Raw genomic sequence first — 115,343 nt, 5'->3', positions numbered from 1 at the left:
ATACGTCGAAAGCTCCTCCCAATCTACATGCTTCAACTTATTTAATTGTTCGACGGGATTACCGGCGGTTAGAATTCCAACCTGTTTACCATGCTGGAAAAAAGTCGTCAATAATTCCTTAGCTTGTACATCGAGAATAAGTTTCAACGGAAGATGAGCATTTACCTTTAGCCGTTCAAAATTCTCCCGATACGCATCAGGCAGCTCGAACCGCTGGATCGCACGCTCAAGTACAACATCCTCCCCGATCCCCTCATAGGTTTGCCGCATAAATTCTAAAAGCTCTTTCGCAAGCGCGCGGCCCTCCGTATACTCGACGAAATTAGAAAACAAGTAATATATCTGCAAGAGATAATCACGCTTGGGATACAGGACATCATCTATCTCAAATAGATAGACGGACCTATCAAACGGTATGTCTTTTGTTGGTACCATCTTATATTAAACACAAAATGGGTTCTCCGTCTGTATCAGAAAGCAATCCTGCCCCAGAAAAAGATGAATCGGTAATTTGCTGTTGCGTTAGCAAATCCGTCCCTTCATGAATAACCTTTATCTGCATATCGGATGGAGGATTTTCTATGACAAGGCAGGATTCCAGGTTGTTAGGAATAAGCACGGCTATACCATATTCTTCCAAGAGGATTTTAGCATCGAGAAGAACTCGCAGTTCCGTCTTACCCAAAGGTAAAATAAATTGGCACCCCTCATCCAAACAGAGTTTCAGAAGTTCATGTACATAGATGGGATCACCACCTGTTGGCAGGCGACGATAGTGTTGCTTCAATAGCACGTCTGGAAACGGTTCGCTACTTGCAAACACACACGAATACCGCGATGCGAGCACCTTTCCGAGTCGTTGTGCCAAAGGACGAGTACCAAAGGTCAATAGAATTTTATTCATAATACATGCGGTAATCTTAACTAAAGGATTTGGCCATCTCGCATGTGTACAGTGCGATCGGAAATACTAGCCAATTCCTCATTATGCGTCACAATAATAAAAGTTTGGGCCAAAGAATCACGCAACTCAAAAAACAGCTGATGTAATGAGGCGGCGTTCTCTGAGTCCAGGTTTCCAGAAGGCTCATCGGCCAAAATTAACGAAGGATTATTGATCAGTGCCCGTGCCACCGAAACACGCTGTTGTTCTCCTCCCGACATAGCCGCGGGCTTGTGTTCGGCACGATGCTGCACACCTAGACGCTCGAGCAATTCCATCCCACGAATCTCCGCTTGTCTTCGCGCGGTTCCTTGTATAAAAGCCGGAATGCAGACATTTTCCAATGCAGTAAATTCCGGAAGCAGATGGTGAAACTGAAATACAAAACCGATGTGTTCATTGCGAAACTGGCTTAACTTCTTCTCATTCAGTCCATCTATTTTTACGCCGTCAATCGTCAAATGCCCGCTATCTGGTCTATCCAACGTACCTATGATGTGCAACAACGTACTTTTACCTGCTCCAGACGCCCCAACAATAGACACAATCTCGCCCTTCTCTACCGAAAGGTCTACACCTCGCAAAATAGGAAGCCGCCCATACGACTTGTGGATTTGACTTGCTGTTAATATCATTATGCGAAGGTAATGAAAAACTTTCACGACTTCTCCGCGAATCACCAACAGGTACAAAAGTTATTGATTGCGTTCAAAAACGAACAGGATTATCTGCTTTTTTACCAAAGAATTACTTGCCCCTTCCATTTAAAAATCATATTTTTACGACAAATTTTTTAAGATGAACATTCACGAATATCAAGCAAAAGAAATACTTAAAAGTTTTGGCGTAAGAGTTCAAGAAGGAATCCTTGCAGAAACTCCAGAGCAAGCTGTTCAAGCTGCGCAAACATTAAAACAAGATTTTAATTCGGACTGGGTCGTTGTAAAAGCACAAATTCACGCTGGTGGACGTGGTAAAGGCGGTGGCGTGAAGTTAGCAAAAAACCACGATGAGGTCTTGCAACGCGCGACAGACATCATTGGCATGCAGTTGGTTACGCCTCAAACAGGACCGGAAGGAAAAAAAGTCAACAAAGTCTTGGTTGCGCAGGATGTTTACTATCCTGGCGAGAGTGAAACGAAAGAATTTTATGTTTCTGTATTGCTGGATCGTGCAAAAGGACGCAACATTATCATGTATTCTACAGAAGGTGGTATGGACATCGAAGAGGTTGCTGAAAAAACACCTCACTTGATTTTTAAAGAAGAAATTGATCCAAAAGCAGGACTACAAGGTTTCCAAGCACGTAAAATTGCATTCAACCTGGGTCTATCCGGTGCAGCCCACAAAGATATGGTGAAATTTATCGCTGCGCTATACAAAGCATACGATACCATTGACGCTTCTTTATTTGAGATTAACCCCGTGTTAAAGACATCGGATGATAAAATCCTCGCTGTAGATGCAAAAGTCAACTTTGATGAAAATGCCTTATACCGCCATGCTGACTATGCAGCATTACGTGACGTCGCCGAAGAGGATCCGACCGAAGTTGAAGCAGGTGAATCGAACTTGAATTACGTGAAATTGGACGGTAACGTCGGATGTATGGTAAATGGTGCCGGTCTTGCTATGGCAACCATGGACATCATCAAGTTAGCTGGGGGTGAACCTGCAAACTTCCTAGATGTGGGCGGAACAGCGAATGCCGAAACCGTAAAAGCAGGTTTCAACATCATTTTAAAAGATCCAAACGTAAAAGCGATCCTAATCAATATCTTTGGTGGTATCGTGCGCTGTGATCGTGTTGCGCAAGGTGTAATCGATGCCTATAACGAAATTGGAAATATCCCCGTACCTATTATCGTTCGTTTACAAGGAACGAACGCTGCAGAAGCCAAGAAACTAATCGATGATTCCGGCTTGCAGGTATACTCTGCTATCCTATTGAAAGAAGCGGCAGAATTAGTAACGAAAGTGTTGAAAGGATAATGCCTTTCCAAAATAGTTTAACAAAAGCCATGGTCTCGATCCATGGCTTTTTTTTAGAATTTGTCGACCGCGTTTTTACCCTTAAATGGCAGATTTAGGAAATAATAAACTATTTTTGTAAGCTTGAAATCGCTAAGTGTAAAGCACGTTATTTATTGTAAAAAAATGGAACACACACGTATTAAAGAACTATTACAGTCAGAAAAGTTTGGTAAAGAAGTCATTGTGAAAGGTTGGGTAAGAACATTCCGCAACAATCAATTCATCGCTATTAATGACGGTTCTACTATTCATAATATACAAGCCGTCGTAGACTTCGAAAATACGGAGGAATCGTTGCTGAAAAGAATAACGACTGGCGCATCTTTACGTGTACAAGGCACATTGGTCGAGTCGTTAGGAAAAGGACAACGGGTAGAAATAAAAGTAACGGGATTGACAATTTTAGGCGATTCCGACCCCGAGAAGTTTCCACTTCAGCCGAAGAAGCATAGCCTAGAATTTTTACGGGAAATTGCACATTTGCGGTTTCGTACCGGAACGTTCAATGCGATCTTTAAAGTGCGTAATGCCCTTGCATTTGCGGTGCATAAGTTCTTCAACGATCGCGATTTCGTATATATGCACACACCGATTATCACTGGATCCGACGCAGAAGGCGCCGGTGAAATGTTTCGGGTCACCACATTGGATTTGAACAATCCTCCGCGCACCGAATCCGGAGACATCGATTTTAGAGAAGACTTCTTCGGAAAATCGACGAACTTAACCGTATCAGGCCAATTAGAAGGAGAGTTAGCGGCCATGGCATTCGGCAACATCTATACTTTTGGGCCAACATTCCGTGCCGAAAATTCCAATACAACCCGGCATTTAGCAGAATTCTGGATGATTGAGCCCGAAATGGCATTTTATGAGCTAGAAGACAATATGGACCTAGCCGAAGAACTATTAAAATACGTGATTAAGTATGCTCTTGAAGCATGCCCAGACGAAATTGAGTTCCTAAAAAATCGCTTACTAGAGGAAGAAAAGTCGAAACCTCAAAATGAGCGTTCAGAACTCAACCTCATCGAAAAACTAAACTTTGTCATTGATAACCAGTTCGAACGGGTAACCTATACGGACGCGATCGAAATATTAAAAAGAAGCAAACCCAACCAGAAAAGACAATTCAAGTACCTTATAGACGATTGGGGAGCGGATTTGCAGTCGGAACATGAACGGTATCTCGTCGAAAAACACTTTAAAAAACCTGTCATTTTAACCGATTATCCGAGGGAGATCAAATCGTTCTATATGAAACAAAACGCGCCGGATGCTCAAGGACGTCAAACCGTGCGCGCGATGGACATCTTATTCCCAGGCATCGGGGAAATGGTCGGCGGGTCACAACGTGAAGAGGACCTCGAGAAACTACTGACGCGGATGACCGAAGTGGGCATCCCTGAAGAAGAAATGGACTGGTTCCTCGATACGAGGCGATTTGGATCAGCACCCCATTCGGGTTTTGGAGTCGGTTTTGAACGCCTTGTTTTATTTGTAACAGGCATGACCAACATACGCGATGTCATCCCCTTCCCAAGGACCCCAAAGAATGCTGAATTCTAATAAAACACCACCGCCGAACATTTTTTCTGTTTGGCGGTTCTATTTTTAGCAAAAAAGCACAGTATCCGAACACAACGTTTATCCATGAACCCATGCTGTTAAAAATATACGAAGATAATCCGAATTCCAAGGCCATTCAACAGGCGGTCGATATCCTAAGAAAAGGAGGCGTTATAATCTATCCTACGGATACGGTATACGGTATCGGATGTGATATTACCAACCATCGAGCAATCGAACGTGTCTGTCAAATACGGGGACTAAGGCCCGAAAAATCTAATCTATCCTTTATCTGCTACGATCTGACAGACATATCCAATTACACAAAACCGTTTGACACAGCCGTATTTCGTGTCTTAAAAAAAGCACTCCCCGGCCCATTCACATTCATTTTTAATGCCAGTGGACAGGTGCCCAAGTTGCTAAGCTCGAAAAAGAAAACTGTCGGTATACGGGTGCCCGATAATCAGATCGTCCGTGAAATCGTAAGAGAACTTGGAAACCCGATTGTCACCTCTTCGATTCACGACGAAGATGAAATTATCGAGTACTCGACGGATCCCGAACTAATCCACGAAAAATATGAAGAACTGGTGGATCTCGTCATCGACGGCGGATACGGTGGAAACATCGCCTCAACAATTGTTGACGTTACATCGGGTGAATTTGAAATTGTACGGGAAGGAAAAGGTGAATTAGACGACTATTTATAAGCAATTAGCCATTCAGGTACGGCATCTTTTGCACAGCGACTTCTATCCTCCTTATTAATCTAGTTTTAACAAAGCTCGCGGTCCATCCAATTAGAGGATGATAAATTCCTCAATTACGACGTGACCAACGTACTCATTGACACGTCCGATAATCTGTCGGCGCATAATGGCTAACTCATTTTTGATTACAGCAGATTCGACTTTGACGAACAATTTTTTGTCATGAATGTAGATCTTTTGCGTTCGGTTCGCGATAGCGTTACCAATAATGTTAGGCCAAGCAGTCACGATAGACGACTCGTCGAATTTAGACCGAAGTCGGTAAACCTCAATCCATTTCTCAATAGCCTCTTTAATTCCAACATCATCCTTCGTTGGGATTTCGTCAAACTTTTTCTTATACATCTACCGTACCTCCATTGACTTCAAAAATACGAATTGGCTGCGCTATTTCCTCAAAAATATATTTTATTCGTGCAGCGTCCGTGTCGGTTAGAAAAATTTGTCCGAACTCATCTTCGGATACAAGTTGCATTAACTTACGGGTGCGGTACTCATCCAGCTTGTCAAAAATATCATCTAGCAAAAGCAACGGCTTTTCTTTCTTTTTAACCTTCAAAAACCTGTACTGCGCCAACTTGAGTGCAATTAAAAAGGATTTCTGCTGTCCTTGAGATCCAAACTTTTTTAAGGGCATCCCTTCATGTATAGTAAATACCAGATCATCCCGATGTATTCCCTGTGAGGTACGTTCCAGTGCCCTATCCTTTTCCAAATTAATGCGCAACAACTCCTCAAAACTGTTCAGCATGAGCGGCGAATCGTATACGAGTCCTACTTCCTCAGCTTCGTCCGTAAGAAACGCATAATAACGGGAAAATTCCGGAAGAAACTCTTCCATAAATTGCTTCCTTCGCGTAAAGATCCGCTCACCGACATCCGCCAGCTGCATAGTTAATATGTCCAATAAGCCAATATCAAAGATACCGGTTTCACGAATCTGTTTGAGCAACGTATTACGTTGTAGGAGAATCTTATTGTAGTGTATAAGAATATCCAAATAATGATTATCGGTTTGCGAAATCACATTATCCATAAATTTACGCCGCTCTTCGCTCCCCTCCGTGACAATCGATGCATCATTCGGCGAAATCATCACTAACGGAAATTGCCCGATATGGTCAGCTAAACGCTGATAGTCCTTCTTATTTTTTTTAAATTGTTTCTTTTGATTCTTTTTCAGGCTGCACGATATGACATCCGGTGCATGACCACCGACAAACTCGCCTTGAACCATAAACCAGTCAAACCCTCGTTTAATATGCTGTGAATCTATAGGGTTGAAATACGACTTGCATAACGCCAAGTAATGTATAGCATCAAGTAAGTTTGTTTTACCAGCACCATTGGCTCCTGCAAACGCATTGACTTGTGGGAGAAATTCCAACGAGGATTCTGTATAGTTCTTAAAATTTAAAACAGTAAGTTGCTTGAGCCACATCCGACAAAAAGTAGAAGTCAAAAGTAAGAACTTAAAACATAGGACGAAAGCTGAATTAGAAATAAAAGATCAAAATCCGTTAACGTTCCTATAGAGTATCCAAAAAAATAGGAGCAAATATGACTTCGCTCCTACCTTATAGATATGTCTCTAAGACTATTTAATCTCTTCAAAATCAATAAACTCTCCGGCAGTCTGTGTGCCCTTACGCTGCTTGGCCTCCTCCTCCGGAACGTAATCCACACGCACCTCCCCGCCGTCCGATCGTCGTGACTGAGATTGCTGCTTAAACTGATCAAAAGGATTGCCAGTTGTATACTGGTATTGACGACTTCCACCTGCTGACTGCTGTGCTTTCTGCATCAACCGCTCCGTCAGCTTCCGCACAGCAAACGGCATCAACAAACGAAACAGATATTTTACCCCATAAAATACTATAAAAAATATCGCGACAAACTTCAATAATTCCATTTTCTAACGTTTTTCTCAAATTTAATAAAAATCCTTGTTCCTTTCCGTCAATAAAATGTCAGCATACGCTCCCTTAACAGAATTTAACGAACGCTTGTATTATCCGTCCTTAGCAGCTAATTTGCGTTTCGCTTCCATTACTGCACGAGCAAATTCCTCTGCTTTATGTGATCCGATAATATAGACCAAACCTTCTTTATCTGTAAGCCAGACAGCATCTTTTCCTCCTGAGTAGAAACGTATCTTGCCGTTTTTATGTAGATTATATACCGGATTGTTAAAAATAAAAGAACTATATGGTTTCAACTCTACTTTGGCTATATTATACAAATCTATTTTTACCAATTTCGAAGACCATAGCCCACTCAATATTAAAAATTTGCCATCGATGACCGTTTTGTAATGCACCATATAAATCATGATTACTGAAACAACAATAACACCGACACCTACTATAAAGAATAACTGCCGGGAAGGAAGGTTCTCCAGATTCAGATAATAGGCAATAAAACAAAACAGCACTAAAATCATGCGAACGCTAATCCATGTGGCATCCCGACCCAGATACTGCTTCTCTTGAAAAAGATAATGTCCCCCCATAGCTTTTATTTGCAAACTAATGTAAACACTTTTTTCGTACTTTTCGTAATTCGATAGCGATTATCTAACCGATGATTTACAATCCAAATGATCTCGCCGTTCCCGTTAACCAGTATCGGTATCCGTTTTTTTTCGTGGATGGCGATCTTTTGCTGTATAAAAAAATCACTGACCTTCTTTTTACCCTGCATACCGAGCGGGTAGAATACATCTCCTTGTTCCCATGTACGCAGACGCAATGGGAAATGGAGTAGATCATAATCAATTTGAACGCGATGTACACAAGCATCTATACGGGCATGATCATGAATGGATACGTCGAAAACATATTCATAGAAATTTACGCGCAGTTGATCTTCCTGAATAAATGCATGCACCTTTCCCTCTTGTTCCCAACCATGCCGGAAAAGCCACAGTTCAGCACGGCCTAAAATAAGTTCGTGCGAAGAAGACAGATAGCGTTTTCCCGACTCGCCTGCCCAACCACTTTGCAGATCGCTCAAAACAACTTTCGAGAATCCGAAAGGCTTAAATAAAGCATACAGAAGCGGTAAGTTATGTATATACTTGCCTAGCTCTTTCTTTTCTATCCGATAGCCTCCGTGTTGCTCAATAAATACTGTCTGCGCCAACGGATCGATAAATGCCTGTAACAAGGCAAAAGATTCTTGAAAATGGGTGATATTTTCCAACATGATTTCCTCAAAATCAACCGCGATTTCCCGGAATTTTGGAACGATTTCTAGGCGTATTTTATTTCGTGCATATTTCGTGGAAAAGTTGGATTGATCATCTCGAAAAGGTATTTGCAGCTCGCGAACATAATGGGTAACCTCTTTCGACCACAGAAATAGTAGCGGACGTATAATTAGATCTCGCTTCGGCAAAATCCCCTGCAAGCCTTGCAGACCTGTACCTCGTGTTAAATTTAGCAAAACCGTCTCCACATGGTCATTACGATGCTGAGCTATCGCAACCCATTGGGCATCATTGGCGGATCGTTGTTCCTCAAACCATGCATAACGCAATGTTCGGGCCGCCATTTGTATGGATATCCCTTCCTTTCGCGCAAACGACTCCGTATCAAACCGGCGCACCACAATCGGCGTATTGGTGTCTTTTGCGAACGTACGAACCAAGTGTTCATCCGCATCCGAAGCATCCCCACGCAATCCAAAGTTGCAATGCGCAATGCAACAGCGATAACCGGCCTTTAAAAATAAATGTGCCATCAACATCGAATCGCGCCCACCGCTCACAGCCAATAAAATCTTATCTGTAGGCTGTATCTGAACTGTTTTTTGAAGATACTCTTGAAAGCGGCCAATCAAATCCATAATCCAAAGTTAAGACATTATTTACGCCAAAAGTATTTGTGAGGAAAATTTATGCTTTAACAATTTTTTGCTATTTAATTAGCTATTTTTGCCCTCGTGAAGTATTATTTAGTCCTCATAGCGAACCTGTTCTGCCTAGCAAATCTATTTGCGCAAGAAGAGTTAAGACTCGTATCTTCCCGTTACAGTACAATCATCGAAAAAAACGGATTCAGCAGCATACAGCCCGTTTATTCACACAAAGGGAATACGCTGTCTGCAGATAGTGGCATTATCTATGAAGACGAGTTGAAGCGACAATTCTTTGAAGCGTTCGGTAATGTAGTGATCACCCAACCTTCAGGAACCGTTATCTATGCTGATCGCCTACATTATGAGGCTGCTCCGCAAATTGCAACTTTGACGAACAATGTACGTATGATCGATGCCAATTCCGTACTAACAACGAATCACCTGGTTTACAAAATGCGGGATAAAATCGGAACCTACACAGGTGGTGGCCGTATCATCTCGAAAGGAGATACCATCACATCAAAAAATGCATATTACTTCGAAAATACGCAAGACGCGTATTTCCGAAACAAAGTTGTTGTACGTACACCTGACGTCAAAATTTATACAGATACGATGCGTTATAACTCTGCGCAACGGATGACCTACTTCTTTGGCCCTACCAACATCAAGGGAAACAAAGCCGAGAATCTATATACCGAAAAAGGAAACTATAATACAGCGACCGGAGTCGCTAATTTCTCAAAAAACAATTTGTATACAGAGGGCCCACGTTTCCTCAAGGGAGATAGTTTATACTACGACAGGGCGACAGGGCTAGGTAAAGCTTACCGAAATGTGGTGTTCGTGGACACCTCAGACAAGTTTTACGCCTATGGGGGATACGGGCTGTACAATCAACAGGAAGAATCGATTACCATGACCGATAAACCCCTGATTGTGATGGTCGTCAAAAATGATTCGACAAAAACATCAACAGTAGACAGTACAGCCATTGATTCTATTCAGCCTATAGATACTCCCCCTAAGAAAGGAAAACGGAAAAAAGACAAAACCGACGAAACCATAGCATCCGTAAACAACGTCGACGGAACCGTTACGACAAGTAGAGACTCAACGCAAACAATGCCGCCACTCCAACCAGCCAAAGTAGATTCGGCTTATATGACAGCAGACACACTTTATTCACGACTGATCCTGTTAAAAGAGTATAAGGCGCTCAACTTCAAGCTAGACCGAAACGGGGGCGAGCTCGAAATGGATGAGGATGTAGACTACGGCGACGATGAAGATCTCTCTTTGGATAGCGGGATGGTCAATGATGCCGATAGTCTTATTCAAAACAAAATTGATCTCGACAGTATAAAAGCAGAAACCTCGCTAAAAAGGACGGAAAAGGAAGCTAAAGAACGAACTGATGCCAAGCTACAGACCTCGAGACAACCTGCGAAAAGCAAAACACTGCCGTCCGCTTCAGAATCAGACGTGAGCAAGTCACTAAAGCAAGACTCTGTATTGCGGCAAAAAGCAATCGTCCCGCGTCTAGCAGAAGCTGACAGTATTATCAATAAAGCGTTGGTGGTAGCACAAAAGCCCGATACCTTACGTAAAGACACCAGCAATCAAGCGTATCTAGATACGGCCCGAACACGGATTGTAAAAGCGTATTATAATGTCCGTATGTTCAAGTCAGATTTGCAAGCCGTAGCAGACTCAGTGTATTACGGCATGGCCGATTCGATGTTTCGCTTCATGGGACGTCCCATGATTTGGGCAGAAGGATCACAGATCTCTTCGGATACGATATACATGCAGATCCAGCAACAGAAAATGGACAATGCGCTTCTCGTTGGCAACGCTTTTATGGTAAATGCTGTATTGGATACCATAAAATTCAACCAGTTAAAAGGACGGAAAATAACGGCATTCTTTGCGAATAATTCCATTGACCGACTCTATGTGGATGGTAATGCAGAAAACCTTGTATTCTCAGAAAACGATAAAACAAAGACCATAACGGAAATGTTCCACGACCGGGGTGCGCGGATCAAGATCAAAATGGAGGGCAAAAAGATTATCGACTACATCACCATCCGGAAAGTTGACCAAAAAGTATATCCATTTAAACTCGTCACGCAAGAAAATGAGGTACTCCCCGGTTTTACTTGGCGGCCACAGGATCGTCCGAAGTCTAAAGAGGATATGATGAATCGGAAAAGAGAATTAGAAAAGCCTTCCGACAATAAAGAAGAAAACTCCAGTGTCATTCCTCCCTCGGGAGACTCTTCCAATTTGCCGTCTACAGAACAAGACGCTGATCAGGGCATTGAACAACGTTCAGAAAGCACGAAGCCAGATACTCGTCCAAAAAAATCGACGAAAATCCTCCGTCCCGGTCAATAAAAAATGAATGATAAGTGTAACCTCGACAAGGCTACAAGACCGTCGCCAAACGGAGATATTAGACCGCTACCGACGGATTGGATTTGCTTACTCTACACGTATTCCTGAAGAAACGCAGCCAATTTACCTACGGCAATTGCCCGATGACTAATCCTATTTTTTTCCTCGGTAGTCATTTCTGCAAACGTTTTAAAATAACCCGCTGGTATAAAGATCGGATCATAACCAAACCCGCCCCGACCGCGTCTCTCACTAATGATGCGACCTTCGATTACACCTTCAAAAAAATGCTGCCGTTCATTTAAATACAACGAAATGACTGTCCGAAAACGAGCGGATCGATCAGCGCTATTGCCCAAATTCTCCAAGAGCAGGTCGATATTTTGTTCCATATCCCGAGAGCCAGAATAACGCGCCGAGTAAACCCCCGGTTCTTTATTCAGTGCGTCTACCTCCAAACCAGAATCGTCACCAAAACAGTATAAGCCATATGTATTGACCAAATAGTCGGTCTTCTGTTTCGCATTTTCTTCAAAGGTTGTTCCCGTTTCGGGAATATCTTCGTGACAATTAATGTCTGCTAATGATTGGATTTTGAAGCGGTCGCCCACTATAGCACGTACCTCTTCGAGTTTATGGGCATTATTCGTTGCAAAGACTAATTCAAGCATGTTAAAAATTAAAATGATCACAGTTATGCGGACACGAGTTCTAAAGCGCCGATCAACTGCTAATAAATGTTTTAAATTCGCCCCAAAAAAGCTTCTTCTTCTCGACATCGGCAAACATTTCTTCGAAGCTGAAGGTATGAAACACCGTAGCAACACGACCTTTCATATACGAATTATGGTCGATAGCTGGCAATTTTAAAGATGTAGGTTCTACGCCGAGTAGGGTAATTCTTGTCGGTCGAAAAAAAGCCATGATCCGCTTAAAATCATTTGGATTATGGACATTAGCGAGATTCACGACGGCCACATTGTGCGGTGTCAACTTTAATGCTCCAATGGTTTTAATGAATGCTTCTTCCGCTTTCGGCGAAAAATAGGGGTAATCTGGATACCGGAGGATAAACAGGATACCTGTAGACTTATCCCCCTGATAAATAAATTCTTCCGCCTCAACTTCTTGCCTAACAGTCTGCCCGTCAGCTACCGTCGCAACCACCTCTTCTCCGTGCGAAAAAAGGGTTTCAGACATCAATGCCTGTAAGGCCACTGGGTTAATTGTTTTGAGATTCATGTCAGAAAATTAAAGCAATACAAGAACATCGACCGCGAAAACCAGTCATTGCGAGAAAACGAAACGTCTTTAGCCGCCCCCCCGCAATCAGCCGACACAGGGCGACATTGCAGGGCTGTTGCTCGGTTCCTCATGCTCCTCGCAATGACGATGTGCATGTGTTGTTCGCTTCTACTGTCCTAATACGTAAGAGAAAATCAAAGGAGCCACAATCGTAGCATCGGATTCCACCACAAATTTAGGGGTGTCAATATCCAATTTGCCCCACGTTATTTTTTCATTCGGAACTGCTCCAGAATAAGAACCATAAGACGTTGTCGAGTCAGAGATCTGACAGAAATACGACCAAAACGGCACGTCTTCCCACTCCAGATCTTGATACATCATCGGCACCACACAAATCGGGAAATCGCCCGATATACCACCAGCAATCTGAAAAAACCCTACCCCTTTTCCAGCAGAGTTTGCACGGTACCATTCCGTAAGATAAATCATGTATTCGATTCCAGACTTCACCGTGCTCGCTTTCAGGTTACCTTTGATCACATTGGCAGCAAAGATGTTACCTGTTGTAGAATCTTCCCACCCCGGACAAACAATAGGTAAATTCTTCTCTGCGGCAGCAACAATCCACGAATTTTTGGGATCAATCTCATAGTATTGCTCCAACACGCCAGAATTAACAACCTGATATAAAAATTCGTGTGGTAAATAGCGTTCACCTTTTGCTTCCGCTGCATGCCACACATCTTCCAAATGCTTTTGTAGGCGCCGGAAAGCCTCTTCTTCTGGAATACAAGTATCTGTTACCCGGTTATAATGTTGGTCAAGTAGCTCTCGTTCCTGTTCCGGGGTCAGGTCACGGTAGTTAGGCACACGTTTGTAGTGCGAATGAGCTACCAAATTCATGACATCTTCTTCCAAATTTGCTCCCGTACACGAGATAAAATGTACCTTATCTTGACGGATCATTTCAGCTAATGAAATCCCCAATTCAGCCGTACTCATCGCACCTCCCAAAGAGATTAACATCTTACCACCTTCTAATAGGTGAGCCTCATAACCTTTAGCAGCATCAACCAATGCTGCAGCATTAAAATGCAGGTAGTTTTTCTCCAAAAACTGAGAAATAGGACCTTTTTGTGTACTCATAGTTTCTAATTTTCTATTCAGCAACAAAGGTACATAAACTGGCCGACATGGTCGAGCACGATTTTTTTTTACTTCCGCCGCAACAATTTCTGAAACAACAACCAAAAGAAAACCAGAAGAACACAAAGTATCAATAAAATAATTAGCTCCGTAGTGCCAAACGTCCAGCTCATACAAGAATATCTATTCTAGGATTTCACCCCCATTAAATGACCCATTGTTCACATTGCGCTAAGAACTCCGGTTTCATATCCGCACCAATACCGATGTCTTCGGAAACAGACACATGATAACCGCGGTAGTGGACTCCACCTACAACAGGGTCTGCTAAGTGCCCAACCATACAGGTATCTAAATCGTAAAATTTCACATTAGGCGCAGCATACGCAAAATGCACCTTCGCAGCGAGCGCCAACCGGGACTCCAACATCCCTCCGATCATACACGGCACTTGGTATTCCGCAGCAACGGCCTGTATACGCAATGCCTCGGCGATTCCTGTTGATTTAGAAAACTTAATATTGATATAGTCGCAAGCATCTTGTCGGCACAACCGTTCGGCGTCCCGGTATGAATATACCGATTCATCCGCCATAATAGGAACGATGGTCCGACTGCGCAAGTCCGACAAAAGATGATCGTTATACGCCCGCATCGGCTGTTCACAAAATTGGATCTTAAACGGCTCCAATCCATTTAGGGCTTCCAGTGCTTCTTCAAAAGTCCAGCCTTGATTCGCATCAATACGTACAGGTATATCAAATCCGACCGCTTTGCGAATCTCCCGGACGCGCACAACATCGTCTTTAGGTTTCTTCCCAAGCTTAACCTTCAACGCCTCGGCGCCACCCTCTTTCAGTGCCCGGGCCTTCATAGCCATTACTTCTGGTTCATCAATTCCCAGCGTAATATCGGTTATGATCTCTTTGCGCTCCCCACCCAAAAATTTATACAGGGGGAGCCCCGCATGTTTTGCGGCTAAGTCATGAAGAGCCATATCAAACGCAGATTTTATGGTCGCATTTCCGGCAATATAAAGATTCAATTCGCTCATACGCTCGGCAATTGACAACGCGTCCTTCCCTTTCCATAATCGCGCAAAATCGCGCGCAACCACCACACACGTATCTTGGGTTTCTCCAACAATCATCGGAAAGGCTGAACATTCACCCACCCCATAAAATCCGGAATCCGTCTGCACCCGGATGAACGTGTTCTGCGCATAATCCATCGTACCCGTCGCAATAACGAAAGGCTCCATCGGAATACGCAATCGATAAATTTCTACTGCTGTTATTTTCATGAATAGCTACAACTAAAAAATACGGATTAAATTTCTACATTAAAAGCAACAAAAACAACCGGTGCTACTATCTGAATCAACCAAAAGATTACCATCTGCCCATGGACTAGGATATACCTAGTTTAGTTTCTTTTCGATTAACGCCGCTAGTGTCTTTCCGGTTTTTGCATACCCCTCAGACATGCGATCGTTATTATTAGGAATGCCAACAAATTTGATATCACCCGGAGCCTTTTGACTGTCGATTTCCAACAACACTTTACTATGGTCAGCTGTTTCAACAAAACGCAAAACAGTACTCACTTTGGCACCTTGCGCCATCACCCCGGCAAACCAGCCTGGATATATCCACGTGGTCTGCACAATCACCGTATATTTCGCACCAGCATCATCCGCTGAGGATTTAATTGTTAAGTTCTTGTTCATTGATGCCAGAAATTTATTGACGAAGGTTGTAGATTTTGAATAATCCCAATCCTTGCGCCACACCTCAGCCTCATCCGCTCCTTTGTCTTTGGAAATCTCTTCCATACGTTTATCGACATAGTCCTGTTCCGACATTTTCTCATTATAAAACGTAGCTCCAGTGTAATCAAACACGACATTTAGATTGGTCTGCCCCCTAAGAAATTCGAAATTGCCAAATACGACTTTCATTTTCTGACCAATGGCGGCCGTAGGCGTCAGTAACAGTGGTACGATCAAACATACCAGTAAGGTTGAAGTCATTAGATTTTTCACGTGTTTATCTATTAGATTAATAATAGCTAAAAATACACAAAAATAAGTACAAATTATAGGGCGCGGCATTCGCCTTTATGGAAATCACTTGCACAGGAGTGTCAAACATTCACGGATAGGCTAGTCGTTGGTTCCGCGCATAGATAGTACGTACGCCCCACCATTCAGATGGTGTGCTCGCCACCATACTGTCTTAACATAAATTTTTCCCAACAGGGACAATCATAAATTCGCTTACACAAGAAAGTTACAGAAGGATCTTCCTTATTCACGCCAATAAACAAACAGGAATACAATTTCAATAAAAAAAACGCTGTTATTTATAAATAAAATAAACATGGATAACTATTTTTATAAAATCTTTAAAAAAATACAGATTTTATTCATATATTAGCAACCAAATATTTTGAGGAGAAAATGATAAACGAAAGATTACCGGAACAAGGGCTTTATAACCCTGACTTTGAGCACGATGCCTGTGGAGTAGGTTTTGTAGCGCACATCAAAGGTCAAAAGTCGCATCAGCAGGTCAAAGATGCTTTAACCATGTTGGAAAACATGGAGCATAGAGGAGCGTGCGGCTGTGATCCGGAGAGTGGTGATGGGGCTGGTATTATGATCCAATTGCCTCACGAATTTCTGTGGGAAGAATGTATCAACCTAGGTATTCAATTGGAAGAACCAGGCTATTATGGCACAGGTATGCTTTTCCTTCCAAAAGAGGAAGAATTAAACGCCATGTGTCGCGAAGCAATCATATCCGCAACGGAAGACAGGGGAATGAAATTTCTAGGTTTCCGTGACGTACCTGTCAACCGCGAAGGTATCGGTCCGACAGCGCTAAGCGCCGAACCTGAAATCGTTCAGTTTTTCGTTTCTCGTCCAGATGGTGTTTCCACTACGGAAGATTTCGAACGCAAACTATTTGTATTAAGACGCCTCATAATTCAGAAAGTAAAAGCACAGCAAACATATCCACTACCTTTATACATTGCCTCTCTTTCTTGTAAGACCATTATTTACAAAGGACAATTGACAACGTACCAAGTAGGAAGCTATTTCGAAGATTTAAAAGATCCGCGCGTAGTTTCGGCGTTTGGATTAGTACACTCTCGCTTTTCTACAAACACTTTTCCTTCTTGGTCTTTAGCACAGCCATTTCGTAACATCGCCCACAATGGCGAAATCAATACACTAACGGGGAACCTTAACTGGTTTTACGCTGGAGCACGCTCTTTATCTTCTCCCTACTTTACGGACGAAGAAATGCAAATCCTCCTTCCTGTTGTGGACAGAGGTCAGTCGGATTCAGCTTGCTTAGACAACGTTGTAGAACTACTTCTCCATAGTGGCAGAAGTCTTCCCCATGTTATGCTCATGCTTGTACCGGAAGCCTGGGATGGAAATTCGCAGATGGATCCGTTGAAAAAAGCATTTTATGAGTACCATGCCACCCTTATGGAACCTTGGGATGGTCCGGCTGCGTTGTGTTTCACCGACGGAAAAACGATCGGAGCTACATTAGACCGTAATGGACTCCGTCCATTGCGCTTTGCAGTGACTTCGGACGACCGTGTGATTGTGGCTTCCGAAGCGGGCGCTTTGCCAATACCGGAAAGCTTGATCATCAAAAAAGGCAGACAACAACCGGGCAAAATATTCGTCGTTGACATGGAACAAGGTTGTATCCGTTCGGATGAAGAAGTCAAAGGAGAATTGATCCGTCAACAACCTTATGGAGAATGGCTCAACAACTACAAAATCCGTATGGATGAACTGGAAGAGCCCCGCGTGACCTATACATACCTAAAAAAAGAATCGGTATTCAAATATCAACAAGCTTTCGGCTACTCCCGTGAAGATCTAGAAACTATCCTAACACCTATGGCCTTGACGGGATACGAACCCATAGGGTCTATGGGAACTGACGTTCCGTTAGCCATATTGTCCGAACAACCGCAGCACTTATCAAGCTACTTCAAGCAGTTTTTCGCTCAAGTCACCAATCCGCCCATCGACCCAATCCGCGAGCGATTAGTCATGAGCTTGGCAACATTTATCGGGAATGCGGGCAATATACTGATCGAAGACAAAAAATTCTGTCACTGCGTTACATTAGAACACCCTATCTTGACATCCAGTGAACTGGAGAAACTACGATCTATCGACACCGGAATCTTCCAGGCAAAGACCTTGCAGTTGTACTTTAAGGCGGATGGCAAACCTGGCTCTTTAGAGGCGGGCATCGAACGGCTATGTCGCTACGCCGACGACGCCGTACGTGATGGTTTCGAAGTAATCATCCTATCCGATCGCGCTATCGATTCACAACACGCAGCGATCCCATCTATACTCGCTGTATCGGCCGTTCACCACCACTTGATCAAAACAGGAAATAGAGGGGCAGTAGGCCTGGTGGTAGAAGCAGGCGATGTTTGGGAAGTGCATCACTTCGCATGCCTTTTAGCATTTGGTGCAACAGCGATAAACCCATATATGGCCTTAGCCTCCATCCGTACGATGAAAGAACTGGGACAAATCGAGACCGATCTCGTATGGGACGATCTGAAGAAAAATTATGTGAAAGCGATCTGTGCAGGTTTGTTGAAAATCTTCTCTAAAATGGGAATTTCGACCTTACAATCTTACCACGGGGCACAAATATTTGAAGTGTTGGGAATTGACAGAGAAGTTGTCGACAAATATTTCTGCGGTTCCGTATCTCGCATCGGAGGTCTCGGATTAGACGATATCGCAACAGAAGCCCTTTCTAAACACTGGAGAGCCTTCGGCGAATCACGCGTCGAGAAAAAATTATTACCTGAAGGTGGTATTTATCAGTGGAAACGCCGTGGTGAAGGTCATCTCTGGAGTCCGGAGACGGTACACCTTCTCCAAAAGGCGTGTCGCACCACAGACTACAATTCGTATAAACAATATGCGGCAATTATCAACAACCAAAAAGAACGCATGTTCACCCTACGCGGTCTGTTGGATTTTGCCAAACATCGGACACCTGTTCCCCTACATGAAGTGGAACCGATTGAAAACATTATGAAACGCTTCGCTACAGGTGCGATGTCCATGGGATCCATATCCACGGAAGCACACAGTACGCTAGCTGTTGCTATGAACCGCATCGGTGCAAAAAGTAACACGGGCGAAGGAGGAGAAGATGAAGCACGTTTCGTCCGACTTCCCAACGGAGATTCGATGCGTTCGGCGATTAAGCAAGTTGCCTCAGCGCGGTTCGGCGTCACTTCTCATTACCTGACCGAAGCCGACGAGATCCAGATCAAAATGGCTCAAGGTGCAAAACCTGGCGAAGGCGGACAGCTACCGGGACATAAGGTCGATGATTTCATCGCACGCCTACGCCATGCTACACCAGGTGTGGGACTGATCTCGCCGCCGCCGCATCACGATATTTATTCAATTGAAGACCTGGCACAACTCATCTTCGATTTGAAAAATGCAAACCGAAAAGCCCGGATCAACGTAAAACTCGTATCGAAAGCAGGGGTCGGAACCATCGCTGCCGGCGTGGCAAAAGCGCATGCCGATGTGATCTTAATCGCGGGATATGATGGCGGCACCGGAGCCTCGCCTATCAGCTCCATCAAACATGCTGGTTTACCGTGGGAACTTGGACTGGCGGAAGCACATCAAACACTCGTACAAAACAAACTACGAAGTCGTGTTGTCCTACAAGCGGACGGACAGATGAAAACCGGGCGTGATATCGTTATCGCCACATTATTAGGCGCAGAAGAATGGGGAGTAGCTACCGCGGCATTGGTAGCTGGTGGTTGTATCATGATGCGCAAGTGTCACCTAAACACCTGCCCTGTAGGTGTGGCTACGCAAGATCCGGAACTGCGTAAGTTGTTCTCCGGAAAACCAGAGGACATCGTCAACCTATTCCGCTTTTTGGCAGAAGAAGTGCGCGAAATTATGGCGCAATTAGGCTTCCGTACTATTAACGAAATGGTCGGCCGTGCTCAGTTTTTAAAGAAACGCGAGAACGTTGATCATTGGAAAGCTTCCAAAATAGACTTCTCTAAGATTCTCTATGTGGCGAGAAATGAGCCGTCCGAAAGTTTATACAATACCCAAGAACAGGATCACGGGATGAGCATGATCTTGGACTGGGGACTATTAACACAAGCGAAATCTGCTCTTGACACGAAAACGCCTGCATTCGGTACATTTAAAGTAAAAAATACCGACCGTACCGTTGGAACCATGTTGTCCAATGAAATATCGAAGCTTTATGGAGCAGACGGGTTACCGGACAATACGATTAATTTCAAATTCGAAGGATCCGCGGGACAGTCATTTGGAGCTTTTGGCGCAAAAGGATTATCATTTGAATTAGAAGGCGAAGCCAACGACTACGTTGGAAAAGGCCTATCCGGAGCACAATTAGCGATCTATCCTACAGCCGATAGTCCACTTACGGCACACGACAATATCATTATTGGCAACGTAGCCCTTTACGGCGCGACATCGGGCCATCTTTTTATCAACGGTATGGCCGGCGAACGCTTCGCCGTACGGAACTCGGGGGCAACCGCGGTAGTCGAAGGTATTGGCGATCACGGGTGCGAATACATGACGGGAGGCCGCGCATTAATTTTGGGACCTACCGGAAGGAACTTTGCTGCAGGAATGAGTGGCGGTATTGCGTGGATATACGATATTTCTGGAACATTCCGTGAGAATTGTAACCAAGAAATGGTCGACCTCGATCCGCTCGATACCGAGGATGAAAACACCATTATCGCGTTGCTTAAACGGCACATCAATCTGACAAATAGTGAAAGAGCCAACTTTATACTACAGAATTGGTCAAGCGAGAAAAATAGATTTATCAAGGTATTCCCACGCGAATACAAAAATGTGTTACGTAAAAAATTAGTTGAAGCTTAATATAGCGGAGGAAAAGAGTCATGGGAAAACCAACAGGATTTTTAGAATTTGAAAGAGCGCTTCCGCAGAAAGAATCTGTTGAAAGCAGAAAGCAGAATTACCAAGAGTTTGTACAAAGTTACTCCGACGATCAGTTAAATAACCAAGCCGCTCGTTGCATGAATTGCGGTATCCCGTTCTGTCATTCGGGATGCCCGCTAGGGAATGTTATCCCTGAATTCAACGATGCTGTGTACGATGGTCGTTGGGAAGAAGCATATAATATCTTAGTTTCAACCAATAACTTCCCGGAGTTTACGGGGAGAATATGTCCAGCACCTTGCGAAGCAGCGTGTGTGCTGGGCATTAACAAATCGCCCGTTGCCATCGAAGAAATCGAGAAGCATATCATCGAAATTGCTTTTCGGAACAATTACGTACAACCCAACAAAAGCTACATCAAAACGGGCAAACGCGTAGCTGTTGTGGGGGGAGGACCAGCAGGCCTAGCTGCTGCTGCGCAACTCAACAAAGCCGGGCATGATGTAGTGGTCTACGAGCGGGACGATAAAGTGGGGGGCCTACTTCGCTATGGCATCCCTGATTTCAAGTTGGATAAATCGGTTATCGATCGTCGGATCGATGTAATGGAACAATCTGGCGTCGAATTTCGCGTCAACGCAGAAGTAGGGGTCAACGTTCCTTCTAGCGAATTACAGGCATACGACGCTATTGTTTTGGCCGGTGGCTCAACTATCCCCCGAAATCTTCCGATTCCGGGTCGGGAACTGAAAGGCGTACACTACGCCATGGAATTCTTAAAACAACAGAATAAACGCGTTGGCAATTCACCTATTGATGTAGAAGAAATCCACGCCAAAGGCAAGAACGTATTGGTTATTGGTGGTGGTGACACGGGCTCGGATTGTGTAGGAACCTCAAACCGTCACGGTGCAAAGAGCGTCACACAATTTGAGTTGATGCCTCAACCTCCAAAAGACCGCACCGTAGCCATGCCTTGGCCTACTTATCCCATGCTTCTAAAAACAACGACATCCCATGAAGAAGGCTGTCAACGCTTTTGGAGCGTGAGCACCAAAGCATTTTTAGGAGATGAGCATGGACACGTACGTGCGGCACTTGTGGTTGATCTTGAATGGGAAACCGATGCGCTTGGCCGCCCTACCAAATTTAAAGAAGTTGAAGGGTCCGAACGGGAATTACCGTGCGAGTTAGTGACTTTAGCAATGGGTTTCCTTCATCCGCAATACGACGGACTTTTACAACAGCTAGGTGTCAAGGTCAATGAACGAGGAAATGTCGATGCAGCAGAAGGTGAATATAAATCTTCGGTAGAAAAGGTCTTCGTTGCCGGAGACATGCGCCGTGGTCAATCTCTTGTCGTTTGGGCGATCTCTGAAGGTCGCGAATGTGCGCGTAAAGTAGATGAATACCTCATGGGGTACTCCGAACTGGAACGCAAAGATAAAGCTGTCTCATACGCTTAATTTCATATACTTTAGTACAAAGTGAAAAGCCGGACTAGGTCCGGTTTTTTTTGTCTTACAACTAATTCAAATCTCTCCTCGGGCGTCTCACAAAGAGAACCATATATCCCTGGATCTTTCAACCTTTTTACGTCAATGTAGCTTTCTATTGATCAAGCTTCGTTCCCTATTCTCAATACGGGCTTTCAGATATGGATAAAAGAACACCGCACCGAGAACAATGAGCGAACCGAAATAAAAGCCCAGGCTCATCGTTTCCTTGTGTCCAAGAATCAGCACAGCCAACAAAATGCCATACACAGGCTCCATATTCGTGGTCAAGGCGACCGTAAAAGCACTGAGCTCCTTCATAACCGCCACACCAAGCACATAAGCAACTGCGGTACATACCACACCCAAAAGAAGCAAATATCCCCAATCTGTCCCCTGCAACCACATCTGCGCATTAAAATCCTGAGCAAACAACATCAAAATCGAAACCCATAAAAATGCACCTATCATTTCGTAAAATGTGATGGTGGAAGGCGCCGTATGCTTCACCATTCGCGCATTAAGAATAGAAAATATACTTGCGCAAAATGCACAGCTCAGGCCGCAAACGATTCCCCAAACATATTGAAACTCGAATTTAAAAATCAGGTAAATACCGAACACAATCACCAAACCTACCGCTACATCCGCAACGGAAATCCGCTTCTTATTGATTAATGGTTCTAAAATGGAAGTAAACAATGTCGTCGCTGACAACGTAACCAACGTCACGGAAACCGTCGATATCTTAATGGCATGGAAAAATAGAACCCAGTGCAATCCAACAACACCTCCCACGCCTACGAACTGAATAAGTTTCCGTCTGCTGACAAGCATCGATTTCCCAACCACAAGAAAATAAATAAACAATGACAACGCCGCAATGAGCACGCGATACCAAACTAAATGTAAAGCGGAAACCGATATCAAACCGCCAAGTACACCGGTAAAACCCCAAATTAACACCGTTAAGTGCAGTATAAGTACATTTTTATTAAAAAAAATTCGAGTCATATTATGTACAGAAAAAAGGATTGAATAAAAAAAAGGATATATCCCAAGCGAAGAAAAACGACTAGAAGTCGAGTGACGAAACCTATTTTGGCGCCTTATGTTTCAACCAGAATCCGAGCACCAAAAACAAGATATTCGGAATCAAGATCGCGATTAGCGGAGGCAATCCCCCTTTCAACGAAAACATAGTGGAAAATTGCACCAAAACAATAAATGCAAAACTTAAACCGATTCCGATTCCTAAACTCAATCCAATTCCGCCTCGAACCTTCTTAGACGACAGGGATACGCCCATCAGTGTCAATATAAACGCAGAAAATGGCCCAATATAACGCTTGTACTTTTCAAGGAGAAGATCGGTCATCATTCCCGTTCCGCGCGTTTCTTCCTTACGGATACGCTCTTCAAGTTCTTTCGTATCCATCGCCGTAAAGACATTATCATACACTTCGAAATCGCGCGGCAACATGTCCAACGTCGTATCACGAGATGTGCCCTGATCCATCGTCTCCTTTAATCCCTCGATTTTACGTACCGTATAGTCTTCGATTTTCCATTTCGTTGCCGTCGAATCCCAAGTGATTCGCTGGGCCATTAATTTTTCCGTCAACTGATCGCCATTAAATTTCTCTAACGAAAAGTTATAGCCGATATTCCGCTTTGTGTCGAAGTTATCAATATACACGTAGGTATTCGAATCGATTTGCATATGCGTCCTCGCTGTCGTCGTACTTACTTTTTGCGGCTTCACGTATACATTCTCAAAATTTACCTTTATTTTATTCGTATAGGGTATAATCCAAATATTGGATACAAATGTAAATACGAAAATAATGCCCGCCGAGATCATATAAGGTCGAAGGAAGCGATTAAAGCTCATTCCACCACTTAGTATAGGAACCACTTCCGTTTGATCAGCCATCTTGGAAGTGAAGAAAATGACCGCAATAAAGTTGATAAGCGGAGTAAGCATATTCAAAAAAAACGGAATACTGCCCAAAGCATAGTATTCTAAGAATACCTTAGACATGGGGGCTTTGTTTTTCAAGAAATCATCTAATTTTTCCGAGACATCAAAGACAACGATGACTATAATAAAAATGCCGACCGTAAATACAAACGTACTTAGGTATTTTTTTATAATATAGCGATCAATGATATTCAACGTAAAACTTCAAAAAATAAACATAAAATAACGTCTGGCCAATAGGCACATTGTCCTATAACCGCTGTCCCAAAACCTTCACCATCTTCCCCTTCCAGTCGTAGAAAGATCCATCGATGATTTTTTCCCGCGCCTGCTTCACCAACCACAAATAAAAATGGAGATTGTGTAGAGATGCGATTTGTGCGCCCAAAATCTCTTGCGACCGGATTAAATGCCGTAAGTAGGCCTTTGTATGGATCTGGTCCACCAAAAGATCACTCTCTGCCTCAATAGGCGAAAAATCATCTTTCCATTTCTCATTCTTGATATTAATAACCCCGTTACGCGTAAATAACATACCATTTCGAGCGTTCCGTGTAGGCATTACACAATCAAACATATCGATACCCAAAGCAATATTCTCCAAGATATTTATAGGCGTGCCCACGCCCATCAGATAGCGAGGTTTGTCTTGCGGCAAGATATTCGTTACAACCTCCGTCATCGCATACATCTCTTCAGCCGGCTCCCCAACAGATAAGCCGCCTATTGCATTTCCGTCCCGATTAAAAGAAGCAATCACTTCCGCAGATTTTTCGCGAAGATCTTTATAAACGGAACCTTGAACAATAGGAAATAACGTCTGCTCATAACCATACAACGGATCTGTGCCGTCAAAACGTTCAACACATCGCCTCAACCACCGATGTGTCATATCCAACGATTTGCGCGCATAATTATAGTCACACGGGTATGGCGTACATTCGTCAAAAGCCATGATGATATCTGCGCCAATAACACGCTGCGTATCCATGACATTTTCAGGCGTAAACAAATGCTTGGAACCATCAATGTGCGAGCGGAACGTCACCCCTTCCTCACGGATCTTACGCACTTCGGTCAACGAGTACACTTGGTACCCCCCAGAGTCCGTAAGAATCGGACGGTCCCAATGGTTAAACTGATGTAACCCCCCAGCTTTGTGCAAAACGTCCAACCCCGGTCGCAAATACAAGTGATACGTATTTCCGAGAATGATCTGCGCCTGAATATCTTCCACCAGCTCATGCTGGTGTACAGCCTTTACTGTTCCCGCCGTACCGACGGGCATAAAAATAGGAGTTTGAATATTACCATGAGCAGTCTCTACGACACCAGCCCGCGCCTTTGATCCCTTATCTTGTGCCTGAAGCGTAAATTTCATATGCGTTGATCCCTCTTACCCGTTTTGATAAAATCACTGCAAAAATAGGATAAAATTCTGGACGAAACGAGTGCCCAACAAAAACTTAATAAAACTTAACTATTTCTCCGTCGTATCTTCAAAGAACACTTATCTTTGACCTTTCGTATGGCACAACTCGAACATGTTTTCCCCTATTTCCTGCAATACAGCCCCCTCGGCGTATTGGGGGTCTTGCTACTCGCGCAATTGTATTATATCTATTTCGTGTACGGGAAACTCGCAACTTACCGTGTAGCCACCTATCAGCAATCTGTGCAGCCACCAGTAAGTATCATCATCTGTGCGCACAATGAACAAGAGAACCTGAAAACGTTTCTCCCAAGCGTATTAAATCAACACTATCCGACCTTCGAAATTATTCTCGTCGACGATTGCTCAAACGACGACACGCCATGGATACTGAAAGAGTTCGCCCTTACCTACCCCGACAAACTGCGAATAGTCGAAATTAAAGAACATATTCGATTAAAAAACACCAAAAAGTTCGCCGTTACTATGGGAATAAAGGCGGCTAAGCACGAACACTTGGTATTCACCGATGCAGATTGTCAACCTGTGGGCGATAACTGGCTTACCGAAATGGCAGGCGCTTTCTCCGACGATAAGGAGATCATCCTAGGCTATTCCCCTTACTTTAAAACAAAAGGTTTTCTGAACAAACTGATCCGCTTCGAAACATCCCACACTGCAATGAGCTATTTGGCATACGCATTGAAAAAAAATGCATATATGGGAGTTGGGCGCAATTTAGCATATACCAGATCCCTCTTTTTTAAGGGAAAAGGATTTAATAAACATATGCATATCAAATCCGGCGACGACGACCTCTTTGTCAATCACAACGCAACCAAAGACAATGTCCGAATCGCGATACACCCCGATTCGCATGTATACTCTCAACCGAAGACCACTTGGAAAAGCTATTATAAACAGAAAGCACGTCATGCCGGGGCATCCGTTTTGTACAAAAACAGGCACAAACGCACGCTAGCTTCACAACTGATCTCATCGGTGCTATTTTACATAATCTTAATCATTTGCGCGGCACTGTACCCAGAATTATGGTTCGTCATACTGGCAATATATGCCGTCCGCTTGGTCAGCCAGTTCATTGTATTTAGCAAGATCTACCGGAAGCTAGCTGTCCGTGACCTACTTCTTTGGCTTCCCTTATTGGACCTATTTTACTATTTTTACATTTGTTTTAACGGCATATTGAATAGGCGTAAACAACAACGTTCTTGGAAATAACCGCACGCTTTAATCCGACACATACACGTATGAATCCGACTGTAGACATCATCTATCGTTACTTCCCAAATCTAACGGCAACTCAAAAAAAACAGTTTGCCCAGCTGGGTGAGGTATATCCTTTCTGGAACAACCAAATCAATGTCGTTTCCAGAAAAGACATTGAAAGTTTATATCTACATCACGTACTACACGCATTGGGCATTGCAAAATTCGCTCAAGAATTTACGCCCGGCACGCACATTCTGGATGTCGGAACAGGAGGTGGCTTCCCGGGTATTCCGTTAGCAATTCTTTTTCCGGAAGTACGGTTCCATTTGGTAGATTCCATCGGAAAAAAAATCAAAGTTGTTCGTGAGGTGGTCCAAGCACTGGGCTTGCAAAACGTGGAAGCAGATCATATGCGCGCAGAACAACTGGATTATTCATACGACTTTATCGTATCCCGAGCGGTAACCCGCCTAGGAGAATTCGTACCTTGGATTCGAAATAAATTTAATAAACAAGATAAAAACGGGATCCCAAATGGTATTCTGTATTTGAAAGGCGGCGACCTAAGAGCGGAAATTAAAGAAGCAAAACTCAAAGCAGAGCTTCATCCACTTGCGAATTACTTTACGGAAGATTTCTTCGAAACCAAATACGTTGTATACATCCCTATGTAAAACTTAGGTCGTGTCCCGCAAAAGATGAGGAATAGCAATATAATTGGTTTAGCACGGGTACGATGTATGGCATGTACGATTTTTTTGAACTAACAAAATATGGCGTACGCAACATGTGCAGGTGATACGCGATAGCTGCATGCCTATGCGTTACCTAATTCTTCGTTAATTTTCTGACCGATTAAATTTACTTCCTCATCCATTCCGAAAAGTGGCAGCTCCGTTTCTGGATGTAACTTCAACCACGCATTTTCGGTGTCCCTGATAATTTTCACATATTCTTCCCCCTCCTTAAAAACGATAAAAACGTCCTTTTCTTCAGGAAATACCGAATAAACCGTATCGCCTATTTCCAAATCAAATGGTTCTTTTGCACCTTGTAATTCCATGTAATTATTTTTTCCAAAGGTAGGATTTTTAAACAAATTTGCTATTTTTAGCATTCCAATTATGAACAAGCTGCAACAAATAGCACTCACCAAAATGAGAGGTGTAGGTCACAAAACGGCGCGTAGCCTTTTGGCACACTGCGGAACAGTAGAACATATCTTTGACATGAACGAAAAAGAGTTGCTGGAGATTCCTCATATAAAACCGCCAGCCATCCATGCCATTGTATCCCGAAGCTACATGGAGGACGCGGAAAAGGAGCTGGCCTTTATAGAAAAACACAACATCGAGACGTTGTGGATCGAAGACACTAACTATCCATGGCGACTCAGACAGTGTGAAGACGCCCCGCTCCTGCTATATTACCGAGGAAACGCAAACCTGAATGCGAGTCGAATGATCAGTGTGGTTGGAACAAGAAATGCAACTGATTATGGAAAACGGTTATGTCAAGAACTGATGACAGAACTCCAGGATCTCCATATACAAGTTGTTAGCGGACTAGCCTATGGTATCGATGTACAGGCCCATCGACTCGCTGTTATGCAAGGGATACCAACAATTGGCGTCCTTGGCCATGGGCTCGATAGGATCTATCCAGCTGCACACCGGGACATTGCCTCACGCATGCTGGCACATGGTGGTCTATTGACCGAATACCCGTCTGGCACACGTCCCGATAAACTTAATTTCCCTGCACGCAACCGCATCATTGCCGGGCTATCCGATGTAACCATCGTTGTCGAAGCCGCCCAAAAAGGAGGAGCTTTAATTACCGCAGAAATAGCAAATAGCTACAACCGTGATGTTTGTGCATTTCCTGGAGGCGTTCATCAGCCCTACTCGGCCGGATGTAACTACCTGATCAAAACAAACCGTGCTCACCTCATCCGGCACGCAGACGACCTGCTTTATCTTCTTGGCTGGGACCGACCTGCTCCTTCCGTAAAACATCAACAACTTCAACTACCGATCCCTGCGCTTACCAAAGACGAACAACGGGTGTATGACATCCTCCAAGAAAACGATCAGCTGCATATCGACGTGCTCCTTGAGCTCCTCAGTTGGCCCATGAGTAAGCTGGCCATCATCTTGCTTGAAATGGAAATGAACAACGTGCTCATTTCACTACCTGGAAAAATCTATAAATCCCTATAAACCTAAACTATACATGCAAAACAACAAAAAAACACTATGGAAAGTGATAGGAGCCTCCTCGCTGGGCACACTCATCGAATGGTACGACTTCTTCATTTTCGGCAGTTTGTCTATCGTGTTGTCGACAAAGTTCTTTCCTGCAGACAATCCGACAGCTGCTTTCCTTTCGACGCTTGCCACCTTCGCCGCCGGATTTGTCGTCCGGCCTTTCGGCGCCTTATTTTTCGGACGCCTTGGCGACTTAATTGGTCGAAAATATACGTTTATGGTCACATTGATGCTCATGGGTGGCGCAACCTTTCTCATCGGATGTACGCCCAGTTACGAAAGCATCGGATTTTTTGCTCCGTTGATTGTTCTGATCCTACGCTTGCTCCAAGGACTGGCCCTTGGCGGTGAATACGGCGGAGCGGCAACATACGTTGCGGAACACAGTCCCGAAGGTCAACGCGGGTATTGGACGTCTTGGATTCAAACAACAGCGACATTTGGACTCTTTATTTCATTGGTTGTCATCCTGTTGACCCGCCTCCTGCTCACCGAACAACAATTTGATGGGTGGGGTTGGCGCGTCCCTTTCGTCTTGTCCATTTTTATGGTATATGTCTCCTACCTCATACGGAAAAATATGGACGAATCGCCCGAATTCAAAAAAGCGAAGTCAGAAGGAAAAACAGCCAAAAATCCGCTAAAAGAAAGTTTCGGCAACGCCTATAATTTAAAATTCGTTCTACTCGCCTTATTTGGAGCAGCCATGGGACAAGGCGTCGTTTGGTATACCGGACAGTTCTACTCCATGAGTTTCATGAAAACCGTCATGCACGTAGATACTGACCAAGCTGACCTGATCTTAGGAATTGCCCTGCTGTTTGGAACCCCGTTTTTTGTTATTTGTGGCCGTCTTAGTGACAAATTAGGCCGTAAATGGGTAATGCTGACAGGTATGTTATTAGCAATTTTGACCTACCGCCCTATTTACGAAGCCATGTATCAATTAACCAATCTGGAGAAGAAAACAGAAATCGTAGAAAAACGTCAAACGAAGACAACCATAAATAAACAAACAGATGGAAACGAGGAACAGCTTCTTGTGACCCGGGTATTTACAGATGGCACCACGGTGAACGAGTCTACCAAGAACCTCATCGCTACAGCGGCAGAGGACACACCGCGAGAAACGGCATCGATACCTGTGAAAAAAGTGACCGTACACCTTGCTGGTGCCAATTACGTAGCGCTCGTAGCCCTGATCTTTATACAAATTATTTACATTACGCTCGTGTACGGTCCCATTGCTGCATTTTTGGTAGAAATATTTCCTGTCAAAATACGTTACACATCCATGTCGCTCCCCTATCATGTCGGGAATGGTATCTTTGGAGGATTGCTTCCCGCCGTGTCTACTTATTTGGCGAGCAATGCACAAATAAATAACGATCCTCAGTTTTACTTAGCCGGACTATGGTACCCCATTCTCATCTCTGCAGTCTGCTTTATTATTGGGGCGCTATACATCACAAAAACAATGACTGCAAACAACAACTTAGAAAATTAAACTATGGAAGTTATAAAAAAATTCTTAGGACTCGTCTGGATTATGTTGGCTTTAGCTGCAGCATACTTTTGCATTATCAAATTTGGTCTTCCGAAATTAAACACAGGACATCAAGAGGATCTGGTGTTTGGTATCATTATTCTCTTTATCTTAACGCCTATCATCAGTATCGGACTTGCTGTCTTCGGGTACTTTGCCCTGAAGGGAGAATATGCAAGGGACAAGATGTAATTTTGTCACCTGACTATCAGCTCCCTACATAAAGTAGCATAAAAAGTTTTTCCAAAAGCCTTTTTTTTGCTACTTTTGTCGCGGGCAAGTCTCTTACGACCAGCTCCCGATGACTCCCCCAGGTTGGGAACAAAGCAAGGGTATTCGGTTGAGCGGTGCGATAGGAGTAGCTTGCCCTTTTTTTATCTTCAAGAAATCGAATTTCCCGATACACTTTACGCGCTTTTTATTAGCCCTCCTTTCACAGGTTCTCCGAAAACAACTTTCATTCTCGAACCATCTATACAAAATAACATTCAAGGCATCTGACAAGCGGTGATCATTTCAAGGATAGACACGTGATAACGACCGATATTCTTTTTTAGGATATTTTTCGTTTATTTGTAGTCCGAATTATCGAAAACTTATGAGTTGGTTTAAAAGAAACAAAGCAGGCATCAGTACAGCAACCGAAAACAAGAAGGAAGCTCCTGATGGCATGTGGAATAAATGTCCGAACTGTAAAAAACCGCTATTAAACAGCGAACAGATCGAAAACAAATATGTGTGTCAATATTGCGATTACCATATTCGAATAGGCTCAGCCGCTTATTTCTCCATCCTTTTTGACGACAATAACTTCACCGAATTATTTGAAAACTTGACTTCAGGCGATCCGCTGCAATTTTCAGATACCAAACCCTACCCCGTCCGACTGGCAGACAGTCAAGCCAAAACCGGCTTAAAAGATGCAATACGCTGTGGACATGGTAAAATGGAAGGTCAAGACGTCGTAATTGCGTGTATGGACTTTAATTTCATTGGCGGATCAATGGGCTCTGTAGTCGGTGAAAAAATTGCCCGTTCTATTGATTATTGCATAGCGCATAAAATTCCCTTTATGTTAATCTCCAAATCCGGAGGTGCTCGTATGATGGAAGCGGCTTTTTCCCTGATGCAAATGGCGAAAACATCCGCAAAACTCGCTTTGCTCGCGAAAGCTCAAATTCCCTATATCTGTTTGTTGACAGACCCGACCACAGGAGGCGTAACAGCATCCTATGCCATGCTTGGCGATATAAACATCGCAGAACCCGGTGCGCTTATTGGTTTTGCCGGACCGCGCGTCATTAAAGAAACCATCAAAAAAGATTTACCCAAAGGATTTCAAACATCCGAGTTCGTTCTGGAGCATGGATTCCTCGACTTTATCGTCGATCGGCGTAACTTGAAAGCCAAAGTAGCGGCTTACTTACGATTGGTTAACTAAACATACATAAAGGGGGCTACAACGCCCCCTCTTTATTCCGGTTAGTATCGTTCCAGAGGTACCAAACAAATGACCATATCTTACGATTTTTCACGTATCCCATATTGGTCTCATTCGTATAAGCTTCCCGCTCAAAACTGATAGACAGATATGCCTTCCGAAAGTTGCCATAGTAGAAGTAACGTACCAGAAATTCAATCACATACCAAAGATAGAACGGCACAACCAACAGCTCTAAAGCCTGCACCATATGTATACGCTCATGGTTCAACAGTATGCGGTCTTGGAGACAGATCCTGTCCAATAAAAAAATGAAAGGAAAGATAGTAACAGCCGCAGCCCGTCTTCCCGAAAAAAAATTAGTCCAAAACCGACTGACGATAATGATTCCCCGCATATGAGTAACTATTTAAGCACAATCTTGTTCTTCCGGTATATATTTCAACGTCTAAGTTTATAAAAAATATTCACAACAAGAAAATTTTAAAAATCAATCATAGATTGTATATTTGTTAAAGCAGAAAGTAAACTATGCCTTACAAAGAACGAGAAATAAACAAGTTATATTACACGATGGGTGAGGTGACGGACATGTTCGGCGTAAACGCTTCACAAATACGTTTTTACGAACGTGAATTTGACATCCTGCAGCCAAAAAAAAATAAAAAAGGGAATCGTCTATTCACACCGGATGATATTGCCAATCTAAAAATCATCTTTAACTTGGTGAAGGACAAAGGATACACGCTACAAGGAGCCCGCGATTATCTTCGTTCCAATAAAAACGAGGTGAAAGAGAACCAGCGCGTCATTGACTCTTTGGAAAGACTGAAAAAATTCCTGGTGGAAGTACGCGACAGCTTGTAAATTAGCGCACACCCAACTCAATGACTTCCAGATCTTCTATCCGGTCTTCCTGAATCGTAAAACGCATAAGCGTACGCACCTTATGCCATCCCTGCTTCCCTGCAGCGCCCGGATTAAGATGCAGCAATTGAAGCTTCGGATCAAAATGCACTTTCAAAATATGCGAATGCCCACAAATAAACAGCTTAGGCGGATTGACAAAGATCTCGGGCTTTACTGTCGGCGCATAACGCCCCGGATAACCGCCAATATGCGTCATCCAAACATCCACATTCTCGCATAGAAAGCGCTGATGTTCCGGGCAAGCCAACCGGATATCCTTCCCATCAATGTTTCCCCAAACCCCGCGAAAAGGTTTAAATTCGGCCAGCGTATCCACCATAGCGAGCGAACCAAAATCACCCGCATGCCAAACTTCATCACACTGATCAAAATAACGGAAAACAGCGTCATCCAAAAATCCGTGTGTATCGGCTAACAGTCCAATCTTCGTCATCTTCTAAAAAGCTAAAAAGTAAGGTTGCAAGATATCTTTATACCGTTCGCTATATTCCCCTTTGCACAAGTAAATCGACAATTCATTCCGTTCGATTTTTAGGGGAGCCTTCCCCACACGGAGCAACTTCCGGATCGGGGTTTCGTCAGGAAACGATCGAATTGTCCATTCAGACTGTAGATGGAGACCCCGGTTTTCCAGCATCGTCCCCACAAGTGTCTCCGCCAACGCCGTCGGTACAATGCACTCGAAGTGTCCCGTATCTGACAAATATAACTGCACAAAATTTAGCAGCTCCACAAAGAATAAGTCATCCGTATGCTTGGCCAAACGCTTTCTCGGATCAGGGTTATGTAAGGAATGGGTATAGAATGGCGGATTCGATACAATAAGGTCGTACATTTTCGTAGGGTGCAGGTCGACGAACGACCCCTGAAAAACATGCAGCCTGTCGGCAAACCTGGAGCCTCGAAAGTTCGTTGCCGCTTGTTCGCAAGCTTCAGCATCGATTTCTACCGCATCGATAACCGCCTGAGGATGCCGTTGTGCAAGCATCATTGCAATAACGCCGGTACCCGTTCCAATATCAAGAATATGCGTTGCCGAAGCGTGCCACGCAAGCCCCCCGAGCAATACCCCGTCCGTGTTGATTCGCATAGCGCAATTTCCTTGCTCAACTTCAAATTGTTTGAAACGGAAGATAGATCCCATACACAAAGGTAAACTTTAATCCTTGGCATCTAAACATCTTAACTTTTATAAGCGGATTTAATTTCATATTTTGGCTACGATTATTGTACCATGACTAGATTTTGCACCCTTCTCGTTCTTCTCATACTACTCCGTTTCTCTGTATCCGTCAAAGCGGAAACGGAGCGGCCTCTTCAAGATTGCGAACAGATCACCAAAGTTGCCCTGGAAAAACTCGTACCTGTATTCAACAAAAACGATTTTGACAACTTAGAGTCTATATTAGGTACCATTCAAAGCGCATGCGGTGAAAGTGAGTTTACACAACGCATGCGGATACTACGCGCATTGATTGAAAAAAAAACAACAGGGGATTTAATTGCCGATTACCTTTCCAAGAACTATCATGAAATGTTAATTATGCGATGGGACTATTCGATAGAGAAGGAGTACCGCCGCATATACCAAAACAATAAAGCCGATTTCAATTATATTCCACTTAAACATCCGATCGACTCGTTGGTAAAACTGAAAGCGACGGCACTGTTAAATTCCCCTTCATACAACCTAACAGAGCAAGAACAAGACATCGCCTTCCTTTTTGCCGACCACATTGACGAGTTTTACCAGTCGTATAAAGACACTGGCTCGAATAAACAAGCAGAACCGACCCCTGTCGAACCAGCGGGATTCCAACGCCCTGCACAGGATCGCCATAAAGACCGACATGGAGTAAGCATCTATGCAGGTTTAGAAATCCCCGTAACTGGTTCAGATCCTTTATTCAAATCCAACCCAACTTTTGGGGTTATGTTTTCTTCTAAACTCAGTGTGCCTATTCTGTTTGAACTTGGCGCTAAAGTAAGAATCAACGCGAACGATCGTGCATTTGAATACCTCCTTTACGACGAGATAGAAACCGTTAACTCATCTGCCAGCTTCAGTATCGGTGGAACATTCGGGTATAAGGCGTTCGACAACGAAAAATTCATTATCTATCCAAAAGTAGGGTTATTTTGGGAATCCACAAGTACTGGACTATCCGAAGTAACCGACGGTTATTACGATGGTGGGGGATACTATTACGACGACTACAACGGAAGTACCAGTACCATCAAATATAATAACGTGAACACGATGCGGACAACGTTAGCCGTATCCATCATGCGCCATATCACGAAGAAAAAATACGTAGGTTTGGAAATCGCCTATCAGTATATTCCGTACAATTGGGACGATCATCTTTTAACGTCCATTCAACCCAATTACGGCAGCGCACAACTGTTCTTTCGGTTTTAAAAACAACAATAGACAAATACCATGTCCACGGTAAACGAAACATCCGCGCGGACCTGCTAGTGTTTTAATAAACGCTGTATTTCATCCAGTTTCATAAGCGCTTCCACCGGTGTCAACGTATTCACATCCAAGTTGTTCAACATGTCCCGGATTTTCTCCAAAACAGGGTCATCTATCGCGAACATCTGCAACTGATAGGCTTGCTTTTGTATCTTGCGCATACTGTCCTTGATCTGTTCTCCCCCTGTGCGCTCCTGCTCCAAACGCTTCAAAATTTCGCCAGCCCTCCCGATCAACTTGGGAGGCATACCCGCCAGCTTAGCCACATGTATACCAAAACTATGCTCCGACCCTCCCGGAACCAATTTCCGCAGAAAGATAACTTTATTGTTCACTTCCTTAACGGTCACATTAAAATTCTTAATACGGGGCATGGAATTCGTCAACTCGTTTAATTCATGATAATGTGTAGCGAATAACGTCTTTGCTTTTGCGGAAGGATGCCCATGTAAAAACTCGGCAATTGCCCATGCGATAGAGATACCATCATAAGTACTTGTTCCACGTCCAATTTCATCCAACAAAATCAACGACCGATCCGACAGGTTGTTCATAATACTCGCGGTTTCATTCATCTCCACCATAAAAGTGGACTCACCTGAAGACAAATTATCCGAAGCGCCAACCCGTGTAAATATCTTGTCGACCAAACCAATTGACGCTTCTTTGGCTGGGACAAAACATCCGATTTGAGCCATCAGGACAATCAAACCCGTTTGCCGCAACAACGCGGACTTACCGGCCATATTCGGCCCCGTAATAATGATAATCTGTTGCGTTTCTGGATCTAAGAACGTGTCGTTGGTAATATAATCTTCGCCAAGCGGCAAATTTTTCTCGATGACAGGATGTCTCCCCCCTTTAATATCAAGGATCTTACTTTCGGTGACAACGGGCCTCACGTAGTAGTTTTTCTCGGCGATAAAGGCAAAATTCAGCAGAACATCTAGCTTTGCGATAAGCTGCGCGTTAAGCTGTATAGGTTTAATATACGCTGCGATGTCCACCAATAATTCCGCGTAAATACGCGCTTCAATTGCCTGAATTTTCTCTTCTGCCCCTAAAATCTGGTCTTCATACGCTTTCAGTTCTTCGGTGATATAACGTTCCGCATTCACAAGGGTTTGTTTTCTTATCCAGCCATCCGGAACCTTATCCCTATGCGTATTGGTTACCTCGAGATAGTATCCAAACACATTATTGAACGCAATTTTTAACGAAGGTATACCGGTTGTTTCCGACTCCCGTCTTTGAATTTCCAACAGATAATCTTTTCCACCAAAAGCCACCTTCCGTAGCTTATCCAGCTCCTCGTCCACACCGTCCGCGATAACATTTCCTTTATTCAACGCGACAGGTGGCTCCGCCTGCAATGTCAGTTCCATCTTATCTCGGATAATCTGACAGATATTCAACTGATCCCCAATAATCCGTAAGGGTTCGGAAGCCTCGACATGCACAAGCTCTTTCAGCTTTTCCACAGCATAAAGCGACCGCTTCAACTGCATAATTTCCCGAGGATTTGCTTTTTGTAAACCTATTTTAGAAATTAATCGCTCCAGATCTCCAACCTGCTTTATTTCCTTGATCAATTCGTCGCGTAATTCCCGGTGCACAAAGAAGTAATCCACTACATCTAAACGCTCTTGAATCGACTTCAACTCTTTTAAAGGCATCACCATCCACCGTTTCAGTAAGCGGGCCCCCATCGGTGACGCCGTTTGATCCAAAACATCCGAAAGTGTCGTCGCATTTTCATTGGCTGAGCCAATCAATTCGAGATTACGGATGGTGAAACGATCCAACCACATAAAGCGCTCCTCTTCGATGCGCGAAATATGAGAAATATGTTGCAAGTTGCGGTGTTCGGTCTCATTTAGGTAGTGAAGCGAAACCCCCGCTGCAATAATCCCCAACGGCATACGTTCAATGCCAAAACCTTTCATCGATTTCACTTCGAAATGCTTCAATAAGCTCTCCGTCGCAAAATCGCCAGTATAGGGCCATTCATCCAGCGTATAGGTGTAATAGCTCGTTCCAAAATGCTCCAAAAATTCCTTGTATTGCTTTTTCGGCAGGATAATCTCCGTTGGCTTGAAACCCTGAAATAATTTATCAATATAACCGGCGCTTCCTTGTGCCACTAAAAATTCACCCGTAGAAATATCCAAAAAAGACACCCCGTATTGGTTTTTGTCACAAAAAACAGAGGCCAGATAATTGTTTGACTTTTGCTGTACGATATTGTCATTGTACGAAACTCCCGGTGTAACTAACTCCGTTACACCACGTTTTACAATCGTTTTTGTTTGTTTTGGATCTTCCAACTGATCGCATATAGCCACACGTTGCCCCGCTCGTACCAGCTTAGGCAAATACGTTTCCAACGAGTGGTGCGGAAAACCAGCCAGCGCTGTTTCGGATTCGGAACCATTCCCTCGTTTGGTTAACACAATACCTAAGATACCAGCCGCCTTAATAGCATCCTCTCCGAATGTTTCATAAAAATCACCAACCCTAAACAACAACAAGGCTCCTGGGTATTTGGCCTTAATCGTATTATATTGTTGCATTAAAGGAGTTTGTTTCTTCTCTTTTGCCAATGGTATTTGTGTTTTAGTGAGCCGTAAAAATAAGGTAAATGCCCCGATTTGGCAAGCTGAACGGCATCCTTTTGTATTTTTGAAAAAGACGCAGAACGCTCCGGCCAGAAAAACTATAGCGTCTTATTTTTTTGGGAAATTTCGTTTAGCTTTGCACCACAAACCAAGTGCAATGGCAATCAAACGGTCTACATCAAAAAGGAAAAACACACCAAAAAAAAGAGCTTCCTTCAATTGGAAACAAAGGATTGGGATATGGGCGGCTCGGATAGTATTGCTGTTTCTTGGATTTACAATCTTTTGGGTGCTCCTACTCACGGTAATGAATCCACCCGTCACCTATTTGCAGCTTAAGCGCGGGATGGAAAGAAAAGCCGCAGGCAAAACGTGGAAGATCGAAAAAAAGTGGTTGACTTATGAGGAACTTTCTGACAATCTGAAGCGGGCCGCTATCGCTGGCGAGGACGCTACATTCTTGACCCACAACGGATTTGACACAAAAGCGATCAAAGAGGCTTTTGAAAAAAACCAAGCTGGAAAAAAGTTACGCGGAGGGAGTACCATAAGCCAGCAAGTCGCGAAGAACGTCTTCTTATGGCCTGAACGGTCGTGGCTGCGAAAAGGATTAGAAACCTATTTTACTGTTTTAATCGAAATTTTCTGGAGCAAAAAGCGTATTTTGGAAATATACCTAAACGTTATCGAAATGGGACAGGGTGTTTATGGCGCAGAAGCGGCCGCGCAATACTACTTTCACAAGTCGGCGAAAAGTTTGAGTAGAAAAGAAGCCGCATTGATTATTGCTATTCTACCCAGTCCGCAGAAGTGGGATGCAAGACGCCCGTCGGCATACGTCAATCGACGTGCAAACAGCATTGTTCGCTATCTTAATTATTATAAACTACCCGAGTAAAAAGATATCAATATGCTAATCCTTGTAAATTCGCACCTCAATAACCCCATCTTCGGTAACCGTCCCTCTGTACATGCCCGCTGTATTGAAAGGCATGGCCATCTGTCCATTTTTGTCTAACACAATCATACCGCCATCACCACCTAAAGCATCGATTTTATCGATCACCCGTTGCGCGGCTATAGCAGTAGCTACCTGACCGTACGTCATCTGTGCAACAACATCATAAGCCGCCGCTGTCCGAATGTAAAACTCGCCCCAACCGGTACAAGAAATCGCCGCCTGAGTATTGGCGTAGGTTCCGGCGCCTATAATCGGAGAATCTCCAACTCGGCCATATTTTTTATTGGTCATTCCACCCGTCGACGTCCCCGCAGCCAACCCTCCATCCTGATCCAATGCGACGCAGCCCACTGTACCGAATTTCTCCTCCCGAACGTTAAGTTTAGGAGCATAACTTTGTCTTTGATCGTGATCCAACGCGGTGCTGCCTTTGTCTCTTTCCAAAAGCTCTTGCAAGGCTTCCCATCTCGATTTCGTCCAAAAATAGGATGGATCAACAGCAGTAACGCCTTGAGACACGGCAAATGCTTCCGCCCCTTTTCCTACCAACATGACATGTTCGGATTTCTCCATCACCGCTTTCGCCGCTGTGATCGGGTTTTTGATCGTATGCACACCCGCAACGGCTCCCGCGCGCAAGGTCGATCCGTCCATTATCGACGCATCCAGCTCATTTTTCCCATTGTGATTAAACACAGCCCCTTTGCCTGCGTTAAATAGCGGAGAGTCCTCCATGATGCAAATGGCTGCACAGACCGCATCCACGCTCTTGCCTCCTGAAGAAATCACCCTATAGCCTTCCTGTAAGGACTTCGTAAGAACGTCTTTATAGGCTTGTTCAAGCGAATCGTTCATATTCTTTTTTAATATCGTGCCCGCTCCACCATGAATGACCAGCACATATTTGGTGTCACGTTTTGCTTGCCCAAATCCAGACAAGATACCAACAACTAAAAAAAAGTAAACTAGTACCGCTATTGTTTTTCTCATGTGAACATCGTATTTAAACCATCAGACGGCGTTTCAAAACATACCGGGATTAACCAAGATCTATCACTTATGCAGTTGGCTCATCCTCCCACCAATCCGTCTTCAAATCGTCAATCTCCCGCCGGTCCTTCTTCGTCGGACGCCCGGTCCCGCGATCCCTTCTCAATACGGGTGCATGAAAAACAGATTTATAGGCATACGTCTCCTCTACAGGTGTCTGATCCACGTAGAATTGCACCGCAGTCTTAGCATCCACACGACGTTCCAGCAATCCGATTACTTGTATCACCTTTCGCTCCACTCCTTTTTGAATGCTGTACACCTCGCCCACCTTAACCACATAAGACGGTTTTACGTTTTGTCCATTTAGCTTTACCCGACCGGCTTTGCATGCTTCCGTAGCGAGGCTCCGTGTTTTAAAAACACGAATCGCCCACAGATATTTATCTATTCTTAATTTTTCCGCTCCTTCCATACACAAAAATACTCGAATAAAGCTAAATTTGGGAATCCGAGCGTGTGGTTTCCGTAAAAAATTGTAATATTTGCAAGGAAGAACGTTGGCTGCAACGAATCCGTCGCCGGGGTATCTTTCGCATATTTAATTCATACATTTTAATCGAGCCTTGCGAGCTCATCTTTAGAAATTTTCAGATGGAATTAGAATTACAAAAATTACAAAAACTGATTGAGGAAGCTTGGGAAGACAGACAATTACTAGAATATAAAGAATATTTTGAAGCTATTGCTGTAGTTATTCAAAAATTGGACAATGGCGAGATACGCGTTGCCGAGCCGATCGGAAGTCGTTGGCATGTAAACGACTGGATTAAGAAAGCCGTAATCTTATATTTTCCAATTCGTGAGATGAAAGAAATCGACAACGGTCCTTTTGTCTATCACGACAAAATGAAATTAAAAACAAATTACAAAGAAATTGGCGTTCGTGTTGTGCCGGGCGCGAGTGCGCGCTACGGGGCCTACCTTGCCAAAGGGGTCATCATGATGCCTTCGTATGTGAATATCGGAGCCTATGTAGACGAAGGGACTATGGTTGATACCTGGGCTACCGTCGGATCCTGCGCACAGATTGGTAAACACGTACACCTCAGTGGTGGTGTCGGTATTGGAGGAGTACTCGAACCCGTGCAGGCATCGCCAGTTGTCATCGAAGATAATGTATTCGTAGGGTCTCGCGTCATCGTTGTAGAAGGTGTGCGTGTAGAAAAGGAAGCCGTTTTAGGCGCAAACGTCGTATTGACGGCCTCAACGAAAATCATCGATGTATCTGGGACAGAACCTGTCGAATACAAAGGATACGTGCCCGCTCGTTCGGTCGTTATCCCAGGTTCCTATACAAAAAAATTCCCCGCAGGCGATTTTCAGGTACCTTGTGCATTGATTATCGGACAACGGAAGGAATCTACCGATAAAAAAACGTCATTGAACGACGCATTACGCGACCACAACGTTGCTGTGTAATGAAATCGACTTTTGTCCAAAAAGAAGATATAAACGAAGCCCTCCAAACATTAAAAAACGGAGGGCTTATTCTCTACCCTACGGATACCATATGGGGCATCGGCTGCGATGCTACTAATGAAGCTGCCGTAGAAAAAGTCTTTGCATTAAAAGGTCGTGATCAAAACAAAAGCATGATCATCTTGCTACATAACGACAACCAGCTCGTTTCGTACGTACAAGAAGTACCCGAAGTTGCCTACGAGCTCATAGAATATGCGGATAAACCATTGACAATCGTATATCCTAAAGCAAAGAATTTGGCACCCAACGCGATAGCTGAAGATGGTAGTATTGGCATACGTATCGTGCATCACGCATTTTGTGAACAATTATTGCAGCGCTTTCGTAAGCCGATCATTTCTACCTCCGCTAATATCAGTGGGAAGCCTTCACCGAAGTGCTTTGACGACATCTCTTCCGACATCCTTGAACGTGTCGATTATGTCGTCTCCTATGGTCAACAGGAAAAAGGAGACGGAAAATCATCCACGGTCATGCGATTGGATCCCAGTGGAAAATTTGAATTTTTACGTAAATAACCCGAAAATGGCTTCTCCCTTGTATCTACAAATAGCAACGGAGTATGCACAGGACTTCTACATAATTATGTACTCATGAAACAGTTACTAAGTTTAACCATCGCTTTGTTCGCCGTCCTCCAGATGGGGCTTGCACAACAGCAAATCGAACCCGCAAAAAAAGGGGTTCACTACGGAAAAAAGATAAACGCTAATAACGCGATATCGGTGAGCACGCTAGAAACAAAATTAAAAACATCTCCGAATTATACTGGAACCGTGGAAGGTGTAGTCGTTGACGTCTGTAAGAAAAAAGGATGCTTTCTAACGCTAAAACGTACAGATGGCGAATCCGTTATGGTACGCTTTACGGACTACGCCTACTTTGTCCCTCAAGACATTGTAGGAAAGAAAGTCGCTTTAGAAGGTCGTGCAAAAATGAAAGAAACGTCTGTCGAATGGCAAAAGCATTATGCCGAAGATAAAGGAGCCTCCAAAGAAGAAATTGCGAAGATTTCGCGGCCTAAAACAGATATCAGTATCGTTGCTGATGGCATCGTTGTGCTGAATTAAGCGAAATACCGCTCAAAACACAAAAGGTTGCGTTCAGAACGCAACCTTTTTTTGTATTTTCGCAAGACATGAAACAATTATACCCTGTAGAAACACAGACCATCAACGCCGGAGGACGCCTACTTACATTTGAGCGTCCCGTCATTATGGGTATCCTGAACGTGACGCCAGACTCTTTCTTTGACGGGGGGCAACATACGACCATTGATCAAGCTCTTGCCAAAGCCGAACAATTGATCGTCGAAGGGGCTGATATGATCGACATCGGCGCATATTCCTCCCGCCCAGGGGCTTCACTAATCTCCGCACAAGAGGAAATGGAGCGCGCATTACCCCTTATCGAGGCGTTGGTAAAAAAATATCCTACCACCATTTTATCCATCGATACATTCCGTTCCGAAGTAGCAGAAGCGGCCGTAAAAGCAGGCGTTCATATCATTAATGACATCTCGGGGGGCACTATCGATGAACACATGTTTCCCACCGTAGCCCGCCTGCAAGTTCCTTATATCCTCATGCACATGCGTGGTCTGCCCGAAACGATGCAAACACTGACCGCCTATGACGATATAATCATCGACGTCGCCACGTTCCTAGGAGAGAAGATTGCGGCACTGCGCCAACTGGGCGTTAAAGACATCATCTTAGATCCGGGATTCGGCTTTGCAAAAACGATCGAACAAAATTACGAGCTACTCCACCGTATACATGAAATCCACTATTTTGGATTACCCATACTCGGTGGTATTTCCCGCAAATCAATGATATACAAAAAACTCGGCATCACGCCACAAGAGGCTCTTCCGGGTACCATCGCACTGAATACCTTGTTGTTGACTAAAGGGGTTCAGCTTTTACGGGTACACGATGTCAAAGAAGCAAGGCAAATCGTCGATTTACTGTTTTAATAAATCAGGATGAAAAAGATAAGAGATATTGCTACCATTGGATTTGCCTTATTCGCTATGTTCTTCGGAGCGGGAAATTTGCTGCTTCCCCCATTCATTGGTGTGCAGGTCGGTAGCCATATTTGGATTACCATATGGGCCTTCGGCCTTACGGGGATACTCCTCCCCTTCCTTGGCATTCTATCCGTCACCCATTCCGGAGAAACCTTCAGCGATTTGGGAGACCGCATAAACAAGAACCTCGCGAAGGTGCTGGGGACGGTCATTATGATATGCATTGGCCCGCTGATTGCACTTCCACGAACAGCTGCTACAACATATGAGGTCGCGGTGCTGCCTTCCTTTCCGGAGAGTAATCCGATGTGGACATCACTGGCCTTCTTCGCTGTAACATGGCTCTTTGCCATCGTGCCTTCCAAAGTGGTCGACCTCGTGGGAAACCTACTTACACCGTTCTTGCTCGTTATACTTACCTTATTAATTACAGCAGGCATGCTCTACCCGCCCACATCCCCAAGTACCCATATTCTGACGACAACACAGTCCTTTACCTTGGGCTTCACCGAAGGATACCAGACCTTGGATGTACTCGCCTCGGTTATTTTTGCCGGAATCATTATCTCAGCCACAAAAGCAAAAGGCTACCACAGCATTCGCGAAAAAAACGGTGTGGTCATCGCCTCCGGCGCATTAGCTGCTTGCTGTCTGTTTTTTATCTACGGTGGCCTCATTTACTTGGGAGCAACGGCAGGAATCGAAGATCCGTCTATAAAAAGATCCGAATTATTGATCCATATTTCGCACGCTATTCTAGGCCCTTACGGAACACTAGCTATTGCGCTCAGTATCGCTTTAGCGTGCCTTACCACCGCCATCGCTCTTACGGCGGCTGTAGGGACGTTCTTTAGCAACCTGACCAAAGGAAGACTGAAGTATACGTGGCTCGTTACTTTTTCTTGCCTGCTATCGGGTGTACTGTCCGTCACAGGAGTGGACAATATCATTCAATTCGCCTACCCTCCACTCGCGTTTGTCTATCCCATCGTGATTACCCTGGTATTGTATGTGGTCTTTTTCGGGCGGTGGGTTAAAGCGAAATCCCCGTATGTTGCGGCATTGCTCGCCTCAACGGTTATCGCAACCTGCAACGTCTTGAACATTCTTGGAGTGCTAGGACCCCGACAACTAGCGCTCTTAAACCATATTCCGCTCTTTTCGCATGAACTGGGCTGGGCAATTCCATCATTTGTGGCGTTTTGTCTTGTTTGGAGTATACAATACCTGCGTACAAAGTCCGTAACACCGCACGAAAACGACTGAGCAACCGCATCGTACATACCAATAAGGTATGCGCTCCTACCCATCGTACCTGACAGTTAGACGTTGCCCCTTCTTTCGTAAAAGACCCGCTATACCGGATAAAAAAAGAGTGGACAATATACCTATTGTGTCCACTCTTTTCGTTATTCGCTTCTTGACTAGCGAACCGTACAGCCAGGTTTTATATCGGTGGCTGGACGAACGAAATCCAAGCGTCCGTCAGCATCTTCCGCCATCAGAATCATCCCTTGAGAAGTAATGCCTTTGATCTCCCGGGGTTCCAGGTTGACCAAAATGGACACTTGCTTGCCGACAATATCTTCTGGAGCAAAATATTCCGCTATACCTGAAACGACGGTCCGTTGGTCAATACCCGTATCAATCTTTAACTTCAACAGTTTCTTGGTCTTCGCCACCTTCTCTGCTTCCATAATGGTACCCACACGAATATCCATTTTCAAAAATTCGTCGTAACTGATATTAGATTTAGCAGGTTCCGCTTTTACGGCATGGGCAGCGTTCGTTGCTTTCGCTGCCGCCAACTTCTGAAGCTGTACATCAACTTGCTCGTCCGTAATCTTTTCAAAAAGTAATTCGGCCTCGCCCAACGTGTGTCCCGCAGGAAGAATATCCCTCGAACCCGCAACATCCCATGCTTGTCTAGCCACATGAAGCATCCCAAACAACTTGGACGCCGTTTTAGGCAAAAATGGTTGTGCCAACACCGCAAGGTTGGCGACAATCTGGCCGGCAACGTATAACACGGTCTTTACGCGTTCTGGATCCTCTTTGTATACTTTCCATGGTTCTTCGTCGGCCAAATACTTATTCCCCAAACGCGCAGCGTTCATAAAGTGCGTTAAGGCCTCCCGAAAACGGTACTGAGAGAGCGAAGAACTGATTTCTTGTGGGTAGTTCGCCAAATCCGTCAAAGCCGTCTCATCCTGCACCGTTAGAGGGCTTCCCACAGCCACTTTTCCTCCAAAATATTTATGAGAAAGCACCATGACCCGGTTTACAAAGTTTCCCAAAATAGCTACAAGTTCATTGTTGACCCGGGCTTGAAAATCTTTCCAGGTAAATTCACTATCCGAGGTTTCTGGCAATATCGACGTCAGTACATAACGTAGTTCGTCTTGTTTGCCCGGAAATTCCTCTAGGTACTCATGTAACCACACCGCATGGTTTCTGGACGTAGACAACTTATCACCTTCTAGATTTAGAAATTCGTTTGCCGGCACATTCTCTGGTAAAATATACGCGCCATGTGCATGCAAAATAGCCGGAAAAATAATACAGTGAAATACGATATTGTCTTTCCCGATAAAATGGATCAACGTCGAATCGTCTTCTGGATTCGCTTGCTTCTTCCAGTAGGTCTCCCAATTTTTATTGTTATCGATCGCCCACTGCTTCGTTGCAGAGATGTAACCAATAGGCGCATCTAACCATACATATAGTTTTTTGCCTTTCGCTTCCTCCAACGGTACATCAACCCCCCAATCCAAGTCTCTTGTCATGGATCGAGGCTGCAAACCAGATTTTAACCAAGACTGACACTGCCCAAACACATTCGATTTTAAGACGTTTTTCTTCCCTTCAATCAACCACTCTTCTAACCAAGGTTGATATTTATCCAACGGCAAATACCAATGTTTAGTTTCTTTTAAAATCGGCGTCTTTCCGCTCAAAGTTGATTTTGGATGAATCAAATCTGTCGGATTCAACGAGGTACCGCATTTTTCACATTGGTCGCCGTAGGCTCCTTCGTTATGACAATGCGGGCACGTTCCAACAATATACCTGTCCGCTAGGAACTGGTGAAACTCTTCGTCATAATATTGCTCTGAGAATTTTTCTACAAATTCACCTTTTTCGTACAGGTTCAGAAAAAATTCTTGCGAAAGTTCGTGATGTATTTTTTCCGATGTACGGTGATAAATATCAAACTCAATCCCAAACTCTTCGAAACTGTCTTTGATTTGTTTGTTATAGGTGTCAATGATTTCTTGTGGCGTTACTCCCTCTTTCTTAGCTTTAATCGTAATAGCAGCCCCATGCTCATCCGAGCCGCATACAAATACAACATCCTTGTTGTTCAAACGCAAGAAACGGGAGAAAATATCCCCCGGAATATAGGCTCCTGCTAAGTGTCCGATATGCAGCGGACCATTGGCATAAGGTAGAGCCGAGGTTATAGTAAACCGGTTTTTAGTTAAAATACTCAAGTTATAACGACTTTAAAAAAATAATACGACTAAAAAATAAACAAAAGTCTTGTTTGTTTGACAAAGATAACTCAATTTGCGCGTAAAATAATGCACCGCATGAAAATACCTGATTTTCTTAAAAAAGGAGATAAAGTCGCTATTGTTTGCCCGGCCAGCTATATGAAAGGGACCGTTGATCTTGCTATAGATGTCCTAACAACGTGGGGCTTACATGTGCAGGCAGGCGAAACAGTTACGGCTCAATTTCACCAATTTGCTGGTACGGACGACCAACGAACCCGAGACCTGCAATGGACCCTGGACAATCCTGACATCAAAGCTGTGTTCGCTGCACGCGGAGGGTATGGAACCGTGCGTATCATCGATAAACTGGATTTTCGCGCGTTTAAGAAACGTCCGAAATGGCTTGTGGGCTTTAGCGATATCACCGTGCTCCATAGCCATTTACACCATAGACTCGGCGTGGCAAGTATTCATGGGCAAATGCCAAAATCTTTTGAAGACAGTACGCAAGAGGCATTGTTGTCTCTTCAGAACGCTCTGTTCGGAAAGGAGATGAACTACACCTATATGCAAAACTCCTTTCCCAATAGAGCTGGCACCGGAGAAGGCGAGTTAATAGGTGGCAATTTGGCTATCCTACACAGTATTCTATCATCCCCTTCAGATGGAAAATATGACGGTAAAATCTTATTTCTAGAAGATGTCGGCGAATCACATTATAACATTGACCGTATGCTCTGGACATTAAAACGAGCAAAGAAGTTGGACAAACTAAACGGATTAATCGTTGGGGGCTTTACATCCCTAAAAGATAGCGACCCTCCCTTTGGGCAACGGTTCGAGGAGATCATCATGGATAAGGTACATGACTTCCCTTATCCCGTTTGCTTCAATTATCCAGCCGGACATATCGAAAACAACCACAGTCTCATCCTTGGAAAGCGTGTGAAATTAACGGTAAAAAACGAAGAAACTTCGATAGAATACACCAAATAAAAACTTATATTCTAAAAACACCATTTTATTTTTATTAATAATTTCCCTCCACCGATAAAAACCTGATGTTGATAAACGATTTTCGGTATTTATTTTTTAAGATTTAATCAATTTTGTTCAATTCTTAACGAAAAATATTCTCGCCAAAATTCGTATATATATTCTCCATAACTTAGCATCGTAAAAATAAATTATGATATGGTTATGGAAATGGAACATCCAAATCCACTATGCATCACAAGTCCTATCGAGACTTTATCCGCACAGGTTCATCTCGATTTAGATGCGGATGCCTTAGTCCAACAGACAATTGCACGTGGACAGGGAATGATAAGTGACACCGGCGCACTTTGTATCGAAACCGGAAAATTTACCGGCCGCTCTCCCAAAGATCGATTTATTGTAAAAGACTCGTATACAACAGATCGGGTCGATTGGGGAGAAATCAACATCCCCATCTCAACAGCTGCCTTCGATCATCTGCTTCATAAAATGCAACGTTTTATCCAAGATAAGGAAACATGGGTCCGATCGTGCTATGCAGGTGCAGACCCTGCTTACCGGATAAACGTTCGCGTGATCAACACAAGCCCTTGGGCCAACTTATTCTGTCATCACCTGTTTTTACGGCCTACCCCTGCTGAATTACAAGAATACAAACAGGAATGGGTGATTCTTCAAATTCCCGAATTTTTGGCTGACCCCGCGGTGGATGGAACAAGACAAGAGAATTTCTCCATTATCAACTTCAGCAGAAAAATGATCCTGATTGGGGGCACAGCCTACACCGGGGAAATGAAAAAAGGAATTTTTTCCGTATTAAATTTTTTACTGCCAGTCGAACGAAATGTACTGCCGATGCATTGCTCGGCTAACGAAGGAAGCCGGGACGATGTCGCTTTATTCTTTGGTCTGAGCGGGACAGGTAAAACCACGCTTTCCGCAGATATACACCGAAAACTAATTGGAGATGACGAACATGGATGGGCCGAACACATAGTTTTCAATTTCGAAGGCGGGTGTTACGCAAAATGTATTGATCTGAGCGCAGACAAGGAGCCCCAAATCTTCGCCGCTGTCAGACATCCCACGCTATTGGAAAATGTCCGATTTTATGCAGGCACACAAACGGTAAATTACGCCGATGCTACTATTACCGAAAATACACGAGCAGCCTACCCGATTTACCACATTGACAATGCCAAGAGTGTCTCTACTGGCCGCATCCCCAAGAATATATTTTTTCTAACCTGTGACGCCTTTGGCGTGCTACCGCCTATATCCAAATTGACAACCGCCCAAGCGATGTACCACTTTCTTTCAGGTTACACGGCAAAAGTCGCTGGAACAGAAGTTGGAATTTGTGAACCACAGACTACGTTTTCAGCATGCTTTGGAAAAGTATTTTTACCGCTGCATCCGACCGTCTATGCAGAACTCTTGGGACAGAAGTTGGATACCCACACAGATACCAACGTATGGCTAATCAACACCGGATGGACAGGCGGCGCATACGGTACAGGCCAGCGCATTAGCTTGCGCTATACACGGGCTATGGTCCAGGCCGCGATCCAGGGCGAACTCACACAAGCAACATTTGTTCCCCATCCGCATTTTGGGGTGTTAGTTCCTCAATCCTGCCCACACGTTCCTTCAGAAATGCTCAACCCACGAGACGCCTGGCAAGACCCAGCAGCATACGATACCCAAGCCGAGCAGTTAGCCCAGCTATTCATTAAAAACTTTGAACAGTACAAAACACAGGCTAGCACAGAGATCCAAGGCGCTTCGCCACGTCTGTTGAAAACACATGCATAAAAACATTCATCCTTTTTCCTGACCAACGCGCATGAACATTCGTATTGTTCAGGAGATAATCCCCGGACAATAAAAAAAATCCCCGATTTAGTCGGGGATTTTTTTATTCAGCAACAAAAAGCCTATAAAAACACCTTCGCGTGCCAGCTATCCTTCAATGGAACTTCCCAATTGTCCGCGAAATCCTGCGCTGTCCCCACCATATTGTTGAATACGATGGTATCTCGGTCCACCTCACCCGCAGCTATCAATTGTTCGAACCGATCCCGTCCCGCCACCACAATCTCATCTTCAGACCGGCGATAAGCAATCTGCATGCGGTCAAACAGCGACACGTCAAGGCGTTCCTCGATTTTCTTTAATAGGTGTACCGATTTGTCAATCGAACAACCCGTCACCATAGCTTTCCCCTCATCGACCTGCAAGATCACAAATAGGTTGTACTTAATCAGAAACGATCCCGCAAGTTGATTTCCATGCGCTGTCCATTGCACGACGAACTCCTGCAAAATTTGAGATATCTGCTCCACTTCCTCCGCCGACAGTAAACGGTTACTTTGATAAATCCAAACTCTTTTCATACCTTCATCCGTTAATGTGTATAATAAGGCGAAATCATGACATAGACGATAACACCAGTTACTGCTACATATAACCACATGGGATACGTGATGCGAGCCAGTTTCTTATGCCGTTCATACGCCCCCGCTATCCCACGCACAAACGTAAAAAGCACAAAAGGAATGATAATGATAGACAGTAGGATATGGGTAATCAATATAAAATAATAGACATAACGTAGGGCACCTTGACCGCCGAAAGTGGTAGAATCAGATGTCATATGATACGCCACGTACATGACTAAAAACGCAACCGAACACCCCATGCACACCTTAACCAAAGATTCGTGCAACCTCACACGACCACGCTTCACCGCTGAAACAGCAAAGACCAGTAAAATGGCCGTGACACCGTTTATCGTCGCATAAATCGGTGGCAAAAACGACAGGGGCTCCACATCATAACCCAGTTTCCTCAAATTGACCCCAAATAACACGGCAACCGCCAACGGGATAACGATCGACAGGCCAACAATCCACTTTTTGTATTTCTTTTCTTCTTCAGTCATTGCCATTTTATTTCTGCTCTAATTTTAGTGGTCTATTTCTAATCTCCTCCACCATTAACAACTTCACTTCATCCTCCAGTCGATCCACCTCTCCCTTTTGGCTAATGTCATAAAAACCCCGGATACGCTTTCTTGAATCAATGAGCACCAACTGATTACTGATCAAAAAACGCGTAGAATCTGACGGATCAATCATGGCGTCGATAAGAAGCTGATCCTTCGCATAGGAAAAAATATTCTGCTCTGGGTGGTAGGCAAGTGTCCACTGCTTCGAATTTATATTTTTAAACGAGCGTGTTGCTGCCTGTATAGAATCCCGCGATTCTTCCGGATCCACCGAAATCGAATAAAAATGTATTTTCGGATTCGATTGAAATCGGGTAGCGAGCGCATGCACACTCTCTAACATCAGGTTCGAAAAGGATACATCCTTTGTGTAGAATAAGTGAGCTACCGTAACCGACGTATCACCCGCTGGAAACACGATACGCTGACCATGCTGATCCTTGAATGCGATCGGTGACAACGTATGGAAAATGGTATCCGGATACTCCCGTCCCCAATTTCGTTTCATCTCACCACTTAGCCGCTTTTCACCAAAAACCGGCAGCGATACATACTCGTTCGACCCCAGCCTGTTGACGGCTATATATAAAAATCCTGGCAATAATAGAATCAAAGCCAGGATAATAATTTTTGATTTACTACGCTGCGTAGCGTTACTCATGGAGAACCTCCTATGGATTACTTACTTGGATACAACGGATGCGATTGCAAATGGTGTAGCAAGAAGTCACCTTCGATTAATAACAATACAATAAAGTAAACAATAAAAACAAATCCAATTGCACAGCACAGAATAAAGCCCGATTTTTCAAACTTTAAGTGCATGAAGTACGCAACAATATAATACGCTTTTACCAACGTCAGTACAATATAAATGGCATTTAATACCATTCCTTTTTCAATAACCCCCCAATGATGCACAAATCCCAAGGCGATAAGGAACTCTAATGCGGTTAAGGCTAATAAGATAAAGAAAACTTTCCAGATCCCTTTCTTATCCATTCCGCCATGATCGTGGTGATCGTGTGCTGTTGCTATATTTTCGTGATGATGTGACATGTCTTTTTATGTAAATAAGAATTTCGTAAACAAGATGATTAGATAAGGTAGAAGAACGTAAATACAAATACCCACACTAAGTCAACAAAGTGCCAATACAAACCTACTTTTTCGACCATCAAATAGGTGCCCCGTTTCTCAAACGTATTGTTCAACGTCATACACAAGATAATAATGTTTAACAATACCCCGATCGATACGTGGAAACCGTGGAATCCAGTAATGGTAAAGAATAAATTCGAAAACTGTAAGGCTGCTGTATACGAAATATCTTTAGTAAAGTACGGTGCGAGCGCTTCCGCTACCGCGTTGCCCTCTAGCCCAGTTGCTGGATTTCGCCCAAACCAAAATCCTTGGTGATGTAAGTGCGTCCATTCAATAGCCTGACAACCTAAGAAACATAGCCCCCCTAAAATTGTCCAAAGCATCCATTTAACCACCTCTTGTTTTTGGTTGCGATGACCGGCATCTACGGCCAAGACCATAGTAACGGATGACATGATCAAAATAAAAGTCATGATCCCCACAAATACCAACGGCTGACCATGTTCAGCGATACCAGGGATCGATTGAAAGATCTTGTCGGCATCAATCCAGGTTGGCTGCGCAAATTTTTGCGCGCCGTAATAGAGCAGGAACGCAGAAAATGTGAATGCATCCGAAACCAAGAAAAACCACATCATGATCTTTCCATACTCCAAATTCCAAGGCGACTTACCACCGCTCCAAGGGCCGTCTTTTACCTTATCTAATTGCGATACAGTTGTTGTACTCATTTTTTACTATTATTGATTCAAAAGTAAGAAAACATATATATAAATCCATAGAAGATCGAGAAAATGCCAAAAAATAGTGGCCAAATTCATGCGGAATTGGTTATCTGGAAATGGGATAGGCTTTAACGTACCCAAAAAACAGCGAACCAACACGATCAAACCCGCAATGATATGTGCTAAATGCAGTCCTGTAAATATATAAATAAATGACTGGGACGCATTGGTATTAATAAAGTGAATATCCCGCCCAACAAACACAGACCATGCCTGCAATTGAAGAACGAAAAAGAGAATGCCTAGTGCTATTGTCAAGAGCAAAAATAAACGCTGCTTCGCTACTTTTTCTTGCTTGGTCGCCTGATACGCGAGGTGCACGGTTAAGCTGCTCAATACGATGACCACCGTACTATACATAAATAATGAAGGGAGAATCGTCTTGATTCCTTTATCCACTCCACTCGCCGTATACACAATGAAACCACTAGATAAAGCAGCAAACATCATAAACATGCCAATCATCCCCAACCAAAGATTAAACTTCTTGGCTTTCCTGGATTGTATTAACTCTTCCGTTTTATAATCCGTCTGTTCCATTTATTTAAAAGGAATAAAATCAAATAACAATATCAACTGCGTCAACGGCAAATAAATAAACGATGTAAACATCACCTTCTTCGCCGTGGCGTCGGTCATCTGTACGGCGTGCTTATACCCGTACACCGCGAAAAGCATTCCACCCAACACGGACACAATCGTAAATACCCATCCACCAAATCCGTAATACATCGGCAAAAAGCCTACGGGAACCATGAGTGCGCCGGAGATAAAAATCATCCAAGCTGAAACACGATCTTTCTTTGTGGTCGGCAGCAATCTAAAACCTGCATTTTTATAATCTTCGTCAGCTACCCAAGCGATTGCCCAAAAATGGGGAAATTGCCAAAAAAATTGGATCAAGAACAATACCCAAGGCGTGATCACAATCGCCGCCTCGCTGACTGCCGCATACTCAAACCCAAACCCTGCCGATTTAAACGCGGCGTAGTAACCGATCAAAGGCGGCAAAGCGCCGGGAAAAGCACCAACGAACACCGCGATAGGCGATTTCTGTTTTAAGGGCGTGTACACAAAGGCATAAAGGATAATTGAAAAGACCGATAATAAGCCGGCTAGAAAATTCAATTGCACCAAAAAGAGCGTGCCAAAGATACCCATAAACACACTCAAAACCAGCGCTTGTCCAGTTGTCATGCGTCCCGCTGGCAGTGGTCTGTCCGCAGTGCGTTTCATCAATTTGTCTAAATCGCGTTCAATAATTTCATTGAAACCATTTGCCGCACCTGTCACAAAAAAACCACCTATGGTGAGGATCAACCAATTTAGCCAAATGATATCTCCCTGCTGTTTTGCGCCAATCAAAAACGATATCGAAGCCGAAAAAACAACAGTTAGCGTAAGTCTAAGCTTTACTAATTTATTAAAATCAGAGATGAACTGCTTCATGAATATGTATATTCCCCTTCTTATGAATGAACAATGTTGGTATGAAAACGACAAATTTCAACAACTTTGCTCACACTATCGTTTTAATTTTGTCATTAATAACATCAGATAATACTGTGCACCAAAAAACAAACTAGCGACTACCAAATGCGTTGTCTGCGCCGCCGCCGGTACATTAAAACGAGCTAGAATAATTCCGGACATCATCTGAATCCCAACCAATAGTAGTATGATCCAAGCATATTTACTTTGTAATGTCAATGAACTAAACTTATTTTTTACCAGAAAAAACAGCAACACTGTCAAGCCTAGCGATATATAAGCCAATGTACGATGTACGATGTAAGGCGACCCGACGCGTGCAATCCAATCCTGCCGCGCCACTCCCTGATCGTTAAGGTGATCAATCAATTCCCGCACCTCTGTCCCAAAAACAACCTGCACTACGGTCAATAATAATGCAAAAAACGCCAAAAGTTTTAGGAAAACGAACCGCTGATTAACCAAAATACTTTTGTTTCGTAGCGTCGTAGCGGAATAGAACGTGTAAATACTAATCGCCACAATAAACAACGCTAAAAGCATATGTACCGTTATAATCCAAGGCATCAAATTGGTTGATACGACAATAGAACCTAACCAAGCCTGAACGGCGACTGCAAAAACATTCAGAACGCTCCAACCAACGATGGATGGCTTTGTTTTTAGATAAGTAAGCGAAAAAACTGCAGAAAATAACAAACAGAAACCAGCCGCTACACCGACTAACCGATTGATATATTCTGTCCAGGTCTTTGCTGCGTTAAATTCTTCGTGCTGCAAGATGGATTTATCGTGCCGGATCTGGTCGGCCATTTCCGGATATCCAAAAAACTCGACGATACGCGCAAAGCGCTGGTTCTTCTTGGCTCTGCCTTCCACATAATGTTGTTCATAACCAGTCGGCAGCTGTGAAACATGCGTAGGCGGCACGATCCTGTTAAAACACTTCGGCCAATCCGGACACCCCATCCCTGATCCGGTGCTTCGAACGATTCCCCCTGCCGCAATAACAAGGAACAAAACGATAATCGTCAACCTGTTAGTTCGTATGAATCGCTTTTCCGCACGCGGATACATAGCCCTCTCCTTATATTGATAAAAATTATATAAAAGAGAGGTAGGTATTCACCTACCCTTCTATTATCTCTCTATTATTCTGTTTATTCCACTCATTCTGTATACGAATAGCTTCTTCATTACCTTCGAAGTCATGTGGTAAATTCGAACTCATCGTCTCCGAAAATGGTACATGCTGTGGAATAAAATCCGTATCGTGTCCGGGTTTGCTGTAATCATAAGGCCAACGGTATACCGTAGGAATCTCGCCAGGCCAGTTACCATGAATATGCTCTACCGGCGTCGTCCATTCTAACGTGTTGGCGTTCCAAGGATTCTGAGGAGCTTTCTTACCTTTCCAGATCGAACTGAAGAAATTCCACAAAAACGCGACTTGTGCCAAACCAGCTACAATAGCCGCCCAGGTAATCAACATATTCACCGAAATCCATTTGTCCATAAACGGAAACGCGGTGAACGTATAGTAACGACGGGGCACACCATCGATTCCCATAAAGTGCATAGGGAAAAAGACCAAATAAGCACCTATGAATGTTAGCCAAAAATGCAAATACCCCAATTTTGTGTCCATCATACGACCGAACATTTTCGGATACCAGTGGTATACTCCACATAACATACCGAAGATGGATGCAGATCCCATAACCAAATGGAAGTGAGCGACCACAAAATACGTATCGTGCAAATTGATGTCCAATGCCGCGTTACCCAAGTATAAACCTGTTAAGCCCCCCGATACGAAAAACGAAACCATACCAATAGCAAACATCATCGCCGGTGTGAAACGGATATTTCCGCGCCATAATGTCGCGATATAGTTAAATGCTTTAACTGCCGACGGCACCGCAATAATCAACGTGGTGATCATAAATACGCCGCCTAAGAATGGGTTCATACCTGTCACGAACATGTGGTGACCCCATACGATAAACGAGAGGACGGTAATACCAACCAACGAATAAACCATGGCATGATAACCAAAAATCGGCTTGCGCGAGTTTGTCGAGATGACCTCTGACGTTAGACCTAACGCAGGCATAACCACAATGTATACCTCGGGGTGCCCTAAGAACCAGAACAAGTGCTGGAATAAAATAGGCGAACCACCTTCATTTGGTAGAATTTGTCCTTGAACAACCAAGTCCGAAAGATAAAAAGATGTACCTACCGTACGGTCAAAGAATAATAATACCACTGCCGATACCAAAACCGGGAACGACAATAGACCGACAATAGCTGTTAAGAAAAACGCCCAAATGGTCAACGGCATCTTCCAAAGATCCATCCCTTTAGTACGCATATTCAATACGGTACTGATGTAATTCACACCGCCCAATACCTGAGAAGCGATAAACAATGTCATACTCACCAACCAGAGGGTCATCCCCAGTCCAGAACCAGCAATAGCTGTCGGTACCGCAGATAATGGTGGGTAAATCGTCCAACCAGCGGCTGCAGGCCCACTTTCCACAAAGAAAGAAGCGACCATGATCACACAGGCCACAAAGAAGAACCAGTACGATAACATGTTCATCAACGGCGATGCCATATCACGTGCACCCAGCTGATACGGAATTAATAAGTTACTAAAAGTACCCGATAAACCGGCTGTTAATACGAAGAACACCATCATCGTACCGTGGATAGTTACCAACGATAAGAAAAAATCTGGCTTGATACGTCCTCCCTCTGCCCATTTACCTAAAAAGACTTCTAAGATTGGAAAATCTGTTTCCGGCCAAGCTAACTGGATACGGAATAAGATGGAAAGCAACATAGCGAAGACCGCCATCACAATACCTGTGATCAAAAATTGCTTCGCAATCATCTTGTGATCCTGACTAAAGATGTATTTAGTTAGGAACGTTTCGTGATGATGATCATGTGCATCATGATGCGCTGCGCCGTGCGATATAACTGTACTTGACATATTCGTTTAATAATTTCTTATTTCAATTAGTTTAATGAAGCTGTAGTGAGTTCGTTCGATTCCTTCGAATCTACTGCCGTAAACTCTTTCTGCAAATCCTCAGTAAAATATTTGTTCTGCGTACTTAACCACTCTTTGTATTCCGCTTCCGTCACCACGATTACTTTCTTCTGCATATTGTAGTGACCAGAGCCACAAATCTTGTTACAAAGCATCACGTAATCATATTTCGGATCGTTCATACGCTCACGCATCTCTTCCGTCGTTACTGTTGGTGTAAATTGGAAGTAATTGGTCATACCTGGAACCGCATTAATTTGCACGCGGAAATCTGGAATATAAAACGAGTGAATGATATCTTTGGAAACAATGTGGAAACGAACCGACTTATTCACCGGCAAGACAATGTCAGACGCTTGAATATCGTCCCACGCGCTCTTGTCGTTGAAATCAATACCATACGAGTTCAATGGTGTCGTCATCTTATAATTACGTTTACCAATAACGCCGTCTGCGCCCGGATAACGTACTTGCCATTGGAACTGCTCACCCAATACTTCCACCTGTAGAGCCGATTTTTGAAGATCTTCCGGAACGTTTGTAATAGAACGCCATGTAAAGAAACCAAACAAGACCAATACGGTTAATACAACAGCTGGCACAATTGTCCAAATTTTCTCTATGGTATCATTGTGCGGGTAATAGTACGCTTTAGTTTTAGCGCGCATCCGATAAATATACGGGAAGGTCAACAACAAGATATGTACGAGTACCAAAACCACCGTAATGATCACGGTCGTGATAATGAACATCGTATCGATACGCTCCCCATGCTCAGTCACCGCTGACCGCCATGCCCAACTGCCCCAAACGGCATAACCGTAATAAACAAAGGCAAAAAAGCCAATCAAGAAGACGACGAATAATATTCCTTGAAACGTATTGTTTGCAAACGGATTATACTTCCCATTCATCTTTTTGGTCAACTCATAAATGGACAAGACCTTTCCGATTACAGCCACGATCGTACAAACTATTAAGAACAATAAAATGTAGTACGTCAAATTTTTGTAAACCTGAGGGTCTATTTGCTTCGCTTGTTCCTGTGCTGGCGCCGCAGCTGCAGTAGCACTTGAAGCCGGAGAAGAAGCGGCAGCCGAATCTACCACTGGAGCCGTCGCCGCTGAATCAGCAGTGCCAGCTGTCGCTGTGTCTGCAGCAACAGTAGAAACTGAAGAATCCTGCGCTAATGAATCTTGCTGATTGGCAAAACTAGGTGTAGCGAAAAACAACCCTACGGCTAGTAAGCATCCCAACACGGCTTTGAATCTGTTATTAATTTTGAATTTCATTTCTTATTAAGACGTTTAAACGTATTATGCAATGATTAGAAACTATATCTGATGATGTAAACTTTCGTCCAAAAACGGATGGTTTTTTGGTACTAAAGCGTGTTTGCTCAGTTTTGTCATCACCAAGAAGGTAAACAAACCAACAAAACCAATCGCTGTACCGATTTCTATAAAACCAAATCCACGGTGTGTCTCTACGGTACCTGGCATAATCATGATGTAATAATCTAACCAATGTCCCAACAATAATAAGATCGCAACAAACAGCATGACATTCTGTTTACGTTTCGTATCCCGATCAACCAAAATCAGTAAAGGTGCCAAAAAGTTGATCACGATATTTAACCAAAACCAAGGTTTATATTCAGGCTCCCAACGCTTATAGAAATAAACCGTCTCTTCAGGGATATTTGAATAGTAGATCAACATGAACTGCGCAAACCACACATACGTCCAGAAAATAGAAAAACCGAACATTAATTTTCCCAAATCGTGTAAGTGGTTTTCGTTTACCCATGCCAAATAACCAGCCTTTTTAATCAAGATAACGATCACAGTAATCGCAGCAATACCACTCACCCACATAGCGGCAAAATTGTACCATCCAAACATCGTCGAAAACCAATGAGCCTCTAAAGACATCACCGTGTCGAACGACCAAATAGGTGTCGTAAATCCAAAAATAACAAGGAAAATTGCAGACAACTTGAAGCTTTTCTTGTAGGAATTTAAGCCTCCTTCCAAATCTTCTTTGTAAGAAAGTTTTGCTAAAATAAAAGCGAAAATACTGTAAGATCCCATAAATAAGATCTGGCGTATTAAGAACGCTGGTACATTCAGGAATGCTGCTTTACCAGCAACGAGTTTATCATAGTGCGGACTGTTCGGATCCGTTAAACCATCCGCATTCCAATGGTGATATAAATTGTGGCTTGTCAATCCCAAGCCTACAATAACAAGTAATACAAGCGCAGCAATCGGCAATACACTACCCATCGCTTGCGGAATACGCAATAGCCCCGCTGACCATGCAGACTGCGTAACCATTTGAAGCGCCACGAAGAACGCGCCCGCAGCACATACACAAGTGAAATAATAACCCATCAATAACAGGTTAGCGTATGTACGTTCAACCATAATATGGTCACTTGACATTAGGCCTATAACAATAGCTATAACACCTACAGCAATCCCAACCAGACTGAGTATCTTGGCGATACCAGCAAATTGAAATTTTTCGCTGAAATTATAATCGTGATGATGATTGTGAGTTCCCATTTACTATATTGATGTTAGATTATTTTTTTTGTAATTCGTGTACATACATGACCACTTGCCAACGCTCCTCCGGAGAAAGCTGCGATGCATGAGACCCCATCGAGTTGTGTCCGTAAAAAATGGTATGGTAAATTTTCCCATCAGTCAGATCAGCCATTAATCCACCTCGAGACGAAGAAGCTGCGTCCGAACGTTGATATGACGGCGGCGGCGGGAAATTTTCCAATGCACGCTTACCGCGAGAGTCCTCTACCGACCTATCCTTCGTAATTGGTCCATCACCTTTACCTTCTTTACCATGACAAACGGCACAATATGTGTGAAACAACGCATCCCCTTTTGCGAGGTTTTCCTGCGTCACTACCAACGGATTTTTCAGCTCACGGCCCGCACGTTCATACTCTTCCAATGAATTGGCAAATTCAAAACGTTCAAAACCGATGGGCGTAGTTCCGGCTGGAGGTAACTGTGCCGTAATCTTATTCTTAAAATTATTGTTGGGCTGATCCGGATTATACGCAATCGGATCATACATATTTCTGGAGAATTCCCATCCTGTACTGCGCGTCTTTCCATCGCCACAGCTGGAAATAACTGCAGCCAACGCGAATGCAGCACATACAGATCCAAGAAAACTCTTCTTATTCATAGCTAACATATTTTCTTTCATTGTATTTAACTTCTACCGCTCCTGCATCTTTTAATAAGGACTCAATTAATGCGTGATCCGTATTCTCGTGCGCATCCACCGCCACAATAAAGCGGTCGTCTGTAGCACGCAAATCCATTACGCGCGGCGTACGCCCCGGAAAAAGGTGGTTACGGAAGAAGAATGTAGCAACCATACCTAACGCACATAATAGAATCGTAACCTCGAATGTTACCGGTACGAAGTTTGGCAATGGCATAGATGGTTTACCACCGATATTCATTGGCCAGTCATAAGACATGGTATAGTACAACAAGCTAAAACCTAAACACGTTCCCAACGCTCCGAAACAAAACGCGGCAATAGGTAAACGAGACGGTCTTACACCCAACTTGGCCTCGATCCCGTGGATCGGCATTGGTGTGAAACAATCATATACGCTGATATTGTTTGCTTGCAATTTATCAATCCCATGCATCATATCATCGGGATCAGCAAAACTACCTAATATATATTTTGTATTGCTCATTGCTATTATTTTTGTTTTAATTCGTTAATATCTTCTTGTGTAACAGAGTCGTATTTCTCCAATGAATTGGCAAAATATTCCACCTGCTCTGCAGGGAACGCTCCCTCTTTAACCAGTTTCGTTTTCTGTTGCAACGACGAAGACTTAAGCAACAACTTAACTTCAGCAATCGCAATCCCAGGCAATACACGAAGGAACAACAAGAATAAGGTAAAAAACAATCCGATAGACCCCACAAAGATACCTACGTCCGTCCAGGTCGGATAGAACATCGCCCAAGACGATGGTAGGTAATCGCGGTGTAGCGATGTTACAATGATTACGAAACGCTCGAACCACATACCAATGTTTACAACGATAGACAAAATCCACGAGATAGGAATACTGGTACGGATTTTCTTGAACCAGAATAACTGTGGAGAAATCACGTTACACGTCATCATCGCCCAGTATGCCCAAGCGTAAGGCCCTGCGATACGGTTCTCAAAGGCGTACATCTCGTATTCCGAACCAGAATACCATGCGATGAACAACTCGGTCAAGTAGGCGATACCAACAATGGAACCTGTGGTCATGATGATCTTATTCATCGCTTCGATATGGAACATCGTGATATAGTCTTCGAAGTTCATAACCTTACGCAAGATCAACAATAACGTTTGTACCATGGCAAACCCAGAGAAAATCGCTCCGGCTACGAAGTACGGAGGGAAGATCGTGGTATGCCAACCTGGAATCACAGACGTCGCAAAGTCCATAGATACAATGGTATGCACCGAAAGTACCAATGGGGTCGAAATACCCGCAAGGATCAATGACACAATCTCAAACCGTTGCCAAGTCTTTACCGAGCCATTCCAGCCGAAAGACAATACGCTATAAATTTTTTGCTTCAAGCCTGTAGCACGGTCACGAACAGAAGCGATATCCGGTAACAAACCACAGTACCAGAATACCAACGATACGGTAAAATACGTTGAGATCGCAAAAGCGTCCCATACCAATGGGGAATTAAAGTTTACCCAAAGTGATCCAAACTGGTTTGGAAGAGGGAAAATCCAATAGGCTAACCAAGGGCGTCCCATGTGGGCAACAACATACGTTGCCGCACATATCACGGCGAAGATCGTCATCGCCTCGGCAGAACGGTTAATGGAGTTACGCCAGTTCTGACGGAAGATTAATAATACAGCTGAAATCAACGTTCCGGCGTGACCGATACCTACCCACCATACGAAGTCGGTAATATCCCAAGCCCAGCCTACTGTTTTATTCAGACCCCAAGCGCCGATACCTGTCCAAAATGTATATCCAACACTCACAACCCATAACATAGCACCCAATGCAGCGACAATAAAGCCGATCCACCACGCTTTGTTAGGTTTATTTTCAACCGGTAACAAGATGTCATCCGTCACTTTAGCATACGTGATGTTCTTGCCGGTTACTAATGGTTCTCTTAATATTGATTCGTTATGCGATGACATAATTGTTTTATTTCAGATTAGAATAAAATTACGCTTCAAATGTGTTTCTAACTTTCGTCATGTAACCAATATTGGGCTGCACGTTGATCTCTTCCAACACATAATAAACGCGTTCGTTACGTAACGCTTTAGACACCTCCGATTCCGGATCATTTACATCCCCGAAGATAATCGCGTTTGCTGAACAAGCTTCCTGACATGCCATTTTAACATCACCGTCTTTCAACTTGCGGTTTTCGATTTTTGCTTTCAACTTACCACCTTGGATACGTTGGATACACATCGAACATTTTTCCATAACCCCGCGCGAGCGCGTAGTCACATCTGGATTCAATACCAATTGCGTAAACTCGTTATTCAAATAGTTATCGAAACGTGAATCGTTCCAGTAATTGAACCAGTTGAAACGACGCACTTTATATGGACAGTTGTTTGCACAGTAACGCGTACCAAAACAACGGTTATAAGCCATATGGTTCAACCCCTCCGACGAATGGACTGTGGCGAGCACCGGACATACCGTTTCACATGGAGCGTGATCACAGTGCTGACACAACATCGGTTGGTGAACAACCGTTACATTTTCGTAATCTAAATCTGTAGCCTTTGCGATCTCTTTTTCTTTGGTCAACTTCTCACTTCCCGACTCGAGGGTGTAGTAACGGTCAATCCGTAACCAGTGCATCTCCCGACGACGACGAACCTCATCGCGACCAACAACCGGAATATTATTCTCTACATTACACGCTACGATACAAGATCCACAGCCTGTACATGCATTCAAGTCGATAGCCATCACCCATTTGTGTCCTGGCGATTCAAACTTATTCCATAAATCATAGGTTTTGTGCGTATCCGAAAAACGTCCAGATTCTGAGTTTGGATCTTTTAGATATTTTGCAAACGTCGTCTCACGAATGATATTACGTCCTTCAATCGTATGGTGTGTTTGTGTCTGAGCCAATTCATACGTGCCGCTAGCTTTTGCTACTGTTGCTTTCGATGCGAATTGAATCGTACCATTCACCAAACGAGCAAATGGATAAGCATTCTGCCCAACGTTATTCCCTGCTTTACCAACTTTAGTACGTCCGTATCCTACGGCAATAGATACTGTTCCTAATGCTTGACCAGGTTGCATTACCACAGGCAACTCCAAGGAATACCCGTTCGCATCCACCTTAATTTTACCATTCTCACCCAATCCTAACTCTTCTGCAAATTTAGGATTGATGGCCGCATAGTTATCCCACGTTACTTTCGTGACCGGGTCAGGAAGCTCTTGCAAATACGCATTGTTCGCATAACGTCCATCGCGCATGACCGTAGACTCATAAAGTTTTAGCTCCACGTCACCGGCTACTGCTTTTGCTGCAGCTGAAATCGCTGCCGCTGCTGCATTCACATCGACATTAGCGGTATAAGAAGAGCCACTGTTTGTCCCCTTGTAGACGAAACCTGTTTGAAGGACATCCTTCCAGGTCTTTCCCGTACCGGCCAAAATGTTGGCTTCCCAATTTTGTTTGACGAATTCGTAAATATTTGTCGTGTCTCCAGACCACACCAATAAGCTCTGCTCTGCTTGGCGCGTATTGAAAACAGGATTGATCGTTGGTTGAACAATTGTAAAATATCCTTCTTTCGAAGAAGCATCTCCCCAAGATTCCAAGAAGGTAGAAGCCGGAGCAATGGCTTTCAAAGTAGCTGCTGTTTCATCCGCACGATCTGCAAACGACAGCGTAAATTCGACTTTGGCCAACGCATTGGTTACATCAGCCGCTTTAAAGTAGTCGTATACAGGGTTGCTGTTCAAGAAGAAAGCGACACCTACTTGGCCCGAACTTGCGTTGGACAAGAATTGTTGAAAGGCGGTATCCGAGCCCTGGTATTGCTTAGAAAAATTATCCAGATCGATAATCGCTCCATAAGCCCCAAGTGCACTGTTAATGGCATTGACCAATAGCTGACTGTGTACATCATTTGAACCAGCTACAACTAAAGCTGCCCCACGATTGCTGGTTAATTCTTTTGCAGCCAACGTGATAGCTGTCTGTGCTTTCTTATTGGCAACACCACCCGACAAAGACTGCCCCGTAATGGCATTGTACAACGAGATAAGCACCGCACCCTCTTCCGAAGGTTTGATCGCAATCCGGACATCCGCATTAGAACCAGTCATACTTAAACCGGATTCAAATTGGATATGACGCGACATCTTACCGTTTTTTAACGAGGTATAATCACGGTTTTTAATATAATCTTGTGTATGTTCTTCACCTGCCAACCAAGCTCCCAAGAAGTCTGCCGCAACAGAAACAACTACGTTCGCATTATTAAAGTGGTACGATGGAATTACAGCTTTTCCGAAAGCAGCCTTATTCGCTTCGATAATTCCGCTGTACGAAATGGCGTCTACCTGAACATGTGTTGTCGTCGGATACTTCGCTGCCAATTTCGCAATAGCCGCCAATGTAGATGGACTATTTACGGTATTGGAGACAATAGCAATCTGTTTGCCCGCAGCCGCTGCCTTATTCAATGCGGCAATAACTGTACTATCCAACTTAGACCATTCCACATCCTTGCCACCCAATTGTGGGTTTTGCAATTTAGACATATCATATAGATCCAAGACCGAGGCGGCAGTTGTTGCGTCTGTACCTTGATTTAAACCAACAGAGTTCGGGTTAGCAGCTAGGGAGATCGGACGACCTTCACGCGTTCTAACCAACACACTCTGCCCATTGAAAGAAGAAGCATAATAGTTCGGTATACCCGGAGTTACTTCTTCTGGTTTGATAACATAAGGGACTGCTTTATGAACAGGTGTACGATTACACGCCGCCAATGTCACAGCACCTAAACCGAATCCCAAAGCTTTTAAGAAGTCACGACGAGGAGTCTTCGTGCTCAAGCCTGCTTCATTTAAAACATCTTCTACAGGAATAGGCTCGGCAAACTCACCCTTGCTACTCTCAACGAAAGCAGGTGTTTGTTGCAATTCTTCCAAACCTTTCCAATATTTTTTGTTGCTATCCATTTAAGCTGTATATAAGATTGCGTATTCCTAAATTAATTATTAATAGTGACATTTACCACACTCTAGACCGCCGATCATAGCGGCTGTCATCTTCTCACCTTTTTTCAATTTTTCGTGTGCCTCGATCAATTGATCGTAGTATGCGTTGTCCGCATTCACCTCCGTTGTCCGGTGACAGTCCACACACCATTTCATGGTTAAAGGAGAGTATTGATAAACTTCTTCCATTGTTTCTACAGGTCCGTGACAAGTCTGACATTCTACACCAGCAACAACAACGTGCTGCGAGTGGTTGAAGTAAGCAAAGTCCGGCAGATTATGAATCCGCACCCACTGGATAGGCTTTGGATTATTACCATATTCACGCGTTTCAGGATTGTAATCCAACGCCTTGTAAATTTTTGCGATCTCCGGCGACAATTCACCATCGTAATGATCCGAAGCTGTTACCGTATTGTGACAGTTCATACACACATTTGCCGAAGGGATCGATGCATTTTTCGACTTAAATGCACCACCATGACAATATTGACATTCAATCTGGTTAACTCCCGCGTGGATCTGATGTGAGAACTTGATCGGCTGTACAGGCTCGTACCCTTGGTGCACACCCACATTCCACATCGTATTCCAGCCCAATACAGCCAAGAAGGCAACCAACATCAATACGGCGAAGCCAACCAACTTCTTATTCTTTACAAAAGCTTTTGCAAACTTCGCAACGTTATTTTCTTGATACTGTTCGTTTCTTGCTTGCGCAGCCTCTATTGCAGCTTGGTTATTCGCAATCACTTTCTCCAACGTCCGGATAACACGGTTCAACACCACAATCACCACGATCGCTAAAGCCACAATAGCAATTAGCCCGATAATCATAAAGGTGTTGGCGTCATCCGATTTCGCAGCACCAGCTTCGCCTTGCCCACCATCAGCAGGACCAGCGGCAGCCTTCGCCTCTTCATCTTTTACATAAGCGATGATACTCTTAATTTGATCTTCCGACAAATCGGTGAACGATGTCATCACCATCTTGTTGTACTCCTCGAAAATCTGAACAGCCGTTGGATCTCCAGCAGCTACCATCGCTTGCGAGTTGTGAATCCACTTCACCAACCATTCTTCCGAGTGTCGTTCGGACATTCCCGCCAACGCCGGACCAACGACCTTTTTTGTCACACTGTGACAGGTTGTACATTTTGACTTAAAAAGCGTCTGACCTTCTTTAACATCTTGCGCATGCGCCATTGTAACGGCAAATAACAACATCAAGCCAACGGACATCGTCTTTGCAAGTCTTCCCAAAACGGATGAGATATTTCTCATATTTAGCACTTTATACTATTTATTTATGATATAAAACTTTTAAAATACGTCGTCTAAATGGTCTAAACCCTCCAAACAATGCACAAAAGTATAACTATTTAAGCAATCACTGACAATTTAATGACGCAAATTGTCAATTTAAAACCATTCTAAATAACTGGCCAAATGACCCCGTAAAAGCGGTTTTTGCGGGTGTCATGACGCAGATATGACAAAAAAACATACCCGAAATTGTTCCTGATTATTGACACCCGTTCGACAAAAATATAGACGAATTTTCGGAACTTCGATATATGAAGAGGAGCTTCTTATACACCCTAATTTTTACCTTTGTTTGTATAGCATGCGGACAAGCCTCTGTACAGCAGCCAAAAGAAAGCACAGAAAAAAACGAAAAGACGATGAGTGATACGACAAAATTCAACAAATTAACGCCGCAAGAAGAGTATGTGATTGTACATAAAGGAACAGAACGCCCCTTTACGGGAGAGCTATTGGACAATAAAGCCGAAGGCACGTATATCTGCAAACGCTGTAATGCCCCGCTTTATCTCTCGAAGGATAAATTTGAATCACATTGTGGTTGGCCAAGCTTTGATGACGAAATACCTGGCGCCGTAAAACGGGAAGTGGATGCGGACGGTCGCCGTGTGGAAATTTTATGCAACACCTGTGGTGCTCACTTGGGCCATGTGTTCGAAGGTGAAGGCTTCACAGCCAAGGACACCCGTCATTGCGTCAACTCTATTTCCATGAAATTTGTCCCCGCTAAGCCATAGTGGAAGACTCCCGGACGATCAAATGGCACGGAATAGTCAGTTGCCGTGCCTCTTTCAACTTTCCGTCGATATCGGCTATTAGCGTTTGGATCAGTTCTCGCGTCAATTGCTCGATATCTTGGGATACGACGGAAATAGATGGGTCGTGCAATTTAAAAAGGGTGTGTTCGTCAAAAGCAACCATATTGGGCAGCTTGGTCTGACTCGCTTTAAGCGCCTTCAGACCTCGAACCGCTAAATAGTTGGTTGCAAACAAAACCGCGTCTAGTTTATTGTCTACCACAAATTCCAATATCTGCTCTTTTGACTCATCTTCCGGGCTCTCCATATTGAGCTTTTTAATGAACGACTGCACACGAAATTCGTCCATCGCCTCCATATAGCCCTCCAATCGATCCCGCATTTGCGTTTGATTGGAATATAACGAGATTAGACCAATGCGTTTATTGTTCCCTTCCAAAAGGTGTTTCGTCGCTTCGTAAGAACCCCGGCGGTTATCCGACACGACATAGTTCGTCTCGACAGCAGGAATAAAACGATCAAATAAGACCAACGGGATATTATTTTGCTTGATATTGGAAATGGTTTCCTCCAATCCCTCCGATGGCGTGATGATAAAACCATCCACTTGTCGGTCCATGAACAATTGAATAAGCTCTTTCGCCTTATGTTCGTCATTATCCATACTACAATAGATAATATGGTATCCTGCTTCATAAGCCCGACGCTCAATATGTTTGGCAACGTTAGAAAAAAACGAGTTTGCGATATCCTCCACCAATAGTCCGAGTATCTTTGTTTGTCCGGTGCGCAAGCTTTTCGCCAGCTGATTGGGTTTGTAGCCGACCTTCTTTACATAATCAAGCACACGTTTCGTCAGCGCATCACTTATCCTTTTTTCTTTTGCCTTGTCGTTTAAGATAAAAGACACCGTAGTCACGGAAATCCCTAGCGCTTTTGCGATATCGCTAATCAGTACTCGTTTTTTCATATCTTGGTTTACGGAAAATTTAGTGCACCAATCTACTAAATTTTTTTAGCAAATAGGACAGCTACGCTAAAAAAATATTTGCTAAAAGGTTTTATTTAGCAAGATCCTTTTTTTTTTCGTAATATTATCCAATTTACCGAACAGCGCCCTGCCCCATTTTGTCGGCAACGACGGATAATATGATTAGGGCATGGCCTGTCGAGATATAGCTAACACGACATTATGCGTACGAATACACTCATCAACATGGGGCTGTTTGCCTCAGCGCTTCTTGCCGGATGGTCATCTGCAGGCGCACAATCTTTAAACAAACACGTCAATCTATGGATTGGTACCGGAGGTCACGGGCATACGTATCCTGGAGCTACGGTACCCTTTTCTATGGTTCAGCTAAGCCCCGATAATGGAAAAGGTGGTTGGGACTGGGTCAGCGGTTACCACATCTCTTCCGACTCCATTGCAGGTTTTAGCCATATGCATTTAAGCGGAACAGGTATTGGAGACTGGCTCGATATTGCGGTCATGCCCTTAACTCAACCTGTGTATAAAAATCAGATCGATACACGTGTCAAATTTTCGCGGGAAAATGAATCTGCCCGTCCCGGCATGTACCGGGTAAAGTTGGAGAACGGTATTGAAGCCGCGCTGACGGCAACCGAGCACGTAGGCTTCCACCAGTATACCTTTCCACAGGGTACTGCACAACCGACCATTCGATTAGACTTAGACCATACTTATAATTGGGACAGGCCTGTAGATACTGAAATCACCATCGTCAATGACAGCACCCTGATGGGCAAACGTTACTCCCAAGGTTGGGCCAACAAACAACATGTATATTTTGCGCTACGCACCTCAAAACCTATACGGTCCTATTTCTTTAACGGGCAAGAGTCCTCGGGCGGCAGTACCCCTACCATCCGGATCGATAACAGCACGCAGCGCGGCAGACATGCCGTAAACGCGCAACTTGTATTTGATCAGACATCAGCCGTACAGATCAAAGTGGCGCTCTCCATGACCGACGAACAGAAAGCACTCGCAGCACTGTCGGAGATTCCAGATTGGAATTTCGTACGCGTACAGCAAGAAGCGGCCGCAAAATGGGAAACCGAACTTGACAAGATCCGGGTAGAGTCGACAGATGAAAAGCTAAAAACCATATTCTACACAGCACTATACCACACGGCCGTAGCCCCCACTTTGTATTCGGATCAAGATGGTGCCTACAAAAATTATAAAGGCCAACATCGGCAGATGCCGAACGGAGGACAGCGCTACACATTCTTCTCCCTATGGGACACCTTCCGTGCGCTGAAACCGCTTTTCACGATTACGCAGCCCGAGCGCTATACGGATATGCTAAATAGTTTACTTGCATTTCACGACGAAAATGGTCTGCTGCCGGTCTGGGATCTAAGCACGTTTGAAACCAATACCATGACCGGCTACCATGCCGTTCCGGTATTGGCAGACGCGGTTTTGAAAGACTGGCCAGGAATCGACGCAGAACGCGCCTACCAGGCCATGCGCCATAGTGCTTTCCAAGAGATCCGGGAAGTTCCTGCCTACATCCAATACGGTTACGTCCCGCAAGATGTCAATGGAGGTAGTGTGACTAAAACATTGGAATATGCATTCGACGACTATTGTATTTCGCTTGTCGCCAAAAAGCTAGGAAAGCAAGAGGACTATGAACTCTTTACCAAGCGGGCAAAAAATTACGTCAACCACTTCGATCCAAAAACCGGCTTCATGCGTGCCAAATACAAAAATGGACAATTCGTCGAGCCTTTCGACCCGTTTTACTCTGAACATGATTTTGACAAAAGTCAATACATTGAAGGCAATGCCTGGCAACATTCCTTTTTTGTACCACACGACGTCCGTGGGTTAGCAAAACTATTCCCGAACAGAAACGGCTTGAGCAAGATGCTGGACAACTTATTTACGGCACCTTCCTATATGACCGGCGAAAACCAATCACCTGACGCCAGCGGCTTTATTGGACAGTATGCCCATGGGAACGAGCCAAGCCACCACATCGCTTACATGTACAGCTATATCGGAGAGGCCTGGAAGACACAAGAGAAAATCCGCCAGATCGTGGATTCCATGTACCACGACCGTCCAGATGGCTACGCCGGAAATGAAGACGCCGGACAAATGAGCGCATGGGCTGTTTGGTCGATGATGGGGCTCTACCCTGCTGCACCTGTGGGTGGCGAATATGTGTTTGGTAGCCCGAGTTTGGACCGTGCCGTGATTTCCATGCCTAACGGAAAAATCTTCACAATTACGGCGAAGAACAATTCCAAAACCAATGTATACATCAAGTCGGTTACCTGGAACGGCCAACCCTACCACAAAACATTTATTACGCATCAAGATATGCTGCAAGGAGGTGAGCTGGTTTTTGAGATGTCGGCAACGCCCAACAAGCGTTTTGGAAAAGACCGGTCGAGCTGGCCAACATCCATGGAAAATTAAAGGCAGTGTCCCGACAAATCGACAGAAAGCACACTAGGTATGGTTATTGCCATAAGGAATACAAGGAGAACATATCATGACTGATTTTAGCAATATTCATATGCAAGACCTGCCCGACAATGAGGGGAGCAGCGCCACCGACTTTTACGACAATTTCCGCGTAAAATTAAATTCCGTGGAACAATTTCCGAGCATGTACACCTTTAAGTTTATTATAAAGGCTGACGAAGAAAAATTAACGCAGGTAAAAGGAGTTTTTACGCATCCTAGCAGCAAATTTTCTGAAAAGGAATCTTCTGGTGGAAAATATCGATCCATTACGGTCGAGACTTTTGTCAATCACGCAGAAGATGTCATCGACTACTACAAAAAGGTGTCGAAAATCGAATCGGTAATTATGCTGTAGAGGCTAAACGATACATAAAAAGAGGCGAGGCTGTCAGATTGACAGCCTCGCCTCTTTTTATTCCGTCCACAGACAGGATAGTATAACCATAGAAAATCCCGCTTGAAGCGGGATTTATAACAAACAAACGTTTATTTTTTATGCTTGTGGTGCGTCTGTAGTCGGCTCAGCCGGCTTCGCTGAATCTGGTTTCGGTTTGTCCTCTTTCGGCGGGCGAGGCAACAACGCTTTACGGGAAAGCTTCATTTTACCTTGCTTGTCGATATCCAACAATTTTACGGTGACCAAATCACCTTCCTTAAATACGCCGTCCATCGTTTCCAGACGTTTCCAGTCGATTTCCGAGATATGCAACAATCCATCTTTACCTGGCAACACTTCCACGAAAGCACCAAATGGCATAATTGACTTTACTTTCCCTTCGTACACTTCCCCAATTTCCGGTTTTGCTACGATCGCACGGATGCGGGACACAGCAGCGTCAATAGCAGCTTTGTCATCCGCAAAGACCTGAACAATCCCTTTTCCGTCCACTTCTTCGATAGATATCGTAGATCCTGTTTCGCGTTGCATTTCCTGAATGATTTTACCACCAGGCCCAATGACCGCACCGATAAACTCTTTATCAATTGTCATCGAGATGATACGAGGCGCATGCGGTTTGTAATCTTCCCGTGGAGCCGCAATGGTTTTCTTCATCTCGTTTAAGATGTGCAAACGGGCCTCCTTCGCTTGATCCAATGCCTGGGTCAATACTTCCCATTTCAAACCGTTGATCTTTAAGTCCATCTGGCAAGCGACAATACCATTTTCAGTACCGGTTACTTTAAAGTCCATATCACCTAAATGATCCTCATCGCCTAAGATATCGGAAAGAATCGCATACTTTCCGGTTTTCTCGTCCGTGATCAATCCCATAGCGATACCGGAAACTGGCGCTTTCAATTTAACACCGGCATCCAACAACGCCAACGTTCCAGCACAAACGGTCGCCATAGAAGACGAACCATTCGACTCCAGGATATCCGAAACAACGCGGATCGTGTACGGATTCTCTGAATCAGCGGGCAACACTTGTTTCAATGAACGCATTGCCAAGTTACCATGGCCTACCTCACGACGGCCCGGTCCACGATTTGGACGTACCTCGCCCGTAGAAAAAGCCGGGAAATTGTAATGCAGGATAAATTTGTTATATCCATGGATAAACGCACCGTCAATCATCTGCTCATCATCTTTCGCACCCAACGTGACGGATGTCAGGGATTGTGTTTCACCACGGGTAAACACCGCCGATCCGTGTGCTGCTGGCAAATAATCCACTTCAGACCAGATCGGGCGCACTGTTCGAACATCGCGGCCGTCCAAACGAATTCCTTCATCCAAGACCAAATTGCGTACCGCGTCGTATTGTACATCGTGGTAATATTTTTTGGCCAAAAATGCCGTTTCTTCGTCTATCTCTTCGCCCAATGTCGCGAAAAACTCTTCACCGATTTCCGCAAATTTTTCGGAACGTTCGTGTTTTGTAGATCCGGATTTCGCTACGGCGTATACCTTTTCGTAGGTCGCCGCAAATATGGCATCACGCAATTCCAAATTGGAAGGTTCGTGGTTGAATTCACGTTTCACAGTAGAACCGACCAGGTTCGCTAATTCTATCTGTGCTGCAACTTGCTTTTTAATGGCCTCGTGCGCAAAAGCAATCGCTTCAACCATTTCCGCTTCCGAAATTTCTTTCGATTCTCCTTCTACCATGACAATGTCCTGCGCCGAACCAGCCACGATATATTCCAATGTCGCATTTTCCAACTGGGTTAATGTCGGGTTGATCAACAGCTTCCCGTCGATTTTCGCGACACGGACCTCAGAAATAGGCCCGTTGAACGGAATATCAGACACGGCCAAGGCAGCTGACGCTGCTAGACCAGCAAGCGCATCCGGCATTGTATCTTTATCTGCAGAAATCAACGAAATCATCACTTGTGTGTCGGCGTGATACGTCTCTGGGAATAGCGGACGCAAAGCTCTATCCACTAACCGGGAGATCAACACTTCGTAATCCGACAATTTTGCCTCACGGCGTAGGAATCCGCCTGGGATACGTCCCGTAGCAGCATATTTTTCTTGGTAATCGACCGAGAGCGGAAGGAAATCTACACCTGCTTTAGCCTCTTTTGCCGATACGACTGTTGCCAATAGCATGGTGTTTCCCTGTTTCAATACGACAGACCCATCTGCCTGCTTTGCTAATTTACCTGTCGATAACTCGATCGGAGCCAATCCGTTGCCCAAGTCGATCGATACTTTCTTTTCGTTATAACTCATTTGTAATTCATTTCGGCATACTTTTCATCTTTACTGTCGTATGCCACTTTATTATAGACCTTAAAATTCCACACAAAGGTAAATAAAATTTACACGTTATACCGCAGGTTCTAAAAAAACTGTATAGATCCATAGACCAGATGGACAAGAAAAAAGCCATCTACGCAAGTAGATGGCTTTCTGTTTATCTTTCTAAAAGCTTATTTGATGATATCGCGTAAACCTAATGCTTTGATAATCGCACGGTAACGGTTAATATCTTTTTTGTACAGATAAGCTAATAATGAACGACGTTTACCGACCAACATTTGTAGGGAACGTTGTGTATTAAAATCTTTTCTGTTTTTTTTCAAATGCTCTGTTAAATGAGCAATTCTTTTAGTGAATAAAGCAACCTGTCCTTCTGCAGAACCTGTGTTTGTTGCTGCACCTGCAAATTCTGCGAAGATATCAGCTTTGTATTCTTTACTTAAATACATCTCTTGAATAATATTAAAGCGTTAAAAAATTTATTAATTGCCCGCAAAGATAGAAATAAATCCCGAAAAATAAAATAAAAAACAGGCCATCCTCTACGATCATCCTGGGATTGTACTGGTCAGAAAATTCAGCCAGTCGCGTTAACAGCGTCAACATACCCTTTATAGCGCCAAAACCACATGCTTTATGTTTCTGCGATTATAGGTATACGTGATATGCACGAACCCTTCTGCATCTTGCATAATCGTGGGATAACTGAATTCCCCCTTTTCTTCATCTTCCAACGACAAGACATCAGACCAATGCAATCCGTCCGTAGACGTGGCCAGCCTAAGCTTTGAGCGTCCCTCCCACCAGTCTTTGCCGGGGATATCCGGATTATACACGATAAACAAGCGGTTTCCGACCCGGATAGCATCCGTTCCCGAATTCGGGTTCACCAGATCAGTCTTCTCGAGCGGCGACCATTGCTTTCCTCCATCAGAAGACCAAGCTGTAGCCACAACGCCCTCCTTGCTTCGGCACAACACCTGTAAGCGACCATCCGCATGCTGCACGATACTCGGCTGGATGACGTTAAACGCTCCCGTATGATCAACGGGATAAGAACGCCACGTTTGCTGTCCGTCTTCACTCCGTTCTACATGCGCCACCCAACGTTCCTCGCTCCGCTCCACGCTAGATGGGGAAAGGACGCTTCCGTCGGCCAGCTGTATGGGTCGATTTTTGATCGGCCCCAGTATTCCGGCAGGCAATTTCTGTGCTGCAGACCACGTTTTTCCGCCGTCGGCGGACGTCTTCACCATGCCCCACCATTCCCTTGGGTTTGGCCCCACCTTGTAGTAAAGATGGATGTTATCTTCGTCGCGCGCTCTAAACAAGACCGGGTTCCAACAGGGCCATTGCCTTCGGTCTTCCGTTACGCCATTGGCCCACACCTCCGGATCCGTCCAGACTCCATTTTCCAGACGCGAACCCCAGATGACCACATCGTTATTTCCTTCATGTGTTCCGCCAAACCAACTGGACAACAGCATCCCATCCGATGTTTCTTCCAACGTCGACGCGTGGCACTGTGCAAAAAATTTCCCTTCTTGAAAAAGAAACGTTGTTTTCAATATCCGAACGGAGGTATCTTGTGCTTGGACCACACACGTGCAACACCACCATATAACGACGCTTAAAATTTTGTTCATATCGAGCCTTCGATTATTTCCGTTGCAGCTGTATAGCCGTAGCGTACAACAGCTTGGCATTGGGCTTACGCACCGTCACCGTGTTTCCGGTCTTCGACCAATTGACCTTTCCCTTGTATCCCAAAATATTCACCTGTTTCACCTGAAAGTCCGCCGGAACCGTAAATGCATAGGAAGCCGGCGCCGCATAGCTATCCCCGTCAGCCAAATGAAATACATTCAGTACCTGACCATCTTTACTTTTGGTGTAATAATAATCTCCTTCGTGATACGGCGCAATGGCACGCGTCCCAAACACAGCATCTCCATTGACGTCCATCCATGTGGATAGCTCGCCAAGCCGGTCGTATGCCGCCGGATCAAAGTCGCCGTTCGGCCCCGGCGCAATATTCAATAGATAATTCCCCCCGCGCGAAATGATTTTCACGAGTGTCTCCACAAGCTGCTTGGTCGGTTTATACTGATCGTTCGGGACGTACGAAAACGAATTCCCCATCGTGATACAGCTTTCCCAGGGAATATCTAACGGATGCTCAGGAATGGCTTGCTCCGGTGTAACATAGTTTTCCCAATTGCCGGGTACAGTACGGTCTACCACAATGATACCAGGTTGATTCTTCCGTGCCATCCCACCTATCCGGTCCATGTCAATATCCTGTTCCACCTTTATCGTCCGTTGCCATTCCACGGTGGGATCAATCGTCTTGAAGGGACGCACCCAACCGCCATCCAGCCACAGAATATCCACCTTGCCGTAGTTTGATGTCAACTCATTGATCTGGTTAAACGTAAACTGCTTATATTGTTCCCAGCGCTCGGGATGCTTCTGCGGATCATAATTGACGTTGCGATCTTTCGGTGGGAAGTACGGCCACCAGTAGTATTCGGTATGCCAATCCGGTTTTGAGAAATACGCCCCGATCTTGAATCCCTCATTACGGAACGTGGAGAAGATTTCCTTGGTGACATCGGCTTTTGGATGTTTTGAAAAAGGTGTGTTCGGTGACGTAATCTTATAATCCGATTGCTTCGTATCAAACATGGCAAAGCCGTCGTGATGTTTCGTTGTAAATACCACATATTTCATTCCGGCCGCCTTTGCCGCGTCTGCCCATTTTTGCGGATCAAAAGCGGTCGGGTTGAAGGTCTTCTGCAAGTTTTCGTAATTTTTGACATAGTCGTAATATGTCGCCCCGTGTTCGGGCTTGCGCTGCGTCCATCCTTCATCTTCAGGGCATAAACTCCAGCTCTCCACGATTCCCCACTGGCTATAGGTCCCCCAATGCATAAAAAGTCCGAACTTCAAGTCTTGCCATTCTTCCAAATGCTGGATGACAAGCGGATCACTGGGCTTTTGATATCCAGCAGAGACATTGTGGGCCTGCGAAAATGCCCCAGAAGCCGTCAAGGATAAACCTATGGCTAAAACGTTTTTACAAAAAGAGCGCATGTTTGTCAGATAAGTTTGTTATGTTTCTCTATGATGCGTAAATATACATCTAAAGCACGAAAACGACAAGCTTAGGTTCCCCGAAGCACCCATCGCTGCGGGAATTTTCTATGGTTCAGCGCTTCTGTTCGGCCGACACCCAAACTTCCGGATAGCGTATCACATCTCCCGTACACGGACGATTTTCATCACCCACCAGTTTACGAATATGGACGAGCAGTTGTTGTCCCTCGGTATATTCCCCCTTCAGGTTAATCAATCCAATAGGATTAGCAGATACATCGTCTACGTTCGTGAATTTTTTCAAGCGCTCAAAATCCGCTTTATTAAAATTTCCGAGCGTACCGGAGCACTTTTGTTTGCCCATGACGCGCACAATGAAAGCGTTATCCGCAAGCTCCATTTCGGGATGATCGCTACAAGCAGACACCCACCAAACGAAGGCTGTTAGTAAAAGGATACGGGATATGTTCATAATTTTTGATTTGTTATAAAACGAGTTTAGCACCAAGTGTGCTACATAAAAAAAAGCCACCCGAAGGTGGCCTTTAAAATTAACAGTGATATCGTTAGTCAACGTCCCAGAATATCTTGGTATCCCGTGTATCTTTAGATCGAACAGCTTCATAATTCTCCGAATTATTGGCAACCTCTCCAGTAGGATACAAGAAACGCATCGGAGGAGTCGCGTAATTTGCTAGGCCTGCCCGCAGTTCCGTGATCTTTGGATAACCGGTTCTCCTGTATTCCGACCATGCATGCTGCGCCTGTAAGAATCCGTAGTGCAACCATTTTTGGGTAATAATAAGCTCCAATTTCTCTGCTGTACTTCCGGCATATTGTACCGTAGAGTTCTCTACGAAATCATTGATTACATCTTCTGCAGGAATTGTCTCGGCCTTAAGCCCTTCCGTCCCCATTAAATTGTTCAGATAGTAGTAAAAAGTTATCGATTGTTTGATAGCCACATCATAAGCATTTTTTGCACTGACGTCGCTTCCCCAACGCAGATAAGCTTCAGCTTTATTAAAATTAGTTTCCGAAGCTGTTGTCACGATTCCTGGCAGATACTTATTATCGAAAAAAGTAGCCGAATCGATAATTGAATATTTTTGGTAATTCGACAACAATTCATTTTCCGTAAAAGTAATCGGCATGGCTTTGTACTCTTTATTTGGAATGAACTTATTGTCTTTTGTCTCACCAAATTTATCATAAAACACCGGAATACGTGGATCATTCGCAGGCTTCATAACTTTATTCAGCATATAATCCGTTGCGTAGAAATTAGGACCTTCCTGCAAGGCTTGTCTCAATGTCGTCGTGTTTGTCGTCAATGGCTGTAAAAGTATATCGGAATTTACCGGCGAATAATTTATTGCTGCATTCCCATCTACTAATGGGTATTCCGTTGGGTTATTCAGCATCTCCATGACCTCGGTTTTTGCTTTATTCTCGTCCACGTTGGAAATACGCATCAATAAACGTAGACGCAGCGAGTTGGTGTATCGTCTCCATTTCTCTGCAACACCTTTATTTAAGATATCGTACTTTGAAAAGTACGTCGTAGTCGCCGCTTTCGAAAAGTATGTGTTCAAACTTTTCAGTGAATCAACAAACGAATAATACAATTCCTTTTGATCATCGAATTTAGGCTTAACGATGGTACCATTGGTAGGAAGGCTTCCTGCTTCTGAAAACGGAATATCGCCAAAGTTATCAATCAATTTCGATGCTTCGTCATAGATAACCACTTTCGCCGCCTGCATGAAGATCTGTTGATTTGCCTTTTCTTCTGCGGATAACGCATCAAAAGCCACTTCCATTTTCCGGTAAACACCTAAAACCCCTGGGGAATAGAAATCCTTCCAGTAGTCATAAGAATATCCGTCGTTTGGCTGGTACATGTTGTTCGCAGGAATAAACGATGCGGTTTGCGTATAGATTGCCTGTCTTGACAAAATAAAAGTTCTGTAGTGCCAGTAAGACGGTCTCACCCGATCGTTATTCAGGATATCGGTAAAGAATCCCGGAATACTCGCTTCCGTCGTTTGATCTGGATTTTCAAAGCTATCTTCCAGCTGTGTCTTACAACCTGTAAAACCCAAAACAGAAAGCATGAAAAACAATAGTATATGAAATGATTTATTCATGATAAGTTGCTGTTAAAAATTTGCATTGAGTGAAATACCAAAGCTGCGTGTTGCGGCATTTGAGCCAACATCTACACCTTGAGACCACCACATATTTCCCACCGGAGATTCTGGATCAAGATTTTTCAATGTCCGGTAGAAATAGAATAAGTTTCTTCCCAATACAGAAACCCGTAAGTTGTTGATCCGTAATTTTTCGGTCACTGACGAAGGAATACGGTAAGACACGGACATCTCACGCATCTTAATAAATGAGTTGTCGTAAATTGCTCCTTTTTCTGTCCAAGAATCTGCTCCCCAAGCGAAGGTGTTCATATAGTAGTCCGCTCCGCTCAGATGCACGTCATTTGCTAAACCGGTATTTTGGTTTACACCGTCCAATGTCACACCTGTTTCCCGGTATTCCAACGTGTTTTCATATTGACCAGCGCTCATTCCGTACTTTAAGTTTTCAGAGACCATCTTACCTCCAAAGCGGTAATCTACTGTAAAATCCAACATCCAGTTTTTGTAGTTGAATGTGTTTGTCAAACCACCGATTGCTTTCGGAAGAATGTTGCCAACATGTTTATATTTCGTTTTGTCGATCACATAATATCCTTCATCCGAAATCAAATTATTTCCTTGTTCGTCTTTCGCGATATCATATACATAAATATTCCCAAGTTTCTCACCTTCCTTAGCTACGATACGTAAAGAGTTCTCATCGGCGCTATAGAACGTCAGCTCGTTAACTCCTTCTGTCAACTTTTCTAATACCGAACGGTTAAAGGAGTAATTCAGACGGGCATTCCAACTGAAATTCTCACGTTGAATCGGCGTTCCAGACAAAGAAACTTCCAAACCGTTGTTTGCGACCCGACCGATGTTGACAATTTGAGTCGTAGCTCCTGTAGAAGCCGGCGTGGTTAACCCCAAAATTTGATCTTTGATGTAATTGTCGTAGTAACTTACATCTAATCCTAGTCGGTTCTGCAAAAATTTCATTTCTAATCCAAATTCCCACTCGTATTTGGTTTCTGGCTTCAGACCCAGATTCCCATATGCCTGGTTATATGTCAATGACGGAACCGCACCATTGATAGAAGCGATGGCCGTCTGCGAGTTCGCAATGTTAGCAGCATAAATAGGCGCATCATTACCTACGATACCATACGACGCTCTCAATTTACCAAAGTTAAATTGAGACGACTGCAATCCGAATGCATCGCTGAAAATGAAACTTCCACTCACTGATCCATACTGATAATTATTGTTCTGAGTCGGCAACGTTGAGGAATATTCGGATCGGAAGGTTCCGTCTAAATAGGCAAACCCTTTATAACCGATATTGGCCATACCGAAATAGGCATATTTGATCATCTCTTTCCGTGTATTCGTCGTGGTAGGCAACGCGTAACTATTACTCAAGCTAAACCAATTTTCTGTTACTAAACCGCCGGCGGTGCTAGAAGACTGATCGTTGTATCGTTCTTGACGGGATTGGAAACCTGCACTTACACTGTAATCAAAATCTTGATTGATCTTGTTGGCGTAGGTTAGCAATAAATCACCGTACAAGATAGAGTAAATACCTTTCGACGTCTCAAATCCTCCCGAACTGCTTCCCGTCGAGTTATAACGTGTTGCATACTCGTTGTGTTGCTCGTTGGTGATACCTGCCGTCGTGAAGTCATTACCAATCCGGCCTCTAAATTTCAAATTCTTGACCAGATCCCAATTTAGTGTCGCACTCGTCAAGATACGATTTTCTTGTTCGTCATAGTTGTTTCTATATTGTGACCAAAAGTAATTCAGAAGATTCGTTGGACGAATCGTATAAATAAAATCTTCTTCACGGCCTGTACCAAACGTCGAAAACTTATAGCCGTCCGTTGTTTGATATCTCGACTTCAATACAGACATATCTTCTGTCCGGCTGAAGAAACCGTCAAACGATCCCAAAACCTGCCCCAATAGTTGCGAACGGTTATGCGTATTGGTATTGATATAGTTTGCCACGACATCTAAAGAGACCTTGTCATGTAATTTCAACGTACTGTTTAGATTAAATGTATTTCTGTTTTGCTTCGATCCGGGGCTTGTGCTTTTATAATCCATGCGTGTCCCGCTTAAACGATAGTTCAAACGATCCGTTTGGTTAGAAATCGCAAAGTTGATATTTGAGTTGTACCCCAGGTCAAACACATCCGCGTAGTTGTTTTCACGCGCCTCATACGTACGTGTAGATCCATCCCACCAACGCACTTCCTCACCTGTAAACTTAGGACCAAAGTTTCCATAGGCACGAAAATACGGGCGCCGGCCGGATGGCGAGTTCGCATCAACAATCCAACCTTCTTCCGTCGCACCATTCGCTATGTTGGTAGCCGCATCGTATCCCGGACCATACACGTTTTGGAAGCGCGGTAGGAACGCTGCTCGTTCTAAGGATCCGCTGTAGTTAAAATCTACACCTAACCCACGGCTTTTAGATCCTTTTTTGGTCGTGATCACAATGACACCACTCGCAGCATCGGAACCGTACAAGGCACTCGCTGCAGAACCCTTTAAGATCGACAAACTTTCGATATCGGCAGGATTGATATCCAGCATACCATTACCACGGATACGTTGATCGTCCCAATAATTGTTGTTATTTGCACCTCCAGCGCCATATTGTTGATCGTTACGGATAATAACCCCGTCCACCACATATAATGGCTGACGTTGATAGTTTAACGAGTTAATACCACGGATCTGTACATTCACCGCACTGGATGCACCACCTGGTGCCGTCGTGATTTTCACACCCGAAGCTTTACCATATAAGGCGGATCCGAAGTTCGTGTTTCCTGCCTTGGTAATCTCTTCCGCTTTGATATTACTCACCGCGTATCCCAATGCTTTTGTCTCGCGTTTGATACCCATCGCGGTTACCACGACTTCATCCAACGCGCCCGCATCCTCTTTTAAGGTCACATGTAAGGATGTTCCAGTAGGAGCCAACTCCTGTGTAACATACCCAATGATCGAGAAACGGATTTTTTCTCCCGGGCTCACGGAAAGGCTGTAGTTACCTTCCGCATCCGTTTGCGTCCCTTTACTTGTACCAGGAACGGCTACGGTAACCCCTGGAAGCGGACCATTGGCGTCGCTTACCTTTCCGGTAACATTCTGCTGTGCGAATAGCGTCGTGATGCTCATCAGCATCAACAACGTTAAGCTGCAACAGTGTTTGTAAAACTTGCTCATAGTTGTTGTAGTTTGATTTGTTTGTGTTGAAATTGATACATATTAATCTGTTGTACCGCAATACATGCGGTGGAAATTACTTGTACATATGCTATATCAGATACCAGCACCTCCGTAAACCGGGCAAGCCGGGGAATGCAGTACTCTTGCAGTGCCGCCTGAATAGTCGGTAAAAGCCCTTCTCCAAAGGCTGCACCGTTACCGCTGATAATTATCTTTTCTGGATTCATGATGTGTATTAAGGTGGCCAGCCCTTTCCCCAGCATGTGCGTCATCTTCTTCACAGCTTTAATGGCCACCTGGTCGCCGGCGTCGAAAGCCCGCACCAGGTCGGTCAGCTCTATCCGGCCTTTCCGAGCCCAAACAACCTGCAACCCGGATGGTTCTTCCGCTTGCAGGAAGGTATGCACATAATCCAGCGCGCAAGCCAACGAGGCCTCCACCTCGAGACAGCCTTTTTTACCACAGGAACATAGGCGCTGCGCATTCGCCAAAGGAATATGACTGAATTCACCAGCATATCCAGAATGCCCCTTATACAAATGGTTTTCAATGATCATCCCCAGTCCTACCCCCCAATTGAGATTGACTACCAGCACATCTTGGCTACCTTTTCCTTTTCCAAACTTATGTTCCGCGATCGCTATGGCGCTCGAGTCGTTCGCTATCTGAACCGGAAGCCCCAGCGTTTTTTCCAAGTATTTTTTTATCGCGTAATAAGGAGACTCGGGGGCAAACGAACGATTGACTCCTTTTTCATGATCAACAAAGCCAGGCATAGTGAGGCCCACGACAAACGGACGCTCTTTCGGCACTTGTCTCAGCAACCGTTGCACCAACTCGACAATCCGGAGCAAGGTATCTTCGCTGTCGTACAGATCTGAGGCAATCTGGTGGGGTTCAACGACGAAGTCATTTTTAAAATCGACAATAGCTACGGTGGTAAAATGTTGATCGATGGCTATTGTAACAATATGTGGAAGATTTTCTAAACGGAGTGCATACTGCATTGCCCGACGTCCACCCGTGGAAGCGGCAAAACCAACCTCAACAAGGCTTCCGCCGTCGACAAGCTTATTCACTTCGTCCGTGACTTTCGGAATGCTTTTCTTCGTCAGAACACTTAATTCTGAGACAGATAAGTAGACACAAAAGTAAAGCTGCTTAATAATTTGATCAGCTAAATTCATCTTCTAATTTCTTGCTCTCGGTTTATGTTGTAAAACAACCGGTTGTGAAATTAAAAAAAACTTTCAAAATCAAGAAACTTATTAAAAAAATTAATAAGTATCCCTAACTTTAATTATGTTATTTCAATACTAGTGGTTTTAGAGTAGCTATTACATAAAAAGTTGATCTTCAAAAAACGATGACTCCGTTCATTAACAACAAAAAAACCGCCCTCTTGGGCGGCTTTTTGCTAACTATGATTTGTGAAATTGACTAATTTACGTCCCAAAACAGTTTGGTGTCGAGATTATCTGTAGATTTAACGGCACTATAGTTTTCTGGATTATAAGCTGGCTCTGACGAGGGCAAATTCCATCTTTTAGGAACTTCCTTTTGAATGTCTGCAGCCTCGACTCGGAAGGAAAATAGAGGATAATCCAACCGTCGATTTTCGGCCCACGACTCGATGGGCTGAATAATATTAAAATGAAGCCATTTTTGACTTGCTACCTTTTTTAGATTGTCCGTTCCCCAACCAATTTTAGTGATATAATTATTTACTTCAACATCCGACACCGGAGTGGGCGCAGCAACAGAATTATCATTACTGATTGACCTTAGCTTTTCGATCATCGAAATCGACTCTTTAATACCTTTCTCAAAAGAAGATTTGGCTAAGCTAGTATTACCGCCATTTAAATAATACTCTGATAATAAAAACTGGACTTCTGAAGCTGTTAACAAAACGCCCGGAAAATTTTGGTTACGCGAAAATGTAGAACGGTTATAAATAGCAATTTTACTTGGTTGCCCGGTAGACCCCGCCATCTGTTGGTTCTGCAAGCTACTTGTAAGCGACTGATCTAGACCGATATATTCACCGGAAGCTCCTACTCCAGGTTCAAACATAAATCGTTTTCTAGGATCATTATTGCTATTCATGTGGTCTATAATTTCCTTACTCGCTATGTTTGAATACCAACCTTGACTTTCTAATCCATCTCTAAAACCTCTTGCATGAATCGCCGCATTTGTGTTGTCGAAGATGTCTATTTGAATATTATCATTATTGGACAGTAACAGAGGGTATGTAGACGGATTATTAACAATCTCACTTATTTCTTGCTGGCTTCGGTTTGAAAAATCTGCCGCTTTTGAAACCCTCATTAACATTCTAATTCGTAAAGAATTACAGTATTTTTTCCATAAATCTAAACTGCCGCCATTAATGATATCTTGTGTCTTTAAATTATTCTGAACTTTCTGTGTTACCGTAATGTTACTCAACTCGACACTTATTTCCTTCAAATCGTCAAGCATCTTTTTATAGATATCCTCTGCTTTATCATAAGGTGCATACGAAAGCATATAATTACCACCATTTTGATTAAGAAGGCCTGCTTTGCTCCAAGGAATGTCGCCGTGTAAATCGACCACTTTCTGCGTTTGATCGTAGAAAAAAATCTTTGCTGTTAAATAAAAGATGCGCCGTTCTTGCTTCTCCACATCAGGAGAGGCGTTATACACGTCCTCAAATGCTCGAAACTGGGCTAAACCTTCATAAAACATCCTCCATCGATCTTGTGTGGCAGCTGCTCCAGGAACTAAGTGATTAGGCTCGTTAGCCCAGCCCACCAACTGGAGATAGCGCAAATTAGTTGTCCTAAGAATCACAAAGTAATTCCAATAGCTTGGAACGACGAGTTCTCTCATAGCATAAACTATTCCTGCATATTGTTTATCTACAGTAGTCTCCTCCGCTTTAGACGGATCTCTATATAACTCGTCGAACGATTGTTTCTGGCAGGAATTCGATAAGATCATCAATATTCCGAATCCCAGGCAGAATTTTATCAAATATTTTTTCATCGTTTTCATTTTTTAATTTATTAAAAACTGGCGCGTAACATCAAACCATATGTTCTTGTAGCGGGACTAGTACCGGCATTACTAACCTGATTAATCCAGCTAGAACCTCCCGTCATTTGCTCTGGATCCAAATCTTTAATCGAGCGATAAATAAAGAAAAGATTACGACCAAATGCTGAAATCTGCAAATTTTTTGCTCGAAGTTTTGATGCCACTGAAGATGGTAAACGATAGCCTATAGAAATTTCACGCATTTTTATATAGTTGTTCTTTTGCACATAAAGCTCATAACGTGAATTACCGTATTGTGGGCCACCCCAATTGTAAGTGTTCGCATAGTATCTCACCTGAGAAATAACATTCGTGTTCTCGGAATAAGAATTGTCGGGATTCCTCACGACCCCCTCCATCAGCATTCCATCATGAAAAATTTTCTCTCCATTAGGCCCCGAAGTTCCATCATACGCGACGCCTTTACCTGCTGCATCTATGTAATAACTTATTCCACCACTTGCTTCATCCATGTAATTCAAACTCTCTTCTGTTAGACCTCGGCTAGTCATCCAACCGATACCAGTGGGCATCACACTCCCTCCCCATCTAAAATCCATTAAAGCGTCGAGCGTAAAGTTTTTATAAGTAAATGTATTGATAAAACCTCCTATAGCTTTCGGCATAGCATTTCCAGCTTTGATCCAATTATTACCATCAACCTGATAAATTCCGTTCGCATTCACGATCTTATTACCGTCCGGATCCAATGCGATCGGTCTTACCATTATGTCGCCGATAGGCTGTCCTACATTTGAAATCAACTGAGCCGCTGATCCATCGTAGTCTCGATGCAAAAGTTGATCCGCACCTCCCGGTAACTCTTCTATCTTATTACGATTCATGGAAAAGTTCAACGTAGAAGTCCATCTGAAATTTTCAGATTCTACAGGTGTTCCGTTTATAGCAAACTCCCATCCGGTATTGCGAAGAGATCCGACATTTGCCAATACACTGCTCGCACCAGATGTATTTGGAATAGTGTATTGAAGCAGCTGATCTTGAGTTAAACTATTATAATAGGAAACATCAATACCTAGCCGATTATTGAACAAACGAGCCTCAAGTCCGAATTCGGCTTCCTTCTTGTTTTCGGGCTTAATAATCTCATTTCCAAATTCAGTTGTTGGAATCAATGTGTATAATACCGAGTTGCCTGTCCCTTGGTTGCCCATATTCCCAACAATATATCCAATAGCGCTTTTGTAGATATCCGGATAACGTCCCACGATACCAAAAGACCCTCTTAATTTCGCATAACTGAAGATGTCTGGGAGCTGAAATGCCTCTGAAAGAATTAGACTAGAATTTACGGATGGGTAATAGATGACATTATTGTCCGGATGCATAGTAGAAACCACTTCTCTCCTCAACGTACCTTCCACAAACCAGTAGTCCTTCATACTAAAATTGACTGTGCCGAACAGCGCATCCCTCAACATGTTATTCCGATAATTGAACCTGCCATTAGCGCCTGCCAAATTTACAGAAGCATTGATATCGAACCAATCACGAATGTTTAGTCCCCCCTCTGTCTGTCTTTGAATATAGTGTTCTTGATTCTTTGTAGCCGTATAGCCCACCATAGCCCCCACGCTAAAATCTTCGTTTATTTCTTTTTTATACGACGCCAAGAGATCCGTGTAATATACGTTACCATTCATCTGAGCCAAAGAAAATCCACCAGAATTACCATAAATAAGCGGTAATTCGTTCGGGCTCCTGTCTTCAGTTCTTAGAGATGTCACATCAGCTGAAAATCTTCCACGAAGCATTAACTCTGGTGTTATCTGCCATGAGTTTGTGAAAGAACCAATCAATCTATTCGAGTACTCGTCATATCGCTTGGCTTTTGTATCCCAAATATAGTTCAGAACATCAGTCTTATATCCGTTATATATTAGATTTTCCGATGGAGTTAAACTCTCCGTTCCCGCTCCCGTAACATACTTATATCCCAAACTAGTTTGATATTTGTTTAAATACCATTCCGGGTTGTCAAAAGGAGAGATCATACCTGCAAAATTATTTATTAATCTGTCTGTTAGAAGAGGTCTGTTGCGCGTATGTTGGTTAATATAATTCACAATTATATCGGTGGTAAAATTCTTCCAAAGCTTTAGCGAGGTATTTAAGTTTGCTACGTTTTTCTTGTTAAACGATTCTAAGGCCGTCATCTCGTTATCTTGCCGAGTTATAGAAAACCGTGTATTGTGATTTTCCGATGTACGACTTATTCCCAAATTAAATGTCGTATTTGTCGGATTATTAAAAAATTTATTATACGCATTTTGAGCAGCATATGGCCGAATTTCTCCGTCCCAAGATCGAATAGGTTGGCCATCAAACTTCGGCCCAAAGTTTAAACTGGTGTTCGCCACTCCCCGCACGTCATCTGGATAATAAAAGAACATGTCATCCGCTTGGCCGATGTCAGCGTAACTGCGGTCGTATCCAGGCCCTCTCACGTCTTGAAATCTCGGCAAATAAGCAATTCTATCGTTGGTATAGGTAGCATTAAAATCTAAAGCAAATCCTTCTCCTCCTTTTCCAGATTTTGTCGTAACTAAAACCACACCGTTTAATGCCTCTGAACCATATAGCGCGGCTGCTGAAGCTCCTTTCAACACTGAAATCGATTCTATATCTTCCGGATTTAAGTCTTCAAGACCATTTCCTCTCGCCCGTGAATCACCCCAGTAGTCAGAGTTATTAAATCCAGTTTGACGCATAGGCACACCGTCAATAATTACAAGGGGTTGTGCGTTACCTGTTATAGAATTAATACCGCGAATATTAATATTAATCCCCGAGGTCGCTCCACCAGGGGCGGCTGAAATACGCACACCGGGAGCTTTCCCATACAAAGCTCCAGCAAAGTTTGGTGATCCTGTTTTCGTCAATTCTTCGGATCCGACCGTGCTCATGGCATACCCTAATTCCTTTGGCGCACGTTTGATACCCAAAGCCGTCACCACCACTTCATCAAGGGATCCCGAGTCTTCAAGTAGATTCGCATGTAACGTACTGCCCGAAACGGCTAATTCCTGTGCGATGTAACCAACAATGGAAAAACGTAGTTTATCGCCAGCATTGGCAGATAAGCTGTAGTTCCCCTGTGCATCGGTCTGTGTTGCTTTTGTCGTACCAATGACGGCAACCGTCACTCCTGGGAGCGGTCCATTTGCATCTGTTACTCTCCCCGTAACAGTCTGCTGTGCAAATAAGGTTGTTATGCTCAATAGCATCAACAACGTCAAACTGCAGCATTGTTTGTAAAGTTTGCTCATAGTTTTTGTTAATTAAATAGTTTTAGTTAGTAGTAGGCCTCCTTTTGGGGAGGTAAAACCTTTTTGCAAATGGAGAAAGGCTTCTAAAGCGATCCCATTCTGCGCATCATTTCGTTGTTAATCGTTGTCTGAGTTCCCCTGCTGAAGAACATCTCCAAGGGAGGTTGCGTCGTTAATCTTTTCTAGTTTAAAATATCAGTTTTCATCTCCGCAATCATCCTCGATTACGGTGTAAAATGCTCGACCCTTACGAGCATTGTTGGTTAGTAGTAATCAATAATTTCGTTGGTACGATTACATGTTGCATTAATTCAATTGTATCTTTCGTTTTTTTACCCAATGCATTTGCTGAATAGCAATACAGCAGGAAGCCAACAGCTGAACATCCTGCACAGCTGAAATTTGTATCGATGTTTGTTTTGCTAGTCGGGGAATACAATACTCCTGAATCGATGAAAGGATCTGCGGCAGCAACACGTCGCCAAATGCAGCCCCTCGGCCACTTACGACGATCCTTTCGGGATTCATGATGTGGATCAAAGTAGCCACCCCCTTACCGAGCATATGCCCAATTTTTTTTAAGGCACGGATTGTTAACTGATCGCCTTTTTCATAAGCTGCCAAAAGCAAGGGAAAAGCAACATCATTGCTCTCCTGAAAGGCATATTCCAAGGACGACCGTTCGCCGCTAGCTAAGGCCCCTTGAATATCCTCGAAAGCACAAAGTAACGAAGCTTCCACCTCCAAGCATCCTTTCTTGCCACAGGAACATAAGCGGCTTTCATCGGCTAAGGGAATATGGCTAAACTCACCGGCAAAACCACTATGCCCTCTGAAAAGCTTATTTTGAATAATCATTCCCAATCCGACGCCCCAATTTAAGTTAATGACGAGCGCATCCGATGTATCCTGGGCCGAGCCAAAATGTTTTTCCGCTATCGCAATGGCTGACGAGTCGTTTTCGATATACGTCGGTATATTAAAACGCTTGGCAATCGCATCGCGCAACGCATACAACGGCGAGGAAGCATCAAACGAATTGTTTATAAAGGTTTTAGAGTCCACAAATCCAGGAATCGTAATACCAATCCCCAACACATCCGTCCCCGCCAATTGAGTAATAATTTCAGCTATTGTTTCTTCTATTTTTTGATAAGCCGTTTGATCATCTTGTAGATCTATTGATACATGATGCGCAGCAACAACCGGTTCATTGGCCATGTTGTATGCCGTAGCACGAAGTGCATGTTGATCGACTGCAACGGCAACCAATACCCCATGAGCATCTACGTTCAACATATAATCCATCGCACGTCGACCACCTGTAGATGCTCGTCGCCCGCTCTCCTTGATTAAATGGTCCTCCAGCAATTCATTGACATTGCGCGTAACCAGCGGAATGCTTTTTCCGATACGCTCACTGATTTCCGCAATCGACTGCGCATGCGAAAAGTATAAACTTTTTAATATCGATGATTTTAGGTTATCCACAATAATGTCAGTTAGTTCAATTAATTAGTTAAGACAAATATAAACGGAAAACTTTATAACTTCCAAATACTTTTTAAAAAATTTAAAAAGTATTTCATTGTTTTTATTTTTCGCTCAAACGGTATTGAATTATGATATTTTCCTTAGATTCGTGTTTCTATCGAACACCACATGAACACCAGCATAAAACAGCAAATTAGTCTCCTCCTTTGCCCATGTCTAATTCACCAAATAGACGCGAAACACACTACCTTGGATGTACTATTTGACCGTTACAAAACAAAGACAGACACCTATGAACCAACGCTATTATTCACTTGATGTATTCCGGGGCGCTACGGTAGCCTTGATGATTATGGTCAACAATCCGGGATCCTGGAGCCATATGTTCGCCCCCCTCAAACATGCACCGTGGCATGGTTGTACACCCACAGATCTAGTTTTTCCTTTTTTCCTGTTCGCCGTAGGGAATGCCATGTCCTTTGTTATTCCCCGCCTGCAAGAAGCGGGAAATGCTGTCTTTTGGAGAAAGGTACTCAAACGTACCGTGTTTATTTTTGCCATCGGTTTATTTCTCAATTGGTGGCCATTTGTACACTGGGTCGGTGACCATCTGCAATTCAAAGAATGGGTGGATTCGGAGAATCCAGAGCGGGGGATCCGGATATCAGGTGTCTTACAGCGCATTGCCATCGCTTATTTTTTTGCCTCCGTACTCGCCTTTTACCTAAAACCCAAGAAACTGATCCTGCTTTCTGCAGCGTTGTTGTTGGGCTATTGGGGTGTTAATGTCCTATGGGGAAGCGAAGACCCTTACTCCCTAGCGGGGTGGTTTGGAACCGGCCTGGACAAACGGATACTCGGCGTTCCGCATATGTACAAAGGCGAGGGTATACCTTTCGATCCGGAAGGTTTAGCCAGCACCCTGCCCGCCGTTGTACAAGTCGTATTCGGATACCTCGCCGGCGTGTTTATCCGGCAACAGGGGCAAACCGACTGGCTTTGGACAAAGGTGCCGCTGAGTCAGGAACCGCATTTCAAACTGCTTTCGGGCCTGATGGTCACGGGCTTTATCAGCATCGTTCTGGGTTGGACATGGTCTCTCGGATTTCCTATCAATAAAAAAATATGGACCAGTTCTTATGTCCTGTACACGACGGGATTAGGAATCCTAACGATTGGCACGATGATCTGGTATATCGAGGTGCAGGGGGCTAAAAACAAATTCACCCGTTTCTTCGATGTTTTTGGTAAAAATCCATTGTTTATTTTCGTACTCAGCGGCCTTTTACCACGCTTCTTAGGATTGTTCCGTATTCCAGACGGATTTGCCGACGACGGCACGGCTCGATACACACAGGCATTGAATTGGTTCTATAAACATGTCTGCGCGCAGATTCCGGGACCTCCAGAAATTGGTTCGTTCGTTTACTCGCTCTGTTTCTTAGCGCTGATGTGGGCCATTTGTTATGGATTAGATAAAAAAAAGATATATATCAAAGTGTAAGCTGTACGGCCATCGGCATGTTCGAGGGTTGTTCGAGAGCTGTTCGAGACTTGGTCGGAAAAGGTTCGGAAACGCGTCGGCAGAGGTTCGACAGCGCTTCGACTCCTGTTCGGCAAGCCGGCGAAGAAGAGTCGAACAGAAGTCGAAGAAGAACCGAGGCGCTATCGAAGGGCTGGCATAGTTGTGCCGAAGTTGTGCCGAAGCTAAGCGCCAGTTAAATCGGACTTCAACGGACTTGAACGGACTTTATCGGACTTTATCGGACTTTATCGGACTTTAATGGAATTATCGATGGTAAGAAAGCTTGAAATGCAGATGTTGGCTGTATAGCAAGATAACAAATTTTCGGCCAACATGTGCTATCTAGCAAAAAAAATCTCCATTAGTACACCGGTGAACCGACGGTATATGATCTTCCAATGCCCGCTAGAACGACAAGCACGAACACCGATTCCCGATGTTCGTGCCCGCCCGTCGCTTGCTTTGCACGATGTCTTGCGTTATGCGGCGTTTCTATCGATTAAAAAGTGTAATCTTTGCTCAACAGCAGTTCTCCCCGGAGTGCCACCTGTTCCGAAGATGGGCCTATCAGTAGCGTAAATGCTCCTTTTTCCGTTTTCCACCGACGATCGACGCCCCACAGCTTCAGATCTTCTTTCCGAAGCTCAAACACAAACTCCTGAGCCGCTCCCCGTTTGATCGTCTGTCTTTTAAAGCCTTTTAGTTGCCTCACCGGTGTTACGACACTACTGACTTCATCCACAACATAGAGCTGTACCACTTCGTCGCCATCGCGTCCGCCCGTATTGGCAACGGTAAATCGAACGGTCGCTAGAAAATCTTCGGACTGTTCCGACAGGCTGATCTGTAGATTGCTGTACGTAAAGTTTGTATAACTAAGACCATAACCAAATGGATATAAAGGTTTCGCATCAGATTCAACATAATCGTGGTGTTTCGGTTTATTGTGGTTATAATGGACCGGCAATTGCCCAACAGATTTCGCGATGGATATCGGTAGACGCCCCCCCGGGTTATAGTCCCCAAAAAGCACATCCGCTATGGCCATTCCTCCCTCTTGTCCAGGGTACCATGCATGGACGATAGCCGGTACATGAGCCGCCGCCCAATTTAAGTTTAAGGGGCGCCCCATAATAGTCACCAACACTACAGGTTTGCCCGTGGCCTGCACCTGTTGCAACAACCGCAGCTGATCGCCCATCAGGTCGAGCGTAGAACGGTCAAAACCTTCCCCGCTTTCCATATCGCTGACGGCTTTCGCCCCACTGTCCACTGTTGCTGCTCCTGTGGCTTGGTACGATGTCTTAAAATCACGGGCGCTTGATCCGCCTAACACGACAATAACGGCATCCGCCTGCTCCGCGACCTGGACCGCAGCCGCGATATCAGTCGCTGTCGTGTCGCGAATGGCACACCCTTTCACATAGTCGACCTGTGTGCCTTTAGGCACCGCCGCGCGAATGCCCTCCAGCACGGTCTTCACTTTCTCTTCGGGCTGCGGGGCGGTGTAGTCGCCCAGCTGATTATATATGTTGTCGGCATTCGGCCCGATGACGGCGATCCGCTTCAAGGATCTACGCAATGGAAGAGTTTGGTTGTCATTTTTTAATAAAATGACGGCTTGTTGCGCAACCTTGCGTGCCAACGCCCTATGCTCGGCGGTACCGACTTTCTTTGGTACGGCTTGTTCGTCTACGTATGGATGCTCAAACAAGCCCAGCGCAAACTTTTGATACAGCAACCGGGCGACAGCCCTGTCGAGTGTTTCTTGGTCAATCAGCCCTTCCTGAACCGCTGCCAGCAAGTTCTTACCGTAACCTGACCCACTCAGGTCAACATCCAGACCTGCCTCCATACTTTGCCAGGCAGCATCGCGTGCATCCATCGCTGTGCTATGCCCTCCATTCAGACCCGATATACTCAACAGGTCGGAGACGACAAACCCCGTGAAGCCCCACTGCTTGCGCAATACCTCATTCAACAGCCAACTGTTCGACGAGCAGGGGATACCATCGATCGAATTGTATGCGGTCATGACCGAACCAGCTCCTGCTTTCACGGCTTGCTCGAAGGGCGGCAAAAAGTTTTGAAGAAGCGAACGCTCGCCAACACTTACACTGCCTCCATTGTGTCCGCCTTCTGGCACCGCGTAGGCTACAAAATGTTTCAGCGTGGAAATGATTTTATCCGTGCCACCAATTTGGTCTCCCTGAAATCCCCTGACCATGGCACGCCCCATCCGTCCAATTAAATATGGATCTTCTCCATACGACTCCTCCGTTCGGGACCAACGCGGGTCACGCGCTAAATCCAACACCGGGCCGTATCCATTCTTTCCACCAACAGCATATGTTTCACGTGCGATTACACGAGCCATCTCTTCAATTAGCTCCGGGTTCCACGTACTCGCCTGCCCAATCGCTGTCGGAAATACGGTCGCCCCAATGGCCATATGTCCATGTGGCGCTTCTTCGGAAAGCAATAACGGAATGCCTAAACGTGTGCTGTCCACCATGTACCGTTGTATTGCATTGGTCGCTTTGGCCGCTTCTTGGGGCGTCAGACCATTATCCAGCGTTTTTTGTGTCCATGGGTCGGCGCGCAGCGTCGCCCACAGCAATCCGATATGTTGTTGCTGAACAGCATCCTTCAGCTTTTGGCTCGCCCGGATACCTTTCGCATCTTTCTCGTACATCTCCCAACCAAGCAGCTTCGACAACTGTCCCACCTTCTCTTCGACGGTCATCCGTCCGATAAGGTCGTTCACCCGATCTTCGATCGGCAAACGACTATTTTTGTAGGGCAACGTCTGAGCCGGCACCTGTAGCGCCAAACTCATGGCTCCCCATAATACGATTGATTTAATCTTCATTTTCACTATTTTCACTACGCTTCTGTTACTGCACGGAATATGGTCGCGCATCGTTGGCCACCCCGAACGTGACGGACGGCTCGTTGCCCATTTCAAATTCCAAGGTTCCACCTTTCTGGATATCTTCATACGAAATATACGATTTATCATATACTTGACCATTCAGCTTGACCCGCTGGATGTATTTATTGTCTGCACTATTGCCATGAGCAATCAGCTCAAACACTTTATCACCCCCTACCCGCAACGTAGCTCTATCAAATAAAGGACTTCCAAACACGAAAGGGCCTCCCGCCGGAGACACTTGGTAGAAGCCCAAGGCCGACAGCACATACCAAGCAGACATCTGCCCGACATCTTCATTGCCGGAAAGCCCGTCCACCTGGTCGGTATACAACGTGGCCAACGTTTGCCGCACGCGCTCTGCCGCTTTCCAAGGCTGTCCTGCATACGAATACATGTAAATCACGTGATGACTGGGTTCATTCCCATGCGCATATTGACCGATCAAGCCACTGATATCCGGCGAGGCCTCTTCGCCCAGATCACCTTCTACCACGAACAGGGAATCCAGCTTCGTCAAAAACTGTTTTTCTCCTCCGAAAAGCCCCATAAATCCGTTGACATCGTGCGGTACCAGCCACGTGTACTGCCACGCATTGCCTTCGGTGTAATCGTTTGCCAAATGGGCAGAATGGAACGGATCAAACGGTCCCGGCCGGAATTTCCCCTGCGAATCAACCCCACGAAGGAATTGCAGATCAGGATCGAAATACTTCTTATAGGCTTGGCTGCGGTTCAGGAAATACGAATAATCTTTATCCTCGCCGCGCAGCTTAGCTACTTGCGCTAGGCTCCAATCGGCAATGGCAAACTCCAAACCCTTTGCCACGGATTCTACCTTTTCCTTGTCAAAAGGCACATACCCGTACTCTTTATACCATCTTAAACCCCGATCATCCTTCATCGCCGATTCTTTCATCGCCTCGTAGGCCAGATCTTTATCAAATCCTTCTACTCCCTTCAGGTAGGCATCGGCAACGACGATAATGCCAGGATTACCAACCATGCAGTCGGTCTCGTTTCCGACCAGATGCCATACGGGCAGTTTCCCTTGTTCTTGATATATGCGAAGCATCGTATTCACCATATCCGGAACCCGCTCGGGGTGGATAATGCTCATGAGGGGATGGGCAGCGCGGTAGGTATCCCATAAAGAGAATGTGGTATAATTGCTCCCCGTATCCAGTCGGTGCGGTTTAAAATCCGCGCCCATGTAGTCTCCGTTTACATCGTTGAAGAGCGATGGAGCAATCATCGTGTGGTATAAAGCCGTATAAAAGATCTTCCGGGCAACAGTGTCCGCGGTTTCCACACGTATTTTTTGGAGTTGCTCATTCCATGCTTTGTCCGCCGAGTGTTTTGTTGCAGCAAAGTCCCACCCTGAAAGCTCCGATTGCATGTTCTGCTTGGCATTCGCTATGCTGACGGGTGATACAGCTACCTTAACCAAGATGTCCGACGCTTTTGGATTCTTGACGAAGGTCAATTCTGCATAAGCGCGGGGGGCCGTTATGCTTTTGCCGTCCTGGACAGCCGTGCTATCGGCCACCCGTATACTCGCAACCGGTTGCGAGAACGTAGCTGAAAAGTATATCTTTTGCTTTTTAGCCCAACCCATAGAATAACGGTAGCCCGAGACCACGCTGTCGTTTTCCAACACGATATGTCCTTCTTTCTCGCCTTCCCATCCGATGCCAGCATCTAGGTTAATCAATATTTTCGGTATTTCTTGCGCTGGATAGGTGTATTTATGAAATCCGACGCGTGCTGTAGCCGTCAATTCGGCGTCGACACCAAACCTGTCTAGGTGCACGCGATAGTATCCTGGCGCAACGTTCTCCGTTTCGCGACGGAAGAGTGAATAAGCGCCGCTCTGTGGGTCACCCGCCTGTCCGCGGTCGAAGCGGACTGTTCCGGTGAAAGGCAAAAAAACCACATCACCCAAATCGCCAATACCGGTTCCGCTCAAATGTTGGTGCGCAAACCCCATGATCGTGGAGTCGGAAATATGGTAGCCCGAGACCCAATCCCACCCTGTGGAGATATTCGAGGGCCCCAGCTGAACCGCGCCGTACGGAACGTTGGCCCCTACGAATACGTGCCCATGTCCGCCTGTTCCGATATAGGGATCCACATATTGTGTCAACGAATCGGCCGACTGTACATGCGCACTCCCGCCGCAAGAAGCCAAGGCAACCAGCGGTGCGCCAAAAGCGATCAACTTCTTCGCTAAATCTTGTAATATGATCATCATAAATGAACTGTTATGTTATGGAAATAGTGATACATGACTATGCCAGATCGACGTACGTGCAACCACCTCGATCTTTGAATCTACTAAAATAACGTTTTAGCAACTAAAATGAAGAGCATCTTAATATTTTTACAGAAAAACCTGCTGCTGATCCGCCATTGATGCAGGCAAGGCCGCTTGGCTTACCTTTCCGTTTTTATTTCGTGGACGTGCGCAGCGCGCAATTTCAAAAGAATGCCTATATTCGTGCATGCACGTCTTCCTTGCGGACGATGCTTACGATAACACAAGACAACGGACTACACATACATGAAAAATTTCCTAAAAAAAGCACCCATTGTGCTTATGCTGCTTTTTTTACAGCTCGCAACAGCCAACGTAAACGCGCAAAATAACCGTTCGGCCTGGTTTGAAGACGCCCGTTTCGGGATGTTTATCCATTGGGGGCTGTATAGCGCGGCCGAAGGCATATGGAAAGGGGAAAACTTGCGCTATGCAAACAATTACGCCGAATGGATTCGATACCGCAACCGGATCTCTAAGGAAGAATACGGGGCATTGGCCCAACGCTTCGTTTGGGACAGTATCGATCCTGAACAGTGGGTTCTCCTGGCTAAGCAGGCAGGCATGAAATACATCATCATCACGTCCAAACATCACGACGGCGTCGCCTTATGGGATACGCAGGTCGGCAATTATTCCTTACCTAAGCTTTCGGGATCGGGACGCGATGTGATTAAAGAAATGGCTGATGCATGCCGCAAGCACGGCATGAAGCTCGGTTTTTACTACTCCCATTGGATTGATTGGGAGCACCCGTATGCATGGGATCATAATCAGGAGCTGACCGGTCATGTGACCGACGAGCAATTTAACCAGTATTGGCAGGAAAAGGCACTTCCTCAGCTACGGGAACTGTTGACCAATTATGGCGATATCGCGATGATGTGGTTCGACATGTGGATTCCTTACCAGCACACCATCTTTAAGAAAGAGCAGCTCGAACAGGCGGTGGCGCTGATCCGGGAGCTGCAGCCAAATTGTCTGATCAACTCGCGCCTGGGACTTCCGACAGACGCGAAGTATGTTGACTTCGAAACGCTTGGCGACAACCAGTTTGGAAGCAGCTATAAGCAACATCCCTGGGAAACGCCGGGCACAATTGCCCACTCGTGGGGATACAATGGGCAAGAGAAAGAATGGAAATCTACCGGACAGCTTTTCGAATCCTTGATCAGTAATGTGGCGCTGAATGGCGGTTTCACGTTAAACATCGGTCCGAGGGCAGACGGGACGGTCCCCTACGAAAGCATCAGCCGACTTCACGATCTGGGTGCATGGCTACAGCAGTATGGCGAATCCGTGTACGGAAATACGGGCGTCCGGCTCGGCAGTATACAACACGACTGGGGAAAAATTACACGGACGACGGACGATAACGTGGTGTACCTGCACGTTTTCAATTGGCCTCTTGACCGCTTGCTCCGGGTAACAGGCATTAAAAGCAAACCCCGTAAAGTTGAACTGTTGACAGGCAGTACACCTCGAGCGTTGTCGTTTACGCAACAGGGACCGTTACTGCATATTCAGGTACCACAGCAGCAACCGGATCCTTACGTGTCTGTTGTCCGTATGACGTATGACCAGATCGATTTGGAGCCTCGTATTGCTGCTGAATCCACCTTCGGTGGTTTCGCATTGACAGGTACCAATGCACAAGAATCGAAAGAATTAATGCATCTACGGTACGATGGTAAACGTCCCGCCCATATACATACGAAGGGCGAGAAAATATCTTGGGAAGTTTTTGTTCCGGAGCCCGGTATCTATGCCGTCGACTTATCAGCACACAACCCGACAGAGGCTGATATTCCAGTCAACATCCGTTTTGCCGAGCAGCAAATCCAATCAGCTGTTGATCCGAGTGGCAAGGTGGTGGCTGAACCAAACGAAGATAATTATACCGACGAATTTGTGGACAAGCGTGTCGGCGAGTTTACGGCAGAAAAAGCCGGTCGGTATACCCTAACCTTCCAAACGGAAAGCGAAGACCCGCTATGGTTTAACCGTATCTGGCTGGAAAAGAAATAGTATGCGAGCCCCTAAAGGGGCTCACATAATCCTGTATCAATATCCCGCCCGCCTCGTCGATAAGACGAACCCTCCGGCAATATTGAACCACCTCCGCTTAGGAAATGTCCCCTCCGCCCAGCTGTCACGCCAAATATCCTCGCATCCATCCGCCTTTTTAAATTAAATAAAGAAAACACTTGCAGTTCAATAAATAGAACCCTACCTTTGCGTTGTTTATACTAAATCTAAATAAACACAATAATGACTCTTACCGGCGACAACCGATAGGTCATCAGAAAAAAAGTAGTTATGAATTCTACCTGACAAAAAAAACGCCATAACGAACGGCAATTCGTTATGACGCCAATCGAGCTAGACCAACGGCAATTCGTCTAGCCCAATGACTACGTGAAGCACGTAGCAACTTCTAACGCATGACCATTAAAAGATGAAACAAAATAGTACTTTTTTTCTAACTATTTGTCTGCTGTTATCTTTTTTAGCGACGATAGCACAACAAAACACGCAAACATATACTCTACGCATTCTGTCTGCGAACACACCCGTACCTGCAGCGAGTGTCCGGATTGATCAACACGTCCAACTAACGGACGAAACAGGACAGGTTACATTTCAAGCCCTTCCGGGCACATCTCCTCTGATCGAAGTCAGTGCGATCGGCTACAAGAGCCTCAAGCAAAAAGTAAAGCTCGGGCAACCGGGCACCGCACTGTCTTTGTCTTTGGACAAAGACGATAAGCAAATTGAGGAAGTCGAGGTCGTCGGTTTTACCAAAGTGCAGGAAGTCAATAAACAAGCCTACAATGTGACAGCCATTGACGCCACTAAGCTTTACAATACAACGATGAACATCTCAAACGCATTGGACCGTGTTCCAGGCGTCCGCGTAAGACGATCAGGTGGGGTCGGCTCAGATTTTAACCTTTCCTTGAACGGATTTTCAGGAAACCACATCCGGTATTTTATTGATGGAATCCCGATGGATAATTTGGGATCTTCATTCCAGATCAATAATATTCCCGTTAATATGGCCGAGCGCGTTGAGGTATATAAAGGTGTCGTGCCGATTTGGTTAGGTTCTGATGCGCTGGGTGGCGCAATCAATATTGTGACGTCGACCAAACCCCGCAGCTATTTAGATGTCTCGTATGGATACGGTTCTTTTAATACACACCGGACGGTCATTAATACCGGATATGTTTCGAAAAGCGGTTTTACCGTGCAATTAAATGCCTACCAAAATTATTCAGATAATGACTATCGGGTCCAAGTGGACGCCGCCGATATCAACACTGGTGCCTATACGCCTCATGCCTCCTTAAAAAGATTCCATGACAAATTTCATAATGAAGCGATTATCGCCCAAGTTGGATTAGTCAATAAATCTTATGCGGACCGGCTACTTTTCGGCATTACGTTAGGTCAAAATTATAAGGAAATCCAAACAGGAGCTCGAATGTCTACAGTCTTCGGCGGCATTCACCGCCGCGGTAATACCATTATGCCTTCCTTAAAGTACCAGAAAACGGATCTCATAAGCGGCCTAGATATCGCGTTCAATGCGAATTTCAATCTTGGTACGGAACAAAATATCGATACCCTCAATAGACGTTACGATTGGTATGGGAATTTTAAAGATAACGGATCCAATGGAGAACGTAGCAGACAGTTATACGAATATAAAAACAACGAGGGGTTAGCCACGTTGTCTGCCAATTATCAATTTTCGGAACGGCAATCCTTATCGTTAGGAAATACGACAACTACATTTAATAGGACTGGTCAGAACAAATTAGATCCGGAGTCCAGCTTATATGAGCGCGGAAAAAAGACGGTAAAGAATATATTGGGCGTCGGATATAACTATGATGTCGATGGGCTTTGGAGCACCACCGTATTTGGAAAGTACCTTTACCAACAGAACAAAGATGCGGATATCCAATCGACGGGTTCCAACGAATTTGGCTACGGTATCGCCTCGACATTTTTCCCGAGGCCAACGTTACAAGTAAAGGCGTCGTATGAGTTGACCAATCGCTTACCGACCCCTTATGAATTGTTTGGCGATGTGGAGAATCAAGAAGGAAATTTCAACCTAAGACCAGAACATAGTCATAATATCAACGTCGGAGCAATTTACGACTGGAGATCGGGCGAAGATCACCGTTTCTCGGTCGGTGGAAATCTTATCTACCGCTATGCGTTTGATTTCATTTATAACCGATTCAACAATAATCAGACAAAGCTGATCGCCGATAACCGTGAAGGTGTATCAACCCGTGGTGGTGATGCGGAATTCCGGTATTCATACAAAAACTGGCTGAACTTCGGTGGATCGATGACGTATCAATACCTCCAAAACAAACAAAAATACGAAGACGGATATACAAGTGTCAGTCCGCTGTATAATGACCAGATGCCAAACATCCCTTATCTGTTCGGCAACAGCAACATCGGCGTCGCTCTTCGCAATCTAGGCGGTTCAGGCAACGTACTCAATATCAATTACAACTTGCTCTATGTGCATCGGTTTTGGTTGTACTGGCCAAGTCTTGGCGGCAACAGCGTAACCGACGAAAAACGGGAAATACCGGAACAATTGAGCCATGATTTATCCGTAATCTATAGCGTAAAAAATGGTCGATACAACATCGGATTGGAGGTTAATAACATAACGAACGACCGACTTTACGACAATTTCAGCTTGCAAAAACCAGGTCGCTCGTTTACGGTCAACCTACGTTACTACTTACAAAAGGCAAATTAACGAATCTTAAAACATATAAATAATTGAATAATGAAAACTAATAAATGGACGAGCATCGCTCTGGCCGCGGCGGTATCTGTAGGTGCCTATTCCTGTAAAAGTGACAACTCAACCCCGAATCCTTCTACAGGTGGTAATTTTGTTTTAGCGGTTACACCAATAGCTTCCACGGGCGTAGCAGACTATCTTTTGACAACCGACAACTTAGAATCCGGAACAGTCTCGATTCTTGGAAACGGTATAGAACAGGATGGTACTTATCGCTATTATGTAACGCACAACAATAAGTTCTTCAGCATGCTCTACGGACAAGGTAATCCGGGCGCGGTGACGACCTATGATATTGTAAATGGAAAACTCAATAAATTAAGTAATTTCCAAAGTGAAACAGTGCAAGCATTCGCTCCAGTCAACGACGATATCCTGATGCTCAAAATACCAAGAGCGATCACCAATCCGCTTGCCAATTTCTATCAAGTAAATACCAATAGCCTGACCATCACGAAAGAGGGCACCATCAACGTGCAGGATATCTTAAAAAATGGTGAATCGGCATTCTTTACATGGATTAAGCAAGTAGGCAATAAGGTGTACGCTCCGTTTATGTCGGTCAAAGCATGTTGTGATGCGGCATTTGACACGGCTTTTCCAAACAATGCCTGGATAGCTGTATTCTCCTACCCCGACATGACCTTTGAGAAAGTGATCCAAGACGACCGGACGAGCTTTATTGGCCGTTATTTTGTCGACGGTCTTTCGGTCGACGAGAAAGGCGACGTATATGCATTTTCTTCGTCGATAGCGGCCGAGAAAGGGGCTTTCACTTCCAGCAAACCTTCCGCAATCACGCGGATCGCATCAGGCACAACAGAATTTGACGACTACTACTTCGACATCGAAGCAGTGAGCAATGGAAAGAATATAACCAACTGGATTTACGTGGGTGGTGGCAAATTTGTTGTTCAGGTGACGACCAAAGACGAGAAAGGAGCGTATGCGGCGGGCAAGCACCTCGGCATCGTTGATGTGTATAACAAAACATTCAAAGATGTCACCGGTCTTCCGGAAATCAGCAACATCAAAGCCATTACAACGAATAACTATAGCGCAAAAAACGGTGTCGCCTACATCGGTATCGCGACCACCGATGCGGTCAGCTACGTGTATAAAGTAGATGCTGCCGCGGCTACAGCCACGCAAGGTCTACGCGTTGAGGGTGGATCGATCACCGCGGTGACGAAAGTGGAATAAGAAACTTTCCTTTCGTAAAAAAACGACTGCCCCTCCGCAGTCGTTTTTTATTTTCCTTAGGCGCATTTTCTTTTTTCTTTCCTGTAGCGCTGCCGCAATTCCTTTCGTTTTTATTCCAATTAAGACATCCGAAATAATTTATGAAGAAACTAACAACCTTACTTGTTGTCATTGCCCTTGCTATTCTAGGGTTTTCCGCCTGTTCAAAAAGCGACGACTATGATTATCAAAAAGCATTAGAAGAACAACGCATCAAAGATTCGATCGACAACGTCCGCAAAATGAAACTCGTAACCGAACAGGCCGCGGCCCTTAAAGCATTTGCCGACGAGCATATGCCCGGTGCAACATTAGATGACTCAACTGGGATCTGGCTGCAGATAAACGCTCCCGGAGATAATAACTCCTACGGGTATAAAGTAGACGCCCGTGGTTACATTATTGCTCCAAAGATAACGGTCAAGTACAAGGGAACCTTGTTAGATGGTACTGTGTTTGACCAAACCGAAACAGACAAAACAGCAGAATTTTCCTTAGGCGGTGTGATCGCAGCTTGGCAATGGGCATTTTTACCGGCCAACATCCGGTTTAATGGAAACGATTATCCGACAAGTGGTCTCACGGTAAACGGACTAAAAAAGGGAGCTAAATTTAAAATCGTAACACCATCGCCTTGGGCCTATGACACGCAAGCCAAAAGCAAAGAGGGCAAGGTGATTATCCCGGCTAATTCGCCGCTATTTTTTGAAATTGAAGTGATCGACATCAAATAAATAGTTAAAAAAGGGAAACACGCTTCCCTAACCTATCTTTTTTTATTTTATTTGTTAAAAAATATTAAATTCATTGTAGCGTTAGTCTACGCAGACGCGTTCTAACCTCTGGAAAAGACTTAAAAAATTTATGAAAAAGCTATTGAAACCACTATTTGCAGTCGCTATCGCCGCGGTATCGTTTACTTCATGTATGGAGAAAGATAATACGGATTACGAAGCGCAATACAGAAAAGAAGAGCAAGCGATTGATTCGATTTTAAACAAACAAAAGACACAGATACAAGATTATGTAGCGTCAACCGAAGCGTTTGAAGGCGCGACAGCAGATACCGTAACGTTTAGGTATCAGTATCTTGATAAACGCACTACACGAGGAATTTATTACAAAGTGGTTCAAGCGCCGACAGACAATTCTTATGAATACAAGCTACAAAGCAATGGTAGCCAGCTAGCCTACGTTTGGCCAACAGTAAAATTAAAGTACAAGGCTACTTTATTAGACGGTACGCTCGTGAAAGAGGATGCTACAGGTACAGACTATAGCTTTGCAAGTGCGAACACAAAAATTATGAATCAATCTTGGGTATATGCATTTTTCCCGTATTCCATAACGTTTAATGGAGATGTGGTTCCTGTGGGTGGTCTCACGAAAGACGGTTTGAAAAAAGGCAGTATATTCCGTATGGTCACCCCTTCTCAATGGGCGTTTGGGGCACGTACAGATGTAGATAAAGTACCAGCAAATTCTCCTATTGTTTACGAGTTTGAGGTTCTTGAGATTTCAAATAACTAAGGATCTTCTACTACAAATACAAGAAGCCTTTGTTTTTACAAACAAAGGCTTTTTTACTTTCCTCTAAATTTGCTTTTCTCGAGAATATCTTGTGCGTTTGTTTCCGCCAACAGCTCCCGTAGTGTCACGTCCGGATGCTGTTCCATATAACGGCGTATCATCATCCATCCCAAATAGGTTCCTAGCTTCGGTGCCGATTCGTTATGCTCTCCCAGCTCAGCGGTGAAAGGCCCCTCCGTAAAATACTTCTGAATACGCAAGTAATCCGTACTATACAACAGTTCCTCTTGTAGGAACCATGACCATATTTCCGGCTGGTAAGCTTTCGCCCATTCGAGTTGTTTTCCGGTGTATCCGATTTTCAACGTATCGTTTACATGTGGCAATATGGAATCGAGTGCAAGGAGCACCTTTCCTTGGTAAACCATATGTTGCAAGGTATTATTATCGGTATCCGCTTGCGGATACAATTCCTGTCGAAGAACGCTTTCCACCACTCTCGGTGTGATATTCTCCGGTGTAAACCGGCGTGAAAGATAACGTGGAACTGTTTTGATCAATGCCGGGTAGAATTCGGAGTCTGCCCCCAAAAACATATCCAACCCAATCCCTACGTAACCCTCTCCAATAGGGGCTTGTACAGAAAATCCCGAAAAAAAACTGATAAAACGCGGCAGCGTATAGTCCGGAAAATAATACCGCACATAACGAAAGGCTTCCGTCAGTTCTTTTTCCTGTCTTTCGAGAGACAGGAAGGTTCGCTCGACGGCCTTCGACAAGGCGTGAAAATCTTTCTGCGTCGCAATGATGTTCAACGTAGCCTGTAGTTCGACGGAGTCGGACGGATCACCTGCTGCCAGCATATGGCGTATAAAATCGTTATAAAACACGCCATACTTCTCGGACCAACCGCGGTTTTGTGCCGCCACACGATTGTTCCCTTGCCCTAATGTAGCGAGATCCTGATCAAAACGCTCTATGTGTACCGACAGATCGATATGGCTTACATCGGGAAGCTTTTTCTTGTGTTGGCAAGACGCTGCTAAGACAACAAGCAACATGGGAAAGAAAGGTCTTATCTTTTTCACGTTCGTGGTGTATTTTTTGTGTCAGGGACAAAAGTAATTATTAATTTTACATATATAAATCCAAAGCAGAATGCAGAAATCTAGCAAACTATTTTTTTTCTCCATCTTTTTTCTTCTTTCCGTTGTTCATACCGTAAAAGCTCAATACGCTTACTACGAAAAAAATATGTCTTTAGGACTTACATTTAGCCCAACGATGGGTTGGCTATCCTACGAGGATGCCGACGCATATTCGCCTTCGGCCCGGGCAGGATACGCCTATGGCCTGGTGGCCGATCTCGGATTCGCACGGAATTACTATTTCTCGACCGGCCTCCAGATTAACACCTTGTATAGCGGAGCCCAGGGAACGGTTTCTGGAAGTGACCTGACCACCGATAAAGTCTATCGCCTTCAATATGCGGAAGTTCCCCTGGCCATCAAACTAAAAACAAATGCCGGCGATATCGGCCGGTTTTATGGGCAGTTCGGCTTCACGGCCGGCGTAAAGGTATCGGGCAAAGAACGGGCGAGCAATAGCTCATCTTACCGTGCTATTTCGGGAGACGATATTTTCCGATTAGGGCTCCAAATCGGTGCGGGAGCTGAATGGCGTTTGACCAACAGTCTTTCTGCACTGACAGGCCTAGTTTACAACAATGGGTTTACCCGCACCATGACAGATGGAAGCCCCAAATTGTCCTACCTTTCCCTTAACATTGGTTTATTATTTTAAAGCATACAGTATATGATGAAAATTGCACTCGCTCAATTAAACTACCATATAGGCAACTTTAGTGAAAACACAAAAAAGATCATTGCACATATTACCAAAGCTAAATCCGATGGTGCCGATCTAGTGGTCTTTGCCGAATTGGCCGTGGGCGGATACCCCGCGAAAGATCTGCTTCGGAACACACAATTCATAGATGGATGCGCCGGTAGCTTAGCCGAAATCGCTAGCGCCTGCTTCGGAATCAGTTGCATAATAGGTGCCCCTATCCGAAACAGTGATCCGGAGGGAAAACCATTATATAACACGGCTGTGGTTATAGAAAACGGAGAGATACGTCACCTTTGTAAGAAAAGTCTGCTGCCAGACTATGATGTTTTTGATGAATACCGATACTTTGAGCCCAATAGGCAGGTGTCTTGCATAGATATTCAGGGACAAAAGGTTGCACTTACTGTTTGTGAAGATCTATGGGACGACGATGCATCCAATTCATACGTGGGTGATCTGATGGACGAGCTGCGCAAGGAAAACCCGACGCTGATCATTAACATTGCTGCATCGCCGTTCTCCTATGTGCATTTTGAAAACCGGATCAATGTATTGAAGCGAAATGTCATTAAGGCCGCATGTCCGTTGGTGTACGTAAACCAGATTGGTGCACATGCAGATATTATTTTCGATGGACGCTCCTTGGCGCTCGATCGGAATGGGGAAGTTCTTACGGAACTCAAACGCTTTGAAGAAGACTATGCCGTGGTACAGCTCGTTGACAAAGCGGAAAAAAGGGCGTACCAAACGGCTTCCGAAATGGCCTTAATCCACGAGGCGTTGCTGCTGGGATTACGCGATTATTTCCGAAAATCAGGTTTCCAAAAGGCTGTCCTCGGATTATCGGGGGGGTTGGATTCGGCATTGGTAGCCGCACTGGCTTGCGAGGCACTCGGACCGGAAAATGTTCTCGCGGTGTTAATGCCCTCAATCTATTCCAGTGATCATTCATTAAAAGACGCACTGGATTTGGTAAACAATACGGGCTGTTCCCACCACATTATTCCCATTAAGGATATTGCTTCGGCATTTGATCATACCCTGTCCGACGTCTTTACAGGTCGGCAGCCTGACCTAACCGAAGAAAATATTCAAGCACGCATCCGCGGAACCATCTTGATGGCTCTTTCGAATAAATTTGGACATATCCTACTCAATACATCCAATAAGAGTGAAGCCGCGGTAGGCTATGGAACGCTATATGGGGATATGGCAGGCTCGTTGAGTGTGATTGGTGATGTGTACAAAACACAGGCATATGCACTGGCCAATTACATAAACCGTGATCGCGAGATTATCCCGGTGAACACGCTGGTCAAGGCTCCTTCTGCCGAACTTCGTCCAGGACAGAAGGATTCGGATTCCCTGCCCCCTTACGACTTACTTGACAGCGTACTTTTCCAATTGATCGAATTGGAGAAATCGGGGGCGGAAATCGTGCAGGCTGGATTCGACGAAGCACTTGTGTCCCGTATCAGCAGGATGCTCAATAATGCGGAATTTAAGCGCTTTCAAGCGCCTCCCATCCTGCGCGTCAGTCAGAAGGCGTTCGGCCCTGGCCGTGCGATGCCATTGGTTGCAAAATATCCATTTTAGTATTAAACCTCAGCCATTTAAAACAGTCTAACGTATACTAAATAGGTTTTTATGAAAAAGTTAGGATATATTTTCGCGTTAGGTCTAGTCGTGTTGCTCGCTTCTTGTGCATCGGTACAATATAATACCACCAAAGTACAAAGTCTCGATTTTAGCCAATACAAAACGTATGGCTGGCTTCCTCCGATAGACTCCTTATCCAAGAATTATTTTAATAATGATATTGCGAAAAGCAATATTCTGAATGCGGCCAATAAAGAACTTGAGTCTATGGGCATGCAGTATTCGAAAGACAACCCGGATGTCTTGTTCCGCTATGTCAGTATCGTGAACAATAAAAGTCGGTTGGTGTACGCTACCCCGATGTACGGCTGGGGTGGCTGGGGGCCTTGGGGTTGGTACAGACCATGGGGAATGTGGGGATACGGTGGTTACAGCTACCCGGTAGGCAGTGAGAAGTTTCGGTATGCGCATTTGATTATTGAGGCAGTAGATCGTCGCACGGATGCTGTCGTATGGCAAGCGAGAGGATCCGCAGAAATCAAAACACCTGAGAAATCGATCAACAAGCTTCCGGAAGTTGTGGCAGGAATATTTAAGCAGTATCCCGTAAAAGCAAGAAAGTAACTGGATACACGAGTGTGGTCTGTCGCCGCCGGCAACAGGCATCATCATCTCCACGGGGGATAAAGGAAAGATGGAATGGCTTTGTCCATAGGCAAAACCATTGAATCGTAAAACCAGACTTATCAGCGAGGGCGTTTTTTTTGTTCAAACGGGAGATATCGCCCGTGGGCGGTGCCGTTCTTACTGCCCAAACCGCTGCACGGCTTACCGAAAGTCTATGACTTGCTCCCGACCGCCCTTCCAGACCACGGTAACTTTACGGGCAGTCTGATCGATGGCTAACCGCTGCACGGCAAACAGCTCGTCTGTTTTCCATATTTCACCCGATTTTTTCCACAACAATAGCGTCGCCAGACAAGTGGGCGCCCCCCCTTGAATCCGACCAACCGCATTGAGCACACTGCTTTCTACCGCAACCGGGTGTAAACCAGCTCGGGACACCACTTCCACGCCGTTCCATCCTTGAACAGGAACCATCGCTAACTGATACTGTCCATTGTCTATAATGGTCGCAGTCCAATCTTCATACGTTATTTCACGGGTGTGTATCGGCTTTCCGTTTACAGCAGGCAGCGCGTAGTGTCCCAACCGCACGACATGCGACGCCGGAGCAAATCCTATATCGACCCGGAGTGTACCACTCGGCAACGGTACATCTGCAAGACCCAATCGTACCGTACTGTCGGCTGCCAACACGGCATCGCGGTAATAAACGCCGGCAGTGAACTTCTTAAAGGTATACATGCGGAGCGATTCCCATCCTTTGCGTGTCTCTACCGCATAATTCATCGAAATTTCCCCGTGTTTTCCATCCGCTTGCCACGGGAACGTGCTGTGGTAAGCGAGCTTATTATAATTTTCTGTTCCTTGGTAATAACCTACCTCCCGGCTATTGCACCAAGCCCGGATTTCGGCACCGCCAATCTGCTTATAATCTGTAAGCAATATCGACGAACCTTCCGCGAACTTAAGCAGGGGCACGTCCGGCTGTATTTCTTTTTCCCACGCGCCGTCATTTTCCTGAGCGGTCCAAAAAATATTATCGGCAGGCACCAGCAGACCAAGGAAAAACTTGCCTAACCAATACGCACTGCCACGGCAACTGTACTCCTGAACAGCCGGTTCGAACGCGCCGTAAAATCCCAGTGTGGGAATCCCTTCATCTAGAAAATCTGGATTTCTTAAAAACTGCAACAGCGTGCCCGATGCGATTCGCCGCATCCATCCATAATTTAACGAATGGTCATGGAGGGAACCAAGCAAGGGCAAAGGCACCGCAGCGCCCATCCGATAAGCAATGCTTCTCCCCCACATAATCATCTCTCCCTGCTCGCCAAACATGTACGGATAATAATCGGCCATTTCTCGTAGATTACGCCGAAATGCCAACGCGTATTCTGGATACCACTGATCGCCATACCACATGGTCCACAACGTTCCGTACATTTGGAATGCCCACATGCTGTAATAATCGTAGTAAGGGCTATCGTTGTACCAACCTTGTCCTGTGTAGTCCTGCAAAGATTTCTCCAGAAGCTCCTTCAGATAAGTTTCGTTTACTTTGTATCCTTTGCTTTTCAGGAAACTGAGGATCATCACATTAAAAAATCGCCAATTCATCTGTATCGTTGGGCCACTTCCATAGGTCAACAGTGTTTGTGCCAATGATTCTTTTACCGCTGGGCGTAGCGGATCCCATAAAATTTCTGGTGCAGCAGCTAGCGATACAGCCAATCCACCGAACTCCACCAATTTTTGGCTTGGCCCGCCGTTGCGGGGCAAGGGCTCGATATAGGTGTCGGACGTACTATCCGTCAATTTTTCCAACTGATAGCGGTAATAGTCACCTATCGATATATTATGGATACGCAGGGTTGGATCCTCTTTCCGCAACGGAAGCGCGATGAATAATGTCCGGCACAATCCCTCTAACTTTTCCGTAGGTGTAGATATACCATCCCGCGGATAACTCCGGCCCGGTTGTTTAGGAAATTGTAACGGATCTTCTTTCGAAGCAACGTATTGAAAAGCACCCGCTAACAAATAGTGCGCCGCATCTTTCCAATGCTCCCGTGTGAGACCTGTTTTCGGACTTCGCGCAAAGTCCGGCGTTTGAACCTCAAATAGTTCTGGGTGTTCCGATTGCCCGAAACACAGGGAAACAACCCAAAACGAAGCAAGCAGTACACGTATCCACCGTGTGTGTTTTCTGTTCATAATTATTTTTAAACCGATCAAAATTTCGGATCCCAGTCCAACACATGAATCACGGAGGGTGCTACTTCCAGTAGCCCTTCCCCATCTTTTTGGTCCGTTTCCTGTAGGAACAGGGATAGCCGCTGCTTCTTTTTCCAAAGCTCTGTATCAAAGGTTGGTTCCCATGCAGCAAGTGACTGGGGATATACATCTACGATCTTAAATCGTTTAGCCTCTAAATCTTTCAGTTGTACGACAGATGCGCCGCTTCCCTTTTCTTTATCCCGGAATAACAACAGCACCGAAACGCGGTCGCCCTTGCCTTTCACTAACACCTGCGGTCTTGAAATGGGGATCTCTTTCGTTCCGTGTCCGCTCAGGGAAAAAGAAGATCTGCGAAAGTCGAAGGAGCGTATCGCCCATGCGCCTTTCTTATAATAGACCAGTTTGTATTGTGGGCTGTCCGCACCCGCTTCCCGCCAATACGTGGCAATATAGGGATTGCCAGCCTGATCAGTTGTCATGGATGTTTGATTAATCAATTCACTTTTTTCGGGTATCCGTGCCGCATATTCTGCGGATTGTTTGGTGATGGGCAATGCATACGGCACGCCGGAGGTTCGCTCCCAGGTATGCCCTCCGTCTTTCGAACGCGCATAAGCCAGATCATGATTACTCGCCACATCTGGGTTTTCGCGCCATACCCACGATACGTGAATAGTTCCTTGATCATCCACATACGCCTGCCAATATGCATTTCGTTGTCCCTCGCCATCGATTAGATTGGTATGCAGCCGTCGCCACGTACGGTCTTTCACGCTATACGTATTAATAACTAGATTTCCTCGACCAGATCCTCCATCCCGGTAAAAAAATAAGACATTTCCGTTGGGCATCCGAAAAAATTCCGGATACGTGACTTGCGTCTCGTCGGTTCCGATCATGGGCTGCTCTGCGCCTAGTATTAAGGATCCTGGTGCAGTCGACCGTGCATAACGTAATTTACTGTTATGGTGATCCCAGGCTACGTGCAGGTATCCTGCCCCATCCACCATCACACTGATGATGTTGTGCGCATCCTTTGCATTTCCACGATAGGGAGTTGCAACCGTCTCCCAGTGGTCGTCGCCTAATGTTCGTTTCCCCAGGACAACACGTGCTTCGCGGTCATAGTAAGCAATGTATTGTATGGAATCGTTGCTCACGAGAGAATTTTTACGAAATACAGCCGTATTAACCGTGTTCCGCGCCCAACCTAACCCGACTTCACTCAGCGCTCCCAAGGGCTGTGCAGCGGCGGTCAAGTGTGCAACGAGGACGACAAGCAGCGGCAGTCCAATCGCTTGTATATTCTGTCTGATGTTCATCCTTCGATTAATGTAACGGTGTACTATAATCCTTACTGGCGTCCATGCCGCTCCAAACTCGTTTGGCTGTCCAAGGCTGCGCATCCGCTGTCCAGAAATCATCGGTTTCCGAGAGTCCTAGCGGTAAAAAGATAACAGAGCTCAAATAAGGGCTTCCTTGATTATTGTACGAATCACCAAGGCCAGGCTGATCACCGTACAAACCGATCGTGAGCCAGCCATTGCGATACGTCGATGGAGCTGTCAATGTTTTTTGTAGTACGGCTGTCAATGCGGCGCGCACCTGTCCCACAGGTAGCTGAACCGGCAAACGTTTCTTCCAGGCCATATCGGCCAAGTGGTGGAAGGCCGCAGCTCGATAGATGATTGACCGCCCAGACGGAGGGAAAGAACCATCGGTATGGATAAGCCGCTCCTGAATAATAGCGTAGCGTTCGTTTCGCTTCCGGATCTTTGCAAACATATCATCATAAGCCTTCGTCTTTTCCTGTATGACGTCCATTACCCCGGCTAAAAACGGATGGATGACGAAACTGTTGTAATAATCGTAGGCATAATGTGGACCATCCATGTACATACCATCGCCCACATACCATTGTTCCAATTGGCGTAAGGCGTAATCCACGCGCATTACATCCCATTCATATCCGAACTTCGCTAAAAAGGCCTCATTCATGGCCGAGAACAACAACCAATTGGAATATGCCGGCTTAAACTGGCGCGTCGTCTGAATCGATTTTACTAAACGCTCTTTTGTCGCGGAATCGAGCTGCTCCCACAACCAGGGACATCGCACAAATGCGGCTGCGATAAATGAGGCGTCGACCAATTGTTGGCCGCCAAGATCAAACCGCATAAAGTCCCGGGCATTGCTGTCTAGCGCATGTTTTAATCCATCGATCGTCCAAGAGCGGTATTGCTTCCGCAGCGCGCGCTCTGTGGAATTACCATCTTCCAACGCCAACCAAGGGGATATGCCACATAATACGCGTCCCAAAACCTCCACATACTGTACACGAATACGATGTTCTTTATTATCGACATTTTTGGAGGTCATCTGAGGCATCACGATCCGCAGGCTGTCGTGCGCCAAACTACGTAACACTGGCCTAACCATCCGATCCATCTCTTGCAGCCACAACGCGCGTTCGCTACGCTTGTCGGCTGGGGTTTGCCCTGAGCAAAGCCCACCAGATATCACCAGTACGAATACGACTACGGCTATGCAAATTTTATTCATATTTCTTTCGTTTATAAGGTTCTCTAATGTGCATCCTCCTTCGCTCCTATCGTGGAGTTAGTTGTCCAAATATCGGTACATCTCCACTCCTGCCAACAAGAAAGCTCCTACACCGAAACTTGCCGTAGAGTGTGCATCGACGACCTGTCCCGGAATAGCCTTTTCACCGATGGGTTGCACGTAGCCCACCCGACCGTCTTTTTGCAACGCGACACCGCTCAGATAGGCCCATCCCGATTCTGCGGCACGCACATAAACGGCATCGTTCAGCAACCCCTGGTTTATCCCCCAGAGCAGCCCGTACGTAAAAAACGCCGTACCGCTCGTCTCCCGTCCAGGCGCATGATCCGGATCCAATAGGCTACGCGTCCAATACCCTTCCGGTTGTTGACAGGCGACAATGGCCTTGGCCAACTCTTGATAGCGCTGCACATACGCTGCATAATGAGGAGCGTCGGTTGGCAAGTCCTGAATGACTTTTGCCAGTCCGGCAAACACCCAGCCATCTCCCCGTGCCCAAAAATCCTTCTTCCCATTTGCCGTTTTATGCTTGGGATACACATACTTGGCATCCCGATAATACAACGATTCCTGCGGATCGTACATGATGCTGTCCGCATACTGTAAATATGCATGTAATTTTTCTAAGTACAAGCGGTTTCCTGTCACGTGATACAATTTAGTCATGACAGGCATGACCATATACAAACCATCGGCCCACCACCAATAATCCGTACGAGGCGTGGCCATCTGGTACTCCATCACTTCTCTGGCCCGTTGGATTTTATAGGGTTTGGGATCTAACATATACAAATCGATATAGGTTTGGAAACAGATTTGCCAATCACCGAACAACACATAATCGTCGGTTTCCCCATACGAATATTTCCAGCTACGGGGATTATCCGACTTGGCCCCTTTCCAGGCGTTGTGTGTAGCCCAAGCTTCGGAATAGGCCACATAGTCCTGTCTTTTGGTCAGTTTGTAGAGCTCTATGTTTCCGGTATGGTAAGCGGCTTGATCCCAAAATGCCCACACGTCAGGGGTATGCTTTTGCTGCCAGTATCCATTCACTAAATGAAGCTGTGCAAGCACGGCGCGTTTATCGAACTTCTGCCCGACGGCAAGCTTCGACATGCCTAAACAGGTAACCAGACAGAGCATCCATCCCCATCCGGAGAACGAGGGTATACGCACTTTTC

The 115,343-nt window shown here is 44.7% G+C and carries 93 protein-coding genes and 1 other RNA gene (2 of these 94 only partly in view); 35 read left to right on the top strand and 59 right to left on the bottom strand.

Translation table 11 applies throughout. The annotated features are described in order from the left end of the window. The 3 genes in view from ACFSR5_RS10780 to ACFSR5_RS10770 are tightly spaced (at most 20 nt apart) and all read right to left on the bottom strand, a layout consistent with a single transcriptional unit that may run on beyond the window. Positions 1–435: the 5' portion of an HAD family hydrolase gene (locus ACFSR5_RS10780; protein WP_380903590.1), read on the bottom strand. The gene continues 123 nt to the left of window position 1, outside the view; the window shows 435 of its 558 coding nt (coding positions 1–435); its start codon is at positions 433–435; the stop codon falls past the left edge of the window. A gap of 1 nt (position 436) precedes the next feature. After that, positions 437–904: a hypothetical protein gene (locus ACFSR5_RS10775; protein ID WP_380903588.1), complete on the bottom strand. Its 468-nt coding sequence runs from the start codon at positions 902–904 to the stop codon at positions 437–439. A 20-nt stretch (positions 905–924) separates the two neighbouring features. Then, the gene (locus tag ACFSR5_RS10770; RefSeq protein WP_449325434.1) at positions 925–1,578 is read right to left on the bottom strand and encodes an ABC transporter ATP-binding protein; all 654 of its coding nucleotides are present in this window, start codon (positions 1,576–1,578) and stop codon (positions 925–927) included. Positions 1,579–1,741: 163 nt separating this feature from the next. Here ACFSR5_RS10770 and sucC point away from each other — a divergent pair, with 163 nt between their 5' ends. The 3 genes from sucC (at position 1,742) to ACFSR5_RS10755 (ending at position 5,259) form a co-directional block, all read left to right on the top strand. Further along, positions 1,742–2,935 (top strand): ADP-forming succinate--CoA ligase subunit beta, encoded by a 1,194-nt coding sequence (sucC, locus tag ACFSR5_RS10765; protein WP_380903586.1) that lies wholly within the window; start codon positions 1,742–1,744, stop codon positions 2,933–2,935. Between the two features lie 165 nt (positions 2,936–3,100). Then, positions 3,101–4,546, top strand: coding sequence for an asparagine--tRNA ligase (gene asnS / locus ACFSR5_RS10760; RefSeq protein WP_380903584.1), 1,446 nt, complete (start codon positions 3,101–3,103; stop codon positions 4,544–4,546). A gap of 92 nt (positions 4,547–4,638) precedes the next feature. After that, the gene (locus ACFSR5_RS10755; RefSeq protein WP_380903582.1) at positions 4,639–5,259 is read left to right on the top strand and encodes an L-threonylcarbamoyladenylate synthase; all 621 of its coding nucleotides are present in this window, start codon (positions 4,639–4,641) and stop codon (positions 5,257–5,259) included. A 90-nt stretch (positions 5,260–5,349) separates the two neighbouring features. Here ACFSR5_RS10755 and ACFSR5_RS10750 read toward each other — a convergent pair whose 3' ends face one another. The 5 genes from ACFSR5_RS10750 to tilS all read right to left on the bottom strand — a co-directional run bounded on the left by ACFSR5_RS10750 (position 5,350) and on the right by tilS (position 9,168). Then, positions 5,350–5,664 carry a DUF721 domain-containing protein gene (locus ACFSR5_RS10750; protein WP_380903580.1) on the bottom strand — a complete coding sequence of 105 codons (315 nt, stop codon included), beginning with the start codon at positions 5,662–5,664 and terminating at the stop codon, positions 5,350–5,352. Beyond that, positions 5,657–6,760, bottom strand: a complete 1,104-nt coding sequence (recF, locus tag ACFSR5_RS10745; protein WP_380903578.1) for a DNA replication/repair protein RecF — start codon at positions 6,758–6,760, stop codon at positions 5,657–5,659. Before recF ends, ACFSR5_RS10750 begins: the two co-directional genes overlap by 8 nt. A 156-nt stretch (positions 6,761–6,916) precedes the next feature. Next, on the bottom strand, positions 6,917–7,231 hold the full coding sequence (locus ACFSR5_RS10740) for a DUF4834 family protein (RefSeq protein ID WP_380903575.1): 315 nt from the start codon (positions 7,229–7,231) through the stop codon (positions 6,917–6,919). A gap of 99 nt (positions 7,232–7,330) precedes the next feature. Further along, positions 7,331–7,846, bottom strand: a complete 516-nt coding sequence (locus ACFSR5_RS10735) for a hypothetical protein (protein WP_380903573.1) — start codon at positions 7,844–7,846, stop codon at positions 7,331–7,333. After that, positions 7,837–9,168, bottom strand: a complete 1,332-nt coding sequence (gene tilS / locus ACFSR5_RS10730; protein ID WP_380903571.1) for a tRNA lysidine(34) synthetase TilS — start codon at positions 9,166–9,168, stop codon at positions 7,837–7,839. Before tilS ends, ACFSR5_RS10735 begins: the two co-directional genes overlap by 10 nt. 96 nt (positions 9,169–9,264) lie before the next feature. Between tilS and ACFSR5_RS10725 the strand changes: the two genes are divergently transcribed. Next, positions 9,265–11,583: an OstA-like protein gene (locus ACFSR5_RS10725; RefSeq protein ID WP_380903569.1), complete on the top strand. Its 2,319-nt coding sequence runs from the start codon at positions 9,265–9,267 to the stop codon at positions 11,581–11,583. A 92-nt stretch (positions 11,584–11,675) separates the two neighbouring features. Here the strand turns inward: ACFSR5_RS10725 and ACFSR5_RS10720 are convergent, their stop codons facing one another. From ACFSR5_RS10720 to ACFSR5_RS10700, 5 genes are all read right to left on the bottom strand, one after another. Next, positions 11,676–12,254 (bottom strand): non-canonical purine NTP diphosphatase, encoded by a 579-nt coding sequence (locus ACFSR5_RS10720; protein WP_380903567.1) that lies wholly within the window; start codon positions 12,252–12,254, stop codon positions 11,676–11,678. Positions 12,255–12,306: 52 nt separating this feature from the next. Then, complete coding sequence (locus ACFSR5_RS10715) at positions 12,307–12,825, bottom strand: hypothetical protein (RefSeq protein ID WP_380903565.1); 519 nt, start codon at positions 12,823–12,825, stop codon at positions 12,307–12,309. A gap of 171 nt (positions 12,826–12,996) precedes the next feature. Next, entirely contained in the window at positions 12,997–13,977 is a 981-nt protein-coding gene (locus tag ACFSR5_RS10710) for a deoxyhypusine synthase family protein (RefSeq protein ID WP_380903563.1), read from the bottom strand. Between the two features lie 205 nt (positions 13,978–14,182). Continuing rightward, positions 14,183–15,280 (bottom strand): mandelate racemase/muconate lactonizing enzyme family protein, encoded by a 1,098-nt coding sequence (locus ACFSR5_RS10705; protein WP_380903561.1) that lies wholly within the window; start codon positions 15,278–15,280, stop codon positions 14,183–14,185. Positions 15,281–15,397: 117 nt separating this feature from the next. After that, the gene (locus ACFSR5_RS10700) at positions 15,398–16,009 is read right to left on the bottom strand and encodes a hypothetical protein (protein WP_380903559.1); all 612 of its coding nucleotides are present in this window, start codon (positions 16,007–16,009) and stop codon (positions 15,398–15,400) included. A 429-nt stretch (positions 16,010–16,438) separates the two neighbouring features. Here ACFSR5_RS10700 and gltB point away from each other — a divergent pair, with 429 nt between their 5' ends. After that, positions 16,439–20,953: a glutamate synthase large subunit gene (gltB, locus tag ACFSR5_RS10695; protein ID WP_380903557.1), complete on the top strand. Its 4,515-nt coding sequence runs from the start codon at positions 16,439–16,441 to the stop codon at positions 20,951–20,953. Positions 20,954–20,973: 20 nt separating this feature from the next. Next, on the top strand, positions 20,974–22,440 hold the full coding sequence (locus ACFSR5_RS10690) for a glutamate synthase subunit beta (RefSeq protein ID WP_380903555.1): 1,467 nt from the start codon (positions 20,974–20,976) through the stop codon (positions 22,438–22,440). A 132-nt stretch (positions 22,441–22,572) separates the two neighbouring features. On the opposite strand, the gene ACFSR5_RS10685 is transcribed toward ACFSR5_RS10690, so the two are convergent. The 3 genes from ACFSR5_RS10685 to tgt all read right to left on the bottom strand — a co-directional run bounded on the left by ACFSR5_RS10685 (position 22,573) and on the right by tgt (position 25,835). After that, complete coding sequence (locus ACFSR5_RS10685) at positions 22,573–23,484, bottom strand: DMT family transporter (protein ID WP_380903553.1); 912 nt, start codon at positions 23,482–23,484, stop codon at positions 22,573–22,575. Positions 23,485–23,566: 82 nt separating this feature from the next. Beyond that, on the bottom strand, positions 23,567–24,649 hold the full coding sequence (locus tag ACFSR5_RS10680) for an LptF/LptG family permease (protein WP_380903551.1): 1,083 nt from the start codon (positions 24,647–24,649) through the stop codon (positions 23,567–23,569). Between the two features lie 55 nt (positions 24,650–24,704). Next, positions 24,705–25,835, bottom strand: coding sequence for a tRNA guanosine(34) transglycosylase Tgt (gene tgt, locus ACFSR5_RS10675; RefSeq protein ID WP_380903549.1), 1,131 nt, complete (start codon positions 25,833–25,835; stop codon positions 24,705–24,707). Positions 25,836–25,982: 147 nt separating this feature from the next. Between tgt and ACFSR5_RS10670 the strand changes: the two genes are divergently transcribed. Next, positions 25,983–27,128 carry a glycosyltransferase gene (locus tag ACFSR5_RS10670; protein WP_380903547.1) on the top strand — a complete coding sequence of 382 codons (1,146 nt, stop codon included), beginning with the start codon at positions 25,983–25,985 and terminating at the stop codon, positions 27,126–27,128. A gap of 29 nt (positions 27,129–27,157) precedes the next feature. Then, a complete protein-coding gene (gene rsmG / locus ACFSR5_RS10665) occupies positions 27,158–27,793 on the top strand; it encodes a 16S rRNA (guanine(527)-N(7))-methyltransferase RsmG (protein WP_380904355.1) in 636 nt (211 codons plus the stop codon). Positions 27,794–27,936: 143 nt separating this feature from the next. Here the strand turns inward: rsmG and ACFSR5_RS10660 are convergent, their stop codons facing one another. Continuing rightward, positions 27,937–28,182: a hypothetical protein gene (locus ACFSR5_RS10660; protein ID WP_380903545.1), complete on the bottom strand. Its 246-nt coding sequence runs from the start codon at positions 28,180–28,182 to the stop codon at positions 27,937–27,939. Positions 28,183–28,243: 61 nt separating this feature from the next. Here ACFSR5_RS10660 and dprA point away from each other — a divergent pair, with 61 nt between their 5' ends. From dprA to accD, 5 genes are all read left to right on the top strand, one after another. Further along, positions 28,244–29,341, top strand: coding sequence for a DNA-processing protein DprA (dprA, locus tag ACFSR5_RS10655; protein WP_380903543.1), 1,098 nt, complete (start codon positions 28,244–28,246; stop codon positions 29,339–29,341). Between the two features lie 13 nt (positions 29,342–29,354). After that, entirely contained in the window at positions 29,355–30,896 is a 1,542-nt protein-coding gene (locus ACFSR5_RS10650) for an MFS transporter (RefSeq protein ID WP_380903541.1), read from the top strand. Between the two features lie 3 nt (positions 30,897–30,899). Next, positions 30,900–31,127: a DUF6814 family protein gene (locus tag ACFSR5_RS10645; RefSeq protein WP_380903539.1), complete on the top strand. Its 228-nt coding sequence runs from the start codon at positions 30,900–30,902 to the stop codon at positions 31,125–31,127. A gap of 82 nt (positions 31,128–31,209) precedes the next feature. Beyond that, positions 31,210–31,307, top strand: an RNA gene (gene ffs / locus ACFSR5_RS10640) — signal recognition particle sRNA small type. Between the two features lie 226 nt (positions 31,308–31,533). Then, positions 31,534–32,376 (top strand): acetyl-CoA carboxylase, carboxyltransferase subunit beta, encoded by an 843-nt coding sequence (gene accD, locus ACFSR5_RS10635; RefSeq protein WP_380903537.1) that lies wholly within the window; start codon positions 31,534–31,536, stop codon positions 32,374–32,376. Positions 32,377–32,392: 16 nt separating this feature from the next. Here accD and ACFSR5_RS10630 read toward each other — a convergent pair whose 3' ends face one another. After that, positions 32,393–32,773 carry a hypothetical protein gene (locus tag ACFSR5_RS10630; protein ID WP_380903535.1) on the bottom strand — a complete coding sequence of 127 codons (381 nt, stop codon included), beginning with the start codon at positions 32,771–32,773 and terminating at the stop codon, positions 32,393–32,395. A gap of 134 nt (positions 32,774–32,907) precedes the next feature. Here ACFSR5_RS10630 and ACFSR5_RS10625 point away from each other — a divergent pair, with 134 nt between their 5' ends. Further along, on the top strand, positions 32,908–33,243 hold the full coding sequence (locus ACFSR5_RS10625) for a MerR family transcriptional regulator (protein ID WP_380903533.1): 336 nt from the start codon (positions 32,908–32,910) through the stop codon (positions 33,241–33,243). 1 nt (position 33,244) lies between these two features. On the opposite strand, the gene ACFSR5_RS10620 is transcribed toward ACFSR5_RS10625, so the two are convergent. Together ACFSR5_RS10620 and ACFSR5_RS10615 are read right to left on the bottom strand one after the other, a co-directional pair. Continuing rightward, complete coding sequence (locus tag ACFSR5_RS10620; protein ID WP_380903531.1) at positions 33,245–33,739, bottom strand: metallophosphoesterase family protein; 495 nt, start codon at positions 33,737–33,739, stop codon at positions 33,245–33,247. A gap of 3 nt (positions 33,740–33,742) precedes the next feature. Continuing rightward, the gene (locus tag ACFSR5_RS10615) at positions 33,743–34,450 is read right to left on the bottom strand and encodes a tRNA1(Val) (adenine(37)-N6)-methyltransferase (protein ID WP_380903529.1); all 708 of its coding nucleotides are present in this window, start codon (positions 34,448–34,450) and stop codon (positions 33,743–33,745) included. A 90-nt stretch (positions 34,451–34,540) separates the two neighbouring features. On the opposite strand from ACFSR5_RS10615, the gene ACFSR5_RS10610 reads away from it, so the two are divergent. Beyond that, entirely contained in the window at positions 34,541–35,728 is a 1,188-nt protein-coding gene (locus tag ACFSR5_RS10610) for a hypothetical protein (protein WP_380903527.1), read from the top strand. 56 nt (positions 35,729–35,784) lie between these two features. On the opposite strand, the gene mutS is transcribed toward ACFSR5_RS10610, so the two are convergent. Further along, entirely contained in the window at positions 35,785–38,361 is a 2,577-nt protein-coding gene (mutS, locus tag ACFSR5_RS10605) for a DNA mismatch repair protein MutS (protein ID WP_380903522.1), read from the bottom strand. Between the two features lie 202 nt (positions 38,362–38,563). Between mutS and mtgA the strand changes: the two genes are divergently transcribed. After that, on the top strand, positions 38,564–39,304 hold the full coding sequence (gene mtgA, locus ACFSR5_RS10600) for a monofunctional biosynthetic peptidoglycan transglycosylase (RefSeq protein ID WP_380903520.1): 741 nt from the start codon (positions 38,564–38,566) through the stop codon (positions 39,302–39,304). Between the two features lie 15 nt (positions 39,305–39,319). Here the strand turns inward: mtgA and ACFSR5_RS10595 are convergent, their stop codons facing one another. Together ACFSR5_RS10595 and ACFSR5_RS10590 are read right to left on the bottom strand one after the other, a co-directional pair. Then, positions 39,320–40,357 carry an isoaspartyl peptidase/L-asparaginase family protein gene (locus tag ACFSR5_RS10595; protein WP_380903518.1) on the bottom strand — a complete coding sequence of 346 codons (1,038 nt, stop codon included), beginning with the start codon at positions 40,355–40,357 and terminating at the stop codon, positions 39,320–39,322. Between the two features lie 67 nt (positions 40,358–40,424). Then, positions 40,425–40,832 (bottom strand): RNA-binding S4 domain-containing protein, encoded by a 408-nt coding sequence (locus ACFSR5_RS10590; RefSeq protein ID WP_380903516.1) that lies wholly within the window; start codon positions 40,830–40,832, stop codon positions 40,425–40,427. A gap of 179 nt (positions 40,833–41,011) precedes the next feature. On the opposite strand from ACFSR5_RS10590, the gene ACFSR5_RS10585 reads away from it, so the two are divergent. From ACFSR5_RS10585 to brnQ, 5 genes are all read left to right on the top strand, one after another. Further along, a complete protein-coding gene (locus ACFSR5_RS10585) occupies positions 41,012–41,839 on the top strand; it encodes a 2,3,4,5-tetrahydropyridine-2,6-dicarboxylate N-succinyltransferase (protein WP_380903514.1) in 828 nt (275 codons plus the stop codon). Further along, positions 41,839–42,420 carry an L-threonylcarbamoyladenylate synthase gene (locus ACFSR5_RS10580; RefSeq protein WP_380903512.1) on the top strand — a complete coding sequence of 194 codons (582 nt, stop codon included), beginning with the start codon at positions 41,839–41,841 and terminating at the stop codon, positions 42,418–42,420. Before ACFSR5_RS10585 ends, ACFSR5_RS10580 begins: the two co-directional genes overlap by 1 nt. Positions 42,421–42,495: 75 nt before the next feature. After that, positions 42,496–42,972 (top strand): DUF4920 domain-containing protein, encoded by a 477-nt coding sequence (locus tag ACFSR5_RS10575; protein ID WP_380903510.1) that lies wholly within the window; start codon positions 42,496–42,498, stop codon positions 42,970–42,972. A gap of 68 nt (positions 42,973–43,040) precedes the next feature. Next, positions 43,041–43,880: a dihydropteroate synthase gene (folP, locus tag ACFSR5_RS10570; protein WP_380903508.1), complete on the top strand. Its 840-nt coding sequence runs from the start codon at positions 43,041–43,043 to the stop codon at positions 43,878–43,880. A 9-nt stretch (positions 43,881–43,889) separates the two neighbouring features. Beyond that, on the top strand, positions 43,890–45,200 hold the full coding sequence (brnQ, locus tag ACFSR5_RS10565) for a branched-chain amino acid transport system II carrier protein (RefSeq protein WP_380903506.1): 1,311 nt from the start codon (positions 43,890–43,892) through the stop codon (positions 45,198–45,200). A gap of 158 nt (positions 45,201–45,358) precedes the next feature. On the opposite strand, the gene metG is transcribed toward brnQ, so the two are convergent. Next, positions 45,359–47,428 carry a methionine--tRNA ligase gene (gene metG / locus ACFSR5_RS10560; protein ID WP_380903504.1) on the bottom strand — a complete coding sequence of 690 codons (2,070 nt, stop codon included), beginning with the start codon at positions 47,426–47,428 and terminating at the stop codon, positions 45,359–45,361. A 99-nt stretch (positions 47,429–47,527) separates the two neighbouring features. Between metG and ACFSR5_RS10555 the strand changes: the two genes are divergently transcribed. Both ACFSR5_RS10555 and pckA read left to right on the top strand, forming a co-directional pair. Then, complete coding sequence (locus ACFSR5_RS10555; protein WP_380903502.1) at positions 47,528–48,430, top strand: S66 peptidase family protein; 903 nt, start codon at positions 47,528–47,530, stop codon at positions 48,428–48,430. A gap of 204 nt (positions 48,431–48,634) precedes the next feature. After that, positions 48,635–50,248 (top strand): phosphoenolpyruvate carboxykinase (ATP), encoded by a 1,614-nt coding sequence (pckA, locus tag ACFSR5_RS10550; RefSeq protein ID WP_380903500.1) that lies wholly within the window; start codon positions 48,635–48,637, stop codon positions 50,246–50,248. 122 nt (positions 50,249–50,370) lie between these two features. On the opposite strand, the gene ACFSR5_RS10545 is transcribed toward pckA, so the two are convergent. The 16 genes from ACFSR5_RS10545 to ACFSR5_RS10470 form a co-directional block, all read right to left on the bottom strand. Continuing rightward, positions 50,371–50,829 (bottom strand): ABC transporter ATPase, encoded by a 459-nt coding sequence (locus tag ACFSR5_RS10545; protein ID WP_380903498.1) that lies wholly within the window; start codon positions 50,827–50,829, stop codon positions 50,371–50,373. An 11-nt stretch (positions 50,830–50,840) separates the two neighbouring features. Beyond that, the gene (locus ACFSR5_RS10540) at positions 50,841–51,383 is read right to left on the bottom strand and encodes a DUF420 domain-containing protein (RefSeq protein WP_380903496.1); all 543 of its coding nucleotides are present in this window, start codon (positions 51,381–51,383) and stop codon (positions 50,841–50,843) included. Between the two features lies 1 nt (position 51,384). After that, positions 51,385–52,104, bottom strand: a complete 720-nt coding sequence (locus ACFSR5_RS10535) for an SCO family protein (protein ID WP_380903494.1) — start codon at positions 52,102–52,104, stop codon at positions 51,385–51,387. 17 nt (positions 52,105–52,121) lie between these two features. Next, positions 52,122–52,502 (bottom strand): cytochrome C oxidase subunit IV family protein, encoded by a 381-nt coding sequence (locus tag ACFSR5_RS10530; RefSeq protein WP_380903492.1) that lies wholly within the window; start codon positions 52,500–52,502, stop codon positions 52,122–52,124. Between the two features lie 38 nt (positions 52,503–52,540). After that, positions 52,541–53,278, bottom strand: a complete 738-nt coding sequence (locus ACFSR5_RS10525; protein WP_380903490.1) for a cytochrome c oxidase subunit 3 — start codon at positions 53,276–53,278, stop codon at positions 52,541–52,543. A gap of 9 nt (positions 53,279–53,287) precedes the next feature. Continuing rightward, the gene (locus ACFSR5_RS10520) at positions 53,288–53,872 is read right to left on the bottom strand and encodes a cytochrome c oxidase subunit 3 (protein ID WP_380903488.1); all 585 of its coding nucleotides are present in this window, start codon (positions 53,870–53,872) and stop codon (positions 53,288–53,290) included. Continuing rightward, positions 53,873–54,781: a heme o synthase gene (gene cyoE / locus ACFSR5_RS10515; protein ID WP_380903486.1), complete on the bottom strand. Its 909-nt coding sequence runs from the start codon at positions 54,779–54,781 to the stop codon at positions 53,873–53,875. It lies immediately after the preceding gene. Between the two features lie 75 nt (positions 54,782–54,856). Beyond that, a complete protein-coding gene (locus tag ACFSR5_RS10510; RefSeq protein ID WP_380903484.1) occupies positions 54,857–55,858 on the bottom strand; it encodes a COX15/CtaA family protein in 1,002 nt (333 codons plus the stop codon). Positions 55,859–55,952: 94 nt separating this feature from the next. Further along, entirely contained in the window at positions 55,953–57,830 is a 1,878-nt protein-coding gene (locus ACFSR5_RS10505) for a cytochrome c oxidase subunit I (RefSeq protein ID WP_380903482.1), read from the bottom strand. 26 nt (positions 57,831–57,856) lie between these two features. Then, the gene (locus ACFSR5_RS10500) at positions 57,857–59,182 is read right to left on the bottom strand and encodes a cytochrome c oxidase subunit II (RefSeq protein ID WP_380903480.1); all 1,326 of its coding nucleotides are present in this window, start codon (positions 59,180–59,182) and stop codon (positions 57,857–57,859) included. A 42-nt stretch (positions 59,183–59,224) separates the two neighbouring features. Then, positions 59,225–60,460 carry a quinol:cytochrome C oxidoreductase gene (locus ACFSR5_RS10495; protein ID WP_380903478.1) on the bottom strand — a complete coding sequence of 412 codons (1,236 nt, stop codon included), beginning with the start codon at positions 60,458–60,460 and terminating at the stop codon, positions 59,225–59,227. 19 nt (positions 60,461–60,479) lie between these two features. Beyond that, positions 60,480–61,130, bottom strand: a complete 651-nt coding sequence (locus ACFSR5_RS10490; protein ID WP_380903476.1) for a c-type cytochrome — start codon at positions 61,128–61,130, stop codon at positions 60,480–60,482. Next, positions 61,102–61,638, bottom strand: coding sequence for a DUF3341 domain-containing protein (locus ACFSR5_RS10485; protein WP_380903474.1), 537 nt, complete (start codon positions 61,636–61,638; stop codon positions 61,102–61,104). The genes ACFSR5_RS10490 and ACFSR5_RS10485 overlap by 29 nt, the downstream gene beginning before the upstream one ends. Positions 61,639–61,643: 5 nt before the next feature. Further along, entirely contained in the window at positions 61,644–63,125 is a 1,482-nt protein-coding gene (gene nrfD, locus ACFSR5_RS10480; RefSeq protein ID WP_380903472.1) for an NrfD/PsrC family molybdoenzyme membrane anchor subunit, read from the bottom strand. 28 nt (positions 63,126–63,153) lie between these two features. Further along, positions 63,154–66,165, bottom strand: coding sequence for a TAT-variant-translocated molybdopterin oxidoreductase (locus tag ACFSR5_RS10475; protein WP_380903470.1), 3,012 nt, complete (start codon positions 66,163–66,165; stop codon positions 63,154–63,156). A gap of 39 nt (positions 66,166–66,204) precedes the next feature. Next, the gene (locus ACFSR5_RS10470) at positions 66,205–67,488 is read right to left on the bottom strand and encodes a cytochrome c3 family protein (protein WP_380903468.1); all 1,284 of its coding nucleotides are present in this window, start codon (positions 67,486–67,488) and stop codon (positions 66,205–66,207) included. 293 nt (positions 67,489–67,781) lie between these two features. Between ACFSR5_RS10470 and ACFSR5_RS10465 the strand changes: the two genes are divergently transcribed. Beyond that, positions 67,782–68,267, top strand: a complete 486-nt coding sequence (locus tag ACFSR5_RS10465; RefSeq protein ID WP_380903466.1) for a methionine-R-sulfoxide reductase — start codon at positions 67,782–67,784, stop codon at positions 68,265–68,267. On the opposite strand, the gene ACFSR5_RS10460 is transcribed toward ACFSR5_RS10465, so the two are convergent. Beyond that, positions 68,257–69,258: a LacI family DNA-binding transcriptional regulator gene (locus tag ACFSR5_RS10460; protein ID WP_380903464.1), complete on the bottom strand. Its 1,002-nt coding sequence runs from the start codon at positions 69,256–69,258 to the stop codon at positions 68,257–68,259. The genes ACFSR5_RS10465 and ACFSR5_RS10460 overlap by 11 nt on opposite strands. Positions 69,259–69,480: 222 nt before the next feature. On the opposite strand from ACFSR5_RS10460, the gene ACFSR5_RS10455 reads away from it, so the two are divergent. Next, the gene (locus ACFSR5_RS10455) at positions 69,481–71,748 is read left to right on the top strand and encodes a GH92 family glycosyl hydrolase (RefSeq protein WP_380903462.1); all 2,268 of its coding nucleotides are present in this window, start codon (positions 69,481–69,483) and stop codon (positions 71,746–71,748) included. A gap of 76 nt (positions 71,749–71,824) precedes the next feature. Continuing rightward, entirely contained in the window at positions 71,825–72,154 is a 330-nt protein-coding gene (locus ACFSR5_RS10450) for a DUF493 family protein (protein WP_380903460.1), read from the top strand. A gap of 138 nt (positions 72,155–72,292) precedes the next feature. Here the strand turns inward: ACFSR5_RS10450 and pnp are convergent, their stop codons facing one another. The 11 genes from pnp to ACFSR5_RS10395 all read right to left on the bottom strand — a co-directional run bounded on the left by pnp (position 72,293) and on the right by ACFSR5_RS10395 (position 90,866). Beyond that, complete coding sequence (gene pnp / locus ACFSR5_RS10445; protein WP_380903458.1) at positions 72,293–74,482, bottom strand: polyribonucleotide nucleotidyltransferase; 2,190 nt, start codon at positions 74,480–74,482, stop codon at positions 72,293–72,295. A gap of 200 nt (positions 74,483–74,682) precedes the next feature. Next, complete coding sequence (gene rpsO / locus ACFSR5_RS10440) at positions 74,683–74,961, bottom strand: 30S ribosomal protein S15 (protein ID WP_380903456.1); 279 nt, start codon at positions 74,959–74,961, stop codon at positions 74,683–74,685. A 162-nt stretch (positions 74,962–75,123) separates the two neighbouring features. Then, positions 75,124–76,158, bottom strand: a complete 1,035-nt coding sequence (locus ACFSR5_RS10435) for a sialidase family protein (RefSeq protein ID WP_380903454.1) — start codon at positions 76,156–76,158, stop codon at positions 75,124–75,126. A gap of 13 nt (positions 76,159–76,171) precedes the next feature. Beyond that, positions 76,172–77,608 (bottom strand): alpha-L-fucosidase, encoded by a 1,437-nt coding sequence (locus ACFSR5_RS10430; protein WP_380903452.1) that lies wholly within the window; start codon positions 77,606–77,608, stop codon positions 76,172–76,174. Between the two features lie 115 nt (positions 77,609–77,723). Then, positions 77,724–78,083: a hypothetical protein gene (locus tag ACFSR5_RS10425; RefSeq protein ID WP_380903450.1), complete on the bottom strand. Its 360-nt coding sequence runs from the start codon at positions 78,081–78,083 to the stop codon at positions 77,724–77,726. A 94-nt stretch (positions 78,084–78,177) separates the two neighbouring features. Continuing rightward, on the bottom strand, positions 78,178–79,761 hold the full coding sequence (locus ACFSR5_RS10420) for a SusD/RagB family nutrient-binding outer membrane lipoprotein (RefSeq protein ID WP_380903448.1): 1,584 nt from the start codon (positions 79,759–79,761) through the stop codon (positions 78,178–78,180). A 12-nt stretch (positions 79,762–79,773) separates the two neighbouring features. Beyond that, on the bottom strand, positions 79,774–82,995 hold the full coding sequence (locus tag ACFSR5_RS10415) for a SusC/RagA family TonB-linked outer membrane protein (RefSeq protein WP_380903446.1): 3,222 nt from the start codon (positions 82,993–82,995) through the stop codon (positions 79,774–79,776). Beyond that, on the bottom strand, positions 82,992–84,185 hold the full coding sequence (locus ACFSR5_RS10410; protein ID WP_380903444.1) for an ROK family protein: 1,194 nt from the start codon (positions 84,183–84,185) through the stop codon (positions 82,992–82,994). Before ACFSR5_RS10410 ends, ACFSR5_RS10415 begins: the two co-directional genes overlap by 4 nt. A 253-nt stretch (positions 84,186–84,438) precedes the next feature. Next, entirely contained in the window at positions 84,439–86,034 is a 1,596-nt protein-coding gene (locus ACFSR5_RS10405) for a SusD/RagB family nutrient-binding outer membrane lipoprotein (protein ID WP_380903442.1), read from the bottom strand. 20 nt (positions 86,035–86,054) lie between these two features. Beyond that, positions 86,055–89,375: a SusC/RagA family TonB-linked outer membrane protein gene (locus ACFSR5_RS10400; protein WP_380903440.1), complete on the bottom strand. Its 3,321-nt coding sequence runs from the start codon at positions 89,373–89,375 to the stop codon at positions 86,055–86,057. Between the two features lie 306 nt (positions 89,376–89,681). Continuing rightward, positions 89,682–90,866, bottom strand: a complete 1,185-nt coding sequence (locus ACFSR5_RS10395) for an ROK family transcriptional regulator (protein ID WP_380903438.1) — start codon at positions 90,864–90,866, stop codon at positions 89,682–89,684. 295 nt (positions 90,867–91,161) lie between these two features. Here ACFSR5_RS10395 and ACFSR5_RS10390 point away from each other — a divergent pair, with 295 nt between their 5' ends. Continuing rightward, complete coding sequence (locus ACFSR5_RS10390) at positions 91,162–92,373, top strand: acyltransferase family protein (RefSeq protein ID WP_380903436.1); 1,212 nt, start codon at positions 91,162–91,164, stop codon at positions 92,371–92,373. A 520-nt stretch (positions 92,374–92,893) separates the two neighbouring features. Here the strand turns inward: ACFSR5_RS10390 and ACFSR5_RS10385 are convergent. Both ACFSR5_RS10385 and ACFSR5_RS10380 read right to left on the bottom strand, forming a co-directional pair. Continuing rightward, positions 92,894–95,395 (bottom strand): glycoside hydrolase family 3 N-terminal domain-containing protein, encoded by a 2,502-nt coding sequence (locus ACFSR5_RS10385; protein ID WP_380903434.1) that lies wholly within the window; start codon positions 95,393–95,395, stop codon positions 92,894–92,896. Beyond that, positions 95,292–97,583: a GH92 family glycosyl hydrolase gene (locus ACFSR5_RS10380; RefSeq protein WP_380903432.1), complete on the bottom strand. Its 2,292-nt coding sequence runs from the start codon at positions 97,581–97,583 to the stop codon at positions 95,292–95,294. Before ACFSR5_RS10380 ends, ACFSR5_RS10385 begins: the two co-directional genes overlap by 104 nt. 309 nt (positions 97,584–97,892) lie before the next feature. On the opposite strand from ACFSR5_RS10380, the gene ACFSR5_RS10375 reads away from it, so the two are divergent. From ACFSR5_RS10375 to ACFSR5_RS10355, 5 genes are all read left to right on the top strand, one after another. Next, a complete protein-coding gene (locus tag ACFSR5_RS10375) occupies positions 97,893–99,674 on the top strand; it encodes an alpha-L-fucosidase (RefSeq protein WP_380903430.1) in 1,782 nt (593 codons plus the stop codon). A 430-nt stretch (positions 99,675–100,104) separates the two neighbouring features. Next, the gene (locus tag ACFSR5_RS10370; RefSeq protein WP_380903428.1) at positions 100,105–102,444 is read left to right on the top strand and encodes a TonB-dependent receptor domain-containing protein; all 2,340 of its coding nucleotides are present in this window, start codon (positions 100,105–100,107) and stop codon (positions 102,442–102,444) included. Positions 102,445–102,474: 30 nt separating this feature from the next. Next, the gene (locus tag ACFSR5_RS10365; protein ID WP_380903426.1) at positions 102,475–103,695 is read left to right on the top strand and encodes a DUF4374 domain-containing protein; all 1,221 of its coding nucleotides are present in this window, start codon (positions 102,475–102,477) and stop codon (positions 103,693–103,695) included. Positions 103,696–103,835: 140 nt separating this feature from the next. After that, positions 103,836–104,468 (top strand): FKBP-type peptidyl-prolyl cis-trans isomerase, encoded by a 633-nt coding sequence (locus ACFSR5_RS10360; protein ID WP_380903424.1) that lies wholly within the window; start codon positions 103,836–103,838, stop codon positions 104,466–104,468. Positions 104,469–104,598: 130 nt separating this feature from the next. Next, on the top strand, positions 104,599–105,264 hold the full coding sequence (locus ACFSR5_RS10355; RefSeq protein WP_380903422.1) for an FKBP-type peptidyl-prolyl cis-trans isomerase: 666 nt from the start codon (positions 104,599–104,601) through the stop codon (positions 105,262–105,264). A gap of 53 nt (positions 105,265–105,317) precedes the next feature. On the opposite strand, the gene gldB is transcribed toward ACFSR5_RS10355, so the two are convergent. Further along, positions 105,318–106,325, bottom strand: coding sequence for a gliding motility lipoprotein GldB (gene gldB, locus ACFSR5_RS10350; RefSeq protein WP_449325435.1), 1,008 nt, complete (start codon positions 106,323–106,325; stop codon positions 105,318–105,320). Between the two features lie 193 nt (positions 106,326–106,518). Between gldB and ACFSR5_RS10345 the strand changes: the two genes are divergently transcribed. Genes ACFSR5_RS10345 through ACFSR5_RS10335 form a run of 3 tightly spaced genes read left to right on the top strand, consistent with a single transcriptional unit; the run spans position 106,519 to position 109,338 of the window. Continuing rightward, a complete protein-coding gene (locus ACFSR5_RS10345) occupies positions 106,519–107,067 on the top strand; it encodes a porin family protein (protein ID WP_380903418.1) in 549 nt (182 codons plus the stop codon). Positions 107,068–107,082: 15 nt separating this feature from the next. Further along, complete coding sequence (locus ACFSR5_RS10340) at positions 107,083–108,711, top strand: NAD+ synthase (RefSeq protein ID WP_380904353.1); 1,629 nt, start codon at positions 107,083–107,085, stop codon at positions 108,709–108,711. Positions 108,712–108,762: 51 nt separating this feature from the next. Then, complete coding sequence (locus ACFSR5_RS10335) at positions 108,763–109,338, top strand: DUF4136 domain-containing protein (RefSeq protein WP_380903416.1); 576 nt, start codon at positions 108,763–108,765, stop codon at positions 109,336–109,338. A gap of 204 nt (positions 109,339–109,542) precedes the next feature. On the opposite strand, the gene ACFSR5_RS10330 is transcribed toward ACFSR5_RS10335, so the two are convergent. The 4 genes in view from ACFSR5_RS10330 to ACFSR5_RS10315 are tightly spaced (at most 57 nt apart) and all read right to left on the bottom strand, a layout consistent with a single transcriptional unit that may run on beyond the window. Continuing rightward, positions 109,543–111,555, bottom strand: a complete 2,013-nt coding sequence (locus tag ACFSR5_RS10330) for a DUF2264 domain-containing protein (RefSeq protein ID WP_380903414.1) — start codon at positions 111,553–111,555, stop codon at positions 109,543–109,545. A gap of 17 nt (positions 111,556–111,572) precedes the next feature. Then, positions 111,573–112,901, bottom strand: coding sequence for a BNR repeat-containing protein (locus tag ACFSR5_RS10325; RefSeq protein ID WP_380903412.1), 1,329 nt, complete (start codon positions 112,899–112,901; stop codon positions 111,573–111,575). 7 nt (positions 112,902–112,908) lie between these two features. Next, positions 112,909–114,141 carry a DUF2264 domain-containing protein gene (locus ACFSR5_RS10320; protein WP_380903410.1) on the bottom strand — a complete coding sequence of 411 codons (1,233 nt, stop codon included), beginning with the start codon at positions 114,139–114,141 and terminating at the stop codon, positions 112,909–112,911. Positions 114,142–114,198: 57 nt separating this feature from the next. Further along, a protein-coding gene (locus tag ACFSR5_RS10315; protein WP_380903408.1) for a glycoside hydrolase family 88/105 protein crosses the window boundary here: on the bottom strand, positions 114,199–115,343 show its 3' portion. 136 nt of this gene lie beyond the right edge of the window; 1,145 of the gene's 1,281 nt are visible here — the last part of the coding sequence; its start codon lies off the right edge, out of view; the stop codon is at positions 114,199–114,201.

It is taken from the genome of Sphingobacterium suaedae (assembly GCF_042684625.1).
In the GTDB taxonomy this organism is placed as follows: Bacteria; Bacteroidota; Bacteroidia; order Sphingobacteriales; family Sphingobacteriaceae; genus Sphingobacterium; species Sphingobacterium suaedae.
Note: the sequence above shows the minus strand (reverse complement) of the source record. Positions and strands in the feature narration are given on the sequence as shown.

Excerpts from the sequence above, each read along its gene's own strand:
- ACFSR5_RS10575 (WP_380903510.1), top strand. The coding sequence starts at position 42,496 with ATGAAACAGTTACTAAGTTTAACCATCGCTTTGTTCGCCGTCCTCCAG.
- ACFSR5_RS10490 (WP_380903476.1), bottom strand. The coding sequence starts at position 61,130 with ATGAAAGAAAATATGTTAGCTATGAATAAGAAGAGTTTTCTTGGATCT.
- ACFSR5_RS10380 (WP_380903432.1), bottom strand. The coding sequence starts at position 97,583 with ATGATGATCATATTACAAGATTTAGCGAAGAAGTTGATCGCTTTTGGC.
- ACFSR5_RS10335 (WP_380903416.1), top strand. The coding sequence starts at position 108,763 with ATGAAAAAGTTAGGATATATTTTCGCGTTAGGTCTAGTCGTGTTGCTC.
- ACFSR5_RS10455 (WP_380903462.1), top strand. The coding sequence starts at position 69,481 with ATGCGTACGAATACACTCATCAACATGGGGCTGTTTGCCTCAGCGCTT.
- ACFSR5_RS10580 (WP_380903512.1), top strand. The coding sequence starts at position 41,839 with ATGAAATCGACTTTTGTCCAAAAAGAAGATATAAACGAAGCCCTCCAA.
- cyoE (WP_380903486.1), bottom strand. The coding sequence starts at position 54,781 with ATGAAGCAGTTCATCTCTGATTTTAATAAATTAGTAAAGCTTAGACTT.
- ACFSR5_RS10670 (WP_380903547.1), top strand. The coding sequence starts at position 25,983 with ATGGCACAACTCGAACATGTTTTCCCCTATTTCCTGCAATACAGCCCC.
- ACFSR5_RS10610 (WP_380903527.1), top strand. The coding sequence starts at position 34,541 with ATGACTAGATTTTGCACCCTTCTCGTTCTTCTCATACTACTCCGTTTC.
- ACFSR5_RS10425 (WP_380903450.1), bottom strand. The coding sequence starts at position 78,083 with ATGAACATATCCCGTATCCTTTTACTAACAGCCTTCGTTTGGTGGGTG.
- ACFSR5_RS10470 (WP_380903468.1), bottom strand. The coding sequence starts at position 67,488 with ATGAGAAATATCTCATCCGTTTTGGGAAGACTTGCAAAGACGATGTCC.
- ACFSR5_RS10435 (WP_380903454.1), bottom strand. The coding sequence starts at position 76,158 with ATGAACAAAATTTTAAGCGTCGTTATATGGTGGTGTTGCACGTGTGTG.
- ACFSR5_RS10590 (WP_380903516.1), bottom strand. The coding sequence starts at position 40,832 with ATGGAAGGAGCGGAAAAATTAAGAATAGATAAATATCTGTGGGCGATT.
- ACFSR5_RS10345 (WP_380903418.1), top strand. The coding sequence starts at position 106,519 with ATGTCTTTAGGACTTACATTTAGCCCAACGATGGGTTGGCTATCCTAC.
- ACFSR5_RS10325 (WP_380903412.1), bottom strand. The coding sequence starts at position 112,901 with ATGAACATCAGACAGAATATACAAGCGATTGGACTGCCGCTGCTTGTC.
- gldB (WP_449325435.1), bottom strand. The coding sequence starts at position 106,325 with ATGTTGCTTGTTGTCTTAGCAGCGTCTTGCCAACACAAGAAAAAGCTT.
- rpsO (WP_380903456.1), bottom strand. The coding sequence starts at position 74,961 with ATGTATTTAAGTAAAGAATACAAAGCTGATATCTTCGCAGAATTTGCA.
- ACFSR5_RS10620 (WP_380903531.1), bottom strand. The coding sequence starts at position 33,739 with ATGACGAAGATTGGACTGTTAGCCGATACACACGGATTTTTGGATGAC.
- ACFSR5_RS10705 (WP_380903561.1), bottom strand. The coding sequence starts at position 15,280 with ATGAAAATAACAGCAGTAGAAATTTATCGATTGCGTATTCCGATGGAG.
- ACFSR5_RS10585 (WP_380903514.1), top strand. The coding sequence starts at position 41,012 with ATGGAATTAGAATTACAAAAATTACAAAAACTGATTGAGGAAGCTTGG.
- ACFSR5_RS10410 (WP_380903444.1), bottom strand. The coding sequence starts at position 84,185 with ATGAATTTAGCTGATCAAATTATTAAGCAGCTTTACTTTTGTGTCTAC.
- tilS (WP_380903571.1), bottom strand. The coding sequence starts at position 9,168 with ATGGATTTGATTGGCCGCTTTCAAGAGTATCTTCAAAAAACAGTTCAG.
- ACFSR5_RS10595 (WP_380903518.1), bottom strand. The coding sequence starts at position 40,357 with ATGAGAAAAACAATAGCGGTACTAGTTTACTTTTTTTTAGTTGTTGGT.
- ACFSR5_RS10520 (WP_380903488.1), bottom strand. The coding sequence starts at position 53,872 with ATGGAACAGACGGATTATAAAACGGAAGAGTTAATACAATCCAGGAAA.
- ACFSR5_RS10420 (WP_380903448.1), bottom strand. The coding sequence starts at position 79,761 with ATGAATAAATCATTTCATATACTATTGTTTTTCATGCTTTCTGTTTTG.
- ACFSR5_RS10320 (WP_380903410.1), bottom strand. The coding sequence starts at position 114,141 with ATGAATAAAATTTGCATAGCCGTAGTCGTATTCGTACTGGTGATATCT.
- ACFSR5_RS10555 (WP_380903502.1), top strand. The coding sequence starts at position 47,528 with ATGAAAATACCTGATTTTCTTAAAAAAGGAGATAAAGTCGCTATTGTT.
- ACFSR5_RS10330 (WP_380903414.1), bottom strand. The coding sequence starts at position 111,555 with ATGAACAGAAAACACACACGGTGGATACGTGTACTGCTTGCTTCGTTT.
- ACFSR5_RS10690 (WP_380903555.1), top strand. The coding sequence starts at position 20,974 with ATGGGAAAACCAACAGGATTTTTAGAATTTGAAAGAGCGCTTCCGCAG.
- pckA (WP_380903500.1), top strand. The coding sequence starts at position 48,635 with ATGGAAATGGAACATCCAAATCCACTATGCATCACAAGTCCTATCGAG.
- ACFSR5_RS10400 (WP_380903440.1), bottom strand. The coding sequence starts at position 89,375 with ATGAGCAAACTTTACAAACAATGCTGCAGTTTGACGTTGTTGATGCTA.
- ACFSR5_RS10390 (WP_380903436.1), top strand. The coding sequence starts at position 91,162 with ATGAACCAACGCTATTATTCACTTGATGTATTCCGGGGCGCTACGGTA.
- ACFSR5_RS10530 (WP_380903492.1), bottom strand. The coding sequence starts at position 52,502 with ATGTCACATCATCACGAAAATATAGCAACAGCACACGATCACCACGAT.
- nrfD (WP_380903472.1), bottom strand. The coding sequence starts at position 63,125 with ATGTCATCGCATAACGAATCAATATTAAGAGAACCATTAGTAACCGGC.
- rsmG (WP_380904355.1), top strand. The coding sequence starts at position 27,158 with ATGAATCCGACTGTAGACATCATCTATCGTTACTTCCCAAATCTAACG.
- ACFSR5_RS10645 (WP_380903539.1), top strand. The coding sequence starts at position 30,900 with ATGGAAGTTATAAAAAAATTCTTAGGACTCGTCTGGATTATGTTGGCT.
- brnQ (WP_380903506.1), top strand. The coding sequence starts at position 43,890 with ATGAAAAAGATAAGAGATATTGCTACCATTGGATTTGCCTTATTCGCT.
- recF (WP_380903578.1), bottom strand. The coding sequence starts at position 6,760 with ATGTGGCTCAAGCAACTTACTGTTTTAAATTTTAAGAACTATACAGAA.
- ACFSR5_RS10475 (WP_380903470.1), bottom strand. The coding sequence starts at position 66,165 with ATGGATAGCAACAAAAAATATTGGAAAGGTTTGGAAGAATTGCAACAA.
- ACFSR5_RS10710 (WP_380903563.1), bottom strand. The coding sequence starts at position 13,977 with ATGAGTACACAAAAAGGTCCTATTTCTCAGTTTTTGGAGAAAAACTAC.
- ACFSR5_RS10360 (WP_380903424.1), top strand. The coding sequence starts at position 103,836 with ATGAAGAAACTAACAACCTTACTTGTTGTCATTGCCCTTGCTATTCTA.
- ACFSR5_RS10540 (WP_380903496.1), bottom strand. The coding sequence starts at position 51,383 with ATGGCAATGACTGAAGAAGAAAAGAAATACAAAAAGTGGATTGTTGGC.
- mutS (WP_380903522.1), bottom strand. The coding sequence starts at position 38,361 with ATGCAACAATATAATACGATTAAGGCCAAATACCCAGGAGCCTTGTTG.
- ACFSR5_RS10625 (WP_380903533.1), top strand. The coding sequence starts at position 32,908 with ATGCCTTACAAAGAACGAGAAATAAACAAGTTATATTACACGATGGGT.
- ACFSR5_RS10365 (WP_380903426.1), top strand. The coding sequence starts at position 102,475 with ATGAAAACTAATAAATGGACGAGCATCGCTCTGGCCGCGGCGGTATCT.
- ACFSR5_RS10500 (WP_380903480.1), bottom strand. The coding sequence starts at position 59,182 with ATGAAATTCAAAATTAATAACAGATTCAAAGCCGTGTTGGGATGCTTA.
- ACFSR5_RS10720 (WP_380903567.1), bottom strand. The coding sequence starts at position 12,254 with ATGCTTGAATTAGTCTTTGCAACGAATAATGCCCATAAACTCGAAGAG.
- folP (WP_380903508.1), top strand. The coding sequence starts at position 43,041 with ATGAAACAATTATACCCTGTAGAAACACAGACCATCAACGCCGGAGGA.
- ACFSR5_RS10615 (WP_380903529.1), bottom strand. The coding sequence starts at position 34,450 with ATGGGATCTATCTTCCGTTTCAAACAATTTGAAGTTGAGCAAGGAAAT.
- ACFSR5_RS10650 (WP_380903541.1), top strand. The coding sequence starts at position 29,355 with ATGCAAAACAACAAAAAAACACTATGGAAAGTGATAGGAGCCTCCTCG.
- ACFSR5_RS10750 (WP_380903580.1), bottom strand. The coding sequence starts at position 5,664 with ATGTATAAGAAAAAGTTTGACGAAATCCCAACGAAGGATGATGTTGGA.
- ACFSR5_RS10370 (WP_380903428.1), top strand. The coding sequence starts at position 100,105 with ATGAAACAAAATAGTACTTTTTTTCTAACTATTTGTCTGCTGTTATCT.
- ACFSR5_RS10535 (WP_380903494.1), bottom strand. The coding sequence starts at position 52,104 with ATGAGTAACGCTACGCAGCGTAGTAAATCAAAAATTATTATCCTGGCT.
- ACFSR5_RS10495 (WP_380903478.1), bottom strand. The coding sequence starts at position 60,460 with ATGGGAACTCACAATCATCATCACGATTATAATTTCAGCGAAAAATTT.
- ACFSR5_RS10355 (WP_380903422.1), top strand. The coding sequence starts at position 104,599 with ATGAAAAAGCTATTGAAACCACTATTTGCAGTCGCTATCGCCGCGGTA.
- ACFSR5_RS10485 (WP_380903474.1), bottom strand. The coding sequence starts at position 61,638 with ATGAGCAATACAAAATATATATTAGGTAGTTTTGCTGATCCCGATGAT.
- tgt (WP_380903549.1), bottom strand. The coding sequence starts at position 25,835 with ATGAAATTTACGCTTCAGGCACAAGATAAGGGATCAAAGGCGCGGGCT.
- asnS (WP_380903584.1), top strand. The coding sequence starts at position 3,101 with ATGGAACACACACGTATTAAAGAACTATTACAGTCAGAAAAGTTTGGT.
- pnp (WP_380903458.1), bottom strand. The coding sequence starts at position 74,482 with ATGAGTTATAACGAAAAGAAAGTATCGATCGACTTGGGCAACGGATTG.
- ACFSR5_RS10405 (WP_380903442.1), bottom strand. The coding sequence starts at position 86,034 with ATGAAAAAATATTTGATAAAATTCTGCCTGGGATTCGGAATATTGATG.
- ACFSR5_RS10460 (WP_380903464.1), bottom strand. The coding sequence starts at position 69,258 with ATGAAAAAACGAGTACTGATTAGCGATATCGCAAAAGCGCTAGGGATT.
- ACFSR5_RS10685 (WP_380903553.1), bottom strand. The coding sequence starts at position 23,484 with ATGACTCGAATTTTTTTTAATAAAAATGTACTTATACTGCACTTAACG.
- ACFSR5_RS10525 (WP_380903490.1), bottom strand. The coding sequence starts at position 53,278 with ATGAGTACAACAACTGTATCGCAATTAGATAAGGTAAAAGACGGCCCT.
- ACFSR5_RS10700 (WP_380903559.1), bottom strand. The coding sequence starts at position 16,009 with ATGACTTCAACCTTACTGGTATGTTTGATCGTACCACTGTTACTGACG.
- ACFSR5_RS10630 (WP_380903535.1), bottom strand. The coding sequence starts at position 32,773 with ATGCGGGGAATCATTATCGTCAGTCGGTTTTGGACTAATTTTTTTTCG.
- mtgA (WP_380903520.1), top strand. The coding sequence starts at position 38,564 with ATGGCAATCAAACGGTCTACATCAAAAAGGAAAAACACACCAAAAAAA.
- ACFSR5_RS10660 (WP_380903545.1), bottom strand. The coding sequence starts at position 28,182 with ATGGAATTACAAGGTGCAAAAGAACCATTTGATTTGGAAATAGGCGAT.
- ACFSR5_RS10415 (WP_380903446.1), bottom strand. The coding sequence starts at position 82,995 with ATGAGCAAGTTTTACAAACACTGTTGCAGCTTAACGTTGTTGATGCTG.
- accD (WP_380903537.1), top strand. The coding sequence starts at position 31,534 with ATGAGTTGGTTTAAAAGAAACAAAGCAGGCATCAGTACAGCAACCGAA.
- ACFSR5_RS10715 (WP_380903565.1), bottom strand. The coding sequence starts at position 12,825 with ATGAATCTCAAAACAATTAACCCAGTGGCCTTACAGGCATTGATGTCT.
- dprA (WP_380903543.1), top strand. The coding sequence starts at position 28,244 with ATGAACAAGCTGCAACAAATAGCACTCACCAAAATGAGAGGTGTAGGT.
- ACFSR5_RS10755 (WP_380903582.1), top strand. The coding sequence starts at position 4,639 with ATGCTGTTAAAAATATACGAAGATAATCCGAATTCCAAGGCCATTCAA.
- sucC (WP_380903586.1), top strand. The coding sequence starts at position 1,742 with ATGAACATTCACGAATATCAAGCAAAAGAAATACTTAAAAGTTTTGGC.
- ACFSR5_RS10465 (WP_380903466.1), top strand. The coding sequence starts at position 67,782 with ATGAAGAGGAGCTTCTTATACACCCTAATTTTTACCTTTGTTTGTATA.
- ACFSR5_RS10430 (WP_380903452.1), bottom strand. The coding sequence starts at position 77,608 with ATGCGCTCTTTTTGTAAAAACGTTTTAGCCATAGGTTTATCCTTGACG.
- ACFSR5_RS10375 (WP_380903430.1), top strand. The coding sequence starts at position 97,893 with ATGAAAAATTTCCTAAAAAAAGCACCCATTGTGCTTATGCTGCTTTTT.
- ACFSR5_RS10340 (WP_380904353.1), top strand. The coding sequence starts at position 107,083 with ATGAAAATTGCACTCGCTCAATTAAACTACCATATAGGCAACTTTAGT.
- ACFSR5_RS10770 (WP_449325434.1), bottom strand. The coding sequence starts at position 1,578 with ATGATATTAACAGCAAGTCAAATCCACAAGTCGTATGGGCGGCTTCCT.
- ACFSR5_RS10385 (WP_380903434.1), bottom strand. The coding sequence starts at position 95,395 with ATGAAGATATCCAGAAAGGTGGAACCTTGGAATTTGAAATGGGCAACG.
- ACFSR5_RS10505 (WP_380903482.1), bottom strand. The coding sequence starts at position 57,830 with ATGTCAAGTACAGTTATATCGCACGGCGCAGCGCATCATGATGCACAT.
- ACFSR5_RS10450 (WP_380903460.1), top strand. The coding sequence starts at position 71,825 with ATGACTGATTTTAGCAATATTCATATGCAAGACCTGCCCGACAATGAG.
- ACFSR5_RS10775 (WP_380903588.1), bottom strand. The coding sequence starts at position 904 with ATGAATAAAATTCTATTGACCTTTGGTACTCGTCCTTTGGCACAACGA.
- gltB (WP_380903557.1), top strand. The coding sequence starts at position 16,439 with ATGATAAACGAAAGATTACCGGAACAAGGGCTTTATAACCCTGACTTT.
- ACFSR5_RS10545 (WP_380903498.1), bottom strand. The coding sequence starts at position 50,829 with ATGAAAAGAGTTTGGATTTATCAAAGTAACCGTTTACTGTCGGCGGAG.
- ACFSR5_RS10740 (WP_380903575.1), bottom strand. The coding sequence starts at position 7,231 with ATGGAATTATTGAAGTTTGTCGCGATATTTTTTATAGTATTTTATGGG.